Annotated in this window: 103 protein-coding genes, 7 tRNA genes, 1 other RNA gene and 2 riboswitches (1 of these 113 running past the window's edge); of the genes, 49 read left to right on the top strand and 62 right to left on the bottom strand. The window is 66.5% G+C overall.

Annotation, left to right across the window (positions count from 1 at the left end):
• Positions 1–8: the 3' end of a S9 family peptidase gene (locus ABE957_RS04785; protein WP_349757534.1), read on the top strand. The gene continues 2,098 nt to the left of window position 1, outside the view; only the last 8 of its 2,106 coding nucleotides appear in the window; its start codon lies off the left edge, out of view; its stop codon occupies positions 6–8.
• A gap of 111 nt (positions 9–119) precedes the next feature.
• Here the strand turns inward: ABE957_RS04785 and ABE957_RS04780 are convergent, their stop codons facing one another.
• The 8 genes from ABE957_RS04780 to ABE957_RS04745 all read right to left on the bottom strand — a co-directional run bounded on the left by ABE957_RS04780 (position 120) and on the right by ABE957_RS04745 (position 8,556).
• Positions 120–896, bottom strand: coding sequence for a hypothetical protein (locus ABE957_RS04780; protein WP_349757533.1), 777 nt, complete (start codon positions 894–896; stop codon positions 120–122).
• Between the two features lie 224 nt (positions 897–1,120).
• Entirely contained in the window at positions 1,121–1,570 is a 450-nt protein-coding gene (locus ABE957_RS04775) for a YcgN family cysteine cluster protein (protein WP_349757532.1), read from the bottom strand.
• 108 nt (positions 1,571–1,678) lie between these two features.
• Positions 1,679–1,990, bottom strand: a complete 312-nt coding sequence (locus tag ABE957_RS04770; RefSeq protein WP_349757531.1) for a YcgL domain-containing protein — start codon at positions 1,988–1,990, stop codon at positions 1,679–1,681.
• The gene (rnd, locus tag ABE957_RS04765; RefSeq protein WP_349757530.1) at positions 1,987–3,114 is read right to left on the bottom strand and encodes a ribonuclease D; all 1,128 of its coding nucleotides are present in this window, start codon (positions 3,112–3,114) and stop codon (positions 1,987–1,989) included. The genes ABE957_RS04770 and rnd overlap by 4 nt, the downstream gene beginning before the upstream one ends.
• A gap of 28 nt (positions 3,115–3,142) precedes the next feature.
• Complete coding sequence (gene recR / locus ABE957_RS04760) at positions 3,143–3,748, bottom strand: recombination mediator RecR (protein ID WP_349757529.1); 606 nt, start codon at positions 3,746–3,748, stop codon at positions 3,143–3,145.
• A 22-nt stretch (positions 3,749–3,770) separates the two neighbouring features.
• The gene (locus ABE957_RS04755) at positions 3,771–4,097 is read right to left on the bottom strand and encodes a YbaB/EbfC family nucleoid-associated protein (RefSeq protein WP_349757528.1); all 327 of its coding nucleotides are present in this window, start codon (positions 4,095–4,097) and stop codon (positions 3,771–3,773) included.
• A 45-nt stretch (positions 4,098–4,142) separates the two neighbouring features.
• A complete protein-coding gene (dnaX, locus tag ABE957_RS04750; RefSeq protein ID WP_349757527.1) occupies positions 4,143–6,140 on the bottom strand; it encodes a DNA polymerase III subunit gamma/tau in 1,998 nt (665 codons plus the stop codon).
• Between the two features lie 145 nt (positions 6,141–6,285).
• Positions 6,286–8,556, bottom strand: coding sequence for a putative bifunctional diguanylate cyclase/phosphodiesterase (locus tag ABE957_RS04745; protein ID WP_349757526.1), 2,271 nt, complete (start codon positions 8,554–8,556; stop codon positions 6,286–6,288).
• 236 nt (positions 8,557–8,792) lie between these two features.
• Here ABE957_RS04745 and ABE957_RS04740 point away from each other — a divergent pair, with 236 nt between their 5' ends.
• Complete coding sequence (locus ABE957_RS04740; protein WP_349757525.1) at positions 8,793–8,996, top strand: hypothetical protein; 204 nt, start codon at positions 8,793–8,795, stop codon at positions 8,994–8,996.
• Between the two features lie 72 nt (positions 8,997–9,068).
• Here ABE957_RS04740 and ABE957_RS04735 read toward each other — a convergent pair whose 3' ends face one another.
• Together ABE957_RS04735 and ABE957_RS04730 are read right to left on the bottom strand one after the other, a co-directional pair.
• Positions 9,069–10,100 carry a histone deacetylase family protein gene (locus ABE957_RS04735; protein WP_349757524.1) on the bottom strand — a complete coding sequence of 344 codons (1,032 nt, stop codon included), beginning with the start codon at positions 10,098–10,100 and terminating at the stop codon, positions 9,069–9,071.
• A 62-nt stretch (positions 10,101–10,162) separates the two neighbouring features.
• Entirely contained in the window at positions 10,163–11,074 is a 912-nt protein-coding gene (locus tag ABE957_RS04730) for a LysR family transcriptional regulator (RefSeq protein ID WP_349757523.1), read from the bottom strand.
• Between the two features lie 106 nt (positions 11,075–11,180).
• Between ABE957_RS04730 and ABE957_RS04725 the strand changes: the two genes are divergently transcribed.
• The 9 genes from ABE957_RS04725 to ABE957_RS04685 all read left to right on the top strand — a co-directional run bounded on the left by ABE957_RS04725 (position 11,181) and on the right by ABE957_RS04685 (position 19,550).
• Entirely contained in the window at positions 11,181–12,551 is a 1,371-nt protein-coding gene (locus ABE957_RS04725) for an aminotransferase family protein (RefSeq protein ID WP_349757522.1), read from the top strand.
• 5 nt (positions 12,552–12,556) lie between these two features.
• Positions 12,557–13,258, top strand: coding sequence for a CoA transferase subunit A (locus tag ABE957_RS04720; RefSeq protein WP_349757521.1), 702 nt, complete (start codon positions 12,557–12,559; stop codon positions 13,256–13,258).
• Complete coding sequence (locus tag ABE957_RS04715) at positions 13,248–13,901, top strand: 3-oxoacid CoA-transferase subunit B (RefSeq protein WP_349757520.1); 654 nt, start codon at positions 13,248–13,250, stop codon at positions 13,899–13,901. Before ABE957_RS04720 ends, ABE957_RS04715 begins: the two co-directional genes overlap by 11 nt.
• Complete coding sequence (locus ABE957_RS04710; protein WP_349757519.1) at positions 13,901–15,184, top strand: ArgE/DapE family deacylase; 1,284 nt, start codon at positions 13,901–13,903, stop codon at positions 15,182–15,184. The genes ABE957_RS04715 and ABE957_RS04710 overlap by 1 nt, the downstream gene beginning before the upstream one ends.
• A complete protein-coding gene (locus ABE957_RS04705; RefSeq protein ID WP_349757518.1) occupies positions 15,181–16,359 on the top strand; it encodes an acetyl-CoA C-acyltransferase in 1,179 nt (392 codons plus the stop codon). Before ABE957_RS04710 ends, ABE957_RS04705 begins: the two co-directional genes overlap by 4 nt.
• 160 nt (positions 16,360–16,519) lie before the next feature.
• A complete protein-coding gene (locus tag ABE957_RS04700; protein WP_349757517.1) occupies positions 16,520–17,323 on the top strand; it encodes a transporter substrate-binding domain-containing protein in 804 nt (267 codons plus the stop codon).
• Positions 17,324–17,402: 79 nt separating this feature from the next.
• Positions 17,403–18,059, top strand: coding sequence for an amino acid ABC transporter permease (locus ABE957_RS04695; protein ID WP_349757516.1), 657 nt, complete (start codon positions 17,403–17,405; stop codon positions 18,057–18,059).
• A gap of 45 nt (positions 18,060–18,104) precedes the next feature.
• Positions 18,105–18,758, top strand: coding sequence for an amino acid ABC transporter permease (locus ABE957_RS04690; protein WP_349757515.1), 654 nt, complete (start codon positions 18,105–18,107; stop codon positions 18,756–18,758).
• A gap of 12 nt (positions 18,759–18,770) precedes the next feature.
• The gene (locus tag ABE957_RS04685; protein WP_432765397.1) at positions 18,771–19,550 is read left to right on the top strand and encodes an amino acid ABC transporter ATP-binding protein; all 780 of its coding nucleotides are present in this window, start codon (positions 18,771–18,773) and stop codon (positions 19,548–19,550) included.
• Positions 19,551–19,802: 252 nt separating this feature from the next.
• Here ABE957_RS04685 and ABE957_RS04680 read toward each other — a convergent pair whose 3' ends face one another.
• Both ABE957_RS04680 and ffs read right to left on the bottom strand, forming a co-directional pair.
• On the bottom strand, positions 19,803–20,558 hold the full coding sequence (locus ABE957_RS04680) for a tellurite resistance TerB family protein (protein WP_349757514.1): 756 nt from the start codon (positions 20,556–20,558) through the stop codon (positions 19,803–19,805).
• 286 nt (positions 20,559–20,844) lie between these two features.
• Positions 20,845–20,941: signal recognition particle sRNA small type (gene ffs, locus ABE957_RS04675), an RNA gene on the bottom strand.
• Between the two features lie 183 nt (positions 20,942–21,124).
• Between ffs and ABE957_RS04670 the strand changes: the two genes are divergently transcribed.
• The gene (locus tag ABE957_RS04670) at positions 21,125–23,167 is read left to right on the top strand and encodes a hypothetical protein (RefSeq protein ID WP_349757513.1); all 2,043 of its coding nucleotides are present in this window, start codon (positions 21,125–21,127) and stop codon (positions 23,165–23,167) included.
• Between the two features lie 177 nt (positions 23,168–23,344).
• On the top strand, positions 23,345–24,109 hold the full coding sequence (locus ABE957_RS04665) for a TlyA family RNA methyltransferase (protein ID WP_349757512.1): 765 nt from the start codon (positions 23,345–23,347) through the stop codon (positions 24,107–24,109).
• A 36-nt stretch (positions 24,110–24,145) separates the two neighbouring features.
• On the opposite strand, the gene mscK is transcribed toward ABE957_RS04665, so the two are convergent.
• Complete coding sequence (gene mscK / locus ABE957_RS04660; RefSeq protein WP_432765396.1) at positions 24,146–27,598, bottom strand: mechanosensitive channel MscK; 3,453 nt, start codon at positions 27,596–27,598, stop codon at positions 24,146–24,148.
• A 147-nt stretch (positions 27,599–27,745) separates the two neighbouring features.
• Here mscK and ABE957_RS04655 point away from each other — a divergent pair, with 147 nt between their 5' ends.
• From ABE957_RS04655 to ABE957_RS04635, 5 genes are all read left to right on the top strand, one after another.
• Positions 27,746–28,786, top strand: a complete 1,041-nt coding sequence (locus ABE957_RS04655; RefSeq protein WP_349757511.1) for a phospholipase A — start codon at positions 27,746–27,748, stop codon at positions 28,784–28,786.
• A 128-nt stretch (positions 28,787–28,914) separates the two neighbouring features.
• Positions 28,915–29,247, top strand: a complete 333-nt coding sequence (locus ABE957_RS04650; RefSeq protein ID WP_349757510.1) for an ElaB/YgaM/YqjD family protein — start codon at positions 28,915–28,917, stop codon at positions 29,245–29,247.
• Positions 29,247–29,642 carry a phage holin family protein gene (locus ABE957_RS04645; protein WP_349757509.1) on the top strand — a complete coding sequence of 132 codons (396 nt, stop codon included), beginning with the start codon at positions 29,247–29,249 and terminating at the stop codon, positions 29,640–29,642. Before ABE957_RS04650 ends, ABE957_RS04645 begins: the two co-directional genes overlap by 1 nt.
• Positions 29,629–29,907 carry a YqjK-like family protein gene (locus ABE957_RS04640; protein WP_349757508.1) on the top strand — a complete coding sequence of 93 codons (279 nt, stop codon included), beginning with the start codon at positions 29,629–29,631 and terminating at the stop codon, positions 29,905–29,907. Before ABE957_RS04645 ends, ABE957_RS04640 begins: the two co-directional genes overlap by 14 nt.
• A 130-nt stretch (positions 29,908–30,037) precedes the next feature.
• Positions 30,038–30,493 carry a CopD family protein gene (locus ABE957_RS04635; protein WP_349757507.1) on the top strand — a complete coding sequence of 152 codons (456 nt, stop codon included), beginning with the start codon at positions 30,038–30,040 and terminating at the stop codon, positions 30,491–30,493.
• A 101-nt stretch (positions 30,494–30,594) separates the two neighbouring features.
• Here ABE957_RS04635 and ABE957_RS04630 read toward each other — a convergent pair whose 3' ends face one another.
• The 3 genes from ABE957_RS04630 to ABE957_RS04620 all read right to left on the bottom strand — a co-directional run bounded on the left by ABE957_RS04630 (position 30,595) and on the right by ABE957_RS04620 (position 35,591).
• Positions 30,595–31,842 carry an ATP-grasp domain-containing protein gene (locus tag ABE957_RS04630; protein ID WP_349757575.1) on the bottom strand — a complete coding sequence of 416 codons (1,248 nt, stop codon included), beginning with the start codon at positions 31,840–31,842 and terminating at the stop codon, positions 30,595–30,597.
• A gap of 339 nt (positions 31,843–32,181) precedes the next feature.
• Positions 32,182–34,173 (bottom strand): hypothetical protein, encoded by a 1,992-nt coding sequence (locus ABE957_RS04625; protein WP_432765395.1) that lies wholly within the window; start codon positions 34,171–34,173, stop codon positions 32,182–32,184.
• 242 nt (positions 34,174–34,415) lie between these two features.
• Positions 34,416–35,591, bottom strand: a complete 1,176-nt coding sequence (locus tag ABE957_RS04620; protein WP_349757505.1) for a BaiN/RdsA family NAD(P)/FAD-dependent oxidoreductase — start codon at positions 35,589–35,591, stop codon at positions 34,416–34,418.
• A 240-nt stretch (positions 35,592–35,831) separates the two neighbouring features.
• Between ABE957_RS04620 and ABE957_RS04615 the strand changes: the two genes are divergently transcribed.
• Both ABE957_RS04615 and ABE957_RS04610 read left to right on the top strand, forming a co-directional pair.
• On the top strand, positions 35,832–36,926 hold the full coding sequence (locus ABE957_RS04615) for an efflux RND transporter periplasmic adaptor subunit (RefSeq protein WP_349757504.1): 1,095 nt from the start codon (positions 35,832–35,834) through the stop codon (positions 36,924–36,926).
• A complete protein-coding gene (locus tag ABE957_RS04610) occupies positions 36,926–40,039 on the top strand; it encodes an efflux RND transporter permease subunit (RefSeq protein ID WP_349757503.1) in 3,114 nt (1,037 codons plus the stop codon). Before ABE957_RS04615 ends, ABE957_RS04610 begins: the two co-directional genes overlap by 1 nt.
• 92 nt (positions 40,040–40,131) lie before the next feature.
• On the opposite strand, the gene ABE957_RS04605 is transcribed toward ABE957_RS04610, so the two are convergent.
• From ABE957_RS04605 to cuyA, 12 genes are all read right to left on the bottom strand, one after another.
• A complete protein-coding gene (locus ABE957_RS04605; RefSeq protein ID WP_349757502.1) occupies positions 40,132–40,557 on the bottom strand; it encodes a DUF3617 domain-containing protein in 426 nt (141 codons plus the stop codon).
• 153 nt (positions 40,558–40,710) lie between these two features.
• Positions 40,711–41,928, bottom strand: a complete 1,218-nt coding sequence (locus ABE957_RS04600; protein WP_349757501.1) for an MFS transporter — start codon at positions 41,926–41,928, stop codon at positions 40,711–40,713.
• Between the two features lie 205 nt (positions 41,929–42,133).
• On the bottom strand, positions 42,134–43,117 hold the full coding sequence (gene acuI, locus ABE957_RS04595; RefSeq protein WP_349757500.1) for an acrylyl-CoA reductase (NADPH): 984 nt from the start codon (positions 43,115–43,117) through the stop codon (positions 42,134–42,136).
• A gap of 66 nt (positions 43,118–43,183) precedes the next feature.
• The gene (gene acuR, locus ABE957_RS04590) at positions 43,184–43,816 is read right to left on the bottom strand and encodes an acrylate utilization transcriptional regulator AcuR (RefSeq protein ID WP_349757499.1); all 633 of its coding nucleotides are present in this window, start codon (positions 43,814–43,816) and stop codon (positions 43,184–43,186) included.
• Between the two features lie 190 nt (positions 43,817–44,006).
• Complete coding sequence (locus ABE957_RS04585) at positions 44,007–45,041, bottom strand: YeiH family protein (protein WP_349757498.1); 1,035 nt, start codon at positions 45,039–45,041, stop codon at positions 44,007–44,009.
• A 131-nt stretch (positions 45,042–45,172) separates the two neighbouring features.
• Positions 45,173–45,922 carry a cysteate racemase gene (cuyB, locus tag ABE957_RS04580; protein ID WP_349757497.1) on the bottom strand — a complete coding sequence of 250 codons (750 nt, stop codon included), beginning with the start codon at positions 45,920–45,922 and terminating at the stop codon, positions 45,173–45,175.
• 102 nt (positions 45,923–46,024) lie between these two features.
• The gene (locus ABE957_RS04575) at positions 46,025–47,305 is read right to left on the bottom strand and encodes a TRAP transporter large permease (protein ID WP_349757496.1); all 1,281 of its coding nucleotides are present in this window, start codon (positions 47,303–47,305) and stop codon (positions 46,025–46,027) included.
• A gap of 5 nt (positions 47,306–47,310) precedes the next feature.
• Entirely contained in the window at positions 47,311–47,865 is a 555-nt protein-coding gene (locus ABE957_RS04570) for a TRAP transporter small permease (RefSeq protein ID WP_349757495.1), read from the bottom strand.
• Positions 47,866–47,941: 76 nt separating this feature from the next.
• Positions 47,942–48,925: a TRAP transporter substrate-binding protein gene (locus tag ABE957_RS04565; protein WP_349757494.1), complete on the bottom strand. Its 984-nt coding sequence runs from the start codon at positions 48,923–48,925 to the stop codon at positions 47,942–47,944.
• A gap of 57 nt (positions 48,926–48,982) precedes the next feature.
• Complete coding sequence (locus ABE957_RS04560) at positions 48,983–50,191, bottom strand: DegT/DnrJ/EryC1/StrS family aminotransferase (RefSeq protein WP_349757493.1); 1,209 nt, start codon at positions 50,189–50,191, stop codon at positions 48,983–48,985.
• Between the two features lie 10 nt (positions 50,192–50,201).
• Entirely contained in the window at positions 50,202–51,518 is a 1,317-nt protein-coding gene (gene hisD / locus ABE957_RS04555) for a histidinol dehydrogenase (protein WP_349757492.1), read from the bottom strand.
• 113 nt (positions 51,519–51,631) lie between these two features.
• Positions 51,632–52,645, bottom strand: a complete 1,014-nt coding sequence (cuyA, locus tag ABE957_RS04550) for a D-cysteate sulfo-lyase (protein ID WP_349757491.1) — start codon at positions 52,643–52,645, stop codon at positions 51,632–51,634.
• A 215-nt stretch (positions 52,646–52,860) separates the two neighbouring features.
• Between cuyA and ABE957_RS04545 the strand changes: the two genes are divergently transcribed.
• Positions 52,861–53,766, top strand: coding sequence for a LysR substrate-binding domain-containing protein (locus ABE957_RS04545; RefSeq protein ID WP_349757490.1), 906 nt, complete (start codon positions 52,861–52,863; stop codon positions 53,764–53,766).
• Between the two features lie 106 nt (positions 53,767–53,872).
• A complete protein-coding gene (locus ABE957_RS04540) occupies positions 53,873–54,364 on the top strand; it encodes a universal stress protein (protein WP_349757489.1) in 492 nt (163 codons plus the stop codon).
• Here ABE957_RS04540 and ABE957_RS04535 read toward each other — a convergent pair.
• Positions 54,315–55,724 carry a heavy metal sensor histidine kinase gene (locus tag ABE957_RS04535; protein WP_349757488.1) on the bottom strand — a complete coding sequence of 470 codons (1,410 nt, stop codon included), beginning with the start codon at positions 55,722–55,724 and terminating at the stop codon, positions 54,315–54,317. The genes ABE957_RS04540 and ABE957_RS04535 overlap by 50 nt on opposite strands.
• Entirely contained in the window at positions 55,724–56,395 is a 672-nt protein-coding gene (locus ABE957_RS04530; RefSeq protein WP_349757487.1) for a heavy metal response regulator transcription factor, read from the bottom strand. The genes ABE957_RS04535 and ABE957_RS04530 overlap by 1 nt, the downstream gene beginning before the upstream one ends.
• Positions 56,396–56,530: 135 nt before the next feature.
• On the opposite strand from ABE957_RS04530, the gene ABE957_RS04525 reads away from it, so the two are divergent.
• The 3 genes from ABE957_RS04525 (at position 56,531) to ABE957_RS04515 (ending at position 57,963) form a co-directional block, all read left to right on the top strand.
• Positions 56,531–57,040, top strand: a complete 510-nt coding sequence (locus ABE957_RS04525) for a GlcG/HbpS family heme-binding protein (protein ID WP_349757486.1) — start codon at positions 56,531–56,533, stop codon at positions 57,038–57,040.
• Between the two features lie 91 nt (positions 57,041–57,131).
• On the top strand, positions 57,132–57,545 hold the full coding sequence (gene uraH, locus ABE957_RS04520; protein WP_349757485.1) for a hydroxyisourate hydrolase: 414 nt from the start codon (positions 57,132–57,134) through the stop codon (positions 57,543–57,545).
• A gap of 130 nt (positions 57,546–57,675) precedes the next feature.
• The gene (locus ABE957_RS04515) at positions 57,676–57,963 is read left to right on the top strand and encodes a hypothetical protein (RefSeq protein ID WP_349757484.1); all 288 of its coding nucleotides are present in this window, start codon (positions 57,676–57,678) and stop codon (positions 57,961–57,963) included.
• Positions 57,964–58,120: 157 nt separating this feature from the next.
• Here ABE957_RS04515 and mapR read toward each other — a convergent pair whose 3' ends face one another.
• Positions 58,121–59,530 (bottom strand): GntR family transcriptional regulator MpaR, encoded by a 1,410-nt coding sequence (mapR, locus tag ABE957_RS04510; RefSeq protein ID WP_349757483.1) that lies wholly within the window; start codon positions 59,528–59,530, stop codon positions 58,121–58,123.
• 229 nt (positions 59,531–59,759) lie between these two features.
• Here mapR and ccoG point away from each other — a divergent pair, with 229 nt between their 5' ends.
• Positions 59,760–61,196, top strand: a complete 1,437-nt coding sequence (gene ccoG, locus ABE957_RS04505) for a cytochrome c oxidase accessory protein CcoG (RefSeq protein WP_349757482.1) — start codon at positions 59,760–59,762, stop codon at positions 61,194–61,196.
• Between the two features lie 109 nt (positions 61,197–61,305).
• Here the strand turns inward: ccoG and ABE957_RS04500 are convergent, their stop codons facing one another.
• On the bottom strand, positions 61,306–62,424 hold the full coding sequence (locus ABE957_RS04500; RefSeq protein WP_108444723.1) for an alkene reductase: 1,119 nt from the start codon (positions 62,422–62,424) through the stop codon (positions 61,306–61,308).
• Between the two features lie 489 nt (positions 62,425–62,913).
• Between ABE957_RS04500 and ABE957_RS04495 the strand changes: the two genes are divergently transcribed.
• From ABE957_RS04495 to ABE957_RS04485, 3 genes are all read left to right on the top strand, one after another.
• Positions 62,914–63,114 (top strand): hypothetical protein, encoded by a 201-nt coding sequence (locus ABE957_RS04495; RefSeq protein WP_349757481.1) that lies wholly within the window; start codon positions 62,914–62,916, stop codon positions 63,112–63,114.
• A gap of 152 nt (positions 63,115–63,266) precedes the next feature.
• A complete protein-coding gene (locus tag ABE957_RS04490) occupies positions 63,267–64,400 on the top strand; it encodes a TauD/TfdA family dioxygenase (RefSeq protein ID WP_349757480.1) in 1,134 nt (377 codons plus the stop codon).
• Complete coding sequence (locus tag ABE957_RS04485; RefSeq protein ID WP_349757479.1) at positions 64,401–64,988, top strand: HD domain-containing protein; 588 nt, start codon at positions 64,401–64,403, stop codon at positions 64,986–64,988.
• Between the two features lie 143 nt (positions 64,989–65,131).
• Here the strand turns inward: ABE957_RS04485 and phnX are convergent, their stop codons facing one another.
• Entirely contained in the window at positions 65,132–65,959 is an 828-nt protein-coding gene (phnX, locus tag ABE957_RS04480) for a phosphonoacetaldehyde hydrolase (RefSeq protein WP_349757478.1), read from the bottom strand.
• A gap of 73 nt (positions 65,960–66,032) precedes the next feature.
• Positions 66,033–67,193, bottom strand: coding sequence for a 2-aminoethylphosphonate--pyruvate transaminase (locus tag ABE957_RS04475; RefSeq protein ID WP_349757477.1), 1,161 nt, complete (start codon positions 67,191–67,193; stop codon positions 66,033–66,035).
• 127 nt (positions 67,194–67,320) lie between these two features.
• Here ABE957_RS04475 and ABE957_RS04470 point away from each other — a divergent pair, with 127 nt between their 5' ends.
• The gene (locus tag ABE957_RS04470; protein WP_349757476.1) at positions 67,321–68,205 is read left to right on the top strand and encodes a LysR substrate-binding domain-containing protein; all 885 of its coding nucleotides are present in this window, start codon (positions 67,321–67,323) and stop codon (positions 68,203–68,205) included.
• A gap of 3 nt (positions 68,206–68,208) precedes the next feature.
• Here the strand turns inward: ABE957_RS04470 and ABE957_RS04465 are convergent, their stop codons facing one another.
• On the bottom strand, positions 68,209–69,153 hold the full coding sequence (locus ABE957_RS04465; RefSeq protein WP_349757475.1) for a LysR substrate-binding domain-containing protein: 945 nt from the start codon (positions 69,151–69,153) through the stop codon (positions 68,209–68,211).
• 88 nt (positions 69,154–69,241) lie between these two features.
• Here ABE957_RS04465 and ABE957_RS04460 point away from each other — a divergent pair, with 88 nt between their 5' ends.
• Positions 69,242–69,439 (top strand): DUF4113 domain-containing protein, encoded by a 198-nt coding sequence (locus ABE957_RS04460; protein ID WP_349757474.1) that lies wholly within the window; start codon positions 69,242–69,244, stop codon positions 69,437–69,439.
• A 296-nt stretch (positions 69,440–69,735) separates the two neighbouring features.
• On the opposite strand, the gene ABE957_RS04455 is transcribed toward ABE957_RS04460, so the two are convergent.
• A complete protein-coding gene (locus ABE957_RS04455) occupies positions 69,736–70,353 on the bottom strand; it encodes a hypothetical protein (protein ID WP_349757473.1) in 618 nt (205 codons plus the stop codon).
• 134 nt (positions 70,354–70,487) lie between these two features.
• On the opposite strand from ABE957_RS04455, the gene ABE957_RS04450 reads away from it, so the two are divergent.
• A complete protein-coding gene (locus ABE957_RS04450) occupies positions 70,488–71,858 on the top strand; it encodes a contractile injection system protein, VgrG/Pvc8 family (RefSeq protein ID WP_349757472.1) in 1,371 nt (456 codons plus the stop codon).
• A 64-nt stretch (positions 71,859–71,922) separates the two neighbouring features.
• On the opposite strand, the gene ABE957_RS04445 is transcribed toward ABE957_RS04450, so the two are convergent.
• The 7 genes from ABE957_RS04445 to ABE957_RS18145 form a co-directional block, all read right to left on the bottom strand.
• A complete protein-coding gene (locus ABE957_RS04445; RefSeq protein WP_349757471.1) occupies positions 71,923–73,872 on the bottom strand; it encodes an AAA family ATPase in 1,950 nt (649 codons plus the stop codon).
• Positions 73,860–74,396, bottom strand: a complete 537-nt coding sequence (locus ABE957_RS04440) for a hypothetical protein (protein WP_349757470.1) — start codon at positions 74,394–74,396, stop codon at positions 73,860–73,862. Before ABE957_RS04440 ends, ABE957_RS04445 begins: the two co-directional genes overlap by 13 nt.
• Entirely contained in the window at positions 74,389–75,624 is a 1,236-nt protein-coding gene (locus tag ABE957_RS04435) for a hypothetical protein (RefSeq protein WP_349757469.1), read from the bottom strand. The genes ABE957_RS04440 and ABE957_RS04435 overlap by 8 nt, the downstream gene beginning before the upstream one ends.
• 68 nt (positions 75,625–75,692) lie before the next feature.
• A complete protein-coding gene (locus tag ABE957_RS04430) occupies positions 75,693–76,037 on the bottom strand; it encodes a LexA family protein (RefSeq protein WP_349757468.1) in 345 nt (114 codons plus the stop codon).
• A gap of 4 nt (positions 76,038–76,041) precedes the next feature.
• Positions 76,042–76,371, bottom strand: a complete 330-nt coding sequence (locus ABE957_RS04425; RefSeq protein ID WP_349757467.1) for a hypothetical protein — start codon at positions 76,369–76,371, stop codon at positions 76,042–76,044.
• Between the two features lies 1 nt (position 76,372).
• On the bottom strand, positions 76,373–76,774 hold the full coding sequence (locus tag ABE957_RS04420) for a hypothetical protein (RefSeq protein ID WP_349757466.1): 402 nt from the start codon (positions 76,772–76,774) through the stop codon (positions 76,373–76,375).
• 114 nt (positions 76,775–76,888) lie between these two features.
• Positions 76,889–77,053 (bottom strand): S24 family peptidase, encoded by a 165-nt coding sequence (locus ABE957_RS18145; protein WP_432765394.1) that lies wholly within the window; start codon positions 77,051–77,053, stop codon positions 76,889–76,891.
• A gap of 611 nt (positions 77,054–77,664) precedes the next feature.
• On the opposite strand from ABE957_RS18145, the gene ABE957_RS04415 reads away from it, so the two are divergent.
• The 9 genes from ABE957_RS04415 (at position 77,665) to ABE957_RS04375 (ending at position 86,960) form a co-directional block, all read left to right on the top strand.
• Positions 77,665–78,411: a TVP38/TMEM64 family protein gene (locus ABE957_RS04415; protein WP_349757465.1), complete on the top strand. Its 747-nt coding sequence runs from the start codon at positions 77,665–77,667 to the stop codon at positions 78,409–78,411.
• Between the two features lie 435 nt (positions 78,412–78,846).
• Positions 78,847–79,215 carry a cation transporter gene (locus tag ABE957_RS04410; RefSeq protein ID WP_349757464.1) on the top strand — a complete coding sequence of 123 codons (369 nt, stop codon included), beginning with the start codon at positions 78,847–78,849 and terminating at the stop codon, positions 79,213–79,215.
• Positions 79,216–79,303: 88 nt separating this feature from the next.
• A complete protein-coding gene (locus tag ABE957_RS04405; protein WP_349757463.1) occupies positions 79,304–80,383 on the top strand; it encodes a YncE family protein in 1,080 nt (359 codons plus the stop codon).
• 104 nt (positions 80,384–80,487) lie between these two features.
• Entirely contained in the window at positions 80,488–81,210 is a 723-nt protein-coding gene (locus ABE957_RS04400) for a cytochrome c biogenesis CcdA family protein (protein WP_349757462.1), read from the top strand.
• Between the two features lie 307 nt (positions 81,211–81,517).
• Positions 81,518–81,772, top strand: a complete 255-nt coding sequence (locus ABE957_RS04395; RefSeq protein WP_349757461.1) for an SHOCT domain-containing protein — start codon at positions 81,518–81,520, stop codon at positions 81,770–81,772.
• Positions 81,773–82,151: 379 nt separating this feature from the next.
• Positions 82,152–83,075 carry an HlyD family secretion protein gene (locus tag ABE957_RS04390; RefSeq protein ID WP_349757574.1) on the top strand — a complete coding sequence of 308 codons (924 nt, stop codon included), beginning with the start codon at positions 82,152–82,154 and terminating at the stop codon, positions 83,073–83,075.
• On the top strand, positions 83,072–84,772 hold the full coding sequence (locus ABE957_RS04385; RefSeq protein ID WP_349757460.1) for an ATP-binding cassette domain-containing protein: 1,701 nt from the start codon (positions 83,072–83,074) through the stop codon (positions 84,770–84,772). The genes ABE957_RS04390 and ABE957_RS04385 overlap by 4 nt, the downstream gene beginning before the upstream one ends.
• Positions 84,769–85,866 (top strand): ABC transporter permease, encoded by a 1,098-nt coding sequence (locus ABE957_RS04380; RefSeq protein ID WP_349757459.1) that lies wholly within the window; start codon positions 84,769–84,771, stop codon positions 85,864–85,866. The genes ABE957_RS04385 and ABE957_RS04380 overlap by 4 nt, the downstream gene beginning before the upstream one ends.
• The gene (locus tag ABE957_RS04375; protein WP_349757458.1) at positions 85,866–86,960 is read left to right on the top strand and encodes an ABC transporter permease; all 1,095 of its coding nucleotides are present in this window, start codon (positions 85,866–85,868) and stop codon (positions 86,958–86,960) included. Before ABE957_RS04380 ends, ABE957_RS04375 begins: the two co-directional genes overlap by 1 nt.
• Before the next feature lie 211 nt (positions 86,961–87,171).
• Here ABE957_RS04375 and ABE957_RS04370 read toward each other — a convergent pair.
• From ABE957_RS04370 to ABE957_RS04345, 6 genes are all read right to left on the bottom strand, one after another.
• A tRNA-Ser gene (locus ABE957_RS04370) sits at positions 87,172–87,259 on the bottom strand.
• A gap of 114 nt (positions 87,260–87,373) precedes the next feature.
• Positions 87,374–87,877 carry a YiiD C-terminal domain-containing protein gene (locus ABE957_RS04365; RefSeq protein WP_349757457.1) on the bottom strand — a complete coding sequence of 168 codons (504 nt, stop codon included), beginning with the start codon at positions 87,875–87,877 and terminating at the stop codon, positions 87,374–87,376.
• Positions 87,878–87,881: 4 nt separating this feature from the next.
• Positions 87,882–88,442: a nitroreductase family protein gene (locus ABE957_RS04360; protein ID WP_349757456.1), complete on the bottom strand. Its 561-nt coding sequence runs from the start codon at positions 88,440–88,442 to the stop codon at positions 87,882–87,884.
• 128 nt (positions 88,443–88,570) lie between these two features.
• Positions 88,571–89,407, bottom strand: a complete 837-nt coding sequence (gene queF, locus ABE957_RS04355) for an NADPH-dependent 7-cyano-7-deazaguanine reductase QueF (RefSeq protein WP_349757455.1) — start codon at positions 89,405–89,407, stop codon at positions 88,571–88,573.
• Between the two features lies 1 nt (position 89,408).
• The gene (locus tag ABE957_RS04350; RefSeq protein WP_349757454.1) at positions 89,409–90,182 is read right to left on the bottom strand and encodes an ABC transporter permease; all 774 of its coding nucleotides are present in this window, start codon (positions 90,180–90,182) and stop codon (positions 89,409–89,411) included.
• Complete coding sequence (locus tag ABE957_RS04345; RefSeq protein ID WP_349757453.1) at positions 90,179–91,120, bottom strand: ABC transporter ATP-binding protein; 942 nt, start codon at positions 91,118–91,120, stop codon at positions 90,179–90,181. The genes ABE957_RS04350 and ABE957_RS04345 overlap by 4 nt, the downstream gene beginning before the upstream one ends.
• Before the next feature lie 271 nt (positions 91,121–91,391).
• A riboswitch (TPP riboswitch) is annotated at positions 91,392–91,512 on the top strand.
• Between the two features lie 83 nt (positions 91,513–91,595).
• Here ABE957_RS04345 and ABE957_RS04340 point away from each other — a divergent pair.
• The gene (locus ABE957_RS04340) at positions 91,596–93,038 is read left to right on the top strand and encodes a sodium:solute symporter family transporter (protein ID WP_349757452.1); all 1,443 of its coding nucleotides are present in this window, start codon (positions 91,596–91,598) and stop codon (positions 93,036–93,038) included.
• A gap of 87 nt (positions 93,039–93,125) precedes the next feature.
• Here ABE957_RS04340 and ABE957_RS04335 read toward each other — a convergent pair whose 3' ends face one another.
• From ABE957_RS04335 to ABE957_RS04300, 8 genes are all read right to left on the bottom strand, one after another.
• A complete protein-coding gene (locus ABE957_RS04335) occupies positions 93,126–94,445 on the bottom strand; it encodes an LLM class flavin-dependent oxidoreductase (protein ID WP_349757451.1) in 1,320 nt (439 codons plus the stop codon).
• Entirely contained in the window at positions 94,445–95,221 is a 777-nt protein-coding gene (locus tag ABE957_RS04330) for a 3-oxoacyl-ACP reductase (RefSeq protein WP_349757450.1), read from the bottom strand. The genes ABE957_RS04335 and ABE957_RS04330 overlap by 1 nt, the downstream gene beginning before the upstream one ends.
• 33 nt (positions 95,222–95,254) lie before the next feature.
• Positions 95,255–95,348, bottom strand: a riboswitch (TPP riboswitch).
• 272 nt (positions 95,349–95,620) lie between these two features.
• Positions 95,621–95,695: transfer RNA gene (locus ABE957_RS04325), tRNA-Gly, on the bottom strand.
• Between the two features lie 27 nt (positions 95,696–95,722).
• A tRNA-Glu gene (locus tag ABE957_RS04320) sits at positions 95,723–95,798 on the bottom strand.
• 92 nt (positions 95,799–95,890) lie between these two features.
• Positions 95,891–95,965 (bottom strand) — tRNA-Gly (locus tag ABE957_RS04315).
• Between the two features lie 39 nt (positions 95,966–96,004).
• Positions 96,005–96,080, bottom strand: a tRNA-Glu gene (locus tag ABE957_RS04310).
• Between the two features lie 41 nt (positions 96,081–96,121).
• Positions 96,122–96,196, bottom strand: a tRNA-Gly gene (locus ABE957_RS04305).
• A 24-nt stretch (positions 96,197–96,220) separates the two neighbouring features.
• A tRNA-Glu gene (locus tag ABE957_RS04300) sits at positions 96,221–96,296 on the bottom strand.
• A 193-nt stretch (positions 96,297–96,489) separates the two neighbouring features.
• Here ABE957_RS04300 and msrB point away from each other — a divergent pair.
• The 4 genes from msrB to htpX all read left to right on the top strand — a co-directional run bounded on the left by msrB (position 96,490) and on the right by htpX (position 100,272).
• Complete coding sequence (gene msrB, locus ABE957_RS04295; RefSeq protein WP_349757449.1) at positions 96,490–96,891, top strand: peptide-methionine (R)-S-oxide reductase MsrB; 402 nt, start codon at positions 96,490–96,492, stop codon at positions 96,889–96,891.
• A gap of 91 nt (positions 96,892–96,982) precedes the next feature.
• On the top strand, positions 96,983–97,951 hold the full coding sequence (ylqF, locus tag ABE957_RS04290) for a ribosome biogenesis GTPase YlqF (protein WP_349757448.1): 969 nt from the start codon (positions 96,983–96,985) through the stop codon (positions 97,949–97,951).
• 71 nt (positions 97,952–98,022) lie between these two features.
• The gene (locus tag ABE957_RS04285) at positions 98,023–99,252 is read left to right on the top strand and encodes a pyridoxal phosphate-dependent aminotransferase (RefSeq protein ID WP_349757447.1); all 1,230 of its coding nucleotides are present in this window, start codon (positions 98,023–98,025) and stop codon (positions 99,250–99,252) included.
• A 114-nt stretch (positions 99,253–99,366) separates the two neighbouring features.
• Positions 99,367–100,272, top strand: coding sequence for a protease HtpX (gene htpX / locus ABE957_RS04280; RefSeq protein ID WP_349757446.1), 906 nt, complete (start codon positions 99,367–99,369; stop codon positions 100,270–100,272).
• A gap of 139 nt (positions 100,273–100,411) precedes the next feature.
• Here htpX and pdxB read toward each other — a convergent pair whose 3' ends face one another.
• Positions 100,412–101,587: a 4-phosphoerythronate dehydrogenase PdxB gene (gene pdxB, locus ABE957_RS04275; protein WP_349757445.1), complete on the bottom strand. Its 1,176-nt coding sequence runs from the start codon at positions 101,585–101,587 to the stop codon at positions 100,412–100,414.
• A 117-nt stretch (positions 101,588–101,704) separates the two neighbouring features.
• On the opposite strand from pdxB, the gene ABE957_RS04270 reads away from it, so the two are divergent.
• Positions 101,705–101,986: a hypothetical protein gene (locus tag ABE957_RS04270; RefSeq protein ID WP_089847898.1), complete on the top strand. Its 282-nt coding sequence runs from the start codon at positions 101,705–101,707 to the stop codon at positions 101,984–101,986.
• Positions 101,987–102,017: 31 nt separating this feature from the next.
• Here ABE957_RS04270 and ABE957_RS04265 read toward each other — a convergent pair whose 3' ends face one another.
• Positions 102,018–102,377, bottom strand: coding sequence for a glutaredoxin family protein (locus ABE957_RS04265; RefSeq protein ID WP_349757444.1), 360 nt, complete (start codon positions 102,375–102,377; stop codon positions 102,018–102,020).
• A 40-nt stretch (positions 102,378–102,417) separates the two neighbouring features.
• On the bottom strand, positions 102,418–104,667 hold the full coding sequence (gene rlmKL / locus ABE957_RS04260; protein ID WP_349757443.1) for a bifunctional 23S rRNA (guanine(2069)-N(7))-methyltransferase RlmK/23S rRNA (guanine(2445)-N(2))-methyltransferase RlmL: 2,250 nt from the start codon (positions 104,665–104,667) through the stop codon (positions 102,418–102,420).
• A gap of 293 nt (positions 104,668–104,960) precedes the next feature.
• Here rlmKL and rmf point away from each other — a divergent pair, with 293 nt between their 5' ends.
• On the top strand, positions 104,961–105,167 hold the full coding sequence (gene rmf / locus ABE957_RS04255; RefSeq protein WP_089847892.1) for a ribosome modulation factor: 207 nt from the start codon (positions 104,961–104,963) through the stop codon (positions 105,165–105,167).
• A gap of 111 nt (positions 105,168–105,278) precedes the next feature.
• On the opposite strand, the gene ABE957_RS04250 is transcribed toward rmf, so the two are convergent.
• A complete protein-coding gene (locus tag ABE957_RS04250) occupies positions 105,279–106,304 on the bottom strand; it encodes a quinone-dependent dihydroorotate dehydrogenase (RefSeq protein WP_349757442.1) in 1,026 nt (341 codons plus the stop codon).
• Between the two features lie 257 nt (positions 106,305–106,561).
• On the opposite strand from ABE957_RS04250, the gene mgtE reads away from it, so the two are divergent.
• Positions 106,562–107,914: a magnesium transporter gene (gene mgtE / locus ABE957_RS04245; RefSeq protein ID WP_349757441.1), complete on the top strand. Its 1,353-nt coding sequence runs from the start codon at positions 106,562–106,564 to the stop codon at positions 107,912–107,914.
• 103 nt (positions 107,915–108,017) lie between these two features.
• On the opposite strand, the gene ABE957_RS04240 is transcribed toward mgtE, so the two are convergent.
• Complete coding sequence (locus ABE957_RS04240; RefSeq protein WP_349757440.1) at positions 108,018–112,856, bottom strand: NAD-glutamate dehydrogenase; 4,839 nt, start codon at positions 112,854–112,856, stop codon at positions 108,018–108,020.
• Between the last annotated feature and the right edge of the window lie 182 nt (positions 112,857–113,038).

Below are 113,038 nucleotides of genomic sequence, written 5' to 3'. Positions count from 1 at the left end.
AGGCCTGATGCCTTATTGACACAGCCCTGATGACAGAGCCCTGACAGCAGGGACCCGGCCGAGGCCGGGTCCCTGTGACGCTTGCATGAAGCGGCTTGCCTGTCCTGGATAGCGCCGGCTCAGCTGCCGCCGCCGGCACCGCCACCCGGGCCGCCACCGGCACCGCCGCCCGAATCGCCACCGGCACCGCCGTCCGAACCGCCACCCGAGCCGCCACCGGAACCGCCGCCCGAGCCGCCACCGGAACCGCCGCCCGAACCGCCACCGGAACCGCCGCCCGAGCCGCCGCCCGAGCCGCCACCGGAACCGCCGCCCGAGCCGCCACCGGAACCGCCACCGGAACCGCCGCCCGAGCCGCCACCGGAACCGCCGCCCGAGCCGCCCCCGGGACCGCCGCCCGAGCCGCCCCCGGGACCGCCGCCTCCGCCCCCGTCGCGAACCAGATCGTCATCGCCGCTACCATCATCCGTGTCGTCGTCGGTGCCATCATCGGCCCCGTCATCCGTTCCACCATCGCCGCCGTCACCGCTGCGGCTGTCGGGAGTAGTGCCGCCGCCGGTGCCACCATCGCCGCCACCGGTGCCGCCACCGCTGGCGGCCAGAGCGACATCACTGCCGTCGCGCGCGCTGGCGAGCCCCGTTTCTTGATCTCCGGCGCCCGGCGGAAAGAGCAGCAGGAGCTCCTCGGGGCTTTGCCGCGTCGATAGCCACGACTGCAGTCCCGCCATCTCCTGATCGTCGAGCACCCGGCCCTCATTCATGAGGTCGTTGAACATCGCCGCCATCTCGTCGTCGTTGAGCGCCTCTCCGCCCCACGAGGACGACTGCGCCGCCACGCCGGATGAGGCCAGGGCACCCACCGCAAAGGCAAGCGCTAGCTTCTTGAAACCTTTCATGATGCATCCCCTTGTCGTTATCCCATGCCCCCGGACGTGACACGCCATGCTCACGTTCACGCTGGACAACAAACTGTTACACACAGCAAAGCATCGTCCTCGCCGGAGATCGGCGCCATAGGACGAAGCCATGAAACAACGGCTGCAATGGGATGACGCTGGACGCCCACCGAGTATGAGGCGTCTCAGGCATGGAGCGGAGGGCGCCCTTACGTGGGGACGGGTCAGGCGTCGATGGGCAGGATGGCGATGATGTGCTCCTCGAGTTCCTCCTCGGGCACCTCGCGCTGGGAGACGGCGAAGCTGCGCACGCTGATACCCTTGCGGTGCATCCGCTCGGGCCCGCCGGCGATCAGCGGATGCCAGGCGGCCAGCTTGCGACCCTCCGCCACCCGGCGGTAGGCACAGGACTTGGGCAGCCAGCGGAAGTCGTCGATGCGCTCGGGCGTCAACTGCGTGCAGTCCGGCACCTTCTCGAATCGATTGTCATAGTCGCTGCAGCGACAGCTTTGGATATCCAGCAGTTCGCAGGCGACGTTGAGCACCGCCAGATCGCCGCTCTCCTCATCCTGGAACTTGAGCAGGCAGCACTGGCCGCAGCCATCGCAGAGCGCTTCCCACTCCTCGTCGGTGAGCTCCTCCAGATCGAAGCGCTCCCAGAATCGTTCTCTCATGATCTCTCCTGCGTCACCTGGGGCGATATCCAGCGAGGTTCGTGCGGCGTCGGGTTTCGCGCGGCTTCGGGCGCGATACTCGTTTATCGCGCCCGAAGCCGCGCGAGGCTAGTAACGTGCCTCGGTCGGGGTGCGATAGAGGTCGAGCAGATAGTCTTCCTTGGCGGGCGGCATCTGCAGGTAATAGCCCTTCTCGCGGATGGCGGCCATGACGTCGCCGGCCTGCGCACGACCCAGCGGCTTCTCCGGGGTGAGAATCAGCGTCATGGCGGATATCGGCTTGCCGAAGTGTTCCAGCAGCGCCTCGGGCACCTCGTCGAGGCCCTGGCGCTTGTCCACGTAGAGGTACATTCCCTCCTTGCGCGAGCTCTTGAAGATCTCGCACAGCAGCTTGTCGCCGCGCATCCGGTCGTCGCTCATCGTGATGCCTCCTCGAGGGCCGAGGTCAGGCCCGCTTCCAGCCGCTCACCGCGCCAGCCGCCGGGCAGGGGCAGCGACTCCCCCCGAAGATCGGCGCTCACCAAGGCTTCGAGCTCGCGGCGCTTGAGCAGCACCTCGGGCGCCACGCCCAGCGCCTCGGCCTCGACATTGACCACCTTTTTCAGGGCCTTGAGGCGCTTCTTGAACTCGGGCGTCATCGGCGAGAGCGGCGCCGGCGGCAGCGCGTCTTCGTCGACCTGGACCGCCTCGCGCACCAGCCTCAGCAGGTCATCGCCCTCGCGCTTGATCAGCGCGGGCTTGAGGTCCTCGACGCGGGCCAGCTCGAAACGGTTATCCGGTAGCTGCTCGGCGATGGCATACAGCAGCCGATCGGGAACCAGCCAGCCCCGCGGCACGTCACGACGCCGGGCCTCGCCCTCGCGCCAGATGGTCAGGCGTCGATAGGCTTCGACCTGTCGCGGCGAGAGGCGCCAGAGCTGGCGATGACGCAGGTACCACTGGCCGTCGGCGGCCTCGCTGCGCTCGGTCTGCGCCACCAGCGCCGCGCAGTCGGCCTCGACCCAGGCCATGCGACCCTGGCGCTCGAGGGAGGCGCGCTGCTGTGCCCAGACCCCCAGCAGGAAGACCACGTCCAGGGCCGCATAGCGCTGCTGGGACTCGGAGAGCGGGCGCAGCAGCCAGTTGGAGCGGGTCTCGTCCTTGGGCAGGGTCTCGCCGGTCCAGTGCTCCACCAGCTTCTGGTAGCCCATCGAGGGCACCTCGCCGAGCAGCGACTGGGCGACCTGGGTATCCACCAGGGGCGCCACGGGCACCCCGGCCCAGTGGGCGAAGACCTCGAGGTCCTCGCTGGAGGCGTGCAGCAGCTTCAACGGCCCCTCGGCGAGCAGGCGCCGGAAGGCCTCGGTACAGGCTACCTCCTGGGGATCGACCAGGAAGGCCGGGCCGCCGGCGGCGAACTGGATCAGCGCCGGCACCGGATGGAAGGTGTTTTCGCGGAAGAACTCGGTGTCCAGGGCGATGACGTCGGCCGCGGCCACCTCGGCACAGGCGGCATCCAGGGCGGCGGGGGTATCGATCCAGCGAATCTCGGGGTTCAGGGTCATGCAGGGTTCCGACAGCAGGGAAAAAGGCTCACTCGCCCCGGAAGGGCAGGCGACCGTTGAAGGCGCGGCTCAGGGTACCACCGTCGACGTACTCGAGCTCGCCGCCCATGGGCACGCCATAGGCCAGCCGCGAGAGCGAGACGCCCTGTGGCGCGAGCTGGGCGGCGATGTAGTGGGCGGTGGCCTCCCCCTCCACCGTGGGATTGGTGGCCAGCACGATCTCCTCCACGCCCCCCTCGGCGACCCTTGCCTCGAGCTGGTCGAGCCCGATGTCCTCGGGCCCGATGCCGTCCAGCGGCGAGAGGTGGCCGTGCAGCACGAAGTAGCGGCCGCGAAAGCCGCCCGCCTCCTCGATGGCCAGCTGGTCGGCGGGAGATTCCACCACGCAGAGCACGGCGTCGTCGCGCCGCGCGCTCTGGCAGATGCCGCAGACCTCCTCCTCGGTCAGGGTCCGGCAGCGTTGGCAGTAGCCGACCCGCTCGAGCGCCACGTCCAGCGCCGCCACCAGGCGCCGGCCGCCGTCGCGATCGCGCTCGAGCAGGTGCATGGCCATGCGCTGGGCGGTCTTGGGGCCGACGCCGGGCAGCACCCGCAGCGACTCCATCAGTCTCTCGATCAGCGGGGAAAAGCTCATGGTCGGTCCGTCTCGGCCTGGATCAGAAGGGCATCTTGAAGCCCGGCGGCAGGTTGAGACCGGCGGTGGCCTCTTCCATGCGCGCCTTGGAGTCCGCCTCGACCTTGCGCACCGCATCGTTCACGGCGGCCGCCAGCAGGTCCTCGAGCAGCTCCTTGTCCTCTTCCATGAGGCTCGGGTCGAGGTCGACCTTGCTCACGTCGTGGCGGCCGTTCATGGTCACCTTGACCATGCCGGCGCCCGCCTCGCCCTGGACCTCGGCCTTGGCGACCTCCTCCTGGGCCTTCTGCATCTTCTCCTGCATCTCCTGGGCCTGCTTCATGATGTTGCCCATGCCACCCTTCATCATGGCGAAATCCTCTCGTGGTTGATTTGATCGGTCTCGGACCGCGGCTCAGCCGCGGGCCTCGGCCTCGGCGGGCTTGACCGTGGATTCGATCAGGCGTGCGCCGAAGGCCTGCTGCAACTTCTGTACATGGGGGTCACGGTTCAATGCTTCAATCGCCTCGGCATGCCGTTGGGCGGCCAGGCGGTCGGCCTGCTGCCGGGGCGTCTCGACCTCCCGGGGCAGTTCCCCGGGCTCGAGCACCAGGCGACGCTCGACGCCGATGGCCGCCAGCGCCTCGCGAATGCGGGTCACGTGGATCTCGGCGTTCATCGCCTCCTGGGACGGGTCGAGGCGCATCGCGAGCTGCTCGCCGTCGTCGGCCTCGACCACGCAGTGGGCCGCCAGGTTGCGGGTCAGCCCGCCGAGCCCCAACGATTCGAAGCGGGCCAGCCAGTCGGCATGGTCGAAGCGGCCCGTCGGGGCGGCCGGCGCCGGCGCATCAGTAGGATCGGCCGGCTCGAGGTCGCCGGTCGCCTCGTTCGACGGGACCGGCTCAGCCCCCTTGGGCGACGCGGTCTCGGGCGCGTCCTGAGGCGCGATCTCCGGCGGCGCCGGGACGGGTTCCGTGGCGAGAGGCGCCTCGCCTGCCAGATGACTCGCTGGCTGTTCAACGGGAGGCGCTGGCTCGGCCGGCGGCTCGGCCTTGGCGACCGGTGCCGGCGCGCGGGGCGGCTCGGACGCTTGAGCGGCGGGCGCAGGAGGAGCCGCCTCGGACGGCGGCGCCTGGGTTGGCTCGGGCGCCTGGGGGGTGGTCGCCTGGAATGAAGTCGCCTCGGCTGAGGAGGCGCGAGACGCCTCGGGCCCAGGCGCCGGGGCGCCCGCCGGGTCACCTGCCGGTCCCGCCTCGCCGCCGCCCGGCTGCCCGCGCAGGGGCAGCGGCGTCTGCGCCGGCCGCGGCACGCCCTGGGGACGGAACGCCAGCATGCGCAGCAGGGTCATCTCCAGCGCAGTGCGCAGGTCCGGGGCATGTTCCATGTCGCCGCGGCCCTGGATGCCGATCTGGTAGAAGAGCTGGATATCCTCGGCAGTGAAGCGCGCGGCAAGCTGGAGCAAGGCGTCGCGGTCGCCGTGGCCGTTGTCCACGGCGTCGGGCACCATCTGGGCAATGGCCAGGCGGTGCAGCACGCCGGTGATGTCGTCGAGCACCGCGGCGAAGTCGGGGCCCTGCTCGGCCAGGGCGGCCACCTCGCCGAGCAGCCGGGCGGCATCCACCTCGGCCAGCGCCTCGACCAGCGCCAGCACGTGGCGATGATCGAGGGTGCCGAGCATGGCCGCCACGTCGGCGTGGCGCACCTCGCCCTGGCCGAAGGCGATGGCCTGGTCGGTGAGGCTCATGGCATCGCGCATGGAGCCCTCGGCGGCCTTGCCGAGCAGCCACAGGGCGCTCTCCTCGAAGCTCACCCGCTCGGCCTCGAGCACCGTGGCCAGATGGCCGACGATGCGCTCCGGCGCCATGTGCTTGAGGGTGAACTGCAGGCAGCGCGACAGCACCGTGGGTGGCAGCTTCTGCGGGTCGGTGGTCGCCAGCAGGAACTTCACGTGGGGCGGCGGCTCTTCCAGGGTCTTGAGCAGCGCGTTGAAACTGCTGGTGGAGAGCATGTGGACCTCGTCGATGAGGTACACCTTGTAGCGCCCCTGGGTCGGCGCGTACTGCACGTTGTCGAGCAGCTCGCGAGTGTCCTCGACCTTGGTGCGCGAGGCGGCGTCGACCTCGATCAGGTCGACGAAGCGCCCCTCGTCGATGGACCGGCAGCTGTCGCACTCGCCACAGGGCGTGGAGGTCACGCCGTCGTCGCCGCGGCCGTTCGCCGTGCAGTTCAGGCACTTGGCCAGGATCCGCGCCAGGGTGGTCTTGCCCACGCCGCGGGTGCCGGTGAACAGATAGGCGTGGTGCAGCCGGCCCTGGTCCAGGGCATTGACCAGCGCGCGCTGGACATGCTCCTGGCCGACCAGTTCATGGAAGGTACGCGGTCGCCACTTGCGGGCCAGAACCTGATAGCTCATGCAGCGCGGGATCCTTGCGGTAAAGCGAACAGCAGCTGGGTGATGGGGAGGCCGGGCGATCGGACGGCTCACTCGTGCGGGCCCGTCGCTCGACGGCAAACGGTCATTCTATCGACCGGGGCGCCCGGCGGAAAGCGGCGTGGCCTCAGGCCTCTCGCGCCAGTCCTCCCGCGCCCCAGCGCTGCGCGAACTCCGCGGCCGTCAGCGGTGGGCTCAGGTAGTCGCCCTGATAGGCGGGACAGCCCAGCGAGCGAAGGAAGTCGAGCTGGGTCGCGTTCTCCACACCCTCGGCGATCACGTCGAGCCCCAGGCGCTCGGCGATCGAGAGGATGGCGGCGACGATCGTCTCGTCGTCGGGATCGCCGGGCACGTCGCTGATGAAGGAGCGGTCGATCTTCAGGCACTGCACCGGCAGGCGGGTGAGGTAGGAGAGCGAGGAGTAGCCGGTACCGAAGTCGTCCACGGCCAGCTCGATGCCCAGGCGACGCAGCCCGTTCAGCCGCTCCAGGCCCTCGTCGGCATGGCCGATCACGAAGCCCTCGGTGATCTCCAGCTCCAGCCGCGAGGGCGAGAGTCCGCTCTGTTCCAGCGCCTCACGCACGTCGCCGACGATGTCCCCCTGCACCACCTGCAGCCCCGACAGGTTGACCGCGACGCGCAGGGGCAGCCCGGCAAGCTCCCATTCACGCGCCTGGCGACAGGCCTCGCCCAGCACCCAGCGGCCGATGGTATGGATCAACCCGGCCTCCTCCGCCAGGGCGATGAAGCGTCCCGGCCCGATCACCTCGCCCTCCGGGGTCGTCCAGCGCACCAGCGCCTCGGCCCCGAACACCCGACTGCCCTCCACCCGCGCCTGGGGCTGGTAGTGCAGGACCAGTTCCTGGCGATCCAGGGCCCGACGCAGGCCGGTATCCATGGTGAAGCGTTCGCGGCTGGCCTCGGCCAGTTCCGGCGCGAAGAACATCCAGGTGTTGCGCTTGAGCGCCTTGGCACCGTACATGGCGGTATCGGCGCGCTGGATCAGCTCGCCGGCGCTGCGCCCATCGCGGGGATAGACGCTGATCCCGATGGAGGCGCCGATGAAGATCTCGTGCTGACCGATATGGAACGGTTGCAGCAGGGCATCGATCAGCTTCTGCGCCACCTGGCCGGCATCGGCAGGCTCATGCAGGCGCTCCAGCACCAGCACGAACTCGTCGCCGCCCAGTCGCCCCAGGGAGTCCTCGTCGCGCACGGCCCGGCCCAGCCGCCGACCGACCGCCTGCAGCAGCCGGTCGCCCAGCGGGTGGCCGAGGCTGTCGTTGATGTCCTTGAAATGGTCCAGATCGAGAAACAGGACCGCCAGGGCGCCCTGGTCCTCCTCGGCGCGCTCCAGGGCCACGGCGAGTCGCTGGTTGAGATAGGCGCGATTGGGCAGGCCGGTCAGCGGATCGAAGTTGGCCGAGCGCCTCAGCCGGCCGGCCTGATCGGTGATGTGCGACAGTAACGGGCTGATCACCCGTGCCGTGGCCAGCGCCCCGAGCCCCATCAGCACCAGCACCAGGGTGGCCGGCCACAGCAGCTCCTGATAGACCACCCCATAGAAGCCGCGGGCGGGAATCTGCACCATCAGCGCCCAGCCCGGCGTGGCCAGCGGGACCTGCACCAGTACCGACGCTTCCGCCCCGTCGTCGTCGCGGGAAAGCCCCGCCCGACCGCTCGCCAGCGCCTCGCGCAGGCGTCCGGCGAGCCGCCCATCGGGTTCTGCCGTGACCAGCCCGCCCTGAGGGTCCGCGGCCAGCAGGGCCTGGCCGGGTGGGGCCAGCAGCCACTGTCGGGCGCCCTCACCGAAGCGACTGGCGTCGTCGAGCATGCCAGCGATGCCCCGCGGACCGAAATAGAGCAGGTCGGTGCCGATGCGCCGACTATCCCGGGAGACGACCGGCGTCGTCACCTCCACGAGCAGGCCCTCCTCGGCGGGCATCAGGCGTGTCTGGCCATCCACTCCGGCCACATCGGTCGCCGGGCGCGCTTCGGGCACCCGGCCGATGGTCACCAGCGGCTGACCCGCCGGGTCGAGCCGGACCAGGCCCACCAGATCCGGCGACTGCAGCATGGCATCCACCAGCCGCGGCGCCATGAAGGCCGCCAGGGCCTCACGCGCCTCGCGGCTAGCGGCAGCCCCCTCCACGAGGTCCTCCAGGCGGCGACGCAGCTCGGTGCGACTGGCGATCTGGCGGGCCACGTCCCGATAGCGCGCCAGCAGGTGGTCGAGGGTCTCCGCCTGGGCCGAGGCGCTCACCAGGGTAATCGTCTCGAGCCCATGGCGATGGGCCTGGTAGAGCGGCCAGGCCGTGGCCAGCCCGGCCAGCGCTCCTGTGACGAGGATGCCGAGCGTCGCCAGCACGACAATGCGTCGCTGGGCGCGCTTCATCATTCGACGTGGCCCCCTTCACGGCCAGCGGCAACGAACCCGACCACCGCAGCGCGCCGGGCCTCGACGCCGTCGGGCCCTGCCGGAGCATCAAACATGGTTCGTCCTCGGTGACCGGCGCTCTCGCCCTTCCAGTGTGGCCCCGGGCCCGATAAACGCCAAGGCTCTTGAACCGGCACCGGCCTATACTGACGCAGCCCCCGTACCGCTGCCTCGCCACGCCATCAGGGAGAGACGCCATGCGAATCATCGGCCTGCTGCTGGCCCTGATCCTTCTCGGCTACGTGATGAAGACCTACCTGGACTCGGCCGTATCCCCCGGGGACAGCGGCGAGACGCTGTCCCACCCGCAGGGGACCATCGAGCGGGCCGAACGGGCGGCACAGCGGATCAACCAGACCCTGGAGGAAAGGCAGCGACACCTCGAGGCGTCGGGAGGCTGAGCCCCTCGTTGACCCGGTGGCGCCAGACCAGCGGCGGGTTGATGATCGAGCGGGAGGGCCGTCGCGCGCGGCTCAGGGCCGCTCGAAGCCGCTCAGCACGTTGACCGCATTGATGCCGATCTCCTCCACCGCATAGCCGCCCTCGAGCAGGAAGACCGTGGGCAGCCCGAGCCGTCCCAGTCGCCGGCCCACGTCGCTGAAGTCGTCGCTTGAGAGCGTGAAGGCGCTGATGGGGTCGTGCTCGAAGGCATCGACGCCAAGCGAGACCACCAAGAGCTCGCAGCCGGCCTCGAGAATGCGCGCCTTGGCCTCCTCCAGCGCCTCGGCCCAGGCGGCATAGCCGGTGCCCGGCGCCAGGGGATAGTTGACGGTGAAGCCCTTGCCGGGGCCCTCACCGGTCTCGTCGGCATGCCCGAGGAAGTGCGGGAAACAGTGGCGCGGATCGCCGTGCAGCGAGAGGAAGAGCACGTCGTCGCGGGCGTAGAAGATCTGCTGGGTGCCGTTGCCGTGGTGGAAGTCGATGTCCAGCACCGCGACCCGCGAGCGGCCAGCGTCCAGGGCCCGCTGGGCGGCGATGGCGGCGTTGTTGAAGAAGCAGTAGCCGCCGAACTGATCGGTGGCGGCGTGGTGGCCGGGCGGCCGGCACAGCCCGAAGGCCGGCTCTCCGCTGGCCAGCACGTGATCCACCGCCGAGAGCGCCACGTCCTTGCTGGCCATGGCCGCCTCGAAGGTGCCCTCGCAGATCGAGGTGTCGGCCCCCAGGGCGTAGTGGCCGAGCCGGCCGTCGATATGATCAGGGATGACGCGCCCCGGCATGGTGCGGGTCGGCCAGATCCAGGCGATCGCCTCGCCCTGGCGACCGGCGGCGACCCACTCCTCCCAGCAGCGCTCGAGGAAGTCGACATAGCCGGCATCATGAATCGCCAGCACCGGGTCGAGGCCGTGCTCGGCCGGCGCGTGCACCTCGCCCAGGCCGCTCTCGAGCACGCGCTTGAGCACCAGGTCGACCCGCTCGGGGCATTCGTAGGGCGTCACTAGTTGCCCGCCGTCCAGCTCGGTGCGGGCACGGCGCAGCTTGGTGCGTTCACTGTGAAAGGTCAGCATCGCGATCGGGTGTCCTCATTGGTCAGGAAAGAGAAAACACGCGCCGCGGCGGGCCGGGGGCGTCACGCGGGGTACTCCCGCAGCAGGTCTCGGCCGCAGGCGCGGATGAACTCCAGCGCACGAGCATGCTTCCAGTCTTCTCGATACACCAGCCCGAAGCTGAAATCGATCGACGGGGTGAAGGGCAATACCACCACCTCGTCGCGCCCGACGAGCTGGTCGGTGGCGGTGATCGGGTTCATCACGCTGACGCCGACTCCGTTGGCGACCAGCGAGGTGATGGCCCCGATGTTGGCCTCGGTCTTGCCGGCAATGTGAATGCCGTGCGCGGTGGCCAGGTGGAGCAGCGGATCGGCGCCCACGTTGGGCTGGTTGCCGATCACCAGGAACTGGTCCTTGAGATCGGCGATGGTCACCTCGTCCCGGCCGCTCAAGGGGTGCCCCCTCGGCACCAGGCAGCGGGCCTGGGTGGTCAGCCACTCCTCGACCCGCAGCACCCGGGAGCTGACCGGCAGCGTGACGAAGCCGATATCGGCATGCCCGGACTCCACCTCGCGCAGCACCTCGTGGCTCGACATCATGTCGAAGCTGATGCTGAAGCCGCGATTGTCCTCCAGCAGCGCCGCAATCAGGCGCGGCACGAAGCCGAAGGCGAGGCCTGGAATGGCGGCGATCCGCAGTCGCGAGGTGCCGAACTCCTTGAGCGCCAGCACGCTGTGGCGCAGCTCCTCGATGTTGCCCATCAGGCGCAGGATCTCCTCGTAGAGCTCCCGCGCTTCGGGCGTGGCGATCAGGCGATTCTTCTGGCGCAGGAACAGCTCGAGCCCGAGGTTCTGCTCGAGCTGGGAGAGCGAACGGCTGACGCCCGACTGGGTGATGCCCAGCGTTCGCGCCGCCTGGGAGGCGCTGCCCGCCTCGAACAGCGTCTTGAAGATGGCGAGCGCCTTGAGCGAATGGATGTTGACGTCAGGCATGATTCAAAGTCATCGAATTTGGTAAAAACATCATATCTTGAAATATTTTCTCGGCGCTACCTAGACTGAGGCCAGTCGCATGACATAGCCACAGCGGATCGACACGATGACGACCTCTCCCCTCTTCTACCAGGCCGGTCCCGCGATGCCGGAAGTCAGCCACGGCCATGGCGTCTTCCTGTGGGACACCGACGGTAAGGAGTACCTCGATGGCTGCTCCGGCGCCATCTCCTGCAACCTCGGCCATGGCCGCGAGGACCTGCGCGACGCCATGCTGGCCCAGCTCGACCGCGTCGCCTTCACCTACCGCACCCAGTTCGAGAATGCGCCCGCCGTGGCGCTGGCCGAGGCGCTGGTCGAGATGACCGAGGGGGCGCTTGAGAAGGTGTTCTTCGTCTCCAGTGGCTCCGAGGCGGTGGAATCCGCCCTCAAGCTGGCCCGGCAGTACTTCGTGGCGCGAGGCGAGGCCCGACGCCGCCACTTCGTGTCGCTGCGGCCCTCCTATCACGGCAGCACGCTGGGGGCGCTGGGTGTCACCGGCTACCAGCCACTGGAGGCGCCCTTCGCCGACATCACCGCAGGCTCGCTCAAGGTGCCCGGCCCGGACTTCTATCGCCAGCGCGACGGCGACCGCGACGCCCATGTCCGCCGCGTGCTCGAGGAGACCCGCGAGAAGATCGAGGCGGCCGGCGGCGAGACCGTCATCGCCATCGTGCTCGAGCCGGTGGGCGGCGCCAGCACCGGGGCCCGCCTGGTCGACCAGGCCTACCTCGAGGGCCTGCGCGCGCTGTGCGACGAATTCGGCTGCCTGCTGATCTTCGACGAGGTGCTCTGCGGCATCGGCCGCACCGGCACCTGGTTCGCCTACCAGCAGTGGGGGGTGACGCCGGACCTGCTGATCACCGCCAAGGGGCTGGGCGCCGGCTACTACCCGGTGGGGGCGCTGCTGGCCCGCGAGGCCATCGTCGAGACGGTGATGGCCGGCGGCGGCTTCCAGCACGGGCACACCTATGCAGGCAATCCGCTGGCCTGCGCAACGGGCCTCGCCGCCATCGAGGCGATTCGCCGCGAGGGGCTGCTCGAGAACGTGCGGGCCCGCGGCGAGCAGCTGAGGCACGGTCTCGAGGCGCTCCAGGCGCGCCATGACTGGATCGGCGACGTGCGCGGCCTGGGCCTCTTATGGGGGGTGGAGCTGGTCATGGACCCCGTGGCGAAGACGCCCTTCCCCGCCGAGGCCAACCTCTTCGCCCGGGTGACGGCACTGGCCAAGGAGGAGGGGCTGCTGATCTACCCCCGGCGCACCCTGAACGGCCTGTGTGGCGATCACTTCCTGGTCAGCCCGCCCTTCACCATCAATGAGCATGAGGTCGAGCAGCTGCTCGAACGCCTCGCCCGTGCCCTTGACCGGCTGGACCGCGAGGTGGCACCGCTGCTCGACGATGCCTCCGCGCCCTCCGCCCACGGCATCACAGGCTGAGACTCATGACACTGCTCAACCAGAAACACGCCACGCTCGAGGCGGCCATCGCCGAGATCCCCGACGGCGCCTCGATCATGGTCGGCGGCTTCGGCTCGCCGGGCACGCCCTTCGCGCTGCTCGACGAGCTGCTGGCCCAGGGCCAGACGCACCTGACGCTGATCAAGAACGACGCCAACGAGCCGGACATCGGCATCGGCCGGCTGATCCGCGCCGGCCGGGTCGACCGGCTGATCACCTCGCACATCGGCCTCAACCGGATCGCCATCGAGGAGATGAACCAGGGCCGCCTGGCCGTGGAGATGCACCCCCAGGGACTCCTGGCCGAGAAGATCCGCTGCGCCGGCGCCGGCCACTACGGCTTCCTGACCGATATCGGGCTGGGCACCGAGGTCGCCGAGGGGCGCCGCGAAATCGAGTGCGACGGCCAGACCTGGGCGATCGAACCCGCCATTCGCGCCGACGTGGCCCTGGTGCATGCCGACCTGGCCGATGCCTACGGCAACCTCGTCTATCGCGGCACCGCCATCAACTTCAACCCGCTGATGGCCATGGCCGCCGACCGCGTGATCGCCCAGGCGTTTCGCGTCGAGGCTCCCGGCCAGCTGGTGCCGGAGCGCATCCACACGCCCTGTGCCTTCGTCAGTCACGTCGTGCAGGTCGACCCCGCCACCAGCGAGCAGGGGAGACGCACCCATGCCGTCTGATCAGGAACGCATGCTCGCCCGGGCCGTCCGTGAGGTGGTGCCCGGTCAGATCGTCAACCTGGGCATTGGCCTGCCCACCCGGCTCTTCCATTACCTGCCGCCGGAGATGGAGGTGCTGGTGCACTCCGAGAACGGCGTGCTGGGCTGTCAGCCGCTTGGCGCCAACAGCGAGCCGGATCTCGAGATGATCGACTCGGGCGGGGCCTACATCGGCATGCGCCCAGGCGCCAGCGTCTTCGACAGCGCGCTCTCCTTCGCCATGATCCGCCGCCGCCGGGTGGACATCACCTTCATGGGCGCCTTCGAGGTCGACCAGCAGGGCAACCTGGCCAACTGGAAGATTCCCGGCAAGTTCTCCCCCGGCATCGGCGGCGCCATGGAGCTCGCCCAGAAGGTCGACACTCTGGTGGTGCTCTGCTCGCACAACGACAAGCACGGCAACCCCAAGATCCTCAAACAGTGCCGCCTGCCGCTGACGGCGCCGCGCTGCGTCACGCGCATCATCACCGAGAAGGCGGTGATGCGGGTGACCGACTCGGGCCTCGAGGTGCTGGACATCGCCGAGGGGCTCGACGTGGCGACGCTGCGCGCGGCCACCGAGGCCGACCTGATCATCGACGAAGAGCGGCTGGGGAGATTCTGATGCTCGACGCTACCGAACAACGCATCCTCGCGCGCTGCGAGGCGCTGATGGACATCACCCTCGACCTCACCCGTGACCTGGTGCGCGGCTACAGCGTGCTGGGCCAGGAGCAGGGAGTGCTCGAGACCATGGAACGCTGGTTCGAGCACCTGGACCTGCCGGCCGAGCGCGTCAGCCTCGACGCGCCGGGCTTCGCCGATCATCCCCATCGGGTACCGACCCACTGGTCCAGCGAAGGGCGCTACAACCTGGTCAGCCAGCTCAACCCCGAGAGCGACAAGCCCCACCTGGTGCTCAACGGGCACCTCGACGTGGTGCCCGCCGAGCCCACCGACATGTGGACGCGGCCCCCCTGGGAGCCCTGGGAGCAGGATGGCTGGCTCTATGGCCGGGGCGCCGGCGACATGAAGGCGGGCATCGCCGCCATGGTGATGGCCGTGCAGGCGGTCCGCGAGTCCGGCGTAAAGATAGACTTCCCGCTGACCCTGCAGACCGTGATCGAGGAGGAGTGCACCGGCAACGGCGCCCTGGCCTGCCTGCATCAGGGCTATAGCGGAGACTTCGTGCTGATTCCCGAGCCCTTCGGTGCGCAGATCTACAGCGGCCAGGTGGGCGTGCTGTGGTTTCGCATGCGCCTGGACGGCGTGCCGGCCCACGTGCTGGACACCCGCGCCGGCAGCAATGCCATCGAGACCCTGCAGGGCTACCTGCCGGCGTTCAAGACGCTGGAGGCCGAGATCAACGCCCTGCCCCGCCCGGCGCCCTATGAGGCGCTGGAGCACCCCTTCAACTTGAGCATCGGCAAGATCGAGGGCGGCAACTGGGCCTCCAGCGTGCCGGCCCACGCCATCCTCGAGGGGCGCGTCGGCTTCCCCCCGGGCATGAGTGCCGACGAGATCATGACGCGCGTCCGCCGAGTCATCGCCGACCATCACCGCTCGCTTGCCGACGGCTCGCCCGCCCCCCGGGTCGAGTTCCACGGCTTTCGCTCCGAGGGCCACCTGGTCGACCTGGAGACCCGGGGGATTCGCCTGCTCTCGCGCTGCCACGAGGACCTCGCCGGCGAGCCGCCGGCCCACTACCTCTCGACCTGCACCACCGACCTGCGTGCCTTCCATGTCTCGGGCGGCATCAACGGCACCTGCTATGGCCCGGTCGCCCAGCGCATCCACGGCGTCGACGAGTGCGTCGAGATCGACTCGATCCGCCGGGTGATGACCACCTACGCCCTGTTCATCCACCGCTGGGCCAACGGCGACGACCCCGCCAGGAGCACCTCATGAACGACGCCTACCTCGTCGACTACGCGCGCAGCGCCTTCACCCGCGCCCATCCCCGCAAGCCGGAAGTCGACGCCTGGTCGGGCCAGCGCGGCGACGCCCTGCTGGCCCAGGTGATCGATGCGCTGCTGACCCGCCGCGGGATCGAGGGCGAGCAGATCGAGGACCTGAGCGTCGGCTGCGCGCTGCCGGTCAAGGAGCAGTGGAGCTTCGGCGGCCGCTATCCCCAGTGGCTCTCCCGGCTGGGACTCGGCTGCGCCTCGCGGCAGATCGACCAGCAGTGCGGCTCGAGCCTGGCGGCCCTGCGCGGCACGGTGCGCGAGATCCAGGTCGGGGCGATCGAGACCGGCATGGCCGGCGGCTACGAGAACATGTCGCGGGTGCCGATGGGGCCGAGCCTGTTCCAGACAGGCGTGCTTACGATCCCCGAGGCCCTGGAGGGCCGCGACGACCTCGACCTCGGCGTCGCCATGAACATGGGACTGACCGCCGAACGCCTGGCCAGGGAAAGCGGCATCCCCCGGGAGGCCATGGACGCCTTCGCCCTGCGCTCCCACCAGCGCGCCGCCCGGGCCGAGCAGGCCGGCTGGTTCGACGGCGAACGCCTGGCGCTTTCCAACCCGCAAGGCGACGTGGTCGCCACCGACGCCAACATCCGCCCCGATACCAGCCTGAAACGCCTGGCCGGCCTCGACCCGGCCTTCGTCGAGGGCGGCCAGATCACCGCCGGCAACAGCTCTCCGCTGACCTCCGGCGCCGGCGCGGCGCTGGTGATGTCCGAGGCCGCCATGACGCGTCACGGCCTCTCGCCACTGGCGCGGGTGGTCGCGGTGGTCGACTGCGGCGTGACGCCGGAGCGCATGGGTGCCGGCGCGGCCAAGGCGATCGCGCGAGCGCTGACCGCCACCGGCCTGCGTACCGACGACATCGATGCCTGGGAAATCAACGAGGCCTTCAGCGCCGTGCCGCTCTACGCCATCGATTCGCTGGGCCTCGACCCCGAGCGCGTCAACGTCTTCGGCGGCGCCCTGGCACTGGGCCATCCGCTGGGCGCCACCGGCATCCGCCTGGCCGGCACCCTCGCCCGCACGCTCCGGCATCGGCAGGGGCGCTACGGCTGCGCCGCCGCCTGCATCGGCGGCGGCCAGGGCATCGCGGTGATCCTCGAACGTACATGACCCGCGCCGGCACGGCGTCCTGCGCCGGATTTTCCCCCACCACCATCAGGAGGACATGGCTGACACCGCCATCGATCACATCGATAGCGCAATCCCGCAGCCCAAAATCTGAATCACCTTATAAACTGATAACGGCAACCCACCATAGGCAGGTATAGACATGACAAATCACAACAAGCCTTTCTCTCGTCCCTTCATCAGCGCCCTGGCGCTGCTCGGCGCCCTCTCCCTGGCGAGCCTGCCGGCCCAGGCCCGGGATCTTCCTGAGATCCGAGAGGATGTCTTCCAGGTCGTCAATTCCGGCGCCTATCCGCCCTTCAGCTTCGTCAATACGGCAGGCGACGTGGTCGGCTTCGACGTGGATATCACCGAGGCGGTGGCGGACAAGATGGGGGTCGAGGCCAACATCCAGACCTCGCCCTGGAACGGCATCGTCGCCGCCTTGGCAGGCGGCCGTTTCGACGCCTGCATCTGCAGCATGAGCGCCACCGATGAGCGCAGGAAGGCCGTCGATTTCACCGACCCCTACTACAGCTCGGGACTCTCCATCTGGGTGGGGGAAGAGACCGATGACGTCTCGAGCATCGCTGACTTCGAGGGCAAGCGAGTCGGCTCGACACTCGGCGAGACCGGCAATCAGTGGGCCACCGAGAAGGCCGACGGGAGGTGGCGCAACCAGACCTTCCAGGGGCTTCCCGACATGCTCAATGCCCTGACCACCGGTCGCATCGATGTCATGGTCGCCGATGATATTCCCGTCTATGTCGCGCTCAACGAGGACGATATCGCCATCAAGCAGGTCGATGTGGGCGAGCTGCCTCGCTTCCCGGCCGCCATCGCCGTTCAGCAAGGCACTCCCGAGCTCAAGGCGGCGCTGAACACGGCGCTTGCGGAGATACGGGCGGATGGCACCTATCAGGAGATCGTCGACAAGTGGATCGGCCCAGGGGTCGATTTCAACTGATGAGATCGACACAGCAGGGCGAGAGCCCTGCTGTCCCCCACACCCTTCCTGACAACACGACAACAGAATAGAAGGGATCATGGACATCAATCTGATGATCGAGATCGCCCCGCTGCTGGTGAAGGCGGCCTGGGTGACCGTGGACATCTCCGCTCGCGCCCTGTTCTTCGGTTTCTTTATCGCCTCGGTGCTGGTGGCACTGCGTACCTCGCAGACCCCACCCGTTCGCTGGCTGGCCCGTGCCTATATCAGCGTGGTGCGCGGCACGCCCTATTTCGTGCAGCTGCTGCTGGTCTTCTACGGCGGGCCCGCCATCGGCCTGCGCCTGGATCCCTTCACCTGTGGCGTAGTGGTCGGTGCCTTCAATATCGGGGCCTACATGAGCGAAGCCATCCGCGGCGCCATCGAGTCGGTGGACAGTGGCCAGAACGAGGCATCGCGCTCCCTGGGCTTCGGCCGCCTGGAAACCCTGCGCCACATCATCCTGCCCCAGGCAGCCGGCCTGATGATCCGCTCGGTCGGGGTGCTGGCCATCATTCTGGTCAAGAACTCCTCGCTGGTATCGATCATCTCGGTAGTTGAGCTGACCTATCAGGCCCAGCGACTGATCGGCTCCACCTACAAGCCCCTGGAAGTCTTCATGCTCAGCGCACTGATGTACATCGTCATCATTTATGCCGTCATGGGCATCGTGGAGTTTCTCTATCGCCGGGCCACACGCTACACCTTCCGGTAACACTTACTGGGCGCCTTACCGGGCCACAACAACCAGGATAGCCCCATGGAATTCGACTTCAGCCCCGTTATCGATTACCTGCCCACGCTGCTGCAGGGCGTCGGCGTCACCCTGCTCATCGGCCTGACCGTCGCCGTGATGTCGGTGATCGGTGGCCAGATCGTCGCGGTCATCACCCTCTATACCCGCAAGGTCGTGAACTGGCCGCTGCGCTTCTTCATCTGGCTGTTCATGACCACGCCGCTGCTGCTGCAGCTCTACTTCCTCTATTTCGGCCTCGGCGAGCTGATCCTGATTCCGGCGATCGTGGTGGGGATCCTGGGGCTGGGCTTTCACTACATGGCCTACAACGCCGACATCTTCATCGCCACCATCCGCTCGGTCTCGAGCGGCCAGTACGAGGCCTCGCGCTCGCTGGGCTTCGGGCATCTGAGGACGCTGTTCTACGTGATCCTGCCCCAGGCGTTCTATCGCGCCCTGCCCCAGCTGAGTAACAACATGATCATCATGGTCAAGGACATCTCGGTGCTCTCCGCCATCGGCATCGGCGAAATGGTGTATGTCTCGCAATATGCCATCAGCGTGACCTTCCGCCCCTTCGAGTTCTACATCACCATCGCCGTCATCTACTACCTGATCAACCTGATGATGGAAGCCGGCCAGACGTGGATCGAGCGTCGCGCCGCCTACCGCCGTTAACGAGGATGTGACATGACACAGTCGACAGAGACCCCGATGGTCGAGCTCAAGGGGGTCAAGAAACGCTTCGGCGACCTGGAGGTGCTCAAGGGCATCGACCTGCGCGTCGATCGCGGCCAGATCATCTCCATCATCGGCCCGTCGGGCTCGGGCAAGAGCACCCTGCTGCGCTCCATCAACAACCTGGAGGCGATCGACGAGGGCACCATCCTGCTGGATGGGGTTCAGGTCAACCGGCCCGACCTCAAGGGCCTGGCCTTCGAGCGACACATCAACCATATCCGCCAGAACATGGGCATGGTGTTCCAGCACTTCAATCTGTTTCCCCATCTCTCGACGCTGGAAAACGTGACCCTGGCGCCCCGCAAGCTCAAGGGCATGAGTGCCAGTGACGCCCGAGCGCTGGGCATGGAGCTGCTGGAGCGCGTCGGCCTGGCGGACAAGGCTCAGGCCTACCCCAGCGCCCTCTCCGGTGGGCAGAAACAGCGGGTCGCCATCGCCAGGGCACTGGCCATGCGGCCCAAGGTCATGCTCTTCGACGAGGCGACCTCGGCGCTCGACCCCGAACTGGTCGATGAGGTGAATCGGGTCATGAAGGGGCTGGCCGAGGAGCACATGACCATGCTGATCGTGACCCATGAGATGGCCTTCGCACGCGACGTGTCCGACTGGGCGATGTTCATGGATGGCGGCGTGGTGGTCGAGGCCAACACCCCTGATCGCCTGTTCAGCCATCCCGACCAGGAACGCACCCAGCACTTCCTGCGCAAGCACCTGGGCGCACACGCTTGAGGGGCGCCAGCACTCACCGCCACGAATCGTCGTCGAGCCGCTCACGCCGGTCCCGGTATCGGCCCGTCAACATCCACTCCGCGCCGGAGCAATACGTGCACACGACAACACCGAGCGCGACACGACGGATCGCGGCCCTCAACGGCCCGCGCATGACGCAAGGGGGGCGCCGCGTTCGACACGGCGCCCCCTTCTCTTGCTATCTGATTAGCGCTTCTCTTCCCATCCTGCCGGCGGAAAACGTGGCAGCGACTAGCTCGCCGCCAGCGCCTGGCGCTCGAGTTCCTGCCTCATGCCGTTGTCCAGCCCCAGGGCGCCACCCAGCTGATCGAGCCAGGCGCGCTCCATGGGATTCTGTTCGTCGATCACCGCCACGCTGACCAAGTACATCTCCCGCGCCGCCTGGGGCGAATCCGCCTGGCGGGCCAGGGCCTCGGCATCCAGCGGTGTCGAGAGCTGTTGCTCCACCCAGTCGTGAAGCTCGGCGTCGGCGCCCAGGGCATCGATCTGTTCGGTCAGCAGGGCGCGCTCGCGGTCGTCGATGTGGCCATCGGCGCGGGCCGCCATGATCAAGGCCTGCAGGAGCTCCAGGCTGCGTTGCTCCTGGGGGGTGCCCTCGAGGCGTTCCATGGGGCGACCCTCCTGTGCCTCGTCGCCGGCCCGATCGCCACGCGAGTTCTGCCACGCCTTCCAGGCCAGCGCACCAACGCCGGCGATGGCGCCGTATTTCAGCGCCTTGCCGCCCATCTTGCGACCGCGCTTCGAACCGATCAAAAGCCCCAGGGCGCCGCCGCCGAGCAGGCTCTTCAGGTCGACGCCGCTGCCCGGCAAACCGCCACCGGCGCTCTGTGTCCCGCCGCCTGCGCTCCGTGCCCCGTCTCCGGCACCGCCGCCGAGCGCTGAGGACACCCGGTTCACCATGCCCTGGACGTCCAGGCCCCCTGCGCCCTTCTGGCTGCTGCTGGCGGCCTGCTTCATGACCTGCTCGAGGATGCTCTTGGCGTTCATGTCGCGCTCCTTGTGAAAACGGCAAGGAGTTCGATAGGCAGAGTCGCAATAGGTTTCGCGGCCGGCCGGCTCTTTTACCGGGAGCATCCTGCGGGATATCACGCGGGAAAACACGCTGCGACCCCGCAATAGCGGACACGCAAAGACACACAGGCGGGCGGCGAATTACGCCAGGGACGCGAGCGAGCAGCGAGAGAAGATACGGCGAGAGCAAGACCGCCTGGGGAAGGCGTGAGGCGAGCCGGACACGGCACGGAGAAGCCACCGCGGCCACAAAGAGAGGCGGCCCCGAAAGCCACATCCCGGCACACGCGTCCATCACTACCGTTGCTCCCTTCCGGGCCTGGCGGGGTTTGCGATTTAGCGTTGCGGGAGGACCAACGGGGCCACCATAACGTGCGTCTCGAGGACGCCTCGACCGACGCGGGACATGCCCTTGTCGACCGGGGCGCACTATACCAATGTGCCTTCCCGGCAACAAGGGCCGATGCGGGAATCGGATGCTTGATTTCTCCGTCCAATGCAGGCGTCATAGAGGCCATGACACCTGACGACAAGGAGTCCGTGTGACGACCCCACGTGACACGACCGACAGCACCCGCAGCGGTGTACCGAGAGCCAGCGACGAGCTCGCCGGCCCGCTCAAGACGTTCGATGACACCGTCAGCCTGTTCAACGACGCAAGCGACAACGCCAAAACGGGCATGCTGCCCGACCTTCTCGATATCGCCCGGCAAGTGATGCTGCAGGACGGCGGTTGCGACGCCCTCGAGCAGCGCGCCCGCGCCTTCGAGGAGGCCGGCGTCTTCCGCGGGTCCGACTGGGAGACGCCCCAGTACCTCGTGCCCTCGCTGACCCCTCATGCGCTGAAGAGCGCCGACCCCAATACCGTCGCGATCGAGGCGCTCAGCGAGCTGCGGCTGCTGGCCGTGGCCAAGGGTGACTACCTGCACCCGCATATCTCGATGGAGCAGGCGCATCACTACCTGACCCAGGTGATGGCCATCAACCTCTGGCTGCTGTTCGGCACTCCCAGCGAGGCGGAACGCGAGACCCAAGGACAGCTGGCGCTGGTGCCGCGACAGCTGTTCGGCCATCTGGCCGATCGCATCGGCTACGAACACATCATCGACCGCCTGATCGTGGAGATCTGGCGGATCATCGAACAGCGGCCCATCCAGGTCGAGCCGGTCAAGCAGATGATCACCCAGATCGCCATCTGCCAGGCCAATCCCGACATCGACCTGGGGATCAGCGGTCAGGGCGCCGACCGCCTTGTCAGCTCGCTGTTCGGCCCGACCCGGGCCAGCCGCGAAGACCCGGGCCTGGAGATCTACCGCGAGCGGCTGTCGAGCATGGACACCCCCGCGCTTCAGGGCGAGGCCACCGGTTTCGCCCGCGCCATGCACGACACCGGCCTGGTCTCCGCCTACCATCCGGTGCTGCTGCGCCACCTGCTGGACTACAACGACCACCTGCTGGCGGAAGCGCTGGGGCTCTCGTCCACTGGCCGCGACTGCCTGCTCTGCTATCGCGAGCTGGTCCATGCGCTGATCCGCGGGGGCATCTATCCGACCACCCCGCAGGCCGCCTATGGCCTGGCGCTGATGCTGGAGCGCGGCATCCTCTACCAGCCGCCGGTGGCCCCGGCCATGTGGCGACAGCTGGGGCTCTCCCTGTCGGAGTGGTCCCAGGCCCGCCTCAACCTGGCCTTCGGCGAGACCGTCTCGCCTCGCGCCCGGCTGCTGGAAGGCGTGCTGTGCATGCTGGGCCTGCCGCTGGGCGTGGGCCAGGGCAACAACCCCACCTGCCAATCGGCTCGCGCCCTCTCCATGTGGGCCTACAACGACCCGGACTACCTGCTGCAGATGGTGACCTGGGCGGCCCGCGACGACGACATCATCATCCATTTCGAGGGCATGCCGCTCTCCTCCATGGCCAGCCTCTCCGGGGTGGCCCAGTCGCTGCCCATGGACCTCGACCCGGTGTCGCTGATCGTGGTGCCGCACCTGGATCGCATCTATGCGGAAATGATCCGGCGCTGCATCGGCCGCGAAGGCGACCCGCACCGCTGGGTGAACCCGGAGTTCCACGGCTGGTGGTCAGGCCGGGGTTTTCGCATCAATGTCGACGTGGCGACCGGCAAGCTCCATGAGCTGGACGACTTCCTGCGCCACTTCTACGCGAGCTATCACCCCTACTACAACGGCAATCAGCCGCTGATCCACCCCCAGCCGGCGGGCATCGCCGTGACCGACAGCGCCGCCCGCTTCATCGGCTGGCACGCCATCACCATCCTGCGGGTCAACCTCGACCCCAGCGACGTCATGCGGGTGTACTTCTTCAACCCCAACAACGATAGCGGCCAGGACTGGGGCGACGGCATCAAGGTGAGCACGGCAGACCAGGGCGAGCGCTTCGGCGAGTCCTCGCTGCCCTTCGAGCAGTTCGCCTCGCGCCTCTACATCTACCACTACGACCCCCTGGAGCGGGGCGAGCTGGCCAAGATCACCCAGGAGGAGCTGGACCGGGTGACGGGCTATATCCAACGCAGCTGGGGCCGCGACCGGACCCCTCCAGTCGGCCTGCAGGCCGACGAGGGTCCCTAGGCCAGAACGGCCCGGTCGACGACCAGGCTCGCCGCGACAGCCGCCCGACTCGATGCTCCCGTGCCCCCTGGGGCGGGGCATCGTGCGGTGAAACTCCCCCTGCCGGCATCTCGCGCCGCGAGCGAGTGACGCGATATGCCATAATGGCGCCTCCGTTCACGCCCCGCCGGAGCCGCCATGCCACGTCTCGATCAGTTGCTCGTCACCCAGGGCCTGGCCCGTTCCCGCACCCGCGCCCAGCGGCTGATCCGCCATGGCCGCGTGCGCCTGGCGTCAGGCGGCGCAGCGCTGACCAAGCCCGGCGAAAAGCTCCCGGAGACGACCGGCCTGACGGTGGAAGACGATCCAGAGGAGCGCTATGCCTCCCGGGCCGGGCTCAAGCTCGAGGCACTGATCGAGGCGCTCGGGCTGTCGCTCGCGGGGCGCTCGGTTCTCGACGTCGGCCAGTCCACCGGGGGGTTCACCGACTGCGCCCTGACCTTCGGAGCCCGCCACGTGATCGGCGTGGAGGTGGGGCACGACCAGCTCGATCCCCGCTTGCGCCACGACCCCAGGGTGACCTGCCTGGAGGGACTCAATGCGCGCGCCATGGCCAGCGATCCTCGCCTCAAGGCGGCCTTCACGGCACTCGGGGGCAACGGCCCGGAGCTTGCGGTGATGGACGTCTCCTTCATTTCGCAGACGTTGATCCTGCCCGAGCTTGCCATCCTGCTGCCGCCGGGGAGCGAGCTTTTGAGCCTGGTCAAGCCACAGTTCGAGGTGGGCCCGGGGGGCGTCAACGCGCGGGGCCTGGTGGTGGATCAAGGCCGCTTCGCCGAGGTCGAGGCGCGCATCCGCCACGTCTGCGCCGAGCTCGGCTTCGAGATCCTGCACTGGCAGCCGAGCCCGCTGCTCGGCGGCGACGGCAACCGGGAGTTCCTGCTCCACGCCGTGCGGCGCTGACGTCCCGGCGCTTCCCGCTCTCCCCCTTGCTCGGCCTCATCGCCCGGCGTCGCCGCCGCCATCACCGCCGGCATCGAGCTCGCCCGGGTCGCCTTTCGCCCCCGGTGGCGGGCGGTCGGGCTCGGCCGGCCGCCGCGGCGAGACGCTCTGGACCCTGCTGGCCTGACCGCCGGCCCGGTGGAGCCAGACGTCTAGCTGGTTGAAGGCGATGTCGATGCCATGCTCGGCGAACAGCTCGCCCACCCGGCAGTTGATCTCGTCGGTGGCGAACAGCCGGTCGCCGAGGCTGTTGACGAAGATGCGCAGCTCGAAGTCCAGGGTACTCTCGGCGTAGTTCATGAAGAACACCTGGGGCTCGGGGTCGGTCAGGACCCGCGCGTTCTCATCGGCCGCCTCGCCCAGCAGGCGGTGCACCAGGCGGTGATCCGAGCCGTAGGCGACCCCGTAGGTGAGCACCACCCGGGTGATGGTGTCGGAGAGCGACCAGTTGATCAGCTGATCGGTGATAAAGGTCTTGTTGGGAATGATGATCTCCTTGCGATCGAAGTCGGTCACCGTGGTGGCGCGGATGCGGATCTTGTTCACCGTGCCGGTGAGGTTGCCAAGGGTGATGGTGTCGCCGATGCGCACCGGCCGCTCGAACAGGATGATCAGCCCCGAGACGAAGTTGGCGAAGATCTCCTGCAGGCCAAACCCGAGCCCCACGCTCAGCGCCGCCACCAGCCACTGCAACTTGTCCCAGGAGACGCCCAGCGTACCCAGCGCCGTGACCACACCGCCGCCGACGATGGCATAGGCGAGAAGCGAGCTGATGGCGTAGGCGCTGCCCTGCTGGAGCGAGAGCCGCGAGAGCACCATCACCTCAAGCAGGCCCGGCAGGTTGCGCGCCATCGTCATGGTCAGCACCACCACCAGCAGGGCGGTGATGATGCCGGCCACCGTGACCATGTCGCCGACCGCCTCAGCGGACACACCCTCCCCGGGCGACACCAGGGTGACCTGCTCGAGGTAGCCAAACACCGAGAGCAGATCCGACCACACCAGATAGAGCACCAGGAGGAAGCCGATCATCAGGATCAGCTTGGAGAGGCGGAGCGACTGCTGGTTGACCTGTTCCATGTCCAGCGGCGGCTCCTCGACCACCTCCAGGCCCTCGACGCTCTCATGGGCCTGGGCGTGTCGCCGCGCCAGGGCACGGCGGTAGGCCAGTCGCCGCGCGGCCACGGCCAGGCCGCGGATCACCGTGGCCTCCACCAGGATCCAGAGGCCCAGCAGATAGAGCGAGATGACGAAGCGCCCCACCAGGCTCAGGGCGGTGTATTCGTAGCCATAGACGATCAGGCCCGCCATCGCCAGCGGCACCAGCGCGATGACAAGTCCCAGCAGCAGGCGGAACAGCTTGACCCCGAAGAAGGGCACATGGGCCAGGATCAGCTTGGTCAGCACCAGGCTCATGGCCAGCAGGCCGCTCAACATCAGCAGCAGGCCGACCGGACGCTGATTCAGCGCGACGGCCGCGTCCCGGGCCAGCGGGGCGATCAGCAGGACCGGGACCAACGCCACACCCAGCCACAGCAGCCATTTGCGCAGCGAGGCGGCATAGCCGGCAGACCAGTAGAAGTGCCGGATGGCCACCCCATGCGATGTCAGCAGGTTGCGGGCCCAGGTGAGCACGGCCCAGGCCAGCGCCAGATGCAGCAGTGCCTCGCCGATCCCCTGCCCGATGCCCTCGGAGCTCGCCATGAGTGCGACGCCGGCCGCCAGCAGACAGAGCGGGCCGGGCAGGGCCAGCAGGGCGTTGAGCGCCACCGCCTGGGGCGTATGCCCCTGGGAGTCACGCTTGAGACGACCGACCTCCTGATGCAGCCGTGACAGTCGCGCCCGGAAACGATGGCGACAGGCGATCAGCCCTAGCGCCGCCAGCAGGATCGGCACGCCGAGCAGCGCCCGGGCGCTCGGGAGCCGCCAGTTTGCCGGCAGCAAGGCGCGCCACTCCCCTTCGCGCCACTCCATGGCCAGGTTCTCCGGCAGGTTGCCAAGCCAAGCCAGGCTCAAGGGGCGCGTGTTGGCGATCCAGAACAGCTGCTCATCGATGGTAGCGCGCAACTCATGGCTGGTATCCAGCAGCTGCTGCTGAGTAAGCTGCAGGTCGATGGCCGCGCTGAGCATCTCGCCGTAGGCCTTTTCCAGCTGATCGACGAGCTCGCGACGCGCGCCGTAGAGATCGAGCAGCGACTCGACCAGCACCGGCGAGGCCTCGACATCGGCTTCATCGATACGCTGGCGCGCGAGCTTTTCGCCCTCGCGCAGCTGGTCACGCTGGCGGCCGAGCTCGAACTGCTTGAGGTGCAGGTCGGCGATCTCCTCCTGAAGGCCGGGCCGCTCCTCCACCCGCGGCAGCGTCAGGCGCTGCTCGCGGAGGATACGCGACAGCAGCATGCTGCCGCGGACGGCGTCGATCTGCTCGTTGAGGTTGCGCTGAAGCTGGCGGACCCGGTCGAACTGACGCCGCACCTCGAGACTTTCGCGCACCAGGCGATTGGCTCGATCGGTGGCGCGCAGCAGCTCGAGGCTCATGGTGCGGTTGATCTCCCGCGCCTGGCGCACCAGAGGATGACCGATGAAGCCCTGCCCCTCCTCGCTGACCGCCTCGGCGATGACCTGCTCGGACTGCTCGCGACGGCGACGATCGAGTGCCGCCTGGAGCATGGTCAGCCGGGCCTCCTGGCTGGCCACCTGGCGCTCGAGCAGGTCGAGGTGCTCCTGATCCAGCTCGCGCAGGCGACTGTTGGTCTCCAGCTGTCGCTGATGCAGCGCCAGGGTCTGCTCGGCCAGCGCTCGTTCGATGCGCAGCTGCCAGCGTCTGGGGGCATCCGCCGCCACCTCGGCGCCGGCCAGCTCCTCCAGTTGGCGACGCCGCTCGTCGATCCGCTGCATGGCCTCGCCGATGGCCTGCTGGGCGCGCTCTGGCAGGGTCTGGGCATTGAGCAGCCTAGAGGAGACCTCGGCGAGGGTGTCCTGAGACGACGACAGGGCTTCCTGGGCGTTCTTGCGGCGCGTCTCCAGCGCTTCGAGGGAGAGCTCCTCAAGCTCCTCGAAGGTGGTCTGCCGATCGACCCTCTCCATCTTGCCAAGCGCCTGCTGGATGCGCTGAAGCGCCTTCGGCGCCCGCTCGACCCGCGCCTCGAGCTCGGCCAGCTGCTCTTTCACCGCGGCCAGTCGCTCCAGCCCATCGAGGGCCAAGCGCAGCGCCTCGATCTCACGCTGGGCGCCCTCGGCGGGAGTCTCGCCCTCGGTCGACTGGCGCTCCTCGAGGCGTGCCTCGACCTCCTCGCGGGAGGGAAGCGGCTGGTTGGCACCGGACGGCGGGACGACCTCCTGGGCCAGCGCGGGCGTTGCCACCCAAAGCCCCACCATCAGGCACAGCAAGAGCAGCAGGCCGCCGCACACGGCAGCGCGCCGACGGCCGAGACTATAATAGGCGTTCAAGGGGCAGCCTCGGTTATGATGGAACATCGCGTAATTCTCGGCCCCCCGAAGCAGCAAGGCAATGACCGCCTGTCGCCCCGGGGTCACAGTTGACTTGCCGGGCTGGCGTGATAGAAACGCTCGTGATCTTCCACAAGGTGCCTGACCATGATGCCTGCCCGATTTCCCCTGTGCGCTGCGCTGCTGATGGCGAGCCTGAGCGGCACGACCCTGGCCGCCGAACCGTTGAGCGAGGTCGAGCGGCAGGCCATCGAAGCCCGCATCGCCGAGCTCGAGGCGGAGATGGGCGCGCTGCGCCAACAGCTACAGACGGCCGAGAGCACGCCATCCGCCACCGCCGTCCTCACCGACGACGCCGCCGGCCAGGAGCTCGAGGAGGCCGTTGACGAACGCCGCCAGCTCGAGCGCGCCTCGGCCAAGAACCCCTACGCCATCACCACCCACAAGCGCAACTACTGGTTCCCGCTGAGCTACAACGTCACGCCGAACGAAGGCGTCTTTCGCGACGTCAACAATGACAGCGAAGCCGACCGGGCGGAAATGAAGTTCCAGTTCAGCGTCAAGTTCAACCTGGTCGAGGATCTCTTCGGCGATGTCGGCGGCGACCTGCACTTCGGCTATACCCAGCGCAGCTGGTGGCAGGCCTACAATGCGGATGCCTCCTCGCCGTTTCGCGAGACCAACTACGAGCCCGAGGTGTTCATCGACTTCGACAACAGCACCTCGCTGCTGGGCTGGACCAACATCCACAATCGCCTGTCGTTCAACCACCAGTCCAACGGCCGCTCCGGGGAACTGTCGCGCAGCTGGAACCGGCTGATCCTCCAGTCCTCCTTCACCAACGACGACTGGACCGTGGTGCTGGCGCCCCACTGGCGCATTCCGGAATCCGAGGGCGAGGACGACAACCCCGACATCCACAAGTATCTCGGCTATGGCGACATCACCGTGGCCAAGCGCGTCAACGATGACAACGAGCTGAGCCTGATGCTGCGCGGCAATCCCAGCGACGGCAACCTGGGCACCCAGCTGGACTACTCCTGGCCGATGTTCGGCAGCATTCGCGGCCACCTGCAGTACTACTATGGCTATGGCGAGAGCCTGATCGACTACGACGAGCGCACCAATCGCCTGAGTCTGGGCTTCAGCCTCAATCCGCTGTTTCCCTCCGGCAGCTTCGAGCGCTGAGCCGGTTCCCGAATCAAACGTGCCGGGGTAGAAAGCCCAGTGAACCCCCGGGGTGAGAGCCCCGGTGATTGAAGTCAATCGGCTGACTGCTATGCTGAGCCTGTCATTCACCGTCATAGGAAGACCCGATGGCCAATCAACACTCCCGCACCAGCGAATCCACTCAGCAGCTCAAGGAAGACCTGCAACATCTCACCCAGACTATCGAGGAGCTGGTCGAAGCCACGGCCGATGACTCCCGGAGCAACATCAAGGAGCTCCGCGAGCGCGCAGAGAAGAGGATGAAGGACACTCGAGAGCGCCTCGAGGCACGCGGCGAACGCCTCTACGGCGAGGCGCGCGATAACGTGACCCAGCAGGCCGACGCCTGCGACCGCTATGTCCACGACAACCCCTGGACCAGCATCGGCATCGGCGCCGCCGTGGGCGTGGTGGTCGGCATGCTGATCGGGCGGCGCTGATGGCGGCGAGCCAGGGACCGGCTCAACGGCTGTTCAGGGCAGGCAAACGCCTGCTCGCCAGCCTGCTCGCGACCGGCGAGACGCGCCTGCGCCTCGCCGTGCTCGAACTGGAAGAAGAGCGCGCGCGCCTCTTCGGCATCCTGCTGCTGGCCGGCCTCAGCCTGATCCTGCTGCTGTTGGGTATCGGCGTCCTCACCGCCCTGGTGATCGTCGCCTTCTGGGAGACCCACCGCCTGGCCGCCATCGGCGCTAGCGCCGTGGTGCTGCTGGGCAGCGGACTGCTGCTGGCCCTGCGCGTGATGCAGCTGGCCCGGCGTCGCACCCTGCTGGCCGGCACCCTTCGCCATCTGGCCACGGATCGCGACCTGGTGGAGGCGAGCCGTGAACCGCGCTGAACGCCTGGCCCGGCGGGCCGAGCTCGAGCACGCCATCGAACAGCAGCGCATCGACCTGCTGGTGGCCTCCCATCGTTGGCGCACAGCCGAAAAGGCACTCGATAAGGGCTGGCAGCTCTTCGTCCGCTTCAAGACCCCGCTGCTCGTGGCGGGCGGCCTGCTCGCCTATCGCGGGCTGCGCCACCCCGGAGGCGCGGCGCGCCTGGCGCGCCGGCTGACCACCGGCGCGCTCTTCGCCAAGAAGGCTCGCGACCTGCTGCGCTGAGCCACGCCGTCGCCCGCTGATGGTTACCCGGACGCGTGTCCTCCCCCGGCGCCCTCCTACCCTAAAGGGCCCCAAAGGGCCCCAAAGGGGCCCAGAAAGCCCCCTGAAAGAGCCCCAAAGGAGCCCTCTCATGCCCCTCGCCATCAGCCTGCACCTTCTCGCCGCCGTGATCTGGGTCGGCGGCATGTTCTTCGCCTGGATGATCCTGCGCCGGGTCGCCGGGGAACTGCTCGAGCCGCCCCAGCGGCTGACGCTCTGGTACCACGTCTTCCAGCGCTTCTTCCCCTGGGTATGGGCCAGCGTGATCGTGCTGCTGGCGACGGGGCTCTGGATGCTCTTCGGAATCTTCGGCGGCATGGCCGGCGCCGGCGTACATGTTCACCTGATGCTGGTGACGGGACTCGCCATGATGGCGATCTTCCTGCACATCTGGTTCGCGCCGTTTGCGCGCCTGGGGCGGGCCGTGGCCGGCGAGGACTGGCCCACCGGCGGGCAGCAGCTGGCCCGGATCCGTCGGCTGATCGGCATCAACCTGATACTGGGACTGGCGACGGTCTTGATCGCCTCCGCTGGCCGCTATCTCTAATGCAGACACCCATCTGAGATAGATACCAACGCAAAAGGCAGGGCCTGAGCCCTGCCTTTCGTCAACTTACCGCCAGCTAGATGGCGGCCTGAATCGCAACGCTAGACGTAGAAATCCAGGTCTTCCTGTGCCTTGAGCAGATCCCGCATCTTGATCGGGTCATCACCATAGAAGAACACCAGACCCCAGTGCGTGCCGAAGGCCGAGCGGTCCGGCACCGTCTCCTCGGCGGGCGGAACCAGCTCGTGGAAATCGAAGTACGGATGCTCGATGGTTTCCTTGGGCATCTCGAGCTTGCTGACGACGCGACGACGCGGATACACGCCGAAGCAGCCCGCATAGCCCTTGGCATCGACCACTTCGCGCGGGAAGAAGTTGGCGACCTCCTCCTTGGTGCTCTTGGGATCGAAGACGAGCATCGATGCCTGATAGGCATTGAAGCCGTAGGCACGCTCGATGAGCTCGAAGGCCTTGAACCCGGGTGGGCGATAGGCGACTTCACCGAAGTACATCTCGCCGTCGGCGGTCACGAAGTACTCGGGGTGAATCAGACCGAACTGAATGTCGAAGGTCTTGATCAGCTTCTCGATCTGCTTGGTGATGGCATCGCGCCAGCTCTCGAGCTCCCGGGTGGCGGGAACGAAGACCGAGTAGCCCAGTGTCACGTATTCGGAGATGTTGAGGAACTGGATCTTGCCATCGTGGATCCAGGCCTCGACGGCAAATTCCCAGCCATCCAGGTGACTCTCCATCAGCAACGGATACTCTTCATCCGGGATATGCTCGATCTCTTCCATCGTGCGGATCATGCGATGGCCCAGACAGCCGGCCTTGTCGAAGGCCTTGACGTGGATCGGGTCGTCGGGGTCGCCGTCAAGCTTGAGCAGCGTCTGATTGACGCGCTTCATGAAGCGAACGACGTCCTCCTTCTCGTGAGCCTCCTCGAAGATCCCCACGCGAATGCCACCCAGCTGGGCGCGGCGTTTCATCAACGCCTTGTCACGGAACAGGATGGACTGTCCGTACATGCGAGGGCTGTCCATCAGCACGGAATTGATCGCGCCTGACCATTCGACAGTTTCCTCGAACAAGGGGATGGCGACATCAACGCCTTCCGCCTTGAGTTTTTCGGCAATCTCCATTGACCGATCATTCAAGCGGATGAAATCCCAGGCAATGAACGGAATCTTGTTGGCCGTGCAGAAATCCTCAGCCCACTCGGGCGCGACAACCACGTAGCGACGGTCAAACTTCTGTGCCGCCTTGATGGCATTGACGCTCCAACCCAGCAGGGCGATATAACCCTTTTTCGGATCCTTGGGCGTTTCCGTTCCGCGAACAGAATCCATCGAAGGATCGGTCCAGGATGCAACCTCCGGGGGCAGTTCAGTTTCTGTTGCTGGCATCGTCATTCGACATTCTCCTTGGGTTGTACGGAAAGCTGCACTCGGATCGGAGCGCGCGCTCGGTGAACTGAACCGCCGGGGAGCGGTGTTTCACAAGGATCTGGCCACCCGGCAGTATAGTAGGGCCTAATACGAACTAACACGTAAAAGCTCGAAAACAAGCACCTCCAGACGTGAATCTGATTCTTATAAATCAGTGTAGCGGCTCTGCCATCGAATAGGAAATCGAGTCAATAAACCCTAATTGATGGGTTCCCGACAACGGATGGTGGCAACGTTCTACTAACGCCCCGACGCCCAGCTCTCTTGCGCCAGTCGCATGGCGCTATGCACTTCATCGGCTGGGACGGCCGCAGGGTCGCCCATCTCCAGGGGGTCATAGTGAAAGACGTAAAGCCGTGAAACGAACTGGGAAACGGGTAGCGATGCCTCACCATAGAGTTCGCCATTTCCCTGAGTGGAAGTGATGATTCCCTGCCCCCAGTCTTGCCCACTGTCGTTGTTGGGGTTGAAGAAATACACCCGCATATTCCCGCTTGGATCGAGGGCAAGACGCTGAATGGTGATGGCGTGCCAGCCAAGAAAACGCGTGGCACTGTCAGTCACGGCGATGCCCGCAGGTTGCGGATTGATGACCGGAATATTGCCGTTGTAATAAGGGTGATAAGTCGCATAGAAGTCGCGGACAAACCCCTCGAAATCCTTCAGGCCACCCGTAAAGACATCGACCGCGATACAAAATCCATGGCCGACCTGCTCGCCATGGAACTCGGCATTGACCCACTTGTGCGGATCCTCTCCACGACCGGCACTGCGGCGACCCATCTCGAAGTAGATGCGGTCGAGATGCGGGACGGTCAGCAGTGAGACGGCGTCCACATCGACGGGTGGCTCGCTCGCCAGGCCGGTGCCGAGTTCACGCGAGGAGATGTTGTCACCCTCGAAGCGCATCACGATCTCGTCATCGCGCGCCGCCCAGGCGACGAAGCGAAGCAGATCGGCCGGCGCACTGTAGGCCCACATGGACAGGGCGCGCGTGGACTGGCAGGTCGGATAATTGCCCTGCCCCACGCCGAGAGGATGGCCGAGTACGTTGAGGACGTCGGCCAGCAGGAAGCATTCCGGAGAGCGACGGCTCCCGAAGACACTGACAATCTTCTCTGCCGCCGCGTCGCACAGGGTCAATCTCACCTGCCGCCACAGCGACGGGGCCATCGGTGGCGCATACAGAATGCCCCGCTCGAGCATCATGGCCAGCCCATAGACCGCCTGGCTGGTTTCGGCAAACAGCGCTTCGTCGATCAGGGTGTGGATCAATGCCGGGTAGCAGTGAAAGGCGTCTGCGCCGGTGTAGCTGAGGCCCAGCGCCGTCGGGATCAAGGCATTCCACCGGGTGCGCAGATAACGGATGAAACCCGGCATGTAGGGCGAGACCAGGCCGGTGCTGTGCATGGCCTGGGCGAAGGCAATGGCTTCCTGCAGCAGGGTCGCATCGTCCATGACCGCCAGCCGCTCGGCATAGGCGTCGAAACCGGGATCCTCGCGGCAACCTTCGGTGGGGCTGAATACGGCATTGATCAGCCGCAGCGCGTCATCCCCGACGTCTCCCATCATCGCGTCGGGCTTGTGCAGGCAGGCGGCGATCTGAGTCACCATGTGCTTGACCCCGTCGACCTGGACCGGACGTTGCGCCAGCACCCGCCACACCTCGGCGACCAGATGCTCCAGCAGGTTTTCGTAGCCCAGATGACGCAGCAGGTAGTGATAGAGATGCTGGACGACATAGCCCAGTCCGTCGGGCCGCAGGCGATCGCCCTCCTGGAGATCACTGACCACGAGGTCGAGGTTCATCGCCATCACCTGAGCGAGATAGTGATGGGCGTGCTCGGCAGAGATGGAGGGGTGGTTGAAGTCGCCACTGGCCACCGCCAAGAGGCGTATCTGGCTCAGGCTTTCCACCAGGGTCGCGACCGTGTCGCCATGTCGCACCGTACGCACGGAGAGGGAAGGCACCAGCGTCTGGGGAGTGTCCCAGTCACTGCCGCGGAAGAACCCGGCGGCCTCGAGCGCCGGTACACGCGCGTAGATGAGCTCGATTCCATTATCGTCGAGCATCAAGGCGCGTAGCGGATCGAGGACCTCGAAGACGGGCGAGACACCCGCGATGGCATTGGCGGCGGCGAGTCGCTCGATGGCGGCGTCTAACTGGTCCACTATCGGCGCGCCTGACATGCCATCGCCGTGGGAGTGAGGGTCGTGTGCGTCCAAGCTCATCACCCCACTGTCCATCCTACCTCGGGACATGTCAAACGCATGGGGCAGGCCTGGAGCCAGCAACCCCGTCGCCTAGGGGCGACCCTGACGTCGCGATCCCTCGGGGTCTCGCGGGCCCGTTATCCGTGGCAGCGCCGCCCGGGCCGCATCGAGGAGCCCTGCGGCAACACCCGACACGGCGGCCCCGAGCGACTGACCACGAAGTGCTTGCCTATGCATGGCGGCCCCTCAAGGGAAGGACGCTACAGCGCCAGACCGCAGGCCACGCCCGACGCCCAGGCCCACTGGAAGTTGTGGCCGCCGAGCTCGCCGGTCACGTCCAGCACCTCGCCGATGAAGCGCAGCTGGGGCAGCCCCATGACCGCAAAGTGCTTCGACGAGATCGACCGCGTGTCGACCCCGCCCATCGTCACCTCGGCGGTGCGCCAGCCCTCGGTACCGGCCGGCTTGACGCGCCAGTCGCCGAGACGCTCGGCCCAGGCCGCGAGGCGATCATTGGAATACTCGGCCAGCACCCCGTCATCGCCGTGCCACTCGATCAGCGCCTGGGCGAGCCGCTTGGGCAGCCGCTCGCCAAGCCAGGTCGAGAGCCGGCGCCTGGGCGTCTCGCGGCGCGCCGAGGCCAGGGCCTCGAAGGCATCGATGCCGGGCAGCAGGTCGATGGAGAGGGTGTCGCCCGGCTGCCAGACGCTGGAGATCTGCAGCATGGCGGGGCCCGACAGGCCGCGATGGGTGAAGAGCATCGGTTCGCGGTAGCGACACCCACGACAGCTCACCACCACCTCGACGCTGACCCCGGCCAGGGCCTCGGCCCGCGCTTTCCAGTGCGACGTGAGGGTGAAGGGCACCAGGGCGGCCCGGGTATCGGTGACCTCGAGGCCGAACTGCCGGGCCAGATCATAGCCGAATCCCGTGGCGCCCATGGTCGGGATGGAGAGCCCCCCGCTCGCCACCACCACGGCACCGGCGTCGATGCGCCCCGCCGAGGTCGAGAGCCGCATGCCCTCCCCGGCGCGCTCCACGGCCTCGATCGAGGTCTTGAGGCGAATCTCGACGCCCGCCCAGTCGCACTCGGTCAGCAGCACCCGCAGGATCTCCTTCGCAGAGTCGGCGCAGAACAGCTGCCCTGGGGCCTTCTCCACGTACTCCACGCCGTGCCGGTCCACAAGCTCGACGAAGTGCTCGGGCCGGTAGCGCTTGAGGGCCGAGATGCAGAAGGCCGGGTTGTCCGAATAGAAGTTGGCCGGACTCGAGGCCAGGTTGGTGAAGTTGCAGCGTCCCCCGCCGGACATCAGGATCTTCTTGCCGGCCTTGTTGGCATGATCCACCACCAGCACACGCCGCCCGGCATAGCCGGCGGTCAGCGCACACATCAATCCGGCGGCACCGGCGCCGATCACTACCACGTCATACGTCACGGCCTTGGTCTCCCGCGGGGAATCGAGTCAGGCCGCGCATTCTAGCAGCCCGCCGGCCCGCCGCCGAGCTCGCCTGAGGAGTGGTCATTTCTGTACAAGGATTGTACATTTAAAGGATGACGAGTCAGCTGTGCATTTCTTTCACACTGTGCTGTCACACTCGGCCCCAACCGAGCTCCAAGCTATTACGGGCCCGACGGAACGGGCTCCCGCTCATCGATCACCGACAAGAAGCCCACCATGACTTCATCCCGACACCGCCTGACCCTGTTGATCGGCCTGGCCCTGCTGGTGCTCTCGCCGCTGGCGGCCGCCCAGCAGCCCACCGCGGTGATCGCCGCCCGCGCCAGCCTCGCCGCCTGGTCCGATCCGCTGGAGGCGCTGGGTACCCTGCGCGCCGACGAGAGCGTGACCCTCTCCGCCACCGTCACCGAGACCATCGCCGAGTTGACCTTCGAGGGCGGCGAGCGGGTCGAGGCCGGCGAGCTGCTGGTGCGCCTGGCCGACGACGAACAGCGCGCCGACCTGCGGGTCGCCCAGGCGCTGCGCGACGAGCGACGGAACGCCGTCAACCGGCTCGCCCAGCTGCAGAGCCGCAACCTGGCGCCGCGGGCCGACGTGGAGGATGCCCGGGCCCGCCTGCGCCAGGCCGAGGCGGAGATCCAGGCGCTGGAGGCCCGGCTGGCCGACACTCGCATCCAGGCGCCCTTCGACGGCATCGTGGGCTTTCGCAACGTCAGCGTGGGCACCCTGGTGACCCCCGGCACCGAGCTCGTCACCCTCGACCGTCTCGACGTCATGAAGCTCGACTTCACCCTGCCCGAGCTGGCCCTCGGTCAGATCGCGCCGGGCCTGACACTGACCGCGTCCAGCGCGGCCCTGCCCGGCACTCCCTTCCGGGGCGAGATAGCGAGCATCGGCACGCGAATCGACCCGATCAGCCGCAGCATCACGGTGCGTGCCGAGCTCGCCAACCCGAAGCTCGCGCTGCGCCCCGGCATGCTCATGCAGGTGCGACTCGAGAGCTCGCCCCGCGAGGCGCTGGTGATCCCCGAGGAGGCGCTGATGCCACAAGGGCAACGCCAGTTCGTGCTGACCCTCGAGAGCGACGGCGAGGCCTACCGGGTCGAGGAGCGCGAGGTGCGCATCGGCGCGCGTCGCGAGGGCGAGGTGGAGATCCTCGAGGGACTCGCCGTGGATGACCTGGTGGTCGCCCACGGCACCGAGCGGGTCCGCGACGGCCAGCCGACCCGCCTGCTGGGCATCCTCGACGACGACACTACCGTGCCCCAGCTGCTGCGTCGCAGCCGCGACGCCGCCGAGGTGAACGGCTGATGCGCCTCTCCGACCTGTCCGTCCAGCGCCCGGTACTGGCCGTGGTGATGGCCGCCCTGATCGTCGCCTTCGGCCTGCTGGCCCTGGAGCGGCTGCCGCTCCAGGAGTACCCCGCCATCGACCCGCCGGTGGTCTCCATCGATACCCGCTACCCCGGCGCCTCGGCCAGCATCGTGGAGACCCGCGTCACCCAGGTGCTGGAGGATCGCATCGCCGGGGTGGCGGGGATCGAGGTGATCTCCTCCTCCAGCGAGGACGGCCGCTCCAGCATCAACGTGGAGTTCGGCCTGGACCTGGACATCGACGCGGCCGCCAACGACATCCGCGACCGCATCTCCGGGGCTCGGGGCAACCTGCCCGAGGAGGCCGACCCGCCGGAGGTGCAGAAGGCCGACTCGAGCTCCGAGGTGGTGATCTGGTTCTCGCTGAGCGGTGGGGGCTACGATGTGGCCGAGCTCACCGACTACGCCGACCGCTACCTGGTGGATCGCTTCTCGGTGCTGCCCGGCGTCGCCCAGGTGCGGGTCGGGGGCGGCCGCGAATACGCCATGCGCGTCTGGCTCGATGCCGACGCCCTGGCGGCCCGCGGGCTCACGGTGGGTGACGTCGAGGACGTCCTGCGCGACGAGAACGTCGAGCTGCCCGGCGGCGCCGTGGTCTCCCAGGCTCGCCAGTTCATCGTGCGCCTGCCGAGAAGCTTCGCCACCCCCGAGGACTTCCGCCGGCTGGCGCTCGACGAGGGCGCCGACGGCTACCTGGTCCGCCTGGGCGACGTGGCACGGGTGGAAGTCGGCGCCGTGGAGGAGCGCACCGTCTTTCGCGGTAACGGCGTGCCCATGGTCGGGCTGGGGCTGATGAAGCAGTCCACCGCCAACGTGCTGGAGATCTCAAAGGGCGCCAAGGACGAAATGGAGCGCCTGCAGGGCACCCTGCCCGAGGGCATGGCGCTGTCGCTGAACTTCGACTCCTCGGTGTTCGTCTCCGGCGCCATCGGCCAGGTCGTGCAGACGCTGTTCATCGCCATGGGCCTGGTGGTGGTGGCGATCTTCCTGTTCCTGGGCAACGTGCGCACCACCTTGATCCCGGCCGTGACCGTGCCCATCGCCCTGGTCGGCAGCTTCGCGGCGCTGGCGGTGCTGGGCTTCACCATCAATCTGCTGACCCTGCTGGCCTTGGTGCTGGCCATCGGCTTGATCGTCGATGACGCCATCGTGGTGCTGGAAAACATCCACCGGCGCATGCAGGAGCTCGGCGAGACACCGCTGGTGGCGGCCTTCCGCGGGACCCGCCAGATCGCCTTCGCGGTCATCGCCACCACGCTCGTGCTGGTGGCGGTGTTCGTGCCGCTGAGCTTCCTGCAGGGCGACATCGGCCGGCTGTTCTCGGAGTTCGCCCTCACCCTGGCCGCCGCGGTGGTCATCTCCAGCCTGCTGGCGCTGACCCTGACGCCGATGATGGCCTCGAAGATCCTCAAGGCCGACATGCACGAGGGGCGTCTCGCCCGCGCCGTGCAGTGGGGCCTGGATCGTTCCCGCCAGGGCTATCGCCGGCTGCTCGAACGGGTGCTGGGACTGCGCCTGCTGGTGCTGGCGCTGTTTCTCGGCATCATCGGCGCCATGGTATGGCTCAACGGGGAGCTGCCCAACGAGTACACCCCCAAGGAGGATCGCGGCAACTTCTTCGTGCTGGTCAACGGCCCGCCCGGCGCCACCTACGACTACATGCTCGACTACATGGACGAGATCGAGACCCGCCTGCTGCCGCTCACCGAGCAGGGCGAGGTCGAGCGCATCCTGGTGCGCGCGCCGCGGGGCTGGGGCAACATCGAGAACTTCAACAGCGGCTTCGTCATCGTCACCCTCGCCGACTGGGCAGAGCGCCGCTCGGCCTGGACGATCATGGACGAGATCCGCGGCCGCCTCGCCGACCTGCCCGGCATCCGGGCCTTCCCGGTGATGCGACAGGGCTTCGGCTCGCGGGTCGAGAAGCCGGTGCAGTTCGTGCTCGGCGGCGGCACCTATGAGCAGCTGGCCGAGTGGCGCGACACCCTGCTGGCCCACCTGCGCGAGAACAACCCGCGCCTGACGGGGCTCGACAGCGACTACGAAGAGAACCAGCCGCAGCTGCGCGTGGACATCGACTACACCCGCGCCGCCGCCCTGGGCGTCACGGTCACCGAGATCGGCCGCACCCTGGAGACCCTGCTCGGCGGGCGCACCGTGACCCAGTACGTGGACGACGGCCAGGAGTACGACGTCATCCTCGAGGGAGCCCCCGGTGCCCGGCCGAGCCCGCGATCCCTGGAGAGCATTCGGGTGCGCTCCGACCGCTCGGGCGAGCTGATCCCGCTGGGGAGCCTGGTGACGCTCACGGACTTCGCCGGACCCAGCACCCTGAACCGCTTCAACCGGGTCCGGGCGATCACCATCGAGGCCAACCTGGCGGACGGCTACCCGCTGGGCGAGGCGCTCGCGTACCTGGAGACCACAGTGGACGAGATCCTGCCGCCGGCGGCCCAGACCGACGTCAAGGGCGCCTCGCGGGACTACCAGGAAGCAAGCGGCGCCACCGCCTTCCTGCTGGGACTGGGCATCCTGGTGGTCTTCCTGGTGCTGGCCGGGCAGTTCGAGAGCTTCGTGCATCCCTTCGTGATCATGCTCACCGTGCCCCTGGCGATCTGCGGCGCCCTGCTGGGGCTCTATCTCACCGGACAGTCGTTGAACATCTACAGCCAGGTGGGGCTGGTCATGCTGGTGGGGCTGGCGGCCAAGAACGGCATCCTGATCGTCGAGTTCGCCAACCAGCTGCGCGATCGCGGCATGGCCTTCCACGAGGCCCTGGTGGAGGCCTCGGTGACGCGCCTGCGGCCCATCGTGATGACGGCGGTGACCACCATGGCGGGGGCCGTGCCGCTGATCGTCTCCAGCGGCGCCGGCGCCGAGACCCGCCTGGTGATCGGTACCGTCATCCTCTGCGGCCTGGCCGCGGCCACCCTGTTCACCCTGTTCGTGGTGCCGGTGGCCTACGACCTGCTGGCCCGGCGCACCGGCTCGCCCGGCGATGTCGCCCGGCGCCTGGCCGACGAGATGGGCGAGGAGCCCGCCGCGCACTGAGGTGGATCGATGCCGCCGGGGCACGGCGGCGTCGATCGAGGCTGAAGAATCACGTCAGCGGGTCGGCGCCCGGCGAAGGGCGAGCCCGCGGTTCAGCAGTCGCCAAGGCGCCGACCCTCCACGACGGTGGTCATCTTGAGCTCGCCCGCGGCGGAGTCGACCAGAATGTCGACGTTGCCCTCGACCCGCTCACCGAGGAAATCCATGCGGCCGATGATGCTGGCCTCGCCGCCCTCGGCCCGGCAGACCATGCGATAGTCCATGCCGTCGACCGTGACCTGGTGGTCGAGCAGCTCGCAGCCCTCCTCCTCCTCGATGAAGCTGAACGCCTCGTCCTCGAGGTCGCCCTGGGCGATGCACTCCTGGTAGCTCTCGGTCTGGTCGGGGATCGGCAGGTCCCCGCCGACGGCGGTGGTGCTGGTGAACTCCCACTGGCCGGGCTCGATATTGGGGGCCGCGGCAACGGCCACGAGCGGGGTGACCAGCAGCAGGCTGGCGAGAAGGGGACGAAACGGCATGGGGTGACTCTCCCTGGGAATGGATGATCTGCCAGGCCTTCGGCATCTCCATCAGCATATCCCAATCGGTCCCGCCTCCCAATTGCGCGCGAAAGCCCCCTGACGTCGAGGCGCCTCGCGCCCTCGAGCGTCCCTGGTCGGTCTATCGCCGACTTATCGCCGCTCGCCGCTGAGCTGCGCCGGACGGACACGCGCCTCGTTGAGGCCCAGCCAGGCGGTGAACGCGATCACCACCACGATCGGCCCCAGCATGGCCAGGTTGAGCCCGGTCCATCCCAGTTGCTGCAGCAGGTTGCCCGACAGCAGCGAGCCCGCCGCCACCAGCGAGAAGATCACCAGATCGTTGATGCCCTGTACCTTGCCGCGCTCGGCCTCGACGTGGGTGCTGGCAAGCAGCGTGCTGCCGCCGATGAACAGGAAGTTCCAGCCGACCCCGAGCAGCATCAGCGCCGCCCAGAACTGGGCAAGCCCGGTGCCGGAGGCCGCCAGCAGGCTCGAGGCGGCCAGTATCAAGGTGCCCACCAGCAGGATACAGATCACCCCGAAGCGGGCGATCAGGCCGCCGGTAAAGAAGGAGGGCGCGAACATGCCGAGCACATGCCACTGCATGACGAAGGCCACCTGCCCCATCTCGAAGCCCAGCGCGCGCATCGAGAGCGGCGTGGCGGTCATCACCAGCCCCATGATGGCGTAGCCCGTGGCCGCGGCAATCAGCGCGACCTTGAAGCGCGCCTGGGCGCCAATCTCGGCCATCGGACGGGCGATCTCGTTGGGGCCAGGCTCGCCGCTCGCCGGCACACGCAGGCCGCCGAGCAGCAGCATCGCCACCAGCGCCAGGCCGGCGATCATCAGGTAGGGCCCGCCATCCGGCACCGCGGCGATCCAGTCATTGGTCAGGCTGGCGTTCCAGGGCCCGAGAAAGGCCGCCACCACCCCGCCGGCCAGCACCAGGGAGATGGCCCGGCTGCGAAAGGCCGGGCGAGTCACGTCGACGGCGGCGAAGCGGTAGTACATGGCAAAGCCCTGGTAGCCACCCAGCAGCAGGTTGCCCAGGCAGAACAGCCAGAAGTGCTCGAGGGCGATGGCGGCGAAAGCCACCAGCCCGCCGAGCACGCCGCCGAGCGCCGCCCCGGTCAAGAAGCCGCGCCGGCGCCCTACCCGCTTCATGTAGAGCGAGGCCGGCAGGGTCGCGAGCAGCGTTCCGATCATCATCATGGCGACGGGCAGCGTCGCAAGCCCCGCCGCAGGCGTGAGTCGGTAGCCCACCACCCCGCTCAGGGTCATCACGGTGATGGTGGCGACCATGTAGAGCGTCTGGCTGGCGACCAGGATGGCGACGTTGCGTTTCTCCAGGCGACTGGCAGCCCTCATGGCGACTCCTCGGCGACGATCGATGACCCCGGCAAGCCTATCAGAAAACCGCGCGGCGCCCGTCCCGTGCCTCGCGCCTCTGCCACCGCTGCCACCGCTTCGAGCAAGGCCGTTCAGCATCGACCCGGCCCAGACGACAAAGGGGCACGCCCCTGGCGTGCCCCCGTGCGTCGGCAAGCCACCCGTGGGTGGCGCTGCCTCGCCGTCAGCGCGACATATCGACCACCACGCGACCGCGCACTCGGCCGGCCAGCAGCTCGCCCGCCGTGTCGATGGCCTCGTCCAGGCCGATGGTACGGGTGATCGCCTCCAGCTGCTCCGGCGAGAGCAGCTCGCCGAGCCGGCGCCAGGCCTCGACGCGATCGGCATAGGGGCGCATCACGCTGTCGATCCCGGCGAGGGTCACGCCGCGCAGGATGAAGGGTGCGACGCTGGAGGGCAGGTCCATCCCCTGGGCCAGCCCGCAGGCGGCCACGGCACCACCGTAGCGAGTCGAGGCCAGGACGTTGGCCAGGGTATGGCTGCCCACCGAGTCGATGGCACCCGCCCAGCGCTCCTTGGCCAGGGGGCGCCCGGGCTCGGAGAGCTCCGCCCGGTCGATCACCGACTCGGCGCCGAGTCCCTTGAGGTAGTCCGTCTCCTCGAGGCGCCCGGTGGAGGCCACGACCCGATAACCGAGCCGGGCGAGCAGCGCGATGGCATAGCTGCCCACGCCGCCGTTGGCGCCGGTCACCAGCACCTCGCCCTGCTCGGGCGTCACGCCCTGCTGTTCCAGCGCCATCACCGACAGCATGGCGGTGTAGCCGGCCGTGCCGATGGCCATGGCCTGGCGGGCGCTGAAGGCCGCGGGCTGGGGAATCAGCCAGCGGCTATCCAGGCGCGCCTTCTCGGCCAGCCCCCCCCAGTGCTTCTCGCCTACGCCCCAGCCGTTGAGCAGCACGGCGTCACCCGGCTGGTAGGCATCAGCCGTGGAGCTCTCGACCGTGCCCGCCAGGTCGATCCCCGGCACCATGGGAAACTGGCGCACCACCGGCCCCTTGCCGGTGATCGCCAGGGCGTCCTTGTAGTTGAGGGTGCTGCAGTCGACCCGCACCGTGACGTCGCCGTCCGGCAGGCGGGACTCGTCCAGCGTCTCTACCGCGACCCGCTGCCCGTCGTCGTTCTTGTCGATCAGAATGGCCTTGAACATCGTGCACCTCGTGTTGTTGAACACTTATAGACCGAGCGTCTATCGAATGGCATGAAGCGGCGCCCGCTAGCGGGGCAGCCCCTCCATGTACGTGGTGATGAAGACCTCCAGGGGGCGCGCCCGGCCCTCGAGTCGCGCGCGCATCACCGCACCCTCCCAGCCGATCCAGAAGGCCTCGGCGAGCCGCTCGACGTCGGCGTGATCGGCGAGCTCGCCGGCCGCCTGGGCCTCGTGCAGGCAGCGCGCCAGGCGCTGCTGCCAGTCATCGAGGGTCGCCCGCAGCCACTCCCGATACCCCTCCGGCAGGCCACCGGCCTCCTGGCCCAGGTTGCCGACCAGGCAGCCCCGACGGAAGTCGTGGCGCGCCATGCCGTCGCGGGCCTCGGCGACGAAGGCCTCGATACGCGCCAGCGGCGAGCGCGTGGCGTCGCCCAGGTGGCGATCCAGTTTTCTCGCGAAATAGGCGCCGTAATGCTCCATCACGGCGCGCCCGAACGCCTCCTTGCTCTCGAAGTAGTAGTAGAAGGAGCCCTTGGGGACCCCGACGCGCTTGAGGATGCCGTCGATGCCGGAGACGACGAAGCCCTGTTCGGTGAGCACCTCGGTGCCGCTGCGGATCAGGGCCGCCCGGGTATCCGGGTCGTCGCGCGGCACCCTGGGGGGCCGGCCGCGGCGTGGCTTGGCGGTCGTATTGGTCATGCCATTCAATATAGACCGGCTGTCTATAAAATCAAGCCGAGGCAAGGCGACGCGCCTAGCGCCCCGCGTCTTCCCCTCCCCCGCACACACGAAAGAGGCCAGTCGGCATTCGCCGACTGGCCTCTTCTTCTCTCGATAGCTCGACCTTCAGAAGCTCGACGTCCCGGGTCTCAAGCCGTGGCCCGGACGATCAGGTACCCAGGCCGCCGATCAGCACCACGCCGAGTACCACGACCAGCAGGAACAGAGTCTCCAGCGCCATCAGGATCACCGGCTTCCAGCCCACCACCGCGAGCTTCTGGAACGAGGTCTTGATGCCGAGTGCGGCGATGGCGGTGACCAGGCACCAGCGGGACAGGGTCGACATCCCCTCGTTCACCGCCTCGGGAATCAGCCCCATGCTGTTGACCAGCACCAGCACCACGAAGCCCACCAGGAAGCTCGGCAGCATCGGCACCTTGGTCTCCGCCCCCTCCGCCTGGCGCGAGGCCCGGAACAGCCACATGAAGACCATCACCGCCGGCACCAGCATGGCCACCCGCACCAGCTTGACCAGCGTCGAGATATCGCCGGTCTGCTCGGAGATCATGTAGCCGGCCCCCACCACCTGGGCCACGTCGTGGATGGTGCCGCCGAGGAAGATCCCCGCCTGGGCGTTGGCGAGTTCCAGGGCCCCGGCGATCAGCGGATAGATCACCATCGCCATGGTCGAGAGCGTGGTGACCCCGACCACCGTGAGAATGGTGTTGCGCTCATGGGTCTCATGGCGCGGCATCACCGCCGACAGGGCGAGCGCCGCCGAGGCCCCGCAGATGGCGACGGCGCCGCCAGTCAGCAGCCCGAGATCGCGATCCAGGCCGAGCACCCGAGCCAGCACCGATCCCATGGCGATGACCAGTGCCACGGCCACCACGACGGTGAGCACCGGGCCGATCCCCAGGTCGCCGACCTGGGCGAGGGTCATGCGCGCCCCCAGCAGGGCCACGCCGAGGCGCAGCACGGTGCGGGCGGCAAACTCGATGCCCTGGCGGCAGCGTCCCTCCTCGCTCAGGAAGTGCAGCGACATGCCGAACAGCAGGGCGTAGAGCAGCGTCGGCCCCCCGTAGTGGTCGGCGATGAAGGTGGTGGCAAGCGCAATGGTGACGCACACCAGCAGGCCGCGGCCGATGGGGCTGGCCCGGCGGAGCCGCTCGGCGAGTGGCGTATCGAAGAGCGTGGTTTTCATGTCGCGGTTCTCCTGGTGCCGCTCGCCGGGCGCACGCCCTCTCCCCCCGATCCAACGGACGGGAACAGACAGGCCCGGCGAAGCGGGAAAAGTGGGGGCCGGTATCGTTCTGACCCGTTCGGTCGAGACGGCTAGGGCGTGACGGCCTCGACGCCCTCGGCGGCGGCCACCACCTGCTCGGCCAGCACCCGGACGCTATCCACCACGGGCAGCGAGCCGTCGAGGGCGTCGTCGATGACCGAGAGTTCGGTACAGGCCAGCACCAGCACGTCCGCCCCGCGCGCCTTGAGATCGTCGGCGGCCCGGGCGAAGGCGGCCAGGGTATCGGGATGACGCCCCTGCCCGCGCTTGACGGCGCGAATCACCTCGAGCACCGCGCCCTCGTCCTCGGGGTAGACAAGCGACAGGCCGCGCGCCGCGACGAAGCCCTCGTAGAGGCCGATCCGACGCAGCGCCGGCGAGCAGAGCAGGCCGACCCGAGCCCCGGGGACGCGTCGGGCGACGGTGTCCAGCGTCCGCTCGACGATGTGCCACACCGGGATGTCGACGGCGTCCTGGGCATCCCGCCAGTAGTAGTGAGCGGTGTTGCACGGCATCACCAGGAAGGCGGCGCCGGCCCGCTCGAGGCGCCGCGCCATGGCGGCGATCGCCGGCCCCGGGTTCTCGCCGTCGCCGTCGATCAGCGCCTTGATCCGCGAGGGCACCTTAGGGTTGTTGTCCACCAGCAGGTGCACGTGGTCGATATCGTCCTCGGCGGGCGTGGCGTCGATGACCCGCTGCATGAAGGTCACGGTGGCATCGGGCCCCATGCCCCCCAGCACACCGACCATGGTGTGCGGCTCGTGGGAGGAGGCCTGGCTGTCGCGGTCGTCAGTCGTCATCGTTTGCCTATTCATGGGTGATCAGAAGCCGTGGTTCATGGAGCGTTGTTCAAAGACCGTTGTGCAAAGACCGTTGCGAAAGACCATGCGCAAATACCGGAGTCAGAAGCCCAGTACCGTGGGCAGCCACAGGGTGATCTGGGGGAAGAACGCCAGGATGAGATCGATCACTATCATGGAGCCGACCAGCGGAATGGCACGGACCGAGATGCGCTCGATGGAGACGTTGGCGATGCTCGAGCTGATGAACATGTTCTCGCCCAGGGGCGGCGTGGAGAAGCCGATACCCAGGCTGACCACCAGCACGATCCCGAAGTGGATCGGATCGACGCCCAGCTCGACCATCACCGGCAGCAGCACCGGGGTGACGATCATGATGGTGGCCAGTATCTCGATGAACATGCCGACGATCAGCAGGAAGCCGATCACCAGGATCCAGACCAGCCACAGGCTGTCGGTGATCTCGAGGATGCCCTGGGCGATCATCGCCGGGATGTGATTCTCGACCAGGATGCGACCGAAGGCGGTGGCGGTGAACATGATGATCAGCACCCGCCCGGTCAGCCAGGTGGTGCTCTGGAAGGCCTCGTTAAGCCCGCGCAGCGACGACTCCTTGTGGATGAAGATGCCGACGAACAGGGCATAGAAGATCGAGACCACCGCGGCCTCGGTGGGCGTGAACATCCCGGAATAGATGCCGCCCAGGATCACCACCGGCGCCATGAGCGACCAGAAGCCGTCCTTCAGGACCTTGACGATGCGCTTGAAATCATAGCCCGAGCCCTCGGTCTGGTAGCCGTTGCGCTTGGCGGTGATGTAGTTGGCCACGATCAGGCCCACGCCGAGCATGATGCCCGGGAAGACCCCGGCCATGAACAGCGCCGAGATGGACTCGTTGGCGGTGACGCCGTAGATCACCAGCGGCATGCTGGGCGGGATGACCACCCCGAGCCCGCCGGCGGTGGCGGTGATCGCCGCCGGATAGCTGCGCCCGTAGCCGCGCTCGATCATCGCCGGGATCACCAGCATGCCGACCGCGGCGGTGGTCGCAGGACCGGAGCCCGAGATCGCGCCGAAGAACATGCAGGCCATGACCGCGGCGGCGCCCAGCCCGCCGGCGGCGGGACCCGCCAGCTCCTCGGCGATATGGATCAGGCGCCGGGCGATGCCGGCGTCGCCCATCAGGGCACCGGCCAGGATGAACGAGGGCAGCGCCATGAGCGGAAACGAGTTGATGGCGGTAAAGGCCAGCTCGATCAGCGAGCTGATATCGTCGCCGTTGAGAACGTAGACCGCCATGGAGGCGACCCCGAGGGCCACCACGATGGGCGCGCCGAAGAACAGCAGCGCTCCGAACATGGAAAACAGTACCGTTGCGGCCATGCGGCTTACCCCTTGCCGTTGGAGGACGAGTCGTCAGTGGTGTTGGACCCCCCCTCGGTAATCTTGCTGACTTCCTGCTGTTCCACGTCGCCGGGTTCGATGCCCTTGACCAGCTTCAGGTACTGAACCTGCAGCACGCGAAAGGCCATCAGCACGAAGGCAATGGGGAACACGAAGTAGACGTAGGCCAGAGACCAGCCCAGGGCCGGCGAGTCGTAGGGAAACTCCAGCAGCAGCCCGATCAGGTCCAGGCTCTTCCAGGCCAGCACCAGGCAGAAGCCCACCCAGATCAGGTCGACCAGCAGCAGCAGGGTGTTGGCGACGCGTTTGGGCATCATCTTGATGTGCGTCTGCAAGCGGTTATGAGCCCCCAGGTGGGCCGCATGGGCCGCCCCCAGGAACACGAACCAGATGAATGCGTAGCGCGCCAGTTCCTCGATCCACGCCATGCCGATGCCCAGCGTCACGCGCATGACCACCTGCACGAACAGCAGCACGACGAACACCCCGAGCAGGAAGCGGCAGGCGTAATCCTCGATATGATTGAGCTTGGCTAACACGAAAGCCTCCTTCCCCGATGGGAGTGCGAGAAGCGCGACGGGCCGGGCGACGAGGGGTCGCCCGGCCCGGCCTCACTCAGTGGCCCAATGCCTTCTGCATTTCCTCGAAGGCTTCCTGGCCGCCGATGTCTTCATAGAACTCCGGCCAGACCTGCTCCTTGGCGATGCGCACCCACTCTTCCTCGTCCTCGAGGGTCGAGACCTCGACCCCTTCGGCCTCCATGCCGGCGCGTGCCTTGGAGGCCTCGGTCAGCTGGAACTGCAGCGCGTAGAGCTGCGCCTCGAGACCCGCCCGATCGATGATCGCGCGCTCCTCGTCGGAGAGCTTCTCGTAGGTCCGCACGCCCATCACGATGGGCTGGAGGGAGTACTGGTAGTGAATCTCGGTGAGGTAGTCCTGCACCTCCTGGAACTTCATCGTGTAGTTGACGATGTAGGGGTTGTCCTGGCCGTCGATCACGCCCTGCTGCAGGCCGGTGAAGACCTCCGGCCAGGACATGCTGATCGGGCTGGCGCCCCAGGCTTCGTAGGTGGACAGCATCAGCTCGTTCTGCGGCACCCGCACCTTGAGGCCCTCGATGTCCGCAAGGGTGGTCACGGGGCGCTGGGAGTTGGTGAGGTAGCGGAAGTTGGAATAGAGCCAGCTGACGATGTGCACGCCGGCTTCCTCTTCGGCGATGGCGTTCCAGCGATCCGCCAGGGGACCGGTGGTGGCCTTGACCGCATCGGCATGGCTGCGAATCGCGTAGGGCATGGTCAGGGCGCCGAGGCGCGGCGCATACGGCGTCAGGTTGCCCACGCCCACCAGGGCGAAGTCGAGCTTGCCGATGCGGGTATCCTGGATCATGCCGGTCTCGGAACCGAGCTGGCCGCCGGGGAACAGCTCGACCTGCATCTCACCGCCGGAGAGCGACTCGACCAGCTCCTCGAAGCGCTGCGCCAGGGCCCCCTGGTCGGACTCCATGGGATCGCCCATGCCGACCTTGAATGTCTCGGCCTGAGCGGCATGGGCGGTCAGTGTGGCCAGCACGGCGGAAGCCAAGAGAGTTTTCTTGAACATTGTTGTCACTCCATTCTTCATCGGGTGGGTGCTGCTACTGCGTACGACGCGTATGCACTACTCGGGCGTCGCCTTGTCGGTTGCCTGGTCCATGGCGTCGCCCATCAGCTGGACGATGTCGTCACAGTCTCCTTCGTCGAAGGTCAACGGCAGCCTCAGGTCACACAGCGTGGCCAGGAGGCGATCGGCGTTCGGCAGAGGACGCGTCGCAGAGAGATAGCCCCAGCTGTCGTAGCGGCTGGTGTAATCCTCGGGCTGTGACTTGCCGTACCACTTGAGCGGGATACCACGGGCCTCGCACCCGGCGACGAACCGGGCGATCTCGTCATGGGCCAGCGACGGCAGACGAAACTGGATCGAGCTGCCGACGAAGCCTTCCTTCTCGTGTCGCGGGAGGGTCTGGACCGGGGCCATCTCGGCAAGGCCGGCCTCGAGGCGACGATAGAGCGTGTTCCAGCGCTGCCGACGTGAGGCCAGCTCATCCAGCTGCGGGCGCAGGATCGCCGCGCGCAGATTGTCCATCCGCCCGCTCATGTTGGGCGTCACCAGGCGCGTCTCGCTGAACGTCTCGGCCTCCGGGGCCGCCAGGTGACGGTCGTAGAGCATGTAGGAGCCCGACATGATCACCGCGCGGCGCATCACCTCGGGATCCTCCGTGCTCAAAAGGCCCCCCTCACCGGAGTTGAGGTGCTTGTAGGTCTGGGTGCTGAAGCAGCCCACCTTGCCGAAGGTGCCGCTGGGACGGCCGTCGTAGGAGGCCCCCATGGTGTGGGCGCAGTCCTCGATCAGGGTGATGCCGTGGGCCTCGCAGACCGCCACGATGGCGTCCATGTCGCCGATGTGGCCGCGCATGTGCGAGAGCAGGAAGAAGCGCGCCCCCGTCTCCCGCGCCGCGGCGGCCAGATCATCAGGGTCCACGGTGGTGTCCTCGAGGATATCCACCAGCACCGCCTCGCCGCCCGCGGCGTGGATGCTGCCCGGCACCGGCGAGAGCGTGAAGGCGTTGCACAGCACCGCCTCGCCGCGCTCGAGCCCGCAGGCGCGCAGCGCCAGCTGCAGCGCATAGCCCCCGGAGGCGCAGGCCAGCACGTAGGGCACCCCGAGGCTCGCGGCAAATTCCTGCTCCAGCAAGGCGGTCTCGCCCTTCTCCCCCTCGACCAGGTTGTAGCGATGCAGGCGACCGGTGCGCATCACCGCCACCGCGGCCTCGATCGCCGCCTCGGCGATCGGCTCCTGCTGGGTAAAGGATTTCGGGAAACGGCGCATGGGACCTACCTCAGTAACGCTGCTGGTGATGGACGGGGAAATCCCACTGCTCATCGGGGAAGTACTTGGTCAGGCGCCAGTCGCAGGCCCGGGCGTGCCCTTCCATGCCCTCGACGCGGGAGATGCGCGAGCCCACGGCGCTGAAGGTACGGTTGGCCTCCTCGCTGAGCTGCTGGGTGGTCAGCACCTTCATGAACTTGTGCACGTTCAGGCCACCACTGTAGCGACCGGCCCGCTTGGTCGGCAGGATGTGGTTGGTGCCCGAGCACTTGTCGCCATGGGTGACGGTGCTGCCCTCGCCGAGGAACAGCGAGCCGTAGTTGCTCAGATTCTCCTTCCACCAGTCGAGGTCCTCGCACAGCACCTGCAGGTGCTCGCAGGCGTAGCGATCGCTCACCTCGACGACCTCCTCGCGGGTGTCGCCCAGGATCACCTCGCCGTGGTCGCGCCAGGCGGCGTGGATGACATCGGCGTTGGGCATGTCGTCGGCGACCTTGGGCACCAGCTCGATGACCTTCTGGCCCAGCGCCTCGCTGGTGGTGAACAGCCACACCGGCGAGTTGGTGCCGTGCTCGGCCTGGGAGACCAGGTCGACGGCGATGGTCATCGGGTCGGCGGAGTCGTCAGCGATCACCGCCGATTCGGTCGGGCCGGCGAAGACGTCGATGCCGACCTGGCCGAACAGCAGGCGCTTCGCCTCGGCCACGTAGGCGTTGCCCGGGCCGACCAGGATGTCGGCCTCACGCCCGCCGAACAGGCCGAAGGCCATGCTCGCCATGGCGTGAACGCCGCCCATCTCGAGGATCATGTCGGCGCCGGCCACGTGCAGGGCATAGACCACCGCCGGGTTGATGCTGTCGCCGCGGGGCGGGGAGCAGGCCACCACGTGGGGCACACCGGCGGCCTTGGCGGTCGCCACGCTCATCAGCGCCGAGGCGGCATGGGCATAGCGGCCGCCGGGAATGTAGCAGCCGGCACAGTCGACCGGCAGGATTCGCTGGCCGAGCAGCACGCCGGGCTCGGTCTCGATCTCGAAGGAGGTCATGCTGTCGCGCTGCGCCTCGGCGAAGCGGCGGATCTGGCGATGGGCGAAGTCGATATCGTCCTTGACCGACTGCGGCACGCCGTCGATGAGGCGCTGTCGCTTCTCGTCGCTGAGGACGAAATCGTCGGTCCAGCCGTCGAACTTCTCGGCGTACTCACGCACGGCCGGCTCGCCACGCTCGCGAATGTCGTCGAGCATCTGGCGCACCGCGGTGGTGACCCGTTGATCCTCGGCGGCAACGCCCTCGGCGCCCTCCGCCGTCTTGAGATGTCGAATTGTCATTGTGTTCTCCGCAATGGCGCTAACGGCTCAGATCTCTGATGAATCCCCCGGGGCGCGCCCCGGGGACGACGTCTCGGCCCCCTCGCGGCCAGCGAATGGCCGGAGGCCTGCCATCACGCCTGGTAGTCGGGGAAACCGAAGGCATCGGGGTAGCCGAACAGGGCCACGCTGCCGCCGGTGTGCAGGAACACCACGTTCTCGCCTTCCTTGAAATGGCCCTTGCGGATCAGGTCGATCAAGCCCGCCATGCCTTTGCCAGAGTAGACGGGGTCGAGCAGGATGCCCTCTTGGCGAGCCATCAGCGTGACGGCCTCGACCATGCTCTCGGTGGGGATGCCGTAGCCCTCGCCGACGTAGTCGCAGTTGGCCACCACGTCCTCGCGAGATACCACGCCGGAGAGCCCGAGCTTGGCCTCGGTCTTCTGAGCCAGCGCGAAGACGTTGGCCTCCTGCTTGTCCTTGGGCGCGCGCACGCCGACGCCGAGCACCGGGATGCCCGAGTTGCAGGCGGCGAGGCCCGTGACGAGGCCGGCCTGGGTGCCGGCGCTGCCGGTGGCGTGCACCAGGTGATCGATCTGCAGGCCCATCTCGTTGGCCTGGGCCAGCAGCTCCAGGGCGGCGTTGACGTAGCCCAGGGCGCCGATCTCGTTGGAGCCGCCGCCGGGAATGATGTAGGGGGTCTTGCCCTCGCCCTTCAGCCTCTCGGCCAGGGTCTCCATCTCGGCTGCCATGTCGGTGCCACCGGGGCGCTTCTCGACGCTGGCGCCGTGCAGCTGGTCGAGGAAGACGTTGCCGTTGTAGTTGTAGGCCGGGTCGTGGCTGCCGGTGCGATCCTCGAGCAGGATGTGGCAACCGAGGCCCAGCTTGCAGGCCGCCGCGACGGTCTGGCGGGCGTGGTTAGACTGGGTCGCGCCCTGGGTGATGATGGTGTCGGCGCCCTTCTCCAGGGCATCGGCCATCAGGAACTCGAGCTTGCGGGTCTTGTTGCCGCCGGTGGAGAGCCCCGTGCAGTCGTCGCGCTTGACCCACAGGCGCGGTCCGCCGAGCAGACGGCTCAGGTTGTCCATCGGCTCAAGGGGCGTCGGCATATGGCCGAGGCGGACACGGGGAAAGCGGGAAAGATGCATACGAGCCTCCAGGCGAGTAATTTGTTGTGGCATAAGCGTGCTCTCGAAATGAGACGGTCAACGGGCCGGCGAACCCTGGTTCACCGCCGACCGGTCTGTCCTAAAACTAATACCTGCACGCCGATGCGGACCAATGCCAAGATGCTCGTGAACGGTTACTTTTTTGCATACGCCACAGATACCACTGAACCGGCATTGATCCCTGGAAGATTGTGATGAAGATTGAGTGGATTGAAGACTTTCTTGCGCTGATCGAGGCGGGCACCTTCTCCCAGGCCGCGGAGATGCGGCACGTCACCCAGCCGGCCTTCTCGCGACGCATCCGCCAGCTGGAGGAGTGGCTGGGGGTCGAACTGATCGATCGCCACTCGACGCGTCTCGCCCTCACGCCCCATGCGCGGGCCTACGAGCCGTCGATGCGCGACTGGCTGGCACGCCTCTACGCCATGCGCAGCCGCATTCGGGCGGATGCCCTGCACGGCCCCCGGGCGATCCTGACCACCCAGCACACCCTCACCGTGAGCTACCTCCCCCGACTGCTACGTCACTTCCGTCAGCAGGCGCCCGAGGCGCGCCTGCAGGTCAGGTCGTCGGATCGCAGCGACTGTATTCGCCACTTCCAGCGCGGCGAGGCCGACCTGCTGCTGTGCAGCGAGCTCGAGGGCGCGCCGCTGTTTCTGGATCGCGAGGAGATCGAGCGCGTCCCGCTGGGCGTGGAGCAGCTGATTCCCATCTGCGCCGCCGACCAGCATGGCCACCCCCTGTTCGATCTCGGGGGCAAGGCGCACCTGCCGCTGATCGGCTACGAGGCGGACAGCTTCCTCGGCGGGGTGCTGGCCAGCCCCTACCTGCTCGACCTCCAGCGCCGCTTCGATACCGAGCTGGTGTGCGAGACCTCGTTCACGATCGGCATTCGCGAGCTGGCCCTGGCGGGCCTGGGGATCGGCTGGCTGCCGCATGGCCTGATCGAGGAGGACCTGATGGCGGGCCGGCTGGTCTCGCTGCGGGACCTGCTGGGCGGCCCGAAGCTGGTCGTGGCCTGCTATCGCCAGCCCGACGTCGAGTCCACGTCGCTTGAGACCCTGTGGCAGCTGATGCACGACCGGCCACCGACGATATGAGCGCGGCGGGAAGGCTCGGCGCCATGGGCCGAGTGCGATAAGCTAGTGAGTACTAACCATCACCGATCGCGCGGCGCCTGGGCGCCGCGCCGTCCGAGGAGGCATCATGAGCCATGGTATCCGTCGCATCCTCTGCTGTGTGGGGCTGAAGATCGACTGCAACCCGGTGCTGGCACAGGCGGTGGGGCTGGCGGTGGCCACCGGCGCCGAGCTGGAGGTGCTGCACGCGGTCAAGTCGCTGTCCGATGACGTCGTCAACACGCTCAGGGTCAATATCCCGGATCGGGAGATCCTCGAGACCCTGCGGGCGCAGCGCCTCAAGGAGGCCGGTGAAGTACTGGATGCGAAGATTGAGACCTTCTGGGCCGGCCACCCCGAGCTGCGTGACGCCTTCGGTGCCCGCGAGATGAAGCGCAGCGTGCTGGAGGGCTATCCGGCCTCGGTGATCACCGACTTCGCCCATCGCCGCGGCAGCGACATGATCGTGATGGCGGCCAACAAGCGCAGCTTCTCGGCCACCTATGCGGGCAAGATCACCAAGGGCGTGATCAAGCGCTCCCACGTGCCGGTGGTGGTGGTACCGCCGCGTCGCGACTGACCCTCGGCAGCGACAGGGTGAAGGTGGTGCCGCGCTCGGCGCTGCTCTCGACGCCCACCTCCCCGCCGTGCCACTGGGCGATCGAGCGCACGATGGCAAGCCCCAGCCCGCCGGAATCGACCGAGCCGGTGCGCGCGGGGTCGCAGCGATAGAAGCGCTCGAACACCCGCGACAGATCATCGGGCGCGATGACGTCACCCTGGTTCTGCACGCGCAGCTCGACCCGCTCCGCCGTGGTCAGGGTGCTGACGCGGATCGGCGTGCCGCTGCGGCCGTGGCGCAGGGCATTGGCCAGCAGGTTGGCCAGCGCCCGGCGCAGCAGCTCGCAGTTGGCCTCGACGCTGCCGCTGGCGTGATGGATCAGCTCGCGCCTGTCCTCTTCCGCCATGCCCTCGAAATACTCGCAGAGCTGCTCGACCAGCAGGCCCAGGTCGACTATCTCGAGGGGGATCTCCTTCGAAGGATTCTCGGTGCGCGCCAGCAGCAGCATGCTGTCGATCATGCGTGACAGCCGCTCGTACTCCTCGATGTTCGACTCCAGCAACTGCCGATACTCCTCGGCGCTGCGCTCCCGGCGCAGGGTGTGCTGCGTCTGGCCCAGCAGGTTGGTCAGCGGCGTGCGCATCTCGTGGGCCATGTCCGCGGAGTAGCGGGCAAGCTGCGAGAAGCCCTCCTCCAGGCGATCGAGCATTCGATTGAGCCCCAGGCTCAGGGCGCCGATCTCCTGGGTCTCGCCCTCGTCATTGAGGCGCCGATCCAGGTGGCGCACGTCGATACGGTTGGCCTGCTCGGCCAGGCGGCGCAGCGGTCGCAGCCCCCGCCGGCTCACCCCCCACCCCAGCAGGAAGGCCAGCAGCGCGCCCGCGGCCAGGGCCAGCCACAGCCGCAGCCGGTAGGCCGCCAGCATCTGCCGGCGCTCGTCGAGCAGCTTGCCGGCCACCAGTGTCAGCGGCCGGCCGCCCTGCTCCAGGGTCTGCCAGGCCAGGCGTGCCGGGATCGCACCGGACACGTCGTCGAGGCGCACCTCGTCGCTTGCCGGCAGGTCGGGCACCGGCAGGCGCCCCGGATTGACCTCGATCAGCACCTCGCCCCGGGCGTCGAGGATCCACAGCAGGCTGTCGCGGTTGCCGAGCATGTTGGCATAGAGCTGGGGGCGCTGACGCAGCGCGGCGACGCTCTCGCCGTCGTCGAGCAACGCCTCCATGCGCTCCAGGCGCCCGCGCAGCATCTGATCGTCGCGCCAGGCGATTTCCCGATTCAGCGAGTGATAGAGGTAGGCGCCGATGCTGCCCAGCAGCAGCACGCTGACCAGGGCAAACAGCAGTGCCAGGCGCGCCGCCAGGGAGTTGAGCGTCGGCATCAGGAGCGGTCCTCGAGCACGTAGCCCATGCCGCGCTCGGTGTGGATCAGCTTGGGGGTGTAGGGATCGTCGACCTTGGCGCGCAGCCGGCGCACGGCCACTTCCACCACGTTGGTGTCGCTGTCGAAGTTCATCTGCCAGACCCGTGACGCGATGTAGGTGCGCGACAGCACCTCCCCTTCGCGGTCGAGGAACAGCTCCAGCAGCGCGAACTCCTTGTTGGTCAGCGCGATGCGCTCGCCCTGGCGCGTCACCCGGCGGCGCAGCACGTCCATCTCCAGGTCGGCCACGCGGAAGTGCTCGGTCTCGCGGGGCGGGCCGCGGCGCAGCAGGGTGCGCACCCGCGCCAGCAGCTCGACGAAGGAGAACGGCTTGACCAGGTAGTCATCGGCACCCAGCTCGAGCCCCTTGACGCGATCCTCCACCGCATCGCGCGCGGTCAGGAAGAGCACCGGCACCTGGCTGCGGCGACGGATCAACTGCAGCAGCTGCCAGCCGTCCAGGCCCGGCAGCATCACGTCGAGGATGACCAGGTCGAACTCCCCCTCCGTGAACAGATGCTGGGCGTCGAAGCCGTCACGCGCCACCTCGACGCGATACCCCGACTCGCTGAGCCCCTTGCACAGGTAGTCAGCGGTCTTCTGTTCATCCTCTACGACCAGGATACGCATACCGCCCCTCCGCGAAATCGCCACAGAGTAGCCGGACCCGGCCCCCTTGCCCATTACAAAGCTGTAATCCTGCCGTCAGGTGATTGACGAGGCCTGGGTGTCACGATGGCCTCGTCAATTCATCAGGAGGTTCTCATGACATCACGACTGGCTCGACTGCCCCTGCTCGGCGCCGCCCTGCTGGCCGGCAGCGTGCTCGCCGACACCGGTGCAGGCCTGACGCAGCAGAACCTGTCGCTGGAGCTGGCCAATCGCCTGGTCGACTCCACGCTCGAGGCCTGCCATGCCGACGGACGCACCGCCGTGGTGGCGGCCGTCGATCGCGGCGGCAACCTGGTGGCCCTGCAGCGCGACGACAACATCGGCCCGCACAACACCGTGGCCGCCCAGCGCAAGGCCTTCACCTCGCTCTCGACCGGCACCACCAGCCGCGCGCTCTCCCGGATCGCCCGGGACGATCCCGAGTCGGCCAACCTGAACACCCTGGACGAGCTGCTGCTGCTCGGCGGCGGCGTGCCGCTCACCGTCGACGGCGAGGTGATCGGCGCCCTGGGCGTGGCCGGCGCCGGCGGCTCCGCCATTGACGAGGGCTGTGCCCTCAGCGCCATCGAGGACGTGCTGCCCCCGGCCAGCGCCGCCCGGTAAGCCGGCTTCGCCGCCGTCACGACCCCCGTTTCGAACGACCCACGACCACCGTGTCCCGCACGGGTTCGACACCACCCCAAAGGAGTCATCCATGAAGAAGATCCTCACTTCCGTCGCCGCCGGTATCGCCCTCAGCAGCGCCGCCGCCACCGCCATGGCCGCCGACAACCCGTTGAGCGTACACGTGCTCAACATCCAGAGCGGCCAGCCGTCGCCGGGCGTCGAAGTCGAGCTCGAGCGTCGCACCGACGCGGGCTGGGAATCCCTGGCCACCGCCACCACCGACGACGCCGGCCGCGTTTCCGCCCTGTACCCCGAGGGCGAAGCCTTCGAAGCAGGCGTCTACCGCGTGACCTTCGAGACCGGCGAGTGGTTCGCCGAGCGCGACATCGACACCTTCTTCCCGGAGATCCCGGTGCCCTTCCAGGTCGAGAACACCGAGCAGCACTACCACGTGCCGCTGCTGCTCAGCCCGTACGGCTACTCCACCTACCGCGGTAACTGATGACCGCCGGCGTGAATCGGCCCGTCAGAGTCGATTCACGCCAGCGAGTTCCTTCACGCCCGCTCACGCAAGACCGTTCACGTAAGACCGTTCACTCAAGTTCCGATATCGCTATTGCTGGAGGTTTACCATGCTGTCCAAGTCACTTGCTGGCCTGATGCTGGCCACTGTCATGCTCGCCGGCACCGCCCAGGCCGATCCGGCCACCGAGCGTGCCCTGAGCCTCAACGAGGCGACGATCTCCTTCGCCGCGCCGATGGACATGACCAACTTGGAGGTCTTCGCCGGCGGCATGCTCGGCGACTCCACGGCCATGATGCAGGCGCGCCAGCGCCTCCAGCAGAGCCAGAACGCGACCCGCGACCTGGCCCTGATGCCGAGCGGCCTGTCTCCGGCCCGCCAGGCGACGGGCAGCTAACCGCCGCACCGCGCACCCGGCCATCGGGTGCCGGATGACATAAAGCAGTAGAGTAATAGCGAAGATGCCAGTCGGCCCAGGCCGCCTGGCATCGTTGCGTCTGGGGCACGCGAATCCGGGCGACACGTTGATCCGTGGGGCTGGGGATGCATCAGGATCAGAACGAGGCGAGCAGACGCCCCAACGTCTCCATGGCCCGCTCGCTGCGCGCCGTCCACGGGTGGCCGTAGCTGAGGCGCACGCAGTGGCGAAAGCCCTGGGTGGCCGAGAAGATGGGGCCCGGGGCCAGGCTGACGCCCTGGTCCAGGGCCATGCGGAACAGGCGCAGCGAGTCGACGCGTTCCGGAAACTCGGCCCACAGGAAGTAGCCGCCCTCGGGCCGGGTGATCCGGGTGCCGGTGGGAAAGTGCCGGTCGGCGGAGGCCAGCATGGCGGCCTGCTGCGCCTCCAGGGCATGGCGCAGCGTGCGCAGGTGGCGGTCAAAGCCGCCGCGCTGCAGGTAGTCCGCGATGGCCGCCTGGGCCGGAATCGACGGGGAGATGGTGGTCATCAGCTTGAGACGCGAGATCGCCGCGGCGAAGTGCCCGCCCGCCACCCAGCCGACCCGATAACCGGGCGCCAGGCACTTCGAGAAGGAGCCGCAGTGCATCACCAGGCCCGCGTCGTCGAGTGCCTTCACGGGCGTCGGCGGCGTGGCGCCGAAGTACAGCTCGGCGTAGGCGTCATCCTCGAGCATGGGCAGCCGATGGCGCTTCAGCAGAGCGTAGAGGCGGCGCTTGCGCGCGTCGCCGAGGCTGGCGCCCTGCGGGTTCTGCAGATGACTCATGAACCAGCAGGCCTTGATGGGCAGCGTCGCCAGGCGTTCCTCGAGGATATCGAGGTCGATACCCTCGCGCGGATGCACCGGGATCTCCACCGCCTTCAGTTCGAGCCGCTCCAGCACCTGGAGGCTGGCGTAGAAGGCCGGCGCCTCGATGGCCACCAGATCCCCCGGCTGAGTGACGCACTGCAGGCCCAGGTTCAGCGCCTCCATGGCGCCATTGGTGATTACCAGCTCCTCCATCGGCAGCTGCATGCCGCCGAGCATGTAGCGCAGGGCGATCTGGCGGCGCAGGTCGGGATGGCCGGTGGTCATGTCGGCGATCACCGCGTCGGGCGACAGCTCGCGCAGCCCCCGCGCCATGCTGCTCGCCAGGCGTGACAGGGGAAAGAGCGCGGGACTCGGAAAGGCCGAGCCGAAGGGCACCGTGCGGGTATCCTGAAGCGACTCGAGCACCGAGAAGACAAGCTCGCTGACGTCCACCTCGGCGGGATCCGCCCGCTGCCCCCAGACCCGGGGCTCCTCCATCAGGCGCCGGGCCTGCTCGCGCACGAAATAGCCCGAGCGGGGCCGCGCCCGGATCAGCCCCCGGCGCTCAAGCAGGTAGTAGGCCTGGAACACGGTCGAGGGGCTGATGCCGTGGTGCCGGCTGGCCTGGCGCACCGAGGGAATGCGCTCGCCGGGCGCCAGCACGCCCTGGCGGATGAGGGTCGCAATCGTGTCGGCGAACTGTTCGTAACGCTTCATCGGCTGGCTGTCCGGCGCATCGCGGGGCCGTCAGCATACCCCAGCCGGGGGGCTCGTCGCGAAAACAGCCCCGCTCGACCGCAGACGCCACCGCACAGCGCAAAGCCTTGTGACACGGCGGACGGCGAGCATCTGATCCGGTTTTTTGTCGGCCATCTGAGTCTGTTATGCGCCGCACCCCACGCGCATAGTGCGGCCATCGTCCGCCTGCCCTCTTCCGGATATCGACATGACCCAACGCATCCCCCTGCACGACCTGGCGCCCGAGACCGGGGTCGGTCGGCACGATCCCGCCGACACCTCGCCGCCGGCGAGGCCCGCCCCACGCTCACGCCTCTACGTCCGAGAGGTCCAGGGCGTCTTCCAGCGCCTGCGCCGCCGCGCGAACTGGGCGCTGATGGCGCTCTACCTCGCGCTGCCCTGGCTCCGCTGGGGCGATCGCCCCCTCGTCTGGTTCGACCTGCCGAGCCGCGAGTTCCACCTCTTCAGCGCCACCTTCTACCCCCAGGACTTCATCCTGCTGGCCTGGCTGCTGATCGTCTGCGCCTTCGGCCTCTTCCTGATCACCATGCTCGCCGGGCGCGTCTGGTGCGGCTACGCCTGCCCGCAGAGCGTCTGGACCTTCCTGTTCCTCTGGTTCGAGCATCGCCTCGAGGGGCCGCGGCACCGGCGGATGCGCCGCGACCGCTCGCCCCGACGCCTCGACGTGCTGTGGCGCAAGGCCGCCAAGCACGGCGCCTGGCTTGCCATCGCCTTCGTCACCGGCCTGACCTTCGTTGGCTACTTCACGCCGATCCGCAATCTGGTCGTCGACCTGGCGAGCCTCGACGCCGGCCCCTGGGCGCTGTTCTGGATCGGCTTCTTCACGCTGTTCACCTACCTCAACGCGGGCTGGCTGCGCGAGCAGGTGTGCCTGCACATGTGCCCCTACGCCCGCTTCCAGTCGGTGATGTTCGATGCCGACACCCTGATCGTCTCCTACGATGCCGCCCGGGGCGAGCCGCGCCGCGAGCGCCGGCACAAGGCCAACAACCAGCAGGTGCCGGCGGGCGACTGCATCGACTGCGAGCTGTGCGTGCAGGTCTGCCCCACCGGCATCGACATCCGCGACGGCCTGCAGTACGCGTGCATCGGCTGTGCCGCCTGCATCGATGCCTGCGACGGCGTCATGGAGCGCCTCGGCAAGCCGCGCGGCCTGGTGCGCTACACCACCGAGCACGCCCTGGCCGGCCGGGCCTCGCGGATCCTGCGTCCCCAGCTGGTCGGCTACGCCGCCGGCCTGGTGGTGATGGTCGCCCTGATGGTGGCGTTCATGGTCGAACGCACGCCCCTGCAGTTCGAGATCGAACGCGACCGCCAGCGGCTCTTCACCCAGGTCGCGGAGGGGCGCGTCGTCAACCACTACACCCTGACCCTGCGCAACCAGGACGACCGGGCGCACCGCTTCCGCCTGGAGGCGACCGGCCTGCCGGCCCTCTCCCTGGTCGGCCCCGACGTCATGGAGGTGGCCGCGAACGCCACCCAGCGCTGGCGCATCGCCCTCGAGGCCGCCCCCGAGGCCCTGGCCCGGCCGAGCCACCCCGTCACGCTGCGCGTCGCCGCCCGCGACTCGGCACTGGCGATCGAGCGCGAGACCCGCTTCCTGGGGCCGTCCGCCCCGCGCTAAGGGCCCTTCGCGAATCGTCCCTCACCGATCCCTCCCAACGGCCCACAAAAAAGGCCCCCTCATCGAGGGGGCCAAACAGCAAAGCATGGAACATCGCAAAGCGGGGCGATCAGCCGTGACGATCGTAGCCGTTGTCCAGGAACGGATAGTCGGTGTAGCCCGTCTCGTCGCCGCCGTAGAAGGTGTCGGGGTTCGGCTCGTTGAGCGGGGCGTCGACGCGGAAGCGCTCGACCAGGTCCGGGTTGGCGATGTAGGAGCGGCCGATGGCCACCGCATCGGCGATCCCGTCGTCGATGATCCGCTGGGCGCGCTCGGCGTCGTAGTGGCCGCAGAAGATCAGGCTGCCGCTGAAGCGCTCGCGCAGGGCGCGACGGAAGTCGTCGCTGAACTTGACGTCGCCGCCGGCCCAGTCGGGCTCGTTGACGTGCACGTAGGCCAACCCGCGCCGGGAGAGCTCTTCCATCAGGTAGAAGGCCATTTCTTCGGGCTCGTCGTCGGTCAGGCCGAAGATCTCGATGAAGGGGGTCAGGCGAATGCCGGTGCGCGCGGGCCCGAACACCTCGGCCACCGCATCGACCACCTCCAGCGGGAAGCGGGCGCGGTTCTCGATCGAGCCGCCGTAGCGGTCGGTGCGCCGGTTGGTGCCGGTGGCCAGGAACTGGTTGAGCAGGTAGGCGTTGGCGGCGTGCACCTCGACCATGTCGAAGCCCGCCCGCTTGGCGCGGATCGCCGCCTGACGGTAGTCCTCGACGATGCCGGGAATCTCGTCGGTCTCCAGGGCCCGCGGGGTGCTGGTCTCGTGGCGACCGGCGCTGCCATCCGGAAACTCGACGAAGCACTGGGCGCCCTCGCCCTTCAGGGCGCTCGGCGCCACTGGCGCCTGGCCGTCGGGCTGCACCATCTCGTGGGAGACGCGCCCCACATGCCACAGCTGCAGGGCCATGCGCCCGCCCTTGGCGTGCACGGCCTCCACGACGCCCTTCCAGCCGGCCTCCTGTGCATCGGTCCAGATGCCGGGGGTATAGACGTAGCCCCTGGCCGTGGGCGAGATGTTGGTCGCCTCGCTGATGATCAGGCCGGCGCCGGCGCGCTGGCCGTAATAGGCCTCTTGCAGCTCGCCCGGCACGCTATCGGGCGTGCGGGCCCGGGTCAGCGGTGCCATCAGGATGCGATTGGGCAGCGTCAGGCTGCCCAGGCGGGTCGGGGTCAGCAGGGTCTCGTACGCCATGCGGCAACGTCCTCTTCGATGGGTCGGATCTGGGGTCGGCGCCTCGGCGGGCGACTCGACCGGCTCGATGATTAGACCAGTTTACTAGCAACCTCCTAGCGCTGGCTACCCCTGCTAATCGTTAACGTGATAATCGATATCCAAGGCGGCCGCGTGCCGCCGTCGCAGGGCCCCCGGCGTCAGGCTGTTCCTGGCCCCCCGGGCCGCGTCCGCGCTTTACATCCGAGCCCGGCGCGGCCTATGCTGGCGTCAGCGCCGATTTGATCACCAGCTTGCGGGCGCTCTACAAATGCCGCTAAAGCGCCGCCGAAGGCCCGCTTTAGCCCATGCAAAGCGGGTTTTTTGTTGCCTGGCCCCCGGGCCGCCGCCGATTTAAGCACCAACTTGCGGGCGGAATAGAAATGCAGCTAAAGCGGCGTGCGACTCCTCTCCCCTGGGTCGGCGCTGGCCGAACCATCCTGTCCAATGTCAGGGGAAACGGAGACGATCATGACTCACCGCACTGCCACCCCTCAGACCCCGGCCGCCGCTGCCGTCACGCGCCGCCACACGCTGGCCGCCCTGCTCGCCGAGGAGGACATCGTGCGCCCGGAGCTGCGCAACGACGCCATCCTCGAGGCGCAGCGCGGCGCGCGTAGCCTGTCAGGCGCGCGGCCGCAGAGTCCCCGTGGTCGGCAAGATCCGCGATGACGGCGAAGGCCCTGGACGATGGGCTTTCGTGAGGGGCATAAGAAAAATGCATGGTGAGCGATAAGCCCGCGGCCCTACCCCGCGGGCGGCGCGACGCCCACCATGCCGGCGATCGAAAGCCCGATGATCGACGCCATACGAGGATGCCCGTCATGCCCACTCGCCCCGCATTCATCCTTCACGAGCAGCCGCCCTCGGTGGGCCTCGAGGACGGCGATGCCACCCGGGAGCTCAGCCCGCTGTGGCTGCGCGAGCGCACCCAGTCGCCCGACCAGCTGGAGCCGATGACCCAGCAGCGCCTGTTCGACTCCCACGCCATCGACACGGCGCTGACGCTGACCGAGGTCACCCGGATCGACGAGCACCACGCGGCGCTCGCCTTCAGCGACGGCCACCGCGAGACCTATGACCTGCGCGTGCTGGCCGACGAGCTGGACGACACCGCCACCTTCCCCGCCGCCGAGCCCTGGGACGCCGGCCTGGACCCGGCGCGCGTGCGCTTCGACTGGACCCGGGTGCGCGACGAGCCGGCCAACTTCCGCGCCGCCCTGGACGCCTACCTGCGCCTGGGCCACCTGGTGCTCACGGGCGTACCCACCGACCCCGAGCGCATCCTCGAGGTCGGCCGCCACTTCGGCTACGTTAAGGAGACCAACTTCGGCCGCTACTTCGAGGTCTACTCGCGGCCGAGCGGCAACGACCTGGCCTATCGCAGCGTGGCGCTCGGCCCGCACACCGACAACCCCTACCGCACGCCGGTGCCGGGCATCCAGCTGCTGCACTGCCTGATCAACGAGACCCAGGGCGGGCTCTCGACCCTGGTCGACAGCCTCAAGGTGCTCGAGCGGCTGCGCCACGAGTCCCCCGAGGGCTATGCGCTGCTCAAGAGCACCCCGGTGCGCTTCCGCTTCGTCGATGCCGGCACCGAGCTCGTCACCCAGCGTGCCATGATCCAGACCGACGACGATGGCCATCCGACCGGAGTGCACTACAGCCCGCGCCTCGACGCCCTGCCGCTGCTCTCCGACGCCGAGACCCGAGTCTTCCACGCCGCCCGGCAGCGCCTCGGCGAGCTGTTCTCGGACCCCGCCTATGAGCGGCGCTTCGCCCTTGCGGCCGGCGAGCTGATGCTCTTCGATAACAGCCGGGTGCTGCATGGCCGCACCAGCTACGACAGCAACGAGGGGCGTCGCCACCTGCAGGGCTGCTATCTCGACAGCGACGGCCCGCGGGAGCGCTTCGCCAGTCTTCTGAAACACCGTGAATCGATCGAGGAGGTCGCCTGAATGGAACAGGTCGCATTTCGCCAGATGAAGGACGGCACCCGGGAAGAGTACGTCTTCCTCGAGGGGCTGGAGGCGCAGTTCAACGAGGGGCTGGTGGATCGCCTGCTGGACGCGCTGCGCGGGCTGGAGCACAGCCTGAGCGGCTACCGGGTCACCCGGCTGGAGCACTCGCTGCAGTCCGCCGCCCGCGCCGAGGCCGACGGCGCCGACGAGGACATGATCGTCGGCGCCCTGCTGCACGACCTGGGCGACGACCTGGCGCCCTACAACCACTCCCAGCTCGCCGCCTCGATCATCCGCCCCTACGTGCGCGGCGAGGTGACCTGGGTGGTCCACCACCACGGCCTCTTCCAGACCTACTACTTCGCTCACCACTTCGGCAAGGACCCGAACGAGCGCGACCGCTACCGGGACCACCCCTGCTACCAGAGCTGCGTCGACTTCTGCGAACGCTACGACCAGGCCGCCTTCGACCCGGACTACCCCACTCCGCCCCTCGAGCACTTCGAGCCGATGCTGCGCCGCGTCTTCTCGCGCAAGCCCTTCGACCCGGCGGTGATCGGCACGGAGTACCCGCTGGAGCTCTGAGCGGCCTCACCGAGACGACGGGCGCCTCCCGGCGCCCGCTCTCCCCTCCCTGGCACGCTTTCCCGACGCGCGTCCCGCCACGTCCCCCAACGCAACGACCGGGCCTGGGCCCGGTCGTTGCGCTTAACGAAGACGACTCGCGATCAGCAGGCCTGGGGCATCTCGCCTCGGGCCAGCCGGGCGTTGATGTCGTCGATCACCCCCGGCAGGTCGGCGATGGTGTCGATCAGGTAGTGGGGCCGCGAAGCCTCGAACTCCCGGGCGACCCGGGCACGCCCCTCGGCCAGGGCCTCGGGCGTGAGCGCTCGGAACTCCTCGAGGGTCAGGCCCAGGGCGTTGCCCGAGCAGGTCAGGCCCACCGTCCACATGCCCGCGCGGCGCCCCTCGAGGATGCCCGGGGTGGTGTCGTCGATCTTCACACAGGCGGCGACGTCCTCGATGCCCAGCGCGATGACGCTGGCCAGCGCCTGGGCCGGATGCGGACGGCCGTTGAGCACCTCGTCGGAGGCCACCACGTGGTCGGCCTCGTAGCCGTGCTGCGCCGCCATCTCCACGACCCGCTTCATCACCACGGCCGGATAGCCGGAACAGGAGCCGATCTTCATGCCCTGCGCGCGCATGGCGGCGATCGCCTCGATGGCGCCGGGGATCAGCGCCGAGTGCTCGGGGATCTTCTCGACCTGCAGCGGCATGAAGCGCTCGTAGAGGGCAGTCACGTCGGCATTGGTGGGCGCATGGCCGAACACCTCGGCGCAGCGCGCGGCAATCTCGGGAACATCGCACAGGGCGCGGATGTGATCCCACTTGCCCATGCCCATGGGGCCGCGGGCCTCCTCCAGGCTGAGCGCGACGCCAAACTCGGCGAAGGCGTCGACGAAGATCTGGGTCGGCGCGAAGGAGCCGAAGTCAACCACGGTGCCGGCCCAGTCGTGAATCGCGGCCTGCAGGCGGTCGGGGGCGTAGTAGTGCATGGAGCGTTCCTCGTTGTTGTCGGGGGAGTGGCGTGTTTCAGAGAGTGGCGTGTTGTCAGTGGAGAGTGTCGGCTCAGGCCGCCGGACGGCCGTCGTCGACGCCCATGGCGTCGAGCGCCTCGCGCACGGCGGCGAGCAGACGCTCGACCACCGCGACGTCCAGGCGGCCGATGCAGCCGATGCGAAAGCTCTCGGCCTCGGTCAGCTTGCCCGGGTAGATGACGAAGCCCCGCGCCTTGAGCTCGGCGTAGAAGCGGCCGAACTCGAAGGCGGGATGGCCGGGGCTTACGAAGGTGGTGATGATCGGCGACAGCCAGCGGTCCTCGAGCAGGGTCGCGAAGCCCAGCTCGCGCATGCCAGCCACCAGTCGCTCGCGGCTGCGGGTGTAGCGGGCCAGGCGCCCCGCCACCCCGCCCTCGGCGCGATGCTCGGCCAGCGCCGTGTGAAAGGCGGCGACCACGTGGGTCGGCGGGGTGAAGCGCCACTGGCCGGTGCGCTCCATATAGCGCCACTGCTCGAAGAGATCGAGGCTCAGCGAGTGGGCGCGCCCGGCGCTGGCCTCGAGCAGGTCGCGGCGCAGGATCACGAAGCCGAAGCCCGGCACCCCCTCGAGGCACTTGTTGGCCGAGGAGACCAGGACGTCGACGGGCACCGCCTCGACGTTCAGCGGCACCGCGCCGAAGGAGCTCATGGCGTCGACGATCAGTCCCTTGCCCCGGGCCTTGGCCATCTCCGCGATCTCGGCCAGCGGATTGAGGATGCCGGAGCTCGTCTCGCAGTGGACCAGGAAGACGTCGGTGATCTCGGGGTCGGCGTCGAGCCATGCCGCCACCTCCTCGCCCCGGGGCGGCAGATAGTCGCCCTTGTCGAGCAACACGTGCTCGCGGCCCAGGTAGTCCAAAATCTTGGCGGCGCGCTGGCCGTAGGCGCCGTTGGCCAGCACCAGGGCCTTGCCGTGGCGATCGATGGCGGTGGCCAGCGCCGCCTCCACGGCGAAGGTGCCGCTGCCCTGCAGGGGCACGCAGGCGTAGGCCTCCTCCGAGGCGCCGGCCATCTCGAGCAGCTGCGCGCGGACCTCGGCGGTCAGGCGGTTGAAGTCGTCGTCCCAGGAGCCCCAGTCGTGGAGCATGGCGGCCTTGATGGTGTCGCTGGTCGTCAGGGGACCGGGGGTCAGTAGGTAGGGAGCGTCCTGACCGGGCGCATCGACGTGGCGCGTGGCGGTGGCGAGGGGCATGGGCGGCTCCGTGAATTGGCTGAAGCGAGTTGGCGAAAGAACATTGGCGCCCATCAGACCAGCCGCTTGACCATAGATAAAATCGATTTAACGTATCTTTGATACAAGCTGAACTTATAGTGAAACCATGTCCCTCTCCCACGCGCAGCTGCGCGCCTTCCATGCGGTGGCCGTCCACGGCAGCTTCACCCGGGCCGCCGAGCGCCTCTGCCTCAGCCAGCCGGCGGTCTCCGATCAGGTGCGCAAGCTCGAGGAGCGCTTCGGCGTCAGCCTGCTGCGCCGCAGCCGGCGCTCGGTGGAACTCACCGACCTCGGCGAGCGGCTGCTCGGCATCACCCAGCGGCTGTTCGCCGCCGCCGACGAGGCCGAGGCCCTGCTGGCCGGCGCCCGGGACCTGCAGTCGGGCAAGCTCACCCTGGCGGTGGACTCGCCGATGCACGTGCGGCGCTTCATCGCCCGCTTCCAGGCGCGTCATCCCGGGGTGCGCTTCCAGCTGATGACCGGCAACACCGACGCGGCCCTCTCTCGGCTGTTCGAGCACCGCGCCGACTTCGCCGTGCTGGGCCGCACGGTAGAGGATCCGCGCCTGCTGAGCGTGGAGCTGAGCCGCGCCCCGCTGATCGCCTTCGTGCCCGCGGACCACCCCTGGGCCCGCTGGCGCTCGATCCGCCTGGCCGACCTCGCCCGGGCCCCGCTGGTACTGCGCGAGCGCGGCTCCATGACCCGCCAGGCCCTGGAGGCGGAGCTGCGCGCGGCGGGGATGGCGCTCACGCCGGCCATCGAGGCCGAGGGACGCGAGGCCGTCTTCGAGCTGGTGGCGGCGGGGCTCGGGGTGGGGATCGTCTCGGCGGCCGAGGCCGGCCATCATCCCGGCATGCATCGGCTCACCATCGAGGACAGCGGCCACTGCATGACCGAAACCCTGGTCTGCCTGCGTCAGCAGAGCGAGCGGCGCCTGGTGGCGGCATTTCTTGAGGTGGTGCGCGAGGCCCTGGCCGAGCCCGAGGGGTGAGGCTCAGCCCGTCGCGTCGTGAGCCCGAGAGGCCTCGTCGTCGGGCCGGTGGCGGTGGACCGCCTCGATCAGCCAGTCGCCGATCGGCTCGAGCACCGCGCTGCGGTGATGCTTGACGCTGAGCCAGTAGCCGTAGTCGCGCCGCGTGACCCGCGGCCCCAGCGCGACCAGCTGGCCGTTCGCCAGGTGCTCCTCGACGAGGATCGACCAGCCGAGCGCCACGCCCTGGTGGGCGAGCGCGGCGTTCAGCAGCAGCGCATAATTGTAGTAGGCGAAGACGTCGTCGCGGGGCGCCAGGCTTAGCCCGGCGGTGTGGCACCACTGCGCCCAGTCGAGCCAGCGCGGGTCCTTGATGTCCTGGTGCAGCAGCGCGAGGTCGGGCAGCACTTCCGAGGTCAGCGTGTCGGTCAGGCCGTGCTGGTCGGCATAGGCAGGGCTGCACACCGGGAAGACCGCCTCGCTTGCCACCAGGCGGGCCTGGGCGTTTGGCGTTCTGGGCCCGAAGCGGATGGCGATGTCGGCGGCCTGCAGCTCCGGGTCGTCGGCACGATCGATCGGCATCAGTTGGAAGGTGACCTCCGGAAAGGCCCGCTTGAGCGCCGGCAGGCGCGGCAGCAGCCAGAGGTGCGTGAAGCCGGAGCCGGCGGCTATGACCACCGAGGGCGACGGCCGCCGCCCCTCCTGCATCACCCGCTCGCAGGCCTCGCGCACCGACTTGAGGCCCGGCGCCACCTCCCGATAGAAGCGCTCGCCCTGGGCGTTCAGCACCAGCCGTCCGCCCTGGCGATCGAACAGCGGCAGCCCGACCCGCTCCTCCAGCGCGCGGATGCGCTGGGAGATGGTCGGCTGGCTGGTGCGCTCGGCATCCGCCGCCGCCGTCATCGAACCCAGGCGCGCGGTAGCCTCGAACGCGATCAGCGACTTCATGGAGGGGGGCTGGTGGCTCACGGGCGGGGCCTTAACGTCGCGGAGTGCTGTTCAGGGGTGAGGAAGGGATTTTCTCATATGCCGTTGTGTTGGGAACACGATCAACCCAATGAATGCGACGCTTTCCTGTGCCGACGACACCAACCGCCAGCAGCTCGCTATGCTCCACACGTCCGAGCGCGCCGCCCCGCTCAAGCGTGACCACCCGCTCATGGCCACCCTGGACGAGCTCAACGAGAAAATGAGCAAGGGCACGGTGCGCCTGGGTGATTCAACCCGCCAATCGGCGCGCGCTTTCGACTCATAGCTCAGCTGAGTGGCTCAGGCATGTGGGCCAGTACACGATCGAGACGATCAAAACCGACCCAGTGTTCAGACATTTTCATCACCCACCCCGCGGATGAGAAAGACAAGGTCGACATGGTGATGTTGGAGTCGCTGCTGGGATCATCCCAGAAGATCCGATAAGTCCGACCATCCTTAGGCGGCAGGCCGGGAATGGACTCGGATGGACACTTGATGGTCATAATCAACACCTCGCTACATGTACTATAAAAAGATCTTCGGATAACCCGACTCAGAACATCAAATCAAGGCCAAAGGCTACACCTTACCTTTATATCGAATCCAAAGGTAAGGCCTTTTCCACCATCTCAGAAGGTGGGTATGCCCTTCAAACTCTTCCACCAAGTAGACCCATTCCCGCCCATAGATGTCACGATAAAATATCAGCAAAGACACGGGTTCGAAAAAGACTTCGAAGTAGTCATCTCCACCATCGACAATAGCGCGATCAACATCAAATCGGGCCAGAACTAGATCCTCTCCAACTCCAAACGTATGCCCCTTTTCAGGCCCGGCGACTTTCTCGACATGCAACTGATAGCCCTTGAAAACTCTCTCGATTAGGCAGCGAATCGGCTTATGAGCGCGCCCAGGCATGCGATAGTGACCGTGCCAAGCCTCGAATGATTGGATAATGCCCGGTCCAAAACCCTTGTTACTAAGCATAATCGTGCAAGTAGGGTTTTCTGCTGTGGGGTAATCTGCCCAAGTGGCAAAAGCCGGCAACACAGAAAGGCGGCTATGATGGCGTGATGACCAAGCACTGGACAGGCTGACGAGTAACGCTGCCAATGCTATGAAATTGGAAGGCGTCGAAAAGATATTCTGAGTAAAGCCACTCCAGGTAGAGGCTTCAAATAGCTGCGACCAGTCCATGTCATTCCCTCATAGCCACTTGGTAGTGTGAATCATACCTCTCACACCCTTCACTACTAACACCCTGCTCTCCTGCGCCGCACGATACCAGCGTGATGTCACGAACCCGCTGAATCCCTGCGCAGGAGCCTCCCATGGTACTCGATCAATACCACCACGGGGTGCGCGTCTCCGAGGTCAACGACAGCACCCGGACTATCCGCACGGAGTCAATGGCGATCATCAGCATCATCTGCGCCGCGCCCGATGCAGCACCCGGTAACGCCGCGGCGCTGACGCTCAACCAGTCCGCCGCCTGGCCACTTATCGAGGGCTCAGGCACCTACTACGGCCTCTACGTCATCGTCTCGCTCAACGAGCGGAAGTCCGACTTCTTCCGCGACGGCGCCGCCCAGCAGATCGAGTTCGACCTCAAGCTCGAGCGCATCGACCGCCCAGCTGGCCAGCACGGCCGCCATGCGCGCCCTGGCCACCGGTCTGAATGGAGCACTGGCATGAGCCTACTCAGCGAGCCGGGCCGAGCCGCCCGCACACCGGACTACCGCCTCACCCTGATGGGCCAGCGCATCAGCCCCCAGGTCGGCGCCCGCCTGCAGCACCTGCGACTCACCGATCGTCGCGGCCTCGAGGCCGACCAGCTCGATCTCACCCTGGAGGACCACGACGGCCGCCTCGCCCTGCCCCCGCGCGGCGCCGAGCTGCACCTGGCCATGGGCTGGCGGGGTCAGCCGCTGGTGGACCGCGGCACCTACATCGTCGAAGAGGTGGAGCATTCCGGCGCGCCGGACGTGATCACCATTCGCGCCCGCTCGGCAGACATGCGCCAGGGCCTGCCCGGCAAGCGCACCCAGAGCTGGGACGCCATCACCCTCGGCGAGATCATCACCACCATCGCCGGCCGCCACGACCTCGAGCCCAGAACCGGTCAGCACTTCCAGGGCATCTACCTCGAGCACATCGACCAGACCGAAGACTCGGACCTGCACTTCCTCACCCGCATGGCCGAGCGTTATGACGCCATCGCCACCGTGAAGGCCGGCCGGCTGCTGTTCATCCCCGAGGGCACCGGCACCAACGCCGACGGCACCGAGATCCCCGCCATCCGCCTCACGCGCCAGGCCGGCGACCAGCACCGCTACAGCGTCACCGACCGCGATGCCTACACCGGCGTCGTCGCCCAGTGGTACCACCCGGCCAACGCCGAGCCCCGCGAAGTCGTCGCCGGCAGCGACGACGAGCCCAAGCGCCTGCGCCCCACTTACGCCACCCAGGCCGACGCCCTCGCCGCCGCCGAAAGCGAATGGCAGCGTCTCCAGCGCGGCGGCGCCGCCTTCACACTGGACCTCGCCGAAGGCCGCCCCGAGCTCTACCCCGAGACGCCAGTCACCCTCAGCGGCTGGAAGCGCGAGATCGATGACAACGTCTGGTTGATCACCGAGGTCAGCCACGACCTCAGCGACAACGGCTACACTTGCTCACTTCTCTTTGAGCGTCACCCCGTCTAGTAACCGCTCAACCTTCTATTGGCTTTCACTTGACAACAAAGAAAGCAAACAAATGCTATAAATTTCATTGTGACAACCCAACTCCTTTTTTCTTCAACAGCCTATTCTGCTTATCCAGAAAAACAACGACATTTTCTTTCATGTTGCCTGGATACTTAGAAATCCCAGTAGAAAGTATCACCTGATAATCCTTTTTAAAATCTTCCAGCTTATCAATTTGACTTATAGCGCCAATAAGATGATCAGCTTCTATGCCACCCGTTTCAGGAGTGTCGACTAGAAGCAGCCTTGGGAAAAGCACATTGTCAGACTCCAAAGACATACGAAGCATAGTCAAAAAATACATCAACCTTTTCGGAACGGCTGAACTGGCTTCACGATAATGCCCATTATCAATTATAGGCATGTAATCTTCATTTGAAATCCTGGCGCTCCGGCAATCGGCAAGGGCGCTAGTCATAAAGTCATTGTATGTTTCACTGAAATCTTTAACGATTTCACTTATGGCTTTCTCAGCCTCAACCTCGAGCCTTTTGACCAGAAGTTCCTGATTGCCATGACTTTCTCTCTTGCGATCATAGTCTTTTTGGAGAGAATCTAACTCCTTTTCGTCATCTATCCTTCTCTCCATCTCTTTTATATTCGTTCTAACTTGTAATATCTTATCGTCTATTTCATCAAGACCGTTGAGGTCAACGTAGTCAAATGCACGTGACGCACTATCTCCGATCTTTTCTTTGCACTTCTCTGCTTCTGTTTCTTTATCCGCTATCTCGCGCTTTATCCTCGCCTCTTCCTCAGCCACACCTCTAATAGCCAGCTCTATAGTTTCAAGGGTTTTTTTCTTGCTCTTCAGAAGCTTCCCATATTCTTCACTAGTGTAAAAAAACCTTTCATACTGAGCCTCATCTATCTCAGTCCCACAAATACACCTGTCTTTAGCTCTGTCAACTTTCTCAAGACAAAAAGGGCATGTGTCAACAGAAAACAAGTTAAGCTGATTGTGAGCATAAAGTATCTTGCTTATCCTCTCTGCATCATGCACGACGCTCTTTCTCAACCCCACCAAACTGGCCTTTTCTTTGTACACAGAAAAAAGCTCAGAGTTCTGCCTGGCTAAGTCCGCCTCGGTACTAGAAAAAAGCTCCTGGTAATAACTCAGATCTTCTAGAGAATAAGCTGGATCCGTCCTGTTTTTCTTAAAAGCCTCCCTGGCCTTTAGCAGCTTCCCTTCTTGTTCTATGATCTCTTGGAGCTCTTTGGAAAGAGCTGACAGGTTCTTAACCTCTCTATCAGAAGCCCCCTTATCCACGACTCTCTTAAACTCGCGCAATGCGAAGGCTGCATCATTTTTTTCTTTCTCCAATACTTTAGACTCATTGATAGCATCATAGTAATCAGAGAAAGCCTTGCCCATCCACAGTTCAAAGATAGCCTTTCTAACCAAATCAGAGTCAGAAACCATCCCACCTGCGTCTGGAGCCTTATATATTTTATTTGGATCTAATGCTTGATTGTGGTAAAGAAGTCTAAACAGATCAGACACATTGATCTTAAACTTTTTGTAACCAAGATAAAGCTCAACGGTTTTTACTCCTAGCTTTTCCAGCAGCCAGTCTGAAAAAATCTTATCGGACTCTTCATTTCTATATACTGGAAATACTTCTACCTCGCCAGACTCAATTGCGTTATTGTGCTCACACTTGCGGTAAGGGACTACGATAACATCATTGCTTTTTATGTATCGCCTTATCAAAAAAGATGACCCATTGACGTAAACATCAAGCTCAGCATAATTATTAGTATCGCTGGTTACCTGGACATGCTTTTCGTCACTATCCCTTCGAAACTTTTTGACTTTACCACCTAGCCCATGGTAAATCAGATCGAAAAAAGTAGTTTTTCCAGTGCCATTATCACCCTCAATAATAGAGACCTTTTTCTCTAACCAAGGAGAGATAAACTCATACTGGTCACCTTGATAAACGACCCTGTTTATTCTCAGAAACCCCATCGCGCGATACCTCTTTCCTCAAACATCCCTTCAAGTAACGTATCTAAACGCAACACAGACAACCTAGGGAACAGCCTTTTAATTTCTGCGCAATTTCGAAACTCTTTGTTGAAAAATCTCTTTTCAATCAAACCTTTCCCGAAAACCTTTTTACTAAGCGAAACATCTATTGCCTCGCTCTCCGAGCCTTTCCTTAATATCAAATAATCTTTTTTCTCCAACATCATTAAGAGTTTAGTTATCTCTCCCTGGCTTGACACCCCCTCATGATAAAGATCTTTCACCAGGTCTTTGTCCAGTCCATTCGCGATAACCTTACCCTTATTTCGTTGGAATATTCCAACAAGGTCTTCATTCGACAGAACAGGGACAAGAAATGCTAGCTTCCTGTGGTCCTTAAAATATGTTCCATTTTTCGAACCCAAGCATTCCAGTATAACAAAAATCGAATAGGCAAGAAAATAAAAATCCTCGCCAGATATAAACATCAACCTCTTTTTTTCGACATCCACTTGATCATTCATCAGAGCTTACCGGTTCATCAAAAGCCAAAAAACATTCATCAAAAAGCTGCATTATAGTATTCTCTACGACTTCTTCGCCACTTAACTTGTATGAATAATCCTGCTTAAGAGAAGCAATTTTCTTGCAACTCTTATTCCGCATCTCGTCAAAATGAAAATGAAGATCTTTAAGGGTCAATGGTTCAGAAAAATCCCCTCGCGAAATATACTCCAAGCTTGTATAGTAAACCCTATACTTCATCGCCTTAAAACTTCGCTTAAACTCTCGCTCTTCGATTTTTGCTGAAACAGCCTTATGGGAAAGCAGCCTTATAGTTTTACTTGGACAATCCGTAAAGACTGACTCAACCTTTTCTTTCAAGTTCCTTGTATCATCAGCATCGATTTCCTCCCACGCTTTCCACGCAGGATCATGAAGTTCAGGAGTTATCTCGCCGGCAGCTTGAATATACACCAACTCAACATCAGAAGAGTATACAAACTTATCGTTGGCATATGCCAAACCTTGCCTTTTGTCTAGCTCTTCCATCAAGAGAGACAATATTATCTCTTCTTTGCCTTCCAGATGGGCGTTGAAATGAGGGCAGGCTCTTATTTTCTCGAAAGCTTCATCTTGCTCGACATCTTCGTCTCCACCGCCAAAAGTCCATGTTATCAAGTCCAAAAAGCTTATCAGATCATCATCAGACATTTCTTCGAGAGACTGGAAGACACCACCTCGTTCTGGGTACTGCCTTTGATACTCTTTCAGCAACACAAATTTTACTAAGGGAAGCAGGTTTGGGTAGCTATAATTTCGTTCAGACAGAAGTTCCAAGACTGGTTTGTCGGGATTTTCCAGCCCCGCCTCCTCTACTGCCTTGGGGCGACCTTCTTTCGCTATGCGGTTTGTAGAGTGAAACCCAAAACTTAACGTTTTACTGTGGCGCCACTTAGCAGAATAAATATCAAAAAAACTTACAAGTGAGTTCTTGACTTCATGGCTATTAATTGTAAAACCTGACTCGGGATTGTAATTCTTGTCTTCCTCTAGATATGCTTCCGAACTTATATCGTCCGCATAATTAACAGCCACATCTTCATAGTGCTCTACAGCCGCGTAGAACACATAAAACGTAGTGGCTTTATCTCTGTTATACAGATCCAGCATTAAGTTTATGGCTCGCAACTTTTGCAAGCGGAACCCCTTCGTTTTATCAGAGGCTTCTCTGCTAATCAGTCCATCCATACATCCCTTCCTGCGCAGCTATTTTTTAACTTCTAATTAGTCGCGCCCAATTATTGGAGGTTAATGAGCTATGCCCTGGCCAACCGCACCACAACGCCCCGGCAATCCGGCTGCCGGGCAAAGAACGACTCTTTCGGCCCCGAAGTGCGCATCAGCCGAAAGCGCCCGCCGACCCTATGGCTGCGGCACAGGCGCAGACTGTCCTCGCCCTGCACCACCACCAGGTCGCCGTGCTGCACCGGGCGGGCTTCGTGGATCACCAGCACGTCGCCCTCGATGATCTCGCCGTCCACGCCGGCGTCCTCGCCCACTTCCACGAGGTAACAGCTTGGCGGCAGCCGCCGAGCATCCAGTTCCTCGAGCGCGGGATGGTCATGGCCCGCCAGCACCGGGCCGATATAGGTCAGGCGCATAGGCTCAATCGAAGCTGAATTCGCTGCGGTTGTTGCCGGCGGACACTTCCATGTCCACACAGCTCTCTAGCAGGCTGTAGCTGCCCGGTCCGGTAACGCTGGCCACGTCGCGACAATGGTTCTGGATATTGATCGGCAGGCTCGACCACTGGCCCTTGAGCCCGTTGTAGGCCGTCTGTTCCATGTCGATGCAGCTGTTGTACAGCATGTTGCTGGAGTCGCCGCTGATGCTGGCCACCTGCTCACAGTGGGCCTCCACATCGAAACGCGGCATCTCGGCGGCGCTGGCCGCCAGGGGGAGCAAGGCAACGAGTACCGTCATCAGAAACCGCATGTCACATCTCCTCCAGAACGGTCAAAACCTGGTCGGCGGTCTCTTGAGAAACGCCGCGATTCAGCTGTGAGACGACACGGCCGCTTTCGGATGCGTAACGGTGGGGGCCAGCGAGACTTGCCAGGCCATCAAAGTAGCCCTTTATCTCGCTGCATTCGGCGGGATCGTTGCAGATGAAGAACTGGCCACCCTTCGGAGCCACCTCCTCGAGCACGATGGTGACGTGGTGCTGGTATTCGCCCGGCACCATGCGGCTATCGTTGGGGTCTTCGTCGATCACCTCGACGATACCGAGATCGGCACCTTGCAGCGCCTGGACAAGTCCTTCCTGGGTCACCGGCTCGTCTGAGCTCGAGCACCCGGCCAGTGCTGCCATGGTGAGAGCGGACAATGCACGCCTCATCCCTACGCCTCCTTGCGCTTGCGGTGTAGCGCCCTTTCCGGGCTTTCTTATGAAGCGCGGCAGCCACCCGCCGCGCTTACAGCTTCCCGTCTTTGCAGGAATGCCGTTTTACAGTTACGAAATCCGCCCGATGCGCACCTCGCAGCGCCCTAGGATCTCCACCTCGCGCATTCGCTCGGGCGGGATCATCTCGGGCTGGTAATGCTCGTTATCGCTGATCAAGTAGAGCGCACCGCCGGTTAGGCGCTGAACGCGCTTGATGCGCCGCTCGCCGTGCACCAGCAGCAGGATCTCCCTCGGGGTGCGGAACGCTTTTGAAGTTCAGCATGGGCAGCCCAAAGCCGCACCGGAGCAGCGTAGCCCCTGCGGTCAACCCATCGTAAGAAATGGAAATTCCAAGCGCTTCCTTTCGCTAATGTCACTTAGCGTGACACGTTACCGAAAGGCCAAATCGCTGTCATTCCTTGATTAGGAAATGATCGACCAATGTCGGGTAGTGCGGAGACGCAAGCAAACCAACGGCAGCTAGCGCACACCGTTAATCCTGCCCGCTGGCGAGGCCACCTCGATAGGCTGCTGGCCAAGCCTACGTCGACATGCACCATGCCAATGGTTCAATACAACTGATAACGTTGCTATCGAGCACTCGCCTTTTGCCAATTCCAGCGACTACGCCAGCCAGTCATGGCCCATCTCCTGGAGGAGCCTGTCTCATGGGGTCCCGGTCGTCGGGCCGAGAAGCCCCCGGCCAAGGCCGTTCAACTGGAGATCACGGGCCGATCATCACGGGTCCTGCAGGATTGCGGTGGCAGCAGCCGACCGGCGGAGCGTGATTCTCATGGCGGCCGAGTGGCTGCAGCAACAGGCGAAGGAGATCGGGATTGGTAAACATGACCAGACAGCAGGAGCGCAAGGAAGACGTCCCTCCCCGCATATCCCAAAACTCCAAGCGGCGCCTTCTGTGTGGTGTGGGGCTGCTTGTCGCCTTCCTTGCCACCTCCCTGTTGCTGTGGCGCACAGGAACGCTTGAAACCCTGTTGACGGGCGACACCCTAGAGGAGGCGGTCATGCGGCTTGGCCCACTGGGGCCGGTCTTGGTCATTGGCCTGATGACCCTGGCCATCGTCATTAGCCCGATCCCCAGCGCTCCGATCGCACTTGCCGCCGGGGCCGCCTATGGCCATGCCTGGGGGACGCTCTATGTCGCAATCGGCTCAGGCGCAGGGGCGCTAATCGCCTTCTCCATTGCCCGCCTGATGGGGTATGACGCCCTGAGGTCCTGGTTGGGCGTGCGCCCCACTCCGAACCTGCTACACCGTTTCATCGGCTCTCAGAATGCCCTGATGGTCGCGGTGTTCGCGACCCGGCTGATGCCGTTCCTGTCCTTCGACGTCGTCAGCTACGCGGCCGGCCTCACCCCCCTCAAGGCCTGGCGCTTTGCGGTCGCGACGCTGCTCGGGATCATTCCGGCGAGCTTCCTGCTGGCGCATTTCGGTGACGAGCTTACCTCCAGCGATCTGCGCCGCGCGGGCCTCACGGTGCTCGCGCTCGGCACCATTACCCTGCTCCCCCTGGCCTGGAAGGCGACGCCGGCGCGCTATCGCGCGACCCTAAGGCGCTGGCTGCATCTCGGGTAGCCGGGTCTCCGTACCGCCCGGCGCCCTGCTTGAACCGTCAATCATGGGGTGCCGGGACGCGTAACCCGTCATGCCTGATCGAGATGCGCATGACGCCTCAAACAGGCTCCGCCCATTCAGTGCTGGTTCAGCTTTGCCACCCAGGCTATGGGTGAGTTTCAAGGAGCCGGGCATTGCATGACGTCGATCAAGGTTCGTAGCTATCCACACCCCTGGGGCTCCCCGCTCGCTTGACCTTTGCGTTACCCAAGGGCGTTAGGCTTCGAGCAAATCGGCGCCTTCCCAGCGGCCAGGTATCGCCGGAAGCCGAGGGCCGGCGACGGCATCAAGGATGCCCTGGGCCGAGGGAGATAGATCGGCATCGCCATGGCGATCAGCTCGGTGTCGGTGACGGGCATTGCTCCGCACTTACACCGGATGAGGATCTACCCGTGCATGACGAAATGGCAGAAGGGAGAGTTTCGTATGTCAAAGAACGAACACCGCCTCGGCGTCTCCGAGGTCAACTTGGTGACGCGAAAATTGAAGCTCGAGCCCTGCGATGAGGAGGCTTTGCGCGTCGCCGTGGGAGAGATCGATGCGCTGTACGGGCTCGAACGAGTCACCTATGACACCGACAAGCGCAAGCTCAGCATGGCCTATGATGCGTCGCGGCTGTGTATCGACCATATCGAGGCGATCCTCGCCCGGCAGGCCATCGAGATCAGCCATGGCTGGTGGACGCGTTTCAAGGAAGACCACTACCGGTTCGTCGACCAGAACATCAAGGACAATGCCAGCAAGGAGCCATGGAGCTGCCATTGACCGCTCTATTCATTTTCCATGCGCCCAGACCGTCTGCTGACGTTCGCCCACGCCCCTCAGGGGCCTCAACACTCAGGAAATGGACCTCATGAAAGACTCTCTGCAGAGGCCGTGGCTGGCTTGTCTCGTGGCCGGCATCGCGCTCGGCGCCTCGACGGCCGCCCTGGCGACCGGCGACCGGGCATTCGTGCCGATGGGAGCGGCAGATGCCGTGGGCATCATCGATCTGGAGCGTCATCAGGTGATCTCCACCGTGTCTGGCACGATGAACACGCACGGCTCCGCCCTCACGCCCGACGGTGAGCTGCTCATCCTCGGCAGTCTCACCCCTCATGAGCCCGGCAGCGAGATCGCCCGGCCCGAGGGAGTGACGGAAGACGAGCACGCGGCCCACCATGGCGATGGCGCAGCGGCCTCCCCGAAGGAAGCGAGGACCGGCCTGCTCTACGTCGTCGACACGGCCACGAGCCGCCTCGTCAGAACCCTGGAGGTGCCAGGGCCCGTGCATCATGTCCTGGTGACAGGTGATGGCCGTCATGTCGTCGCGACCCATCCCGCCGGCGGCGGCATCAGCGTGGTGTCGCTGGATAGCGGCCAGGTCATCGCCTCCCTGGCCACGGGGCCGAATCCGAACTACCTGGTTCAGCACGAGGAGGGGGGTAGCATACTGGTCAGCAACGCCGGTAACGGCACCATCAGCGAGGTGGATCCTCAGCACTGGTTCGTGCGGCGCAACATGCGCGTCGGCGGGAGTCCGGAACACATGGTGCTCTCGAAGGACGGCCAATCCCTGTACGTCAACGATGCTACCGGGGGGAACGCCCTGGCGGTGGATCTCGCGACAGGGAGTGTGGCCGAAGAATACGAGATCGGCGCGGCACCTCACGGCATCGACCTGAGTCCGGATGGCCAGAGACTCTATGCCACGAGTCAGGGCGACAACCGCCTCGTCAGGATCTCCCTCGAGGACGGCACACGACACAGCGCCGAGCTGTCTCCGGCCCCTTACCATCTCACCGTGGCGCCCACCGATGGGCGAGTGCTGGTCACCAGCCGCGCAGCACCCCACCTGTGGATCCTCGCCCCGGATTCCCTCGAGGTGTTGCAGACCCTGGAGTTGGGGGGCATCGGTCACCAGATATCTCTCGAGGCATCACGTCCCGATTGACCCATGAGTAGGTGACCACGAAGGCCGCTTCCGCACCCAGGCCGGCACCCCTGACGATCGCCGGCCGATAGCCATTCCCTTCATTTCACCCAGGGAGAAGCTCAATGGAAACGCTCTCCTCTATCGGCCTGATCGGCGCCCTCGTCGGCGGGCTGCTGTCTTTCTTCTCGCCCTGCACCCTGCCCTTGCTGCCCGCCTATCTGTCGGTGGTCACTGGCGGCAGTGCCGGCAAGGCGGATCGGCGCTTCGAGGCGTTGCTGCTGAGCACCTTCTTCGTCTTCGGCTTCAGCGTGGTGTTCATCCTGATGGGCCTGGGGATCACCAGCATCGGCCAACTGCTGCGCGGTTATCGCCAGGAGCTCAACTGGATCACAGGCAGCATCGTCATCGTGCTCGGCCTATTCATGACGGGCGTGTTCCGGCTGCCCGTCCTGCAGCGCAGCTTTCAATGGTCGCCCGAGCTGAGAGGGGGCTCTCCCATGGCGGCGACCTTCTTTGGCATCTCCTTCGCCATCGGCTGGACGCCCTGCATCGGCCCGATCCTGGGCGCTATCCTGATGGCCACCTCGACCACCGCCAATGCCCAGGCCGGCATGCTCTACCTGGCGACCTACTCCCTGGGGCTGGCCCTGCCCTTCCTGGCCAGCACCCTGCTGCTCAACAGGTTCAGCCACTATCGGGGCCGTCTCGGCAAGTGGAGTGCCTATGCCCGACCGATCGCCGGCGTGGTGCTTATCCTCATGGGCTTGCTGATCGTCTCGGGGACGCTCACCCGACTCTCCAGCATCCTGGTGGACTGGTTCCCGGCCCTGGCCACGATCGGCTGAGGGCGCCGGACGGATGGCGATGACCTGGCCATCGGCGGCGAGTACCGATGTTTCTCCCTCGCTGGGGAGAGAGGCGGAAGCTCGCGAATAGCTCGCGCAATACTCACGATCAGCCGGGGGCTTCACGAACATGGAGTGACGCCTCAACGCCGGCGTGCGGCGTTGATGTCATGTCACCGAAGAGGCCGAAAGCTGACCAGGATCAAGAGCCGCGGCTTCCCCCTCCAACTTTCTTGACCCTTGGGTTACCCACAGGTCTTAGCCTGTGATCAGGGCAGGATAATTCAACACGAAAGGAGATCCGACCATGTGGGGCGACATGATGGCGCATATGGAGAGTTTCGGCTGGGGGCATATGCTCTTCGGCGGCCTCATGATGGTGCTGTTCTGGGGCGCCGTCATTGCCTTGGCCGTTTTGCTGGTGCGCGGCCTGACCCGAGACCGGAGCGAGGCCGCGCGCCAGCGGCCAACCGCTCTGGAGCTTCTGCAAGAACGCTACGCCCGGGGCGAGATCGACCGCGAGGAATATGAGCAACGCAGGCGCGATCTGCAGCGGCATTGAAATCGCCTTCGCGATGAGCGCGTATTCGCTGTCGGTTGCCGGCACGACACGCGACAGCCTGTGCGAGATGGCCTTCAAGGGGGCTTACGGCTGGCCGTCGGCCCGTCCGTCACCGTAACTGACGCGAGGCTTTGATCCGCTCGGCTTCCTCTCGCCCCTGCGCACCGGCCGTGACGTGTCGCTGCATCACGCCATGACCACAGCGGGGCGAAGCTAGTATTAGCATCGGGGGAAGCGAGAGTGGCGCCCTCGCAAACAGCAGACTTCCGCCACGTGGCAAGCCTGGCGAAAGACCCTCAGAGGGTGGCCAGCAAAGGGCCCGCCGGCGAGGGTCACGGGAGGTGAGATGAAGCATACAGGGTGGACCCTGGTGGCCATCATGCTTCTGGCGGCCGGAAGCTATCTTGGCTATCTCGCGTGGCGCCCCCCGGAGCCGACACCGGGGTTCCTCTATGCCAGCGGGCGTATCGAAGCCACCGAAGTGAGGCTTGCCGCCGAGCTCTCGGGCCGAGTGGTGAACAGCCTGCTGCGCGAGGGGCATCCGGTGGACAAGGGGAGCGAACTGGTTCGCCTCGACGATCACCTCCTGCGGCTGGAAGAGGCCGAACTGGCGGCCCGCCAGGCCGCCGCCGAACATGCCGTGACACGGGTCGAGGCCATGCTCGACACGGCGCACCACCATCTCGCCAACGCCGAGACCGACCTGGAACGATCCCGCAGGCTGCGCCGAAGCGGCAGCCTTCCCCAGCAGCAACTGGAACGCAGCGAAGATCGTCGGCGCGAGGCACAGGGCGAGGTCGATATCCTGAAGGCCCAACGCGCCGAGGCCATTGCCAACCTCACCGCCCTTCAGCAGCGTCGGGCTCAGTTGACCTATCGGCGTAGCAAGACCGTTCTGCGCAGCCCCCTCGAAGCCACCGTGCTGACCAAGGCCATCGAAGTCGGCGAAGTGGTCACCCCGGGACAGACCGTGGCCGTGCTGGTCGACCTGGCGCGCCCACGACTCAAGCTCTACATCGACGAGCGCTCGCTCGGCAAGGTGCGCCTCCGCGCGCCCGCCCGCGTTCGTGTCGATGCCTTTCCTGAACGCTACTTCGAGGCCGAAGTCGCCGCCATCGACAGCGAGGCCCAGTTCACCCCACGCGATGTCCACCTGCCGGAGGAACGTGCACGCACCGTGTTCGGCGTGACCCTGCAGCTAGCCAACCCCGACGGCATCCTCAAGCCCGGCATGCCGGCCGATGCCTGGATCCGCTGGCAGGACGAGGCGTCTTGGCCCGATGCCTTGGTCGTGCCCCCATGACGACGGTGATCCATGCCGACGGCGTGGGGCGCCGATTCGCCGGACGCCGGGTCGTGGCGGATATCGACCTGGAGGTGAGGGACGGGGAGATCTTCGGCCTGCTGGGCCCCGATGGGGCCGGCAAGACCACCCTGATGCAAATGATGACGGCGATCCTGGAGCCCAGTGAGGGACAGCTCAGGGTGTTCGGTTTCGATACCCGCCGCGACGCGGCGCAGGTCAATGGGCGTGTCGGTTACATGACCCAGGGATTCTCTCTCTACGACCGGCTCAGCGTGATCGAAAACCTGCAGTTCGCCGCCCGCATCCGTGACGTCACCCCCGGTGACTTTCGCCTGCGCAGCCAGGAGCTGCTGGCCATGGCCGGCCTGGGGGATTTCCGGCATCGCCGGGCGGGCCAGCTCTCGGGCGGCATGCGCAAGAAGCTGTCGCTGTGTGCGGCGCTCATCCATGCCCCCACTTTACTGTTACTCGATGAACTCAGCCTGGGCGTGGACCCTCTCTCTCGCCGGGATCTCTGGCGTCTGCTGCGCCGACACCGTGATGATGGCAACACGGTCGTCATCAGCACTCCCTACATGGACGAGGCGGAGCGTTGCGACCGACTGGGGTTTCTCTACGAGGGGCGACTGCTTGCGGTCGACACTCCCGACAGGTTACGTCGGCGCGTGGCCGGCCCCATCTACCAACTGACGACGCCTCGTCTCGACGAGGCGGAGGGTTTCGTCAGGTCATGGCCTGGCGTCACGAGCCTGCAACGCCTGGCGGACCGACTGCGCATCCAGTTCTCCCCCGGTCATGACGTCCCCGAGACGGCCCAGGCGCGTCTCGACGAGCTGGGCCAGCTCATGGCGGTCGAGCCGAACCTCGAGGAGGCGTTCATCGCCCTGTCGCCCCTTGCCGCGCCCGCGGACATGCCCCCCATGATGCCTCCGGCCTTCACCACAACCGGCGTGGAGGTTCGCGCCGAACATCTGGGCCTTCGCTTCGGCGACGTCGTGGCCGTGGACGAGGTGTCGTTTCGGGTGCCACCGTGCGAGGTGGTCGGCTGGCTGGGCCCCAATGGCGCCGGCAAGACCAGCCTGATCCGGCTGCTGTGTGGCCTGCAGACGCCCAGCGCAGGGCGGGCCTGGATCGGCGACCTGTCGGTGACCGAGTCGCACCGTGATCTCCGCGGTCGCCTCGGCTACATGTCACAGCACTTCTCGCTGTACCCGGACCTCTCGGTGGCCGAGAACCTGACATTCTTTGCCGGTGTTTACGGGCTGGCGGGGCGGCAGCGACGCCTGGCCATCGACTGGGCCAGCCACATGACCCGCCTGTCGGGGCTGGAAGAGCGACGTGTGTGCACATTGTCGGCGGCGGTGCGCCAACGCCTGGCACTGGCCTGCAGCATCCTGCACGGCCCGGCGGTGCTGTTCCTGGACGAACCCACCTCGGGGATCGATCCCCTCAGTCGACAGCGCTTCTGGCATCTGATCCTGGCCCTGGCCGAACACGGCATGACCGTGTTCGTCACTACCCATTATCTGGAGGAGGCCAACTACTGCCACCGGCTGGGGCTGATGCACCAGGGCCGGCTGATCGCCCTCGACACCCCGGCGCAACTACGCCTGACACTGGACCTGCCGAACGATGCCGATATGGAGGCCGTGTTCATGGCCGGTATCGAGCGCGAGCAGAGGCGACCGGCATGAAGCTCAAACGCATCGCCGCCGTGGCGACCAAGGAAGCACGGGAAGTGCTTCGTGATCCGATCACTCTCGGCGTGGCCCTGCTGATGCCCTTGATCATGCTCTTGCTGTTCGGCTACGCCATCACCCTCGATGTCGATGACATCGCTCTGGGCGTGCTGGACGAGGACCACAGCCCCGCCAGTCGCCAGCTGCAGCAGGCCTTCACCGCCAGCGACACGTTCCGCCTGTCGGCCAGCCTGCAACACCACCGCGAGGTGGAGAGGACGCTGCAGGAGGGCGAGGCTCGGCTGGTTCTGGTCATCCCCTCAGGCTTCCAACGCCGGCTGTATCGGGGCGAGGCGAGTCCGGTGCAACTGGTGGTGGATGGCAGTTATTCGGCCACGGCGACGCTCGTGAGCCAACGGGCGATGGCTATCGCCAGAGGCTTCGAGCGGCAGGAAGGCTCCACGCTGCTATCCCTGGATACCCGCGTCTGGTTCAACCCCTCGCTGAGCAGCGTCCACACCGTGGTGCCCGCCCTGTATGCCGTCATCCTGATGGCGTTTCCACCGCTGCTCACGGCACTTGCCCTGGTGCGCGAAAAGGAAACCGGCACGATCCAGCAGATCTATGCCTCGCCACTCTCCGCCGCCCAATTCCTCTGCGGCAAGCTGGTGCCCTACGGCGTCATCGCCTGTCTGCAGATGGCCATGGTGATCGCCGCGGGACTCCTGTGGTTCGGGGTGCCGTTCCACGGCAGCCCAGGCGTCCTGCTGGCGGTGTCCCTGCTGTACGTGCTCTGCACCCTGGGCATCGGGCTGCTGGTTTCCGCGGTGACCAGCACCCAGCTGGCGGCCATGCTGGCCGTCCTGATCATCACCCTGATGCCCTCCTTCCTGTTCTCCGGCCTGCTGTTCCCGATCTTCACCATGCCCTACCTGCTGCAGTTGTACACGCTGCTCTTCCCTGGCCGTTACTTCGTCGATATCGCCCGGGGCGTGGTCCTGAAGGGCGTCGGGGTCGAGGTCCTGTGGCCCAGCATCACCGTCGTGGCGCTCTATACCCTGCTGATCCTCGTGCTGGCCGCGTGGCGACTCAAGAAGAGGGTGGCCTGATGCGACTGCCGAGCCTGCTCCACAAGGAGTTGATTCAGTTTACCCGGGACCGGGTGGTGCTGTTTTTGATCCTCTGGCTCTACACCGTCGAGGTCGTCATCTGCGCCTATGCGTTGTCACTCGACATGCAAGACCTGCCGCTGGTAGTTGCCGATGCCGATCACTCGCCGGCGAGCCGCGAGCTGGTCCGGGCCTTCACGGAGAGCGGCGACTTCCGTCTGATGGCACAGCTGGATGACCCAGCAGCCGTGACAGGATACCTGGAGCGTGGGCAGGCGCGCGCGGTGCTGGTGATAGGTGAAGGCTTCGCCCGCCATCTGCTGGAAGGCAGCGAACAACAACTGCAGCTGCTGGTGGATGGCAGCAATGCCAATACCGCCGCCGTTGCGCGGGGCTATGCGCTGCAGACGGTGGAAGCGTTCCAGCGTCAGTGGGCAGCCTTGCCCGAGACGCCAGCACCAGGGGTGATTCCCCACCTGCGAACCTGGTACAACCCCGGGGTGACAAATGTCAGTTTCGTGGTGCTATCGATGATCACCCTGGCGGGCCTGATGGTCGGCGTCGCCCATCCGGCGGCATCGATCGTCCGAGAAAAGGAGGCCGGCACCATCGAACAACTGATGGTCACGCCCGTGCGCACCGAGGAGCTGTTCTTCGCCAAGACGCTACCGACCCTGCTGGTCGGGCTGGTGGCACTTTTCCCGAGCCTCGCACTGGTTGGCTGGTTCGGCGTTCCCGTACGAGGCAGCCTGGCGCTGTTCTTCTGCCTCACCGCCCTGTTCCTGATTAGTGCCATCGGGCTCGGCGTCCTCGTCGCCGCCATCAGCCGCACGCTGCAACAGGCGCTGCTGTTGACCTTCTTCGGCCTGTTTCCGCTGATGTTCCTGTCCGGGACCCTCGTACCGGTGGAGAGCATGCCACGCCTGCTGCAGGCAGCATCACTGGCCAGCCCACTGCGCCATTACCTGGACATCACCCTGGGGATCTTTCTCAAGGGCACGGGGCTCGACATTCTCTGGCCGCATGTCCTGGCACTGGTCCTGATTGGTCTCCCGCTTTACGGCATCGCATGGGTCATTTTCCGGCGCCAGTGAGCCAAAGGCAGCATGAATCGCAACGCCAAAAATGCACGACGGAGAGAGCCTCGGAAGAGGACTCCAAGGGTTTGGTCACAGGATCGGTTTGTCCAACGCAGTCTTGAATAGATCAGGGGAAGCCAGATGCAAGACATGGACTGAGGTATGGGCTGGAGCACGGCACAAAATAAAAAAGCCGCTGATTGCTCAGCGGCTTTTTCAAAATTCGTGGCGGAGGGGGAGGGATTCGAACCCTCGAAGCCTTTCGACTTACACACTTTCCAGGCGTGCTCCTTCGACCACTCGGACACCCCTCCGCATATTGTGGTTCTAAAGCTTTGGCGCGTGGCCTTTTGCTCAAGAACGGCGCATATACTAACGACTTAAGTCCGCGAATGCAAGCCGTTTTCGCCCTTTGCACGCGACCCGGCTCAGGCCTCGGGCAGCACCGCGTAGTCGCCCCGGGCCTCCAGGCAGAGGGTGTCGCCGCACCAGAGCCGCTGGACCAGGGCGATGCGCCCCTTGCCGCGCCGCTCCAGCCGCTCGGCGAGGCTCGCGGGGCCGTCGTCCGCTTCGGGCTCGCAGACCAGGCGGTAGTCGCCGATCACCGGGGCCAGGAAGCGCTGGGTGGCCTCCGCCACCACCACGTCGCGAGCGAGGCCACGGCGGCGCAGCCAGAGCGTGGTCCAGCACCAGCCGAGCAGCGTCGTCTGGGCGGCGAGTGCCCCGCCGAAGCCGGTGCCCTTGTCATTCAAGGTGGGCGTGAGCGCCAGCTGCCAGCTGAGGCGCTCGTCGTCGCGGGTCATCTCGCGGATGCCGAGCGCGCCCACCATGGGGATCGCCTCGCCCAGCCAGGCGAGAAACGCGGCCATGTCGTCCTCGCCGCCGTCGGCGGGCAGCGGCAAGCGCGGGTGGGGAACGCCGATCTCGCGCATGGGTTCAGTCCCAGCGCTCGACGAAGGCGTCGATGTCGTGCTCGGGCAGCGGCTTGTGGCGCCCGCCCATGGTGCCCAGGTAGAGGAAGGCCACCACCTCGTCGTCCTCGGCGAGCCCCAGCCCCTTGCGCACGGTGGGGTCGAAGGCGTACTTGCCGCTGCGCCACATGGCGCCGAGCCCCTGGGCGTGGGCGGCGAGCAGCACACCGTGGGCGGCGCAGCCGGCGGAGATCACCTGCTCGATCTTCGGCACCTTGGGCTCGTCCGGGGTGACCTTGGCGATCACCGCAATGATCATCGGCGCGCGCAGCGGCTTCTTGCGGGCCGCGTTGAGGGTGGCATCAGAGGCGTGGGGATCCTCGCGGAACTCGGCCTCAGCGAACAGCTCACCGAGGCGCGAGAGGCCCTCGCCAGAGAACTCGATGAAGCGCCAGGGGCGCAGCTCCTTGTGGTCCGGCGCGCGCAGAGCCGCCCGGTAGATCGCCTCGAGCTGTTCGGGGCTCGGCGGCGGGCCCATCAGCTTGCCCATGGAACTGCGTTCGTGCAGCAGCGTCAGCGCGTCCATTGAGTCTCTCCCTTGGGTTTTTCAGACGAGAATCTTTCTCGACACTTTATCAGCTGCCCGGGCGACTGTCGTGCCGGGCCGGCCGCCCCCCACCTTCACTGCCGCGCGTCCCTTATTGCCGCGCGCCCTTATTGCCGAGAGAGCCGCAGCGGTTCGGGCGGCCGCTCGCCGGGGGTGGCGCGCCAGGGGCTGATGTCGAGGCCGCCACGGCGCACGTAGCGCGCCAGCACCAGCAGCCGCTCCGGCCGGGCGCGGGCCATCAGGTCGGTGAAGATGTGCTCCACGCAGTGCTCGTGGAAGTCCTGGTGCTGGCGATAGCCGATCAGGTAGCGCAGCAGCCCCTCGCGGTCGAGCTTCGGGCCGCGGTAGCGGATCAGCACGCTGCCCCAGTCGGGCTGGCCGGTGACCGGACAGTTGGACTTGAGCAGGTGGGAGGTGAGCGTCTCCTCGACGATCTCCTCCCCCACCGCCAGGTGCTCGGCGCTGGGCGTGTAATCGGTCACCTCGATGTCCAGGTCGTCCAGGCACTCGCCGGGCAGGCGCTTCACCGCGAGCGCCGCGTCGTCCACGTCGAGCAGCTCGACGGAAACCGGCGCGCCGGCCGCCTGGGCCAGGTCGCGCAGCAAGGTGTCGATCACCGCCTGGCGGCTCTCGAAGCGGGTCTGGTTGAAGCCGTTGAGGTAGAGCTTCCAGGACTTGGACTCGATCAGGTAAGGCGACTCGGCCGGCAGGCGAAAGCGCGCCACGGCGACCAGCGGCTTGCCCCGGGCGTTGAGCCACGAGAGCTCGAAGGCGTGCCACTCGTCCTCGCCGACGAAGGGCAAGGCGCCCTCCTCGATGCCCAGCGGCGCGCGGTTGGCGGCCCGGGGGATGGGATAGAGCAGCCCGGCATCGTAGTGCTCGGGATAGGCGGACTCGCGCCCCAGCGGGGCGTGCTCGAGGGTGTCGGGTCGGTGTTGGGTCATGTCAGCTCCTGATGCCCTTGCCATGCTTCAGCATCCACAGCGCAACGCCATACAGCACGCTGATGAAGGCCAGCACCGCCGCCAGCGCCCAGCCCACGGGGATGTCGGAGACCCCGAGGAAGCCGTAGCGGAAGACGTTGACCATGTAGAGGATGGGATTGAGCATCGAGACGCCCTGCCAGAAGTCCGGCAGCAGCGAGATCGAGTAGAAGACGCCGCCCAGGTAGGTCAGCGGGGTCAGCACGAAGGTCGGCACGATGGAGATGTCGTCGAACTTCTTGCCCAGCAGGGCGTTGATGAAGCCGCCGATGGCGAACAGCGCCGCGGTGAGCACCACCACGAACACCGTGAGCAGCGGATGGGCCACCTCGATGCGGGTGAAGAACAGCGACACGACGGTGACGATCAGCCCCACGCCCAGGCCTCGGACCATGCCGCCGAGCACGAAGCCGCTCAAGATCACCCAGTTGGGCATCGGCGAGACCATCATCTCCTCGATAGAGCGCTGGAACTTGTTGGAGAAGAAGGATGATGCCACGTTCGAGTAGCTGTTGGTGATCACCGCCATCATGATCAGCCCGGGGACGATGAAGTCCATGTAGCTGTAGCCGTCCATCTCGCCGATCCGCGAGCCGATCAGGTTGCCGAAGATGATGAAGTACATCGTCATGGTGATCGACGGCGGCAGCAGGGTCTGCGGCCAGATCCGCGTGAAGCGCTTGATCTCCTTGACCACCAGGGTCCAGAGGGCGATGGCGATCTGCTGGGGGTTCATGGGCGCGCCTCCTTCTGCTGGCCGTCCTCCACCATGGAGACGAACATCTCCTCGAGGCGATTGGCGCGATTGCGCATCGACATCACCTGCATGCCCTGCTCGGTGAGCGACTCGAAGACGTCGTTGAGGCGCTGGCCGCGATGCACCACCACCGCCAGCTGGGCGTCGTCCACGCGATTGATCTCGAAGCCCTCGACCTCCGGGGCCGCCTCCACCGGATGGGCGAGATCGAGCAGGAAGGTCTCGGTATCGAGCTCGGCGAGCAGCTCGCGCACGCTGGTGTCGCGGATGATCTCGCCGTGGTTGATGATGCCCACGCGGCGGCAGAGGCTCTCGGCCTCCTCGAGATAGTGGGTGGTGAGGATGATGGTGACGCCCTCCTCCCGGTTGATGCGGCGCATGTACTCCCACATGCTGCGGCGCAGCTCGATGTCGACGCCGGCGGTGGGCTCGTCGAGGATCAGCAGCTTCGGGCGATGCATCAGCGCGCGGGCGATCATCAGCCGGCGCTTCATGCCGCCGGAGAGCATCCGCGCGCTGCCGTTGCGCTTGTCCCACAGGCTCAGGTCTCGGAGCAGCTCCTCGGCGCGGGGCAGCGCCTCGCGACGCGACATGCCGTAGTAGCCCGCCTGGGCCAGCACGATGTCGATGACCTTCTCGAACTGGCTGAAGTTGAACTCCTGGGGCACCACGCCGAGATGGTACTTGGCCCGGGCGAAGTCGGTGTCGATGTCGATGCCGAAGATCGAGATCTTCCCCGCGGTCTTCTGCACCAGCGAGCAGACTACGCCCAGGGTGGTCGACTTGCCGGCGCCGTTGGGGCCCAGCAGGGCGTAGAAGTCGCCCTGGGCGACGTCGAGGTCGATGCCCTTGAGGGCCTCGAAGCCATTGCCGTAGACCTTGGTCAACCCACGGATGGAAAGAGCCGGTTCGGCCATGAAAGATCCCGTAAAGAAAATGAATGGGATGCCGTGTCGGCACCCGCCAGAAAAAACACGCTCGAGGCGCGACACACGGGGCGCTGAGATGGGGGCGCCGCGGCGCAATTCAAGCCGCCGTTCAAGCCCCAGCTCAAGCAGTGGCCGGGGCCCTGCGCGCCCGGGCGCGACCTTCCCATCTTACGCCACTAGCCAGACAGTTCGCATGCTCATCGTTCATGCGGGCGTCGCGCGCCGTATTGACCCCGTGACGCCGGGGCCCTAGGCTGGAGCGCATTCCTGGGGGAGTCCTTGCGGACTGAGATTCCGGCACCGTGTATCGACGACACGGCCGGTAACCCTTCGAACCTGATCCGGATCATGCCGGCGAAGGGAAGGAAGTGCCATCCGGCCACGCTTCTCACCCAACGCAACTGCGTCCTCTCGTAGCGACGCTCGGCATCGCGCCGGGCCTTTCCATGCTAGGGAGAACGTCATGCTGCCGACCACTCATGCCTTCTGGTGGCTCATCGCCTTCGCGGCGCTGTTTGCCGTGCCGGGCATGCTCTACGCGCGCCGCCACACCGAGAGCCTCGAGGACTTCATCATCGCCCGCAACAGCCAGGGCGCCACCGCCACGGTGCTGACCCTGATGGCCTCGACGCTGGGCACCTGGATCCTGTTCGGCCCCGCCCAGGCGGCCACCTGGGGCGGGCTGGGCGCGATTGCCGGCTATGCGCTGGGCTCGCTGGCGCCACGGCTGGTGATGATTCCGCTGGGGCGGCGCCTGCGCGAGCTCTCGCCGGGCGGCCACTCGCTCACCGAGTTCGTGATGAGCCGCTACGGGCGCCCCATGTACGCCTTCACCCTGGTGATCATGCTGTTTTATCTCTTCATCTCCCTGGCCGCGGGGATCACCGCCATCGCCAAGATGGTCGGGCTGCTGGCGCCGGTGCCGCTCTGGGCGACCAGCTCGGTGGTGATGGCCGCCACCCTGCTCTACACCCTGTACGGTGGCCTGCGCGCCTCGATCTTCACCGACAAGGTGCAGATGGTCGTGATCCTGCCGCTGCTCGCCGTGCTGCTGATCGTCGGCTGGCAGGCCGCCGGCGGCCTCAAACCCACCCTCGCCGGCCTCGAGGCGACGGCGCCGCGGCTGCTGGACATCACCGACCTGGGCGGGCTCAAAGCTGGCCTCACCTTCTTTTTGGCCGTGATGCTGACCGGGCTCTTCTATCAGGGCAACTGGCAACGGGTCTACGCCGCCCAGAGCAACCGCGCCGTGGCCCTGGGCTTCCTGCTCGGGGGCCTTCTGAGCGCGCCGATGATCTTCGTGATGGGCCTGTTCGGCCTGGCGTTCGTGGGACTGGGGCTGCCCGGCGACGGTTCGGTGGCGCTGTTCAGCGTGCTGCTCGCCGACATTCCCGCCTGGTTCGCGGTGGGGCTGATCTTCCTCGGCCTGGCGCTGGTCATGAGCAGCGCCGACACCACCCTGAGCGCCGCCTCGAGCATGATCGCCGTCGACGGCGGGCGCCTGCTGCCCGGCGCCAGCGACCAGCGGCTGATGCGCCTGTCGCGCTGGCTGATCCTGCTGCTGGCACTGCCGGTGACCTTCGTCGCCGCCCAGGGCTACAGCGTGCTCTACCTGTTCCTGCTGGCCGACCTGCTGTGCTGCGCGGCAGCCTTCCCGGTGTTCTTCGGGCTGTTCAACCGCCGCTTCGACGGGCGCGCCGCGGTGCTCGCTACCGTCAGCGGCCTGGTCGCCGGCCTCACCCTTTTCCCGGCGCCGGGCGACGCCCTGACCACCCTGATGGAATCCTTCCTGCTCGCCACCTTCATGCCGGTCGTGACGGGCCTGGCGCTGCTGGCGCTGCTGCCGGCCAAGCAGCGCTTCGACTTCGCGGTGCTCAGCGCCGGCGCGCGACGCTTCGAGGGGTAAGCACCTTTCGGCCGATAAAGAACGGCCCCACACGACAACGCTCCTTTCGAGGGGCGTTTTGCGTTCTGGGGCGCCGTGAGCGAATCGCTAGGGGCGTCGGCCCGCCGGGCGCTCGAGGCCGAGGTGGCCGCGCAGCGTGGTGGCGGTGTACTCCTCGCGGAAGAGCCCGCGGCGCTGCAGTTCCGGCACCACCTGGTCCACGAAGTCCTCGATGCCGCCGGGCAGCGACGGCGGCATCAGGTTGAAGCCGTCCGCCCCGCGGCCGTGGAACCAGCGCGCCATCTCGTCGGCGATGCTCTCCGGGGTGCCGACCATGGTGCAGTGGCCGCCGCCGGCGGCGAGCCGCCCCAGCAACTCGCGCAGGGTCGGCCGTTCGGTCTCGATGATGCGCAGGATGCTGGCGTAGCGCCCCTGGGGGCCGCGGAACTCAGCGAGCGGCGGCAGCGTCGGCACCGGCGCATCCAGCTCCCAGTCGCTGCAGTCCTGCTCGATGAAGAGCCCGAGCTGGCGCAGCGAGGCCGCCACCGGCAGGCACTCGTCCAGCTCGCGTTGCTTGGCCCGGGCCTCCTCCATGGTGGAGCCGACGTAGGTGACGAGCCCCGGCAGGATCGGCACCGGCGCGGAGCGTCCGGCCGCTTCCACCCGCGACTTGATGTCCCGGTAGTAGCCCTGGGCGGTCGGGAGGTCGTAGGCGACTGCATAGATCGCCTCGGCGTAGCGCGCCGCCAGGTCGCGCCCCTGGGAGGAGGCGCCCGCCTGCACCAGCACCGGATGGCCCTGGGGCGGGCGCGGCAGGTTCAGGGGCCCGTCCACCAGGAAGTGCTCGCCGTGGTGGTCGATCCGGCGCACCTTCTCCGGGTCGGCGTAGCGACCCTGGCGGCCGCGCTCGATGGCATCGTCGGCCCAGCTGTCCCACAGCGCCAGCACCGTCTGCACGAACTCCTCGGCGCGCGCATAGCGCTCGGCATGCGGGGGCATGGCCGGGTAGCCGTGGTTGCGCGCCTCGCTGTCGAACATCGAGGTCACCACGTTCCAGCCCACGCGCCCGCCGGAGATGTGATCCAGCGAGCCCACCAGCCTGGCGGCGTGGAAGGGGGTGTAGAAGGTGCTCGAGAGCGTGCTGATCAGCCCGACCCGCCGGGTGGCCCGGCTCATGGCGGAGAGCGCGGTCAGCGGCTCGAGATGCCAGTTGAAGCCGTCCTCCACACTGCCGGCACTCATGCCGTCGGCGAAGAACACCGCATCCAGCTTGCCGCGCTCGGCGGTGCGGGCCAGGGACTCGTAGTAGGCGATGTCGCCGAGTCGCTCGGCGCAGGAGTCGGGATGCCGCCACGCCGCGCGATGGTGGCCGCAGCCCATCACGAACAGGTTGAGGTGCAGGCTCTCGTCGGGGTTGCGCGGTTTCATCACCCTTTCACCAGTCCGCCGTCGACGATCAGGTTCTGGCCGGTGACCGCCCTCGCCCAGGGCGAGGCGAAGAACAGCGCCGCGTCGGCGAACTCCTCGGGTGTGGTCACCCGGCGCAGCGGGGTGTTCTGCGCGATCAGGTCGAAGACCGCCTCCGGGGTCGCGCTGGACGCATCGGTGGTGCGCAGCAGCCCGCCGGAGATCATGTTCACGGTGATGTTGTCAGGCCCCAGGTCGTTGGAGAGGGTGCGGGTCAGCGAGAGCAGTGCGGCCTTGCCGGCGGTGTAGTCGTGATAGGGCACGACGGGGTTCTGGAAGAGGTTGGTGCCGACATTGATGATGCGACCGCCGCCCTGCTCGCGCATGCCGGCAAGCGCCGCCTGGATGGTGTTCAGCGCGCCGCGGTTGACGCCCTCGAGCTGCTGCTGGAGGCGTGCCCAGTCGAGCGTATCGGCGTCGGGACGCGCGTCGCCGTTGAAGGTGAACTCGGGCAGGGCGTTGTTGATCACGGTGGTGATCGGAGTGCCAAAGTGGCCACGCGCCTGCTCGAACAGCGCCTTGACCGCCTCGGCCTCACGCACGTCGGCCTGAACGGCCAGGACCCGCTGCGGCGCCTCCTTCACCAGCGCCTCGGCGGCCTCGCGGCTCTGGTAGTAGTTGACCACCACGCGGGCGCCCTGGTCGAGGAAGGCACGGGTCAGGTGGGCGCCAAGACCGCGAGCGCCGCCGGTCACGAGCACGACCTGCTGGTCGAGCGGGAGGGAGGAAACAGCCATGAGGACTCCTTGTTGCGCGGCGGAGGGCGCCGCGCTGGAGCCGGCCGACATCCCTTCGCCAGTGTGAACTGGATCAGGTTCGACGGGTATCATCTCAGCGGCCACTGCCGCACCCCGTGTCTCGGGCCACCATAGCGCATTCAGGCAAGCAGCAACAGCCGGGCTGGCGTTCCAGCTCGTGACGTGAGCCTTGGCCTGACCGGAGGGATACTGGAGGTCTTTTAGAAACTGGAGCGGGAAACGAGATTCGACTGGGCCGGCACTCCGGATCGTGATCCGAGCCTTGGCGTGTCGATATTGACCATATAGAAGATTGGAGCGGGAAACGAGATTCGACTGGGCCGGCACTCCGGATCGTGACCCGAGCCTTGGCTTGTCGATATGGGTTTCTTACAAGATTGGAGCGGGAAACGAGATTCGAACTCGCGACCCTCGCCTTGGCAAGGCGATGCTCTACCACTGAGCTATTCCCGCTGATCTGGAGGGCGTGCTTGTGAGAAGTGGCGTCCCATAGGGGGTTCGAACCCCTGTTACCGCCGTGAAAGGGCGGTGTCCTAGGCCACTAGACGAATGGGACACATGGAGCGGGAAACGAGATTCTACCGGGCTGGCGTACCAGCTCGCGACCCTCGCAGGCCCTACTCATATCCAATCAACCCGAAGGAAGAATGGAGCGGGAAACGAGATTCGAACTCGCGACCCTCGCCTTGGCAAGGCGATGCTCTACCACTGAGCTATTCCCGCTTGGTCTTCTCGCACTGTGTTGCTACCGGCTGCTGAAGGTGGCGTCCCATAGGGGGTTCGAACCCCTGTTACCGCCGTGAAAGGGCGGTGTCCTGGACCACTAGACGAATGGGACGCAATTTTACCTTCAAACTACTACCTTCCTCGAAAGGAAGATGGAGCGGGAAACGAGATTCGAACTCGCGACCCTCGCCTTGGCAAGGCGATGCTCTACCACTGAGCTATTCCCGCACTCCGGTACCTGAACGAATCGAGTGGCGTCCCATAGGGGGTTCGAACCCCTGTTACCGCCGTGAAAGGGCGGTGTCCTGGACCACTAGACGAATGGGACGCATTGGCTCGCTCGTCGAGGTGCGGCGAATATTACCGACGACCCCGAAAGCTGTCAAGCACCTCTCGCCGCTCGTTGATACCGCGTGACCTGCCAGGGGCCGCCACTGGAAACCCCCACCCGGCAAGATGTCAGAATGAGGGCGAGACGCCGAGCCCGCCGCCGGCTCAACGACGCAATGAGGAGAGAGTCCATGCGCAGCAAGATCGAGAAGAGCGACGCCGAATGGCGTGAGCAGCTGACGCCCGAGCAGTACCGCGTCACCCGCGAGAAGGGCACGGAACCGGCCTTCAGCGGGAAATACCACGTGAGTGATGAACACGGCATCTATCACTGCGTCTGCTGCAATGCGCCGCTGTTCGAGAACGAGCACAAGTTCAATGCCGGCTGCGGCTGGCCGAGCTTTGATCGCCCCTTCACGCCGAAGTGCGTCGCGGAGCAGACCGACACCAGTCACGGCATGCAGCGCACCGAGGTGACCTGCGCACGCTGCGATGCCCACCTCGGCCACGTCTTCCCCGACGGCCCGCGGGAGACCACCGGACTTCGCTACTGCATCAACTCGGTGGCGATCGAGTTCCACGCCGGCGAGTAGCCGCGAGCCCCGCGACTGTCCTGCCCGGAGACGGCCGTCCATCTGCTATGATGACGGCCGTTTTTATTCACGCTCATGCAGGAGAGGCTCGATGCTCGGCTGGTTTCCGGGACACATGAACAAGGCGCGCCGGCAGATCCTCGAGGCGCTGCCGGAGATCGACGTGGTGATCGAGGTGCTCGATGCCCGTCTGCCCTACTCCAGCGCTAACCCCATGCTCGCCGAGCTGGCGCGCCACAAGCCGGTGCTCAAGATCCTCTCGCGGGCCGATCTGGCCGACCCTGAGCGCACCCGGGAGTGGACGGCCTTCTTCGACGCCCAGGCCGACACCCGGGCCCTGGCGGTGACCACCACCCAGGCCCGCGAGCTCAAGCGCATCCCCAAGCTGTGCCACGAGCTGGCCGGCCAGGTGCGCGCCGACCGCGACGTGCGGGTGATGGTCATGGGCATTCCCAACGTCGGCAAGTCGACCCTGATCAACGGCCTGGCCGGACGCACGATCGCCAAGACCGGCAACGAGCCCGCCGTCACCAAGCGCCAGCAGAAGGTGCGCATCGGCGGCCGCGTGGCGCTGACCGACACCCCCGGGGTGCTGTGGCCGAAGATCGAGGACCAGGCCAGCGCCCACCGCCTGGCCGCCAGCGGCGCCATCCGCGACACCGCCATCGACTACGTCGACGTGGCCGTGGTCGCCGCCGCCGAGCTGGCCCGGCGTTATCCCGAGGCGCTCAGCGCACGCTACAAGCTCAAGTCGCTGCCGGCGTACACGGCGCACCCCGACGCCGACCAGGTGGATGCCGACGGCCCCGTGCGGGTCGACCTGCTAGCCCTGTCAGGCTACGACGGCCACGCCATCCTCAGCGAGATCGCCTCCAAGCGCGGCGGCCTGCGCACCGGCGGCGAGGTCGACCTGCATCGGGGCGCGGAGGTGCTGCTCCACGAGCTGCGCGACGGCAAGCTCGGTCGCCTTACCCTGGAGACCCCGGCGGACATCCCGGTCGCGCCGGAACCGGAGGAAGCGCCCCGCGAGGATGGTGGCGACGACGCCGAACCCGCATAATCGCAGGCGACGCCGACGAACAACGACCGCCCACCAGAGGCGGCACACGGACATCACTGGATTCAGCGCCCATGGATACCCCCCCGATCAGGAAATCGCACAAGCTCGAGAACGTCTGCTACGACATTCGCGGTCCGGTGCTCGAGCACGCCAAGCGGCTGGAAGAAGAAGGCCAGCGCATCCTCAAGCTGAACATCGGCAACCCCGCGCCGTTCGGCTTCGAGGCACCGGAGGAGATCCTCCAGGACGTGATGCGCAACCTGCCTACCGCCCAGGGCTACTGCGATTCCAAGGGGCTCTACTCGGCGCGCAAGGCGATCATGCAGGAGTGTCAGCGCAAGGAGATCCCCGGCGTCGGCATCGAGGACATCTACATCGGCAATGGCGTCTCGGAGCTGATCGTGATGGCGCTGCAGTCGCTGCTCAACGACGGTGACGAGGTGCTGATCCCGGCGCCCGACTACCCGCTGTGGACCGCCGCCGCCAACCTCTCGGGTGGCCACGCCGTGCACTACCGGTGCGACGAGCAGGCCGACTGGGCGCCGGACATGGACGACATCCGCGCCAAGGTGACCGCCCACACCCGGGCCATCGTGATCATCAACCCCAACAACCCCACCGGCGCCGTCTATCCGCCGGCGGTGGTGCGCGAGCTTCTGGAGATCGCCCGGGAGCACGACCTGGTGGTGTTCTCCGACGAGATCTACGACAAGATCCTCTACGACGGCGTCGAGCACGTCTCCACCGGGGCACTGGCCGGCGATGACCAGCTGGTGGTGACCATGAACGGGCTCTCCAAGAGCTATCGCTGCGCCGGCTTTCGCAGCGGCTGGATGATCCTCTCCGGGAACATCGCCAAGCAGCGCGCCGCCGACTTCATCCAGGGGCTGACCATGCTGGCCTCGATGCGCCTGTGTGCCAACGTGCCGGCCCAGCACGCCATCCAGACGGCGCTGGGCGGCTATCAGTCGATCAACGACCTGATCCTGCCCGGCGGGCGCCTGCTCGCCCAGCGCGATATCACCGTCGAGAAGCTCAACGCCATTCCCGGGGTCAGCTGCACCCGGCCCAAGGGGGCGCTCTACGCCTTCCCGAAGCTCGATCCGAAGGTCTTCAACATCCAGGACGACCAGCAGCTGGTGCTCGACCTGCTGCTGCAGGAGAAGATCCTGCTGGTCCAGGGCACGGCCTTCAACTGGCCCGAGCCCGATCACGTGCGCATCGTCACCCTGCCCTGGGCCGACCAGCTCGAGGATGCCCTGGACCGCTTCGCGCGTTTCCTGTCGCGCTATCGCCAGTAGCCGAGGCGATGCTTGCCCGCCGCTTGAAACCCGGCGGGCCAGCCCGTATCTAAGCAAAAGCTTGTCTACGCCGCTACCGCGGCGCCTCGTAACGACGACTGGAGAGTTCCGGCAATGATGAGAATCCTGCTGTTCCTGGGCACCAACCTGGCGGTGATCCTGGTGGCCAGCATCACCCTGCGCCTGCTGGGGGTGGAGAGCTACCTGAACGCCCAGGGCATGAACTTCAATGCCCTGCTGATCTTCTGCTTCGTCTTCGGCATGGCCGGCTCGATGATCTCGCTATTCATCTCCAAGTGGATGGCCAAGCGCTCGACCGGCACCGTGGTGATCGAATCGCCGAGCAACTCCACCGAGCAGTGGCTGCTCGACACCGTGGGTGAACTCGCCCGCGAGGCCGGCATCAAGATGCCGGAGGTGGGTATCTTCCCCGCCCAGCAGTCCAACGCCTTCGCCACCGGCTGGAACAAGGACGATGCCCTGGTGGCGGTCTCGGCCGGCCTGCTCAACCGCATGCGCCCCGAGGAGGTGCGCGCGGTGCTGGCCCACGAGATCGGCCACGTCGCGAACGGCGACATGGTGACCCTGGCGCTGGTGCAGGGGGTGCTCAACACCTTCGTGATGTTCTTCGCCCGGGTGGTCGCCCACCTGATCGACGGCTTCCTGAAGAGTCGCAGCGACGGTGAAGGCGGCCTCGGGTTCATGGGCTACTTCGCGGTGGTGATCGTCGCCGAGATCGTCTTCGGCCTGATCGCCTCGGCCATCGTCGCCTGGTTCTCGCGCTTCCGGGAGTACCGGGCCGACACCGCGGGCGCCCAGCTCGCCGGCAGCGGCGCCATGATCAATGCCCTGGCGCGGCTCAAGGCCGAGACCGAGATGCCCGACCAGATGCCGGATACGCTGCGGGCCATGGCCATCACCAAGGGCCAGACGCGCTCGCTGATGGAGCGGATGTTCGCCAGTCACCCGCCCCTGGATGATCGCATCCGCGCCCTGAAGGAGGCGGCCTACCGCCAGTAACCTTCGCTGTCGGCCGGTGCCGCAATCGAAAGCCCCGGCACCCCGCCTGACAGGATCGTCCCGAAACGCAGCAGGCCCGCCGATTAGCGGGCCTGCTGTCGTTTTGGGCCGTGGCGACGAGACCGTCGCGTCGCACTCCTCAGTCGGCGGCGATCCGAAACCCCGCCCCCGCCAGCAACGGCCGTAGTTCCCGAGCCCCCTCCCCCAGGGCGACCTCGAGGGAGGCGACCTCGCGGCGCAGCGGATAGCGCGCCCGGCAGCCATCGAAGCCCTTGGCCATGCCCTGGCGACGCGCCTCGCGGTGCAGGCTGTCGTGGTCGCGCCGCGAGTCATAGACGGCGCGCAGACACAGGCGCAGCGCCTCCTCGGGCGACAGGCCGGCCTCGAGGGCCAGGCGCGCCACGGGCGGCGCGGGCGCCAGGTCATCCATCGTCAGGCGCGCCGGCAGGCCGACATGATGGGCCAGGGCGCGGTAGATGTGATGGGTGCCGCGCAGCTTGCCGTCCAGGCTGTAGCCGGCGATGTGCGGCGTGGCGATCTCGGCGAGATCGGCCAGGGCGGCATCGATGGCGGGCTCGTGTTCCCAGACGTCGAGCACCGCCGTGATGTCGCCCTGCCCCGCCAGACGCTGGCGCAGCGCCCGGCCATCCACGCAGTCGCCACGCCCGGCATTGAGCAGCAGCGTACCCGGCGCCAGGGCCGCGAGACGCTGGGCATCGAGCAGGTGATGGGTGACATGAGGGCCTTCGCTCACCAGCGGCGTATGCAGGCAGAGCACATCGCACTCGTCGATCAGGGTGTCGAGATCGTAAAAGCCGGTCAGGCCCTCCGCCTCGATGCTCTCTGCTTCAACCCTGGGCGGGTCGCAGGCCAGGCAGTCGATGCCCATGGCGGTGAGCCGCCCGAGTAGCCGCCCGCCGACGTTGCCCACGCCGACGATGCCGACGCGGCGTTCGGCGAGCCGGAAGTCGTGGCGTTCGGCCAGGGTCGAGAGGCTTGCCAGCACGTAGTCTACGACCGCCTCGGCGTTGCAGCCCGGGGCGCTGGCAAAGGCGATATCCTGGTCGGCCAGGGCCTGCTGATCCACATGATCGGTGCCGATGGTGCAGGTGCCGACGAAGCGCAGCGGCGAGCCCATCGCCTTCGCCTCGTCGATCAGGGCCGCATCGACCCGGGTAATGGAGCGCACCACCAGGGCATCGGCCGAGGCGAGCGTGGCCGGGACGATCTCTCGCCCCGGCACGCGGACCACCTCGCCCAGCGCGCCGAAGCAGGCCTCGGCGGCGGGAACATTGGCATCGACGACGATTTTCATGGCTGACTCCCGACTTCCACAACGCTGCGACTTGTTCAGTGTGCCCAAGCCCTTACAATACCGCCATACGCCACACAGGGCGCGCCGCCGGCGGCGCCCTAAACCTCTGGAGCTGCCGTGATCGTCCGCTGGGAAACCGACCATGACTATGTGCTGGTGCATGTCCATCAGGACATGTTCGGCGACTGGATCTTCAGCCGCGCCTGGGGCCAGATCGGCACCCAGTTCGGCGGCCTGAAGCATCGCCTGGCCGACGACCATGCCCAGGCGATGATGTGGCTGGCCGACGAGTCCACCATCCTGACCTCCCGCGGCTTTCGCAAGGTGCTGGAGGTGGAAGCCGAGAGCGCCGAGGGGCGCGACGCCGTCAGCCAGCTATCGCTGCTGGATTCGCTCTAGGGGGCGCGCCTGAACGCCCCTCGCCCACGGCCTACCCCAGGTAGCGCCGCCCGCCGCGTAGAGTCGCCCCCTTGGCCACCCTCGTCGTCACCCCGGATAGCGTTTCGCCGCTCAGCTGTCGCTGCAGCGCCTGCCAAGCGGCCTCATCGAGCCAGCCCCGTGCCGCCAGCCACTCCGCCAGGCGCTCGGGCTGCATGCCGCGATCCAGCTCCTGCCCCGCCTCGTCCACCAGCACGGGGATACGTACCCCGTAGCGCTCGACCAGGGCGTCATCGTCGCTGATCTCGACCCGCTCGAGCCGATACGGCGTGTCGCAGAGGGTCACCATCAGCGCCTCGAGCTGCTCGCAGAGGTGACAGCCCAGGGTGGTGTAGAGCTTCAACCGGATCACGACGCCTCCCGGTAACGGATCAGGAAGCGGATCGAACGTTTCATGCCGACACCTCCCGATGGCGAATCAGGAAGCAGTGGTGCAGGTCCGGGCGTCGAGTGAAGTCGGGATCGAAGGTCTTCGCCGAGATATCCTCGACCCGATACTGCTCGGCCAGGTCCTTATCCAGCCGGAAGCGCCGCTGGTTGTTGGAGAACACCAGAGTACCGCCCGGCGCCAGGCGCGCCATGGCCAGGCGCACCAGCTGGCCGTGGTCGCGCTGCACGTCGAGGGTATCGGCCATCTTCTTCGAGTTGGAGAAGGTCGGCGGGTCCATGAAGATCAGGTCGAACTCGCCGCCGGCGGTCTCGAGCCAGCGCAGGCAGTCGTCGCGCACCACCCGATGGCGACTCGGGTCGAGCCGGTTGAGGGCGAAGTTGTCCCGCGCCCACTCCAGGTAGGTGTTGGAGAGATCGACGCTGACGCTCTCGCTGGCGCCTTCGCCCTGCTCGGCGCCCTCCTTCTGCGCCCCCAGGGCCGCCTGCACGGTGGCAGTGGCGGTGTAGCAGAAGAGGTTGAGGAAGCGCTTGCCGGCGGCCATCTCGCCGAGCATGCGCCGCACCGGGCGGTGGTCGAGGAACAGGCCCGTATCCAGGTAGTCACGCAGGTTGACCCACAGCCGCGCCCGCCCCTCGCGGACCTCGAAACGCTCGCCGCTCGCCGCCTGCTTGCGATACTGATCCTTGCCGCTCTGCCGCTCGCGGCGCTTGATCACCACGCGGCTCGGGTCGATGTCGAGCACCTCGGGAATCACGCCCAGCGCCTCGTACAGACGCCTCTGGGCCTGGGCGGCATCGACAGACTTGGGTGCCGCATACTCCTGCACGTGCACGCGATCGCCGTAGATATCGATGGCCAGGGCGTATTCGGGCATGTCGGCATCGTAGAGCCGGTAGCACGGCTCGCCGGAGCGCTTGAGCCACTTCTTGAGACGCTTGCGGTTCTTCTCCAGGCGATTGGCGAACATCTGCGCGCCCTCGGAGCGCGCCGGGGGCGCCTTGGCGGCGGCCGCGTCGCCCGAGGTCGTTCCCTCGCCATGCGCCGCTGATGCGCCCTCGCCCCGCTCGGGAATCGCCATCAGCAGCAGGCGCGCATCCAGCGGCCCGTTCTTCAGCGAGTAGTGCTTGTGGGCGCGCAGCCCGATGCGGTGACCGAGGTCCGGGTTGGCGGTGAACACGGCCAGCTGCCAGCCCGGGAAGGCCGCCTTGACCCGCTCGCCGAGCTGCGCATAGAGCTGCACCAGTTCCGGCAGCTCGCCGAGGCGCTCGCCGTAGGGCGGGTTGGTCATCACCAGCCCCGCGGGTGAGTCGGGCAGGCCCTCGGGGCGCGAAAGCCCGGTCAGGGCCGCGCCCTTCAGCTCGATCAGCGCCGGTACGCCGGCGCGCATGGCGTTGGCCCTGGCCGCCGCCAGCGCGGGGGGGCTTTCGTCGAAGCCATACAGCCGCGAGCGGCAGCGCTTGCGCCCGATGCTCGCCCGGGCCTCGGCCTCGCGCTTGAGCTCGCGCCAGCAGGCTTCGTCATGGCCGGCCCAGCCGTGGAAGCCGAAGCGCTCACGACTGAGCCCCGGGGCGATGTCGGCGGCCATCAGGGCGGCCTCGATCAGCAGCGTGCCGGCGCCGCACAGCGGATCGACCAGCGGCGCGCCCTGCGCGGCCAGCGCCGGCCAGCCGGCACGCACCAGCAGGGCGGCGGCCAGGTTCTCCTTGAGCGGGGCATGGCCGACGTCGCGGCGGTAGCCGCGGCGGTGCAGGCTATCGCCCGAGAGGTCCACGCCCAGCGTCAGCCGACCCCGATGCAGGTGGGCGTACAGGCGCAGGTCGGGCTGTCGGGTGTCGATATCGGGCCGCGGCCACGCCTCGGCATGCAGGCGATCCACCACCCCGTCCTTGACGGTCTGGGCGCCGAAGCGGGTATGACGGATCGCCTCGGTGCGCCCGTGGAAGTCCACGGCCAGGGTCTTGCCGGGGGCGAGGTGATCGCGCCAGTCGATGGCGGCGGCGGCGGCGCGCAGCGCCTCGGGGGTCTCGATGCCCTCCTCCCGGGCCAGGCAGAACACCACCCGGTTGGCCAGCCGCGACCACAGGCAGGCGCGATAGGCGTTCGCGAGGCTGGCAGTGAAGAACACCCCGGCCACCGTGGTCTTGCCGGGGGTGGCACCCAGCGCGGCCAGCTCGTCGGCCAGCAGCAGCTCGATGCCCTTGGGGCAGGTCGCCAGGAAGTGAAGGGAGTCTGGGGATTGCTGTTCGGTCATGGAGTATCCATCGGCGCGGCGTAAGGCCGGCATGGTGGCGTGACGATCAGGTGAACGCCTTGTTACAAATCATCGGTCGACAATCGTCGTCATCTTGGGCTATCAATGACTGAGTAGCTACTGAATGACGCATGCGTTCCTGTCATCGGGTGTGGAGTCTTTTTGCAGCTGTGTTCGCACAGCCAGGATCTTCTAGGGATCAGGAGATCACGCAGTGTTTGACGCCTCCCGAGCAACACGAATCCGGTCTCGAGACCGGGTTCTCGTCGGTACCTTCATCAAGAGGTAGTCCAATGAAACGACAGAAACGTGATCGCTTCCAGCGTGCCTATGTTCATGGGTACAAGGCGGGTCTCTCGGGTCGTTCCCGCGATGAGTGTCCCAGCCAGGATATCAATCTACGCGAGTACTGGATGAGCGGTTGGCGTGAAGGTCGTGGGGATCAATGGTCCGGCATGACGGGTGTCTCAGGTATTCACAAGAACCCCATGGTGGTGTGACCCCGACTCCCCGGGTCATCAATCCATCGTCGATGATGACGACGAACCCCTCAAGCCCATGGCCCTGCCATGGGCTTTTTCATGCTCGCGCGCCGGGCAACCTACCTGTCCTCACGCCTTGCTTGCCAGGTCGCGCAGCGCCCGGGCGCACTCGCCCACTAGTTCGGGGCCGCGATAGATAAAGCCCGAATAGAGCTGCACCAGGTCGGCGCCGGCGGCTACCTTGCCCAGCGCCGCCTCGCCGCTGTCGATGCCGCCCACGCCGATGATCGGCATATCGGGCAGGCGGCGACGCAGCTCGCGGATTACCGCGTTGGAGGGCTCGAGTACCGGTCGTCCGGAGAGCCCGCCCTGCTCGTCGCCGTGGGCAAGCCCCACTACCGCCTCGCGGGAGACCGTGGTGTTGGTGGCGATCACCGCGTCAATGGCGTTGGCCTCGAGGGCTCCTGCCACCAGGCCGACCTCATCGACGCTCATGTCCGGGGCGATCTTCACCGCCAGGGGCACGCGCCGTCCGCTCTCGCGATCGAGCCGGCGTCCCTCCTCGCGCAGGGCCCCGAGCAGCGCATCGAGGTGCTCGCCGAACTGCAGGTTGCGTAGCCCCGGGGTGTTGGGCGAGGAGATGTTCACTGCGATGTAGTGCGCGTGGGCATGCACCTTGCCGAGACAGGTCAGGTAGTCATCCACCGCCTGCTCCACCGGGGTGGTCAGGTTCTTGCCGATGTTGATGCCGATCACGCCGTCGTAACGGCTCGCCTGCACCCTGGCCACCAGATGGTCGACCCCGGCGTTGTTGAAGCCCATGCGATTGATGATGGCGCCGGCTTCCGGCAGCCGGAACATCCGCGGCTTCGGGTTACCGTCCTGGGGCCTCGGCGTCACGGTGCCCACCTCGACGAAGCCGAAGCCCAGCGCCCCGAGGGCGTCGAGATGATCGGCGTTCTTGTCGAGCCCGGCGGCCAGTCCCACCCGATTGGGAAAGCGCAGCCCCATCACCTCGACCGGATCCTCGACCCGAGCCCCGCCCAGCCGCGACGCCAGGCCCAGGCGACCGGCCAGGTCCAGGGCGGAGAGCGCCATGCCGTGGGCGGTCTCGGCATCGAGACGAAACAACAGCGATCGGGCAAGCGAGTACATGGTGGCTCCTGGGCAATGGCGAGCGGAGAGGGGGCTGGCGCGGCACCACCGACGGCGCGGCGGCAAGCGGGGCGAGAGTATACCAGCCCCGTTCCCTCGAGACGACGCGCCCGGCGCGGGGCCCAACCGGCTGGCCCGGCGCGCCACGGCTCCATCATTCGCGCCATTTATGCTCTACTGGGCCCTCGACGAGTTCCTTACTCAGGACACCGCGAGGCGGACGGCCCGCCTCGATGCACCATTGCCAGGAAGCGCCTATGACCGATACCACCGAGACACTCGAGCACCGCCTGTCGCGGATCCACCTGGCGCTGGAGAAAGAGCAACTGGAGCAGGTCGACGACGTACTCTCCGACCTCGAACCCGCGGAAGTGGCCCTGCTGCTGGAATCGTTGCCGCCGGCGGCGCGCATCAGCCTGTGGGAGCGCGTGCCGGGCGAGATCGACGGCGAGGTGTTGCTGCACGTGCACGACGAAGTGCGCGGCACCCTGATCGACGACATGGATCACGCCGAGATCGTTGCCGCCACCACCGGCCTGGACACTACCGATCTGGCCGAGATCTTCGAGGATCTGCCCCAGCAGGTCGCCGCCGACATGCTGCGCTCCATGGACGCGCTGCAGCGCTCGCGGCTGCAGGAGACACTCTCCTTCGAGGAGGACAGCGCCGGGCGACTGATGCGCACCGATACCATCGCCGTGCGCGCCGATGTCAGCCTGGAGACCGTACGGCGCTTCCTGCGCTGGAAGGAGGCGGTCCCCGACAACACCCACATGCTGATGGTGGTGGACCGTGACGGCCGCTTCGTCGGCGTGCTGCCGCTGGCGCGACTGATCGCCAACGACCCCGAGATGGCCGTGGCCGACCTGATGGACAGCGAGGTGGACAGCATCCAGGTGACCATGAAGTCGACCGACGTGGCCACCCTCTTCCAGACCCACGACCTGACCTCGGCCCCGGTAGTCGACGAGTCGGGCCTGCTGCTCGGGCGCATCATCATCGACGACATCGTCGACGTGATCCGCGAGAACTCCGAGCAGGCGCTGATGAACATGGCGGGCCTGGACGAGGAGGAAGACCTCTTCGCCCCGGTGATGCCCAGCGCCAAGCGCCGCGCCGTATGGCTCGGCATCAACCTGCTGACGGCCTTCCTGGCCGCCTGGGTGATCGGGCGCTTCGAGGCGGCCCTGGATCAGATCGTCGCCCTGGCGGTGCTGATGCCGATCGTCGCCAGCATGGGCGGCATCGCCGGCAGCCAGACCCTGACCCTGGCGATCCGCGGCCTGGCCCTGGGGCAGATCAGCCGCACCAACAGCCAGTGGCTGCTGCGCAAGGAGATCGGCATCGCCGCCCTCAACGGCGTGCTGTGGTCGCTGGTGGTGGCCGTGCTCGCGGTGCTGTGGTTCAACAGCATCGCCATCGGCGTGATCATCGCCGCCGCGCTGGTGATCAACATGCTGGCGGCCGGGGTCGCCGGCATCGTGATCCCGCTGATGCTCAAGCGGGCGGGTATCGACCCGGCCCTGTCGGGCTCGGTGATCCTGACCACGGTGACCGACGTGGTGGGCTTCATGTCCTTCCTGGGTCTTGCCACCGTGTTCCTGCTCTAGCGCCTGCGCCAGGCGTGTCGCGCCGATACGCCGCCGCCAGATGCACGAAACCCCGCCAGTGGCGGGGTTTCGTGTCTTCAGGGCCTCGATGAATCGGGCACGATCAGGCGCGGTTGCTCTCGGCCAGGTCGACCAGCTCGCGTACCGCCACCGCAAAGAGCGGGAAGCCGCCGTGGGTGCCGCTGCTCACCTCCTCGACCAGGCGGCACCAGCGCTGGTGCATGCCCTGGTGGAGGGTCAGCCACTGGCTGACACGCTCGCTGGAGTCCTTGGCGCCGTTCTCCATGCCCAGCACGCTGGTGGTCAGCGCCAGCTGCTGGCGATCGATGTCGTCGCGGAAGGTCTCGCGGGCCTGCGCCTGCCAGCTGTCGCGCACCTTGAGCTCGGTGATCCGCTGGATCATCCACGGCAGCTCGAGCCGGTCGCCGATCTCGTAGAAGACCTCGGCCACGCGCTGGGGCTTCTCCTGAGTCTGGCGCGCCGTCTGGATGATGCCCAGCGCCGCATAGAGGCTGTTGGCGGCGGCCACGGTAGCGGCCAGGGCCTCGGGCACGCCGGCCTCCACCAGCGCCTTGCGACGCGCCTCCCAGGCATCGTGCTCCTCGCCCCGCAGGCGCTTGCCGATGTTCTCCTGCAGCTGCGCCAGGCGCGGCGCGAAGAAGTCGATGGCCTCCTGGGTGCTCATGCCGGTGCGGTTGCGCAGGAACCAGCGGGTGGCGCGGCGCAGCATGCGCATCAGGTCGAGCATCATGTCGTACTGCACGGCACTCGAGACCTGGTTGTCCAGCGCCTCGATCTGCTCCCACAGGCGCGGCAGCTGGAAGCTGTCGCGAGCGATCACGTAGGCCCGAGCGATCGCGGCGCGGTCGGCGCCGGTGGAATCGATCAGCCGGCGCACGAAGACGACGCCCATGTGATCGACCAGATCGTTGGCGACCTGAGTGGCAACGATCTCGCGGGTCAGCCGGTGCTCATACACCTCGTCGCGATAGCGCTCGACGAGCACGCTCGGGAAGATCCGCTCGACGAACTTGACGATGGTCGGGTCGTCCGGGACATCCGAGGCGATCAGGTCGCCCTTGAGCACGCTCTTGGCGTAGGAGATCAGCACCGAGAGCTCCGGCAGCAGCATCCCCTGCTCGTTGGCGGCACGCTCCTGGAGCTGCTCGTCGTCGGGCAGGAACTCCAGCTCGCGATCGATCTGGCCGGCCACCTCCAGCTCGCTGATGAAGCGCCGGAAGGGACCGATGCCCTGCTTCGAGAGACGCTCGGCGAGATCCAGCGCCTGGGTCTGACGATAGTTGTCCTTGAGCACCAGGTCCGAGACCTCGCCGGTCATGTCGGCCAGCAGCTTGTTGCGCTGCTTCTCGGTCATGTCGCCGCGCTTGACCACCTCGTCGATGAGGATCTTGATGTTGACCTCATGGTCGGAGCAGTTGACCCCGCCGGCGTTGTCGATGAAGTCGGTGTTGACCCGCACGCCCTTCGCGGCGGCCTCCATGCGGCCCCGCTGGGTGAGGCCGAGGTTGCCGCCCTCGCCGACCACCCGGCAGGTGAGCTCGCGACCGTCGACGCGCAGGCCGTCGTTGGCCTTGTCGCCGACCTGAGCATCGGTCTCCTCGCTGCACTTCACGTAGGTGCCGATGCCGCCGTTCCACAGCAGGTCGACCCGCGACTTGAGCATCGCGCGGATCAGCTCGTTGGGGGAGAGCTTGTCCTCCTTGATGCCGAACAGCGTCTTCATCTGCCGGGAGATGGGCACGGTCTTGGCGGCGCGGCTGAAGATCCCGCCGCCCTCGGAGATCAGCGAGGCATCGTAGTCCTGCCAGCTGGAGCGCGGCAGGTCGAACAGGCGCTGGCGCTCGGCGAAGCTCGCCGCCACGTCCGGGGTCGGATCGACGAAGATGTGCAGGTGGTTAAAGGCGCCGACCAGACGAATCTTGTCGGAGAGCAGCATGCCGTTGCCGAAGACATCGCCCGCCATGTCGCCGATGCCGACCACCGAGAACTCGTCCTGCTGGGTGTTCAGCCCCAGGCCGCGGAAGTGGCGCTTGACCGACTCCCAGGCGCCCTTGGCGGTGATGCCCATCTTCTTGTGGTCATAGCCGTTGGCCCCGCCCGAGGCGAAGGCATCGCCCAGCCAGTGGCCATACTCGGCGGAGATCTCGTTGGCGATGTCCGAGAAGGTCGCGGTGCCCTTGTCGGCGGCCACCACCAGGTAGGCATCGTCATCGTCGTGGCGCACCACGTCCTCGGGCGGCACAATCTCGCCGCCCACCCGGTTGTCGGTGACGTCGAGCAGGGCGCGGATGAAGATCTTGTAGCAGGCGATGCCTTCCTGCTGGATGGCATCGCGATCGGCGCCCTCGGGCATCCGCTTGCAGACGAAGCCGCCCTTGGCGCCCACCGGCACGATCACCGCGTTCTTGACCTGCTGCGCCTTGACCAGCCCCAGCACCTCGGTGCGGAAGTCCTCGAAGCGGTCGGACCAGCGCAGCCCGCCGCGGGCGACCTTGCCACCGCGCAGGTGCACGCCCTCGACTCGCGGCGAGCAGACGAAGATCTCGTGGGCCGGCCGCGGCTTGGGCATGCCGGTGATCCGGGAGGGCTCCATCTTGAAGGCCATGTAGTCCTTCTGACGGCCGTCGGCGCCCTTCTGGTAGTAGTTGGTGCGCTGGGTCGCCTGGATCATCTCCATGTAGCGGCGCAGGAGCTGGTCGTCGTTGAGGCTGGCGACGTCGTCGAGCAGCGCCAGTATGCGTGCGCTGCAGGCTTCGACCTCGCCTTCCGGCGGGCGCTCGCTGGGATCGAAGCGCAGCTCGAACAGGGTCACCAGCTCGCGGGTGATCTCCGGATGATTGACCAGGGTGGTGGCCATGTAGTCCTGGGAGACGCCGAAGCGGATCTGCTTCAGGTAGCGGGCATAGCCCCTGAGCATGGCGACTTCGCGCCAGTCCAGGTTGGCGCCGATGATCAGCCGGTTGAACGGATCGTTGTCCGCCTCGCCGATCCAGATGCGCTGGAAGGCCTCGATGAAGGGCGCGCGCATCTCCTGGAGGTTGACCTCGTTGCTGGTGTGGTGCTCGAGATCGAAGTCGTGGATCCAGTAGCTGTGATCCTGGGCCTGCACCTCGTAGGGGCGCTCGCCGAGCACGCGCAGCCCGAGGTTCTCCATCATCGGCAGTACGTCGGAGAGCGGGATCGGCCGGTCGCGGTGGAACAGCTTGAGGTTGACGCCGCTGCCCTCTTCCTCGACCAGGCGGTAGAGCGACAGGGCCAGCGGGGCGCCGTCATCCAGCTCGCTGATGTGCTGCAGGTCGTAGACCGCGGTGCGCGCCGAGAAGTCGTCGCGGTAGCTCGCCGGGAAGGCGTCGCGGAAGCGGTCCATCAGCAGGTTGGCCTGCTCCTCGCCGAAGCCCTCGATGGCGGCGCCCTGCAGGTCGTCGCGCCAGTTGCGGGCCAGCGTCGCCAGCTTGGCTTCCAGGCGGCGCAGGTCATACTCCGTCGGCCGGTCGCCCTTGAAGCGCAGGATGAACTGGATGCGTGCGAGCACCGACTCGGAGAGGTAGGTGTTGAAGTCGCCGAAGGTGGCGTCGAGCTCCTCGCACAGCATCTGCTGGATGCGCTGGCGCAGCTCGGTGGAGAAGACATCCCGCGGCACGAAGGCCAGGCAGGAGTAGAAGCGCCCGGAGCGATCCTCGCGGATGAACAGCCGCACGCGGCGCCGCTCGCGCATGTCGAGGATGCCCAGCGCCGTCTGCGTCAGCTCGTCGGTATCGATCTGGAACAGATCGTCGCGGGGATAGACCTCGAGGATGTGCAGCAGGTGCTTGCCGTTGTGGCCCTTGGGATTGAAGCCGGCCTTGTCCATCACCGTGGTGAGCTTGCGACGCAGGATCGGCACGTTGCGCGGCGACTCGTTGTAGACCGTGGCGGTGAACAGGCCCAGGAAGCGCCGCTCGCCGATCACCCGCCCCTGGTCGTCGTAGCGATCGATGGAGATGTAGTCGGGATAGGTGGGACGGTGGATCCGCGCATGGTGGGCGCTCTTGGCGAACGACAGCAGCTGGGGCACCAGCACGAAGCGGTCACCCTCGACGCCCTGATCGGTGCGGATGCGCTCCTGATAGCGGGGCTGGTCGAGGCGGAAGACGCCGAGCTCGCTCTGCTCGACCCGATCCAGGCGCTGGCGGCCCTGCTCCTCGTGGACGGCGTATTCGTCGTAGCCGAGGAAGGTGAAGTTGTCGTGGAGCAGCCACTCGACGAAGGCCGTGGCCTCCTCGTGATCCTCGACCTTGACCTGCTCGGGCCGCGAGGCCTTGAGCTCGGCCAGGGCCGCCCGGGCCTGGTCGCGCATCGGCTCGAAGTCAGCCACCGCGGTGCGCACGTCGCGAAGCACCTCCTGCAGGCTGGCCTCGATCTCCTCGAGCACCGCCGGGTCGGAGTGGCGATCCACCTCGATGGCGATCAGCGACTCGCGGTGCGCCGGGGCATCGGCCTGCTGGGTCGGCGTGACCCGCTCGAGGCGATGCTCGCCGTCGCGCTGGCTAGCCAGCACGGCATTATGAATGGCGTGCACGGTCATGCCACGGCGGTTGAGCTCGATGCGCACCGAGTCGACCAGAAAGGGCATGTCCTCGTGCAGCACGGCGATGAAGGTATGGGTGGACTGCCAGCCGTGCTGCTCGAAGTCGGGGTTGAAGACCCGCACCTTGGGATCGGCGGGATCGAACTGCTGCAGGAAGTGCCACACGGAGAGCGTGGCACCGTAGATGTCGTCGAGACGGCGGTCGGCCAGGTCGTCGAGCGGGATCGTGGCATAGAAGTGGCGGGCGAAGGCATGGACCTGGGCGGCCTTGTCCTCGTCCAGACGGCCTTGCAGCCGCTCCTCGAGTTGCTTGAGCAGATCCTCGCGGGTCTCCTCGTGTGCGACATGTTGCATCCATCACCTCGGCTGCCAGCGGCCGCCGGAAGCGGCCGGAAGAACTTGACGGGCGGCCTCCTGGCCGCATCGCCGTCCAGCTTACGTCACTTCCCGAGCCGCCCCCAACCACATGCCTCTTCACTCATGGAGCATGTCGGTTACGCATCGTGGCTTGACAACGCGCCCACTCCTTCGACCAA

This window comes from Halomonas pelophila, from assembly GCF_040196315.1.
GTDB lineage: Bacteria > Pseudomonadota > Gammaproteobacteria > Pseudomonadales > Halomonadaceae > Halomonas > Halomonas pelophila.
Note: the sequence above shows the minus strand (reverse complement) of the source record. Positions and strands in the feature narration are given on the sequence as shown.

Bases quoted from the DNA above. Each gene is read 5' to 3' on its own strand.
- ABE957_RS04780 (WP_349757533.1), bottom strand. From the start codon at position 896: ATGAAAGGTTTCAAGAAGCTAGCGCTTGCCTTTGCGGTGGGTGCCCTG.
- ABE957_RS04775 (WP_349757532.1), bottom strand. From the start codon at position 1,570: ATGAGAGAACGATTCTGGGAGCGCTTCGATCTGGAGGAGCTCACCGAC.
- ABE957_RS04770 (WP_349757531.1), bottom strand. From the start codon at position 1,990: ATGAGCGACGACCGGATGCGCGGCGACAAGCTGCTGTGCGAGATCTTC.
- rnd (WP_349757530.1), bottom strand. From the start codon at position 3,114: ATGACCCTGAACCCCGAGATTCGCTGGATCGATACCCCCGCCGCCCTG.
- recR (WP_349757529.1), bottom strand. From the start codon at position 3,748: ATGAGCTTTTCCCCGCTGATCGAGAGACTGATGGAGTCGCTGCGGGTG.
- ABE957_RS04755 (WP_349757528.1), bottom strand. From the start codon at position 4,097: ATGATGAAGGGTGGCATGGGCAACATCATGAAGCAGGCCCAGGAGATG.
- dnaX (WP_349757527.1), bottom strand. From the start codon at position 6,140: ATGAGCTATCAGGTTCTGGCCCGCAAGTGGCGACCGCGTACCTTCCAT.
- ABE957_RS04745 (WP_349757526.1), bottom strand. From the start codon at position 8,556: ATGATGAAGCGCGCCCAGCGACGCATTGTCGTGCTGGCGACGCTCGGC.
- ABE957_RS04740 (WP_349757525.1), top strand. From the start codon at position 8,793: ATGCGAATCATCGGCCTGCTGCTGGCCCTGATCCTTCTCGGCTACGTG.
- ABE957_RS04735 (WP_349757524.1), bottom strand. From the start codon at position 10,100: ATGCTGACCTTTCACAGTGAACGCACCAAGCTGCGCCGTGCCCGCACC.
- ABE957_RS04730 (WP_349757523.1), bottom strand. From the start codon at position 11,074: ATGCCTGACGTCAACATCCATTCGCTCAAGGCGCTCGCCATCTTCAAG.
- ABE957_RS04725 (WP_349757522.1), top strand. From the start codon at position 11,181: ATGACGACCTCTCCCCTCTTCTACCAGGCCGGTCCCGCGATGCCGGAA.
- ABE957_RS04720 (WP_349757521.1), top strand. From the start codon at position 12,557: ATGACACTGCTCAACCAGAAACACGCCACGCTCGAGGCGGCCATCGCC.
- ABE957_RS04715 (WP_349757520.1), top strand. From the start codon at position 13,248: ATGCCGTCTGATCAGGAACGCATGCTCGCCCGGGCCGTCCGTGAGGTG.
- ABE957_RS04710 (WP_349757519.1), top strand. From the start codon at position 13,901: ATGCTCGACGCTACCGAACAACGCATCCTCGCGCGCTGCGAGGCGCTG.
- ABE957_RS04705 (WP_349757518.1), top strand. From the start codon at position 15,181: ATGAACGACGCCTACCTCGTCGACTACGCGCGCAGCGCCTTCACCCGC.
- ABE957_RS04700 (WP_349757517.1), top strand. From the start codon at position 16,520: ATGACAAATCACAACAAGCCTTTCTCTCGTCCCTTCATCAGCGCCCTG.
- ABE957_RS04695 (WP_349757516.1), top strand. From the start codon at position 17,403: ATGGACATCAATCTGATGATCGAGATCGCCCCGCTGCTGGTGAAGGCG.
- ABE957_RS04690 (WP_349757515.1), top strand. From the start codon at position 18,105: ATGGAATTCGACTTCAGCCCCGTTATCGATTACCTGCCCACGCTGCTG.
- ABE957_RS04685 (WP_432765397.1), top strand. From the start codon at position 18,771: ATGACACAGTCGACAGAGACCCCGATGGTCGAGCTCAAGGGGGTCAAG.
- ABE957_RS04680 (WP_349757514.1), bottom strand. From the start codon at position 20,558: ATGAACGCCAAGAGCATCCTCGAGCAGGTCATGAAGCAGGCCGCCAGC.
- ABE957_RS04665 (WP_349757512.1), top strand. From the start codon at position 23,345: ATGCCACGTCTCGATCAGTTGCTCGTCACCCAGGGCCTGGCCCGTTCC.
- ABE957_RS04655 (WP_349757511.1), top strand. From the start codon at position 27,746: ATGATGCCTGCCCGATTTCCCCTGTGCGCTGCGCTGCTGATGGCGAGC.
- ABE957_RS04650 (WP_349757510.1), top strand. From the start codon at position 28,915: ATGGCCAATCAACACTCCCGCACCAGCGAATCCACTCAGCAGCTCAAG.
- ABE957_RS04645 (WP_349757509.1), top strand. From the start codon at position 29,247: ATGGCGGCGAGCCAGGGACCGGCTCAACGGCTGTTCAGGGCAGGCAAA.
- ABE957_RS04635 (WP_349757507.1), top strand. From the start codon at position 30,038: ATGCCCCTCGCCATCAGCCTGCACCTTCTCGCCGCCGTGATCTGGGTC.
- ABE957_RS04630 (WP_349757575.1), bottom strand. From the start codon at position 31,842: ATGGATTCTGTTCGCGGAACGGAAACGCCCAAGGATCCGAAAAAGGGT.
- ABE957_RS04625 (WP_432765395.1), bottom strand. From the start codon at position 34,173: ATGAGCTTGGACGCACACGACCCTCACTCCCACGGCGATGGCATGTCA.
- ABE957_RS04615 (WP_349757504.1), top strand. From the start codon at position 35,832: ATGACTTCATCCCGACACCGCCTGACCCTGTTGATCGGCCTGGCCCTG.
- ABE957_RS04610 (WP_349757503.1), top strand. From the start codon at position 36,926: ATGCGCCTCTCCGACCTGTCCGTCCAGCGCCCGGTACTGGCCGTGGTG.
- ABE957_RS04605 (WP_349757502.1), bottom strand. From the start codon at position 40,557: ATGCCGTTTCGTCCCCTTCTCGCCAGCCTGCTGCTGGTCACCCCGCTC.
- ABE957_RS04600 (WP_349757501.1), bottom strand. From the start codon at position 41,928: ATGAGGGCTGCCAGTCGCCTGGAGAAACGCAACGTCGCCATCCTGGTC.
- acuI (WP_349757500.1), bottom strand. From the start codon at position 43,117: ATGTTCAAGGCCATTCTGATCGACAAGAACGACGACGGGCAGCGGGTC.
- acuR (WP_349757499.1), bottom strand. From the start codon at position 43,816: ATGACCAATACGACCGCCAAGCCACGCCGCGGCCGGCCCCCCAGGGTG.
- ABE957_RS04585 (WP_349757498.1), bottom strand. From the start codon at position 45,041: ATGAAAACCACGCTCTTCGATACGCCACTCGCCGAGCGGCTCCGCCGG.
- cuyB (WP_349757497.1), bottom strand. From the start codon at position 45,922: ATGACGACTGACGACCGCGACAGCCAGGCCTCCTCCCACGAGCCGCAC.
- ABE957_RS04575 (WP_349757496.1), bottom strand. From the start codon at position 47,305: ATGGCCGCAACGGTACTGTTTTCCATGTTCGGAGCGCTGCTGTTCTTC.
- ABE957_RS04565 (WP_349757494.1), bottom strand. From the start codon at position 48,925: ATGTTCAAGAAAACTCTCTTGGCTTCCGCCGTGCTGGCCACACTGACC.
- ABE957_RS04560 (WP_349757493.1), bottom strand. From the start codon at position 50,191: ATGCGCCGTTTCCCGAAATCCTTTACCCAGCAGGAGCCGATCGCCGAG.
- hisD (WP_349757492.1), bottom strand. From the start codon at position 51,518: ATGACAATTCGACATCTCAAGACGGCGGAGGGCGCCGAGGGCGTTGCC.
- cuyA (WP_349757491.1), bottom strand. From the start codon at position 52,645: ATGCATCTTTCCCGCTTTCCCCGTGTCCGCCTCGGCCATATGCCGACG.
- ABE957_RS04545 (WP_349757490.1), top strand. From the start codon at position 52,861: ATGAAGATTGAGTGGATTGAAGACTTTCTTGCGCTGATCGAGGCGGGC.
- ABE957_RS04540 (WP_349757489.1), top strand. From the start codon at position 53,873: ATGAGCCATGGTATCCGTCGCATCCTCTGCTGTGTGGGGCTGAAGATC.
- ABE957_RS04535 (WP_349757488.1), bottom strand. From the start codon at position 55,724: ATGCCGACGCTCAACTCCCTGGCGGCGCGCCTGGCACTGCTGTTTGCC.
- ABE957_RS04530 (WP_349757487.1), bottom strand. From the start codon at position 56,395: ATGCGTATCCTGGTCGTAGAGGATGAACAGAAGACCGCTGACTACCTG.
- ABE957_RS04525 (WP_349757486.1), top strand. From the start codon at position 56,531: ATGACATCACGACTGGCTCGACTGCCCCTGCTCGGCGCCGCCCTGCTG.
- uraH (WP_349757485.1), top strand. From the start codon at position 57,132: ATGAAGAAGATCCTCACTTCCGTCGCCGCCGGTATCGCCCTCAGCAGC.
- ABE957_RS04515 (WP_349757484.1), top strand. From the start codon at position 57,676: ATGCTGTCCAAGTCACTTGCTGGCCTGATGCTGGCCACTGTCATGCTC.
- mapR (WP_349757483.1), bottom strand. From the start codon at position 59,530: ATGAAGCGTTACGAACAGTTCGCCGACACGATTGCGACCCTCATCCGC.
- ccoG (WP_349757482.1), top strand. From the start codon at position 59,760: ATGACCCAACGCATCCCCCTGCACGACCTGGCGCCCGAGACCGGGGTC.
- ABE957_RS04500 (WP_108444723.1), bottom strand. From the start codon at position 62,424: ATGGCGTACGAGACCCTGCTGACCCCGACCCGCCTGGGCAGCCTGACG.
- ABE957_RS04495 (WP_349757481.1), top strand. From the start codon at position 62,914: ATGACTCACCGCACTGCCACCCCTCAGACCCCGGCCGCCGCTGCCGTC.
- ABE957_RS04490 (WP_349757480.1), top strand. From the start codon at position 63,267: ATGCCCACTCGCCCCGCATTCATCCTTCACGAGCAGCCGCCCTCGGTG.
- ABE957_RS04485 (WP_349757479.1), top strand. From the start codon at position 64,401: ATGGAACAGGTCGCATTTCGCCAGATGAAGGACGGCACCCGGGAAGAG.
- phnX (WP_349757478.1), bottom strand. From the start codon at position 65,959: ATGCACTACTACGCCCCCGACCGCCTGCAGGCCGCGATTCACGACTGG.
- ABE957_RS04475 (WP_349757477.1), bottom strand. From the start codon at position 67,193: ATGCCCCTCGCCACCGCCACGCGCCACGTCGATGCGCCCGGTCAGGAC.
- ABE957_RS04470 (WP_349757476.1), top strand. From the start codon at position 67,321: ATGTCCCTCTCCCACGCGCAGCTGCGCGCCTTCCATGCGGTGGCCGTC.
- ABE957_RS04460 (WP_349757474.1), top strand. From the start codon at position 69,242: ATGAATGCGACGCTTTCCTGTGCCGACGACACCAACCGCCAGCAGCTC.
- ABE957_RS04455 (WP_349757473.1), bottom strand. From the start codon at position 70,353: ATGGACTGGTCGCAGCTATTTGAAGCCTCTACCTGGAGTGGCTTTACT.
- ABE957_RS04450 (WP_349757472.1), top strand. From the start codon at position 70,488: ATGGTACTCGATCAATACCACCACGGGGTGCGCGTCTCCGAGGTCAAC.
- ABE957_RS04445 (WP_349757471.1), bottom strand. From the start codon at position 73,872: ATGGGGTTTCTGAGAATAAACAGGGTCGTTTATCAAGGTGACCAGTAT.
- ABE957_RS04440 (WP_349757470.1), bottom strand. From the start codon at position 74,396: ATGAATGATCAAGTGGATGTCGAAAAAAAGAGGTTGATGTTTATATCT.
- ABE957_RS04435 (WP_349757469.1), bottom strand. From the start codon at position 75,624: ATGGATGGACTGATTAGCAGAGAAGCCTCTGATAAAACGAAGGGGTTC.
- ABE957_RS04430 (WP_349757468.1), bottom strand. From the start codon at position 76,037: ATGCGCCTGACCTATATCGGCCCGGTGCTGGCGGGCCATGACCATCCC.
- ABE957_RS04425 (WP_349757467.1), bottom strand. From the start codon at position 76,371: ATGCGGTTTCTGATGACGGTACTCGTTGCCTTGCTCCCCCTGGCGGCC.
- ABE957_RS04420 (WP_349757466.1), bottom strand. From the start codon at position 76,774: ATGAGGCGTGCATTGTCCGCTCTCACCATGGCAGCACTGGCCGGGTGC.
- ABE957_RS04415 (WP_349757465.1), top strand. From the start codon at position 77,665: ATGACCAGACAGCAGGAGCGCAAGGAAGACGTCCCTCCCCGCATATCC.
- ABE957_RS04410 (WP_349757464.1), top strand. From the start codon at position 78,847: ATGACGAAATGGCAGAAGGGAGAGTTTCGTATGTCAAAGAACGAACAC.
- ABE957_RS04405 (WP_349757463.1), top strand. From the start codon at position 79,304: ATGAAAGACTCTCTGCAGAGGCCGTGGCTGGCTTGTCTCGTGGCCGGC.
- ABE957_RS04400 (WP_349757462.1), top strand. From the start codon at position 80,488: ATGGAAACGCTCTCCTCTATCGGCCTGATCGGCGCCCTCGTCGGCGGG.
- ABE957_RS04395 (WP_349757461.1), top strand. From the start codon at position 81,518: ATGTGGGGCGACATGATGGCGCATATGGAGAGTTTCGGCTGGGGGCAT.
- ABE957_RS04390 (WP_349757574.1), top strand. From the start codon at position 82,152: ATGCTTCTGGCGGCCGGAAGCTATCTTGGCTATCTCGCGTGGCGCCCC.
- ABE957_RS04385 (WP_349757460.1), top strand. From the start codon at position 83,072: ATGACGACGGTGATCCATGCCGACGGCGTGGGGCGCCGATTCGCCGGA.
- ABE957_RS04380 (WP_349757459.1), top strand. From the start codon at position 84,769: ATGAAGCTCAAACGCATCGCCGCCGTGGCGACCAAGGAAGCACGGGAA.
- ABE957_RS04375 (WP_349757458.1), top strand. From the start codon at position 85,866: ATGCGACTGCCGAGCCTGCTCCACAAGGAGTTGATTCAGTTTACCCGG.
- ABE957_RS04365 (WP_349757457.1), bottom strand. From the start codon at position 87,877: ATGCGCGAGATCGGCGTTCCCCACCCGCGCTTGCCGCTGCCCGCCGAC.
- ABE957_RS04360 (WP_349757456.1), bottom strand. From the start codon at position 88,442: ATGGACGCGCTGACGCTGCTGCACGAACGCAGTTCCATGGGCAAGCTG.
- queF (WP_349757455.1), bottom strand. From the start codon at position 89,407: ATGACCCAACACCGACCCGACACCCTCGAGCACGCCCCGCTGGGGCGC.
- ABE957_RS04350 (WP_349757454.1), bottom strand. From the start codon at position 90,182: ATGAACCCCCAGCAGATCGCCATCGCCCTCTGGACCCTGGTGGTCAAG.
- ABE957_RS04345 (WP_349757453.1), bottom strand. From the start codon at position 91,120: ATGGCCGAACCGGCTCTTTCCATCCGTGGGTTGACCAAGGTCTACGGC.
- ABE957_RS04340 (WP_349757452.1), top strand. From the start codon at position 91,596: ATGCTGCCGACCACTCATGCCTTCTGGTGGCTCATCGCCTTCGCGGCG.
- ABE957_RS04335 (WP_349757451.1), bottom strand. From the start codon at position 94,445: ATGAAACCGCGCAACCCCGACGAGAGCCTGCACCTCAACCTGTTCGTG.
- ABE957_RS04330 (WP_349757450.1), bottom strand. From the start codon at position 95,221: ATGGCTGTTTCCTCCCTCCCGCTCGACCAGCAGGTCGTGCTCGTGACC.
- msrB (WP_349757449.1), top strand. From the start codon at position 96,490: ATGCGCAGCAAGATCGAGAAGAGCGACGCCGAATGGCGTGAGCAGCTG.
- ylqF (WP_349757448.1), top strand. From the start codon at position 96,983: ATGCTCGGCTGGTTTCCGGGACACATGAACAAGGCGCGCCGGCAGATC.
- ABE957_RS04285 (WP_349757447.1), top strand. From the start codon at position 98,023: ATGGATACCCCCCCGATCAGGAAATCGCACAAGCTCGAGAACGTCTGC.
- htpX (WP_349757446.1), top strand. From the start codon at position 99,367: ATGATGAGAATCCTGCTGTTCCTGGGCACCAACCTGGCGGTGATCCTG.
- pdxB (WP_349757445.1), bottom strand. From the start codon at position 101,587: ATGAAAATCGTCGTCGATGCCAATGTTCCCGCCGCCGAGGCCTGCTTC.
- rlmKL (WP_349757443.1), bottom strand. From the start codon at position 104,667: ATGACCGAACAGCAATCCCCAGACTCCCTTCACTTCCTGGCGACCTGC.
- rmf (WP_089847892.1), top strand. From the start codon at position 104,961: ATGAAACGACAGAAACGTGATCGCTTCCAGCGTGCCTATGTTCATGGG.
- ABE957_RS04250 (WP_349757442.1), bottom strand. From the start codon at position 106,304: ATGTACTCGCTTGCCCGATCGCTGTTGTTTCGTCTCGATGCCGAGACC.
- mgtE (WP_349757441.1), top strand. From the start codon at position 106,562: ATGACCGATACCACCGAGACACTCGAGCACCGCCTGTCGCGGATCCAC.
- ABE957_RS04240 (WP_349757440.1), bottom strand. From the start codon at position 112,856: ATGCAACATGTCGCACACGAGGAGACCCGCGAGGATCTGCTCAAGCAA.